This is a genomic window from Actinomadura hibisca NBRC 15177 (assembly GCF_001552635.1).
GTDB lineage: Bacteria > Actinomycetota > Actinomycetes > Streptosporangiales > Streptosporangiaceae > Spirillospora > Spirillospora hibisca.
Genome location: NZ_BCRO01000039.1, coordinates 1 through 115,343, shown reverse-complemented (window position 1 = coordinate 115,343; position 115,343 = coordinate 1). Strand labels below are relative to the sequence as shown.

Sequence of the window (115,343 nt, the reverse complement as noted above, 5' to 3'; positions counted from 1 at the left end):
GATCCCCCTGAACGAGGGCAAGGTCGGCAGGCCGGTCGCCCACTTCCAGGGCAGGTTCGGCCGCATCCGCTCGGCCACGCCGACACCCGACGGCAAAGCGATGTGGCTGACCACCGACAACGGGGAAGATGACGGAGTGATCGTGGTTCCCCTGACGTGAGGCCGTTCCCATGCGCAGACACTGGCTCATCGGCGTGACCCTGCTGGCGGCGGCCTGCTCGTCCAACGCCGAAGGAGAGCCCACAACACCGCCTCCGCTGCCGTCCACGTCGTCGGCGGCCCTGGGCGAACCACGCGAACTGGCGAAGAACCTGAGCATCCCGTGGGCGATCGACTTTCTGCCGAACAAAGAGGCCCTGGTAACAGAACGCGAAAGCGCACGTCTCCTGAGGGTCACGCCGCAAGGCCAGGTCACCCCGATCGGCAGGGTGCCGGGCGTGCAACCCGGCGGCGAGGGCGGCCTGATGGGCGTGGCGGTCTCCCCGACCTACGCCGAGGACCACCTGATCTACCTGCACTTCACCGCGGCCGATGACAACCGCGTGGTGCGCTTCCGCCTGGACGACGCCCTGACCGCCCCGCACCCGATCGTGACGGGCATCCCGAAGGGCGGCAACCACAACGGCGGCCGCATCGCGTTCGGGCCGGACAAGTACCTCTACATAGCGACGGGCGAAACGGGCGAACCCGAACGCGCCCAGAACCGCGACGACCTGGGCGGCAAGATCCTGCGCGTGACCCCCGACGGGAAACCGGCCCCCGGCAACCCGTTCAACACGCGGATCTGGAGCTGGGGCCACCGCAACGTGCAGGGCCTGGCCTGGGACGACGCCAAGAACCTGTACGCCACCGAGTTCGGCCAGAACCGCTACGACGAGATCAACCTGATCACCAAGGGCGCCAACTACGGCTGGCCCGACGTGGAGGGCACCTCCGACGACGAGAAGTTCACCAACCCGCTGCTGACCTGGGCGACCAGCGAGGCGTCCCCGTCGGGCCTGGCCTACGCGAACGGCTCCCTGTGGGCGGCGGGCCTGCGCGGCGAACGCCTGTGGCAGGTCCCGGTCCAGGACGGCAAGGCGGGCAAACCGGTCCCCCACCTGGAGAACCGCTACGGCCGCCTGCGCGCGGCGGTCCGAGCCCCCGACGGCACCCTGTGGATCACGACGAGCAACAAGGACGGCCGAGGCGACCCGAAACCGGACGACGACAAAATCATCGTCCTCCCCCTGAAATAGCGCGCGCCCCGAGGCGGGAGGCCCCGGGGCGGCGCTTTCCCGGGTCAGGAGGCGCCGAGTTTTTCCAGGATCAGTTCGCGGGCACGGCCCGCGTCGGCCTGGCCTCGGCTCGCCTTCATCACCGCGCCGACCAGGGCGCCCGCGGCGGCGACGCGGCCGGCGCGGATCTTGTCGGCCACGTCGGCGTTGTCGGCGATCACCTGGTCGATGATGGCGGCCAGGGCGCCGTCGTCGCTGACGACCTTCAGGCCGCGGGCGGCCACCACCTCGTCGGGGGCGCCCTCACCGGCCAGGACGCCCTCGAACACCTTGCGGGCGAGCTTGTCGTTCAGCTCCCTGGCGTCGACCATCGCCTGGACGCGGGCCACCTGCTCGGGGGTGATCGGCAGTTCGGCCAGCTCCACGCCCTGCTCGGTGGCGCGGCGCGACAGCTCGTTCATCCACCACTTGCGGGCGGCCGGAGCGGCGGCCCCCGCCTTGATCGTGTCCTCGATCAGCTCGACCGCGCCCGCGTTCACCGCGTCGCGCAGTTCCAGCTCGGAGAGGTTCCACTCCTGCTGGACGCGCTTGCGGCGGGCGGCGGGCAGCTCCGGCAGGGTCGCGCGCAGCTCCTCCACCCACTCGCGGGACGGGGCCATCGGCACCAGGTCCGGCTCGGGGAAGTAGCGGTAGTCCTGCGCCTCTTCCTTGCTGCGGCCGCTGGTGGTGGTGCCGGTGTTCTCGTGGAAGTGGCGGGTCTCCTGGACGATCCGGCCGCCCGAGTCCAGCACGGCGGCCTGGCGCTCGATCTCCGAGCGGACCGCGCGCTCCACCGAGCGCAGCGAGTTCACGTTCTTGGTCTCGGTGCGGGTGCCCCACTCGGCCGCGCCGCGCGGCATCAGCGAGACGTTCACGTCGCAGCGCATCGAGCCCTGCTCCATGCGCACGTCCGAGACGCCGAGGGAGCGCACCAGCTCGCGCAGCTCGGTCGCGTAGGCGCGGGCCACCAGCGGGGCCTTGTCACCGGTCGCGGTGATCGGCTTGGTGACGATCTCCACCAGCGGGATGCCCGCCCGGTTGTAGTCCACCAGCGAGTGGTCGGCGCCCTGGATGCGGCCGGTCGCGCCGCCCACGTGCTGCGACTTGCCGGTGTCCTCCTCCATGTGCACGCGCTCGATCTCGATCCGGTAGGTCTCGCCCTCGACCTCGACGTCCAGGTGGCCGTCGACGCACAGGGGCTCGTCGTACTGGGAGATCTGGTAGTCCTTCGGCATGTCCGGATAGAAGTAGTTCTTCCGGGCGAACCGGCACCACTCGACGATGTCGCAGTTCAGCGCCAGGCCGATCTTGATGATGCCCTCGATCGCGGCGTGGTTGGTGACCGGCAGCGAGCCGGGCAGGCCGAGGCACACCGGGCAGACCTGCGTGTTGGGCGCGGCGCCGAAGGCGGTCGGGCAGCCGCAGAACATCTTGGAGTTCGTGCCCAGCTCGATGTGGGTCTCGATGCCCAGCACCGGCTCGAACTTCGCCAGCGCCTGCTCGAACTTCATGACGGTCGGGGTGCTCACTTGGCCTCCAGTTCGGGGGCCTGGGCCAGCAGCGGGCCGCCCCAGCGGTCTTCCAGGGCCCGCTCCACGGCGGCGCCGACGCGGTAGACGCGGTCGTCGCCGAGGACCGGGGCCATGATCTGGAGGCCGACCGGCAGGCCGTCCTCGTCGGCCAGGCCGCACGGCACCGAGATCGCGGCGTTGCCCGTCATGTTCGACGGGATCGTGCACAGGTCGGCCAGGTACATGGCCATCGGGTCGTCGGCGCGCTCGCCGATCGGGAACGCGGTGGTCGGCGTGGTCGGCGAGACCAGCACGTCCACCTGCTCGAACGCGGCGTCGAAGTCGCGCGAGATCAGCGTGCGGACCTGCTGCGCCTTGCCGTAGTAGGCGTCGTAGTAGCCCGACGACAGCGCGTAGGTGCCCAGCATGATGCGGCGCTTCACCTCGGGGCCGAACCCGGCGGCGCGGGTCAGCGCCATGACCTCCTCGGCGCTGCGCGAACCGTCGTCGCCGACGCGCAGCCCGTACCGCATCGCGTCGAAGCGGGCCAGGTTGGACGACGCCTCCGACGGCGCGATCAGGTAGTAGGCCGGCATCGCGTAGCCGAAGTTCGGGCACGACACCTCGACGACCTTGGCGCCCAGCGACTCCAGCAGCTCGACCGCCTCGTTGAAGCGGGCCAGCACGCCGGGCTGGTAGCCCTCGCCGCCGAACTCCTTGACGACGCCGACGGTCATCCCGGCGACGTCGGCGCGGCGCGCGGCCTCCACCACCGGCGGGACCGGCCGGTCGACGGAGGTGGAGTCCATCGGGTCGTGGCCGGAGAACGCCTCGTGCAGCAGCGCCGCGTCCAGCACGTTGCGGGCGAACGGGCCCGGGGTGTCCAGGCTGGAGGCGAACGCGATCAGCCCGTAGCGGGACGAGCCGCCGTAGGTGGGCTTGGCGCCGACGATGCCGGTGACGGCGGCGGGCTGCCGGATGGAGCCGCCGGTGTCGGTGCCGGTGGACAGCGGCGCCTCGTAGGCGGCGACGGCGGCCGAGGAGCCGCCGGACGAGCCGCCCGGGATGCGCGCCAGGTCCCACGGGTTGCGGGTGGGGCCGTAGGCGCTGTTCTCGGTGGAGGAGCCCATCGCGAACTCGTCCATGTTGGTCTTGCCGAGGATGACCAGCCCGGCCTTGCGCAGGCGGGCGGTGACGGTCGCGTCGTACGGCGGCCGCCAGCCCTCAAGGATCTTGGAACCGGCGGTGGTCGGCATGTCGGCGGTGGTGAACACGTCCTTGTGCGCGACCGGGACCCCGGCCAGCGGGCCGAGCTCCTCGCCGGCGGCGCGGCGCCCGTCCACGGCGCGGGCCTGCGCGAGCACGCCCTCGGCGTCCACGTGCAGGAAGGCGTGCACCTCGCCGTCCACGGCCGCGACGCGGTCGAGGTGGGCCTGCGCGACCTCGGCGGCCGAGGTCTCGCCCGCGGCGATCAGCGCGCCCAGCTCGGCGGCGCTCTTCTTGACCAGCTCGCTCATCAGGCCTCCTCGTCCAGGATCCGCGGTACCCGGAAGCGCTGCTCCTCGGCGGCCGGGGCCCCCGACAGGGCCTGCTCGGGCGTGAGGGACGGCCGGACCTCGTCGGCCCGGTACACGTTGGTCAGCGGCAGCGCGTGCGAGGTCGGCGGGATGTCCTCCGCCGCGACCTCCTGCACCCGCGCGACGGCGGAGATGATCTGGTCGAGCTGGGCGGCGAGATGATCGAGCTCATCGTCGCCGAGCGCCAGCCGGGACAGCCGGGCGAGGTGGGCCACCTCGTCTCGGGTGATCGCGGGCATGTGGGAAACCGTTTCTGAGATCGAGTGGGTTCGGCACCATCCTAGGGGCCCGTGCGGCGGCGGCCGACCGGTTTACGCAGGCATGATCCCCCTGGCCCGGCCCCCGCGCGGGGCGCGGCGGACCGGCCCTGGACCGGCCGCCGGGACGGTGCCGCCGCGCCGATCCGTTTCGACGCGGTCTGAGGGGAACTGTTGTCTCGTACGTCCGGGACGACGAGAGGAGATCGCCGTGACCATCGGCGGCAGCATCGCACTGATCATCATTGGCGCGATCCTGGCTTACGCGGTCGAGTTCGACATCAGCGGCCTGGACATCCGGCTGGTCGGGGTGATCCTGATGGTCGGCGGCCTGATCGGGCTGGTGATCGGCATCGTGCGGATCGTCAGCACGCGGCGGCGCGGGGTGCCCCCGGCCGTGCCCCCGACGACCGTGCGCGAGGAGTACTACGAGGAGCCCCGCACCCGGCGTCCGGGTTACTAGGCGGCGGGTTCGGGGGCCCGCTCCATCCGGCGGCGCAGCCAGTCGGTGGCGGTGGCGGCGTCCATGGGCCGGCCGAAGTGCCAGCCCTGGGCGGCGTCGCAGCCCATCTCGCGCAGCCGCGCGGCGGTGGCGCCGTCCTCCACGCCCTCGGCGACCGAGCGCAGGCCCATGGTCCGCACCAGGTCGATGATGGAGCGCACGATCACCGCGTCGTCGGGGTCGGTGGTGAGCCGGCGCACGAACGAGGAGTCGATCTTGATCTCCTCGACCGGCAGCCGCTTGAGCCGCACCAGCGAGGAGTAGCCGGTGCCGAAGTCGTCCAGGCTGAGCGGGATGCCGAGTTCGGCGAGCGCGCCCACGGTCTCGGAGGCGTAGGCCGGCTCGTTCATCAGGATGCGCTCGGTGATCTCCAGCTGGAGGGCGGCGGCGGGCAGGTCGCGGGCGCGCAGGCCGTTCTCGATCGTCTCGGTGAGCCCGGCGTCCAGCAGGTCGCGGCCCGAGGCGTTCACCGCGACCTGGACGGTGAGGTCCTCGCGCCACCACGCGGCGGTCTGCGCCAGCGCGGCGTCCACCACGTGGTGGGTGATCGAGCGCATCAGGTAGGTCTGCTCGGCGATCGACAGGAACGCGGCCGGTTCCAGCACGCCCTTGTCGGGGTGCCGCCAGCGCAGCAGCGCCTCCATGCCCACCAGCTGGCCGTCGTGCAGGGCGATCTTGGGCTGGTAGAACAGCTCCAGCTCGCCCCGGTCGATGGCGCGCCGCAGGTCGCCGAGCATGCTGAGCCGCGCCGGGGAGTTGCGGTCCTTGCCGGGCGAGTAGACCTCCACGCCGTTGCGGCTCTCCTTGGCGTTGTACATCGCCACGTCGGAGCGCTGGAGCAGCAGGTCGAAGTCGGGGGCGTGGTCGGGGAACAGCGCGATCCCGACGCTGGCCTCCAGGTCGAAGGTCATGCCGTCCAGGCGGACTGGCTCGCTGAGCGCGGCGCGCAGCCGGACGGCGACCTCGCGGGCGGCGGCCTCGTCGCGGACGGCGGGCAGCAGCACCGCGAACTCGTCGCCGCCGAGCCGGGCGACCAGGTCGCCGGGGCGCACGCTGTGGGTGAGGCGGTGCGCGACCAGTTGCAGCAGCCGGTCGCCGGTGGCGTGCCCGAGGGTGTCGTTGACCTCCTTGAACCGGTCGAGGTCGAGCAGGAACAGCCCGGCGCGCTGGCGCGGCTCCTCGGGGGCGCGGCGGCGGGCGCCGATCCGGCCGGGGCCGCGCGCGGGCCGCGTGCCGCTGGGGCGGCGCGGGGCGCGGCGGGTGCCGAGCGCCGAGCGGACCTCGTTCAGCGCTTCCTCGGTGCGCACCGTCAGCAGCTTGCGGTTGGGCAGCCCGGTCAGGCCGTCGTGCAGCGCCTGGTGCTCGCGCCGCACCGACACCGAGGCGTTGAGGTAGACCGCGATGAACGGCAGCACGATCAGCGGGACGAACGCCGCCGAGCGGTCCATCGCCACCACCATCAGCGGGGCCAGGCCGAGCAGCGCCAGGTGCACCAGCACCTGGTAGCCGAGGTCCCAGCGCAGCGCCTTCAGCAGCGGGACGCGTTCGTGCAGCGCGATCGCGGTGGCGACCAGCGTGTCGTTGCACAGGAAGTAGGCCGCCCCGGCCAGCGCGATGACCGGCAGGTCGGGGCCGCCGGGCACCCAGGTGGCGGTGGGCGCGGGGTGGTGCCCGAACAGGCCCAGCACCAGCCAGGCCGCGCCCAGGCTGAGGGTGTACTGCGCCACGTTGAAGGCGATGCGGTGCGGGGCCCGCCCCCACAAGATGCCGCAGGTGACCAGCGCGACGGCGCGCAGCACCACGGCGATCGGCAGCCCGGCGTACAGCAGCGCGGCGAACGAGAACGTGGTGGAGGTGCTGGCCCCGCTGTTCTCGGTGGAGCCGGGGGTGATGATCGGCCGCAGCTCGCCGGCCACGATCAGCACGCCGAGGATCCAGAACAGCGGGTCGCCGGCGAGGGCGTCCACGTCGGGGCCGGTCAGCAGCCCGGCCGGCGCCGCGACACACGCCGCGACGCCGAGCAGCGTGACGACGACGAAGTAGCTCCACAGCGGGGAGCCCCGGCGCGGCATCGTGTTCCGCGTGTTGTTCGGGTCCTTCATCACCATCTCGGGGGGTTCGGGGGACCTGTGATGACTGGGAGGGTACGACCTTCGCTCAACTTCGCGAAACCGATTGCGTACGTTCCGTTATGCCCCATCGCGCACGGCCCGCAACCTGTGGGTGACTCTACCGTACCGTTGGGTAACTTTACGCTGGTGAACGGCCCGGCGAGCACACCCCGTCATGACTCCGCGCGCAGGGTTACGTTTTTGGCCGCATCTGGCCCGTCGGCGAGCAACACGCCGAATCCGCCCTCGTCCAGGATCGGCACGCCCAGCTTGACCGCCTTGTCGTATTTCGACCCTGGACTGTCGCCGACGACCACAAAACCCGTCTTCTTCGACACCGAACCGGACACCTTGCCGCCCAGCCGCTGCACCGCCTCGGTCGCCGAGTCGCGGCTGAACCCCTCCATCGACCCGGTGATGACCACGCTGACGCCCTCCAGCGGCCGCGGCCCGCCGGCGCCCTCGTCGGCCATCCGCACCCCGGCCTCGGCCCACTTGCGGACGATCTCCTGGTGCCAGTCCACCTCGAACCACCGCTTGATGGAGGCGGCGATCGTGGGGCCGACACCGTCGACGGCGGCCAGCTCTTCTTCGGTGGCGGCGCGGATGGCGTCGACCGAGCCCATCTCGCGGGCCAGGTCCTGCGCGGCGGCCGGGCCGACGTGCCGGATCGACAACGCGACCAGCACCCGCCACAGCGGCTGCCTCTTGGCCTTCTCCAGCTCCTCGAACAGGACCTCGACGGTCTTCTTCGGCTCGCCCTCCTTGTTGGCGAAGAAGGTGACGACCTTCTCCTCGCCGGTCTTCTCGTCGATGCGCGGCAGGCCGGTGCGCTGCTCGCGCACCACCGAGCGGATCGGCAGGAGCTGCTCGACGGTCAGGTGGAACAGGTCGCCCTCGTTGCGGACCGGCGGCTCGCTGGGCTCCAGCGGCTGGGTGAGCGCCGTCGCCGCCACGTAGCCGAGCGCCTCGATGTCGAGCGCCTTGCGGCTGGCCAGGAAGAACACCCGCTCGCGGAGCTGCGCGGGGCAGAACTGCGCGTTGGGGCAGCGGATGTCGGCGTCGCCCTCCTTCTCGTAGGCCAGCTCGGTGCCGCACTCGGGGCAGTGCGTCGGCATCGCGAACTCGCGCTCGGAGCCGTCGCGCAGGTCGGCCACCGGGGCGACGATCTCGGGGATGACGTCCCCGGCCTTGCGCAGCACGACGGTGTCGCCGATCAGCACGCCCTTGCGCCTGACCTCGCTCGCGTTGTGCAGCGTGGCGTAGGCGACCACCGACCCGGCCACCTTGATCGGCTCCATCACGCCGTAGGGGGTGACGCGCCCGGTGCGGCCGACGCCGACCTTGATGTCGAGGAGCTTGGTGTTGACCTCCTCGGGCGGGTACTTCCACGCGATCGCCCAGCGCGGCGCGCGCGAGGTGGAGCCCAGCCGCCGCTGGAGGGGGAACTGGTCGACCTTCACCACCACGCCGTCGATCTCGTACGCGGTGTCGTGCCGGTGCTCGCCGTGGTGGGCGATGTACTCGCGCACCGCGTCCAGCCCGCCGACGACCTTGTACCGGTCGCTGACCGGCAGGCCCCAGCTGCCCATGATCTCGTACGCCTCGGACTGGCTGCCGGGCCGCTTGGCGCCGCCCTTCCACACCCCGAAGCCGTGCACCAGCATGCTCAGCGGGCGCTGCGCGGTGACGCGGGGGTCCTTCTGCCGCAACGATCCGGCGGCGGCGTTGCGCGGGTTGGCGAACGGCTGCTTGCCCGCCTCCGCCTGCGCGGCGTTGACCTGCTCGAAGCCCTCGACGGGCAGGAACACCTCGCCGCGCACCTCCAGCACCTCCGGCCACCCCTCCCCCGCGAGCTGGGTGGGGATCGCGTCGATGGTGCGGACGTTGAGCGTGACGTCCTCGCCGGTGCGGCCGTCGCCGCGCGTGACCCCGCGCACCAGGCGGCCGTTCTCGTAGACCAGCGCGATGGCCAGCCCGTCGATCTTCAGTTCGCACAGGTAGCCGGCGACCTCGCCGACCTCCTTGACCACGCGCTCGTCCCAGGCGGCCAGCTCGTCGCCGTCCATCGCGTTGTCCAGGCTCTGCATGCGCTCCAGGTGCCGGACGGTCGCGAAGTCGGTGGTGATCGGCGCGCCGACCTTCTGCGAGGGCGAGTCGGGGGTGACCAGCGTCGGGTGCTCGTCCTCCAGCGCCTGCAGCTCGCGCATCGCCCGGTCGTACTCGGCGTCGCTGAGCGTCGGCTGGTCGAGCACGTAGTAGCGGTAGCTCGCCTCGTCGAGCTTGTCGGCCAGCTCCTTGTGCCGCTTCGCCGCCTGGGTGGGGACGTCCTCGCTCGTGGTCATGGCCCCATTCTCGCCCGAGCCACCGACATTACGGCCCTCGGCGCGCCTCCCGACCGGCGACTACTCCGCCGCTTCGTGCAGCATCCGCGCGGTGTCGCGGCAGCGCTTCAGGGCGGTCCGGACGTACCGGGGCGAGGCTCCGGCAAGCCCGCAGGACGGGGTGATGACGACCTGCCGGGCGAGCTGCGTGGCCGGGAATCCGAACCGACGCCAGAACGCCCGGACGGGCGCGCCGGTGGCCTCCAGCGACGGGAGGGCGGTGTCGGTTCCGGGCACCGCGCCGAGGAAGAGGCCGATCCCGGCGTCGATCGCCTCCCCCACCGCGTCGTCGTCGCGCGTCGGGATCAGGCCGAGATCGACCGAGATCCCCTTCGCGCCCGCGCCGCGCAGCAGCGCGAACGGGACGTTCGGCGCGCAGCAGTGCACGACCGGGAAGACGTCGCCGGCCTGCTCGATCACCTGCCGCAGCGTGTTCTCGGCGATCGGCGCCTCGATGGCGCGCAGCCGCGAGAAGCCGCTGGCAGTGGGGACGCTTCCGGCCAGCACGGCGGGCAGCGCGGGCTCGTCGATCTGGAGCAGCAGCTGCGCGCGCGGCAGCCGCCGCCGCACGTCGGCGACGTGCCGCGCCACGCCCTCGGCGAGCGAGGCGGTGAGGTCCCGCACCGCGCCCGGGTCCTTCAGCGCGCGCTGGCCGCCGCGCAGCTCGATGGTGGACGCCAGCGTCCACGGCCCGGCGACCTGGATCTTGAACGGGCCGTCGTGCCCCCCGGCCAGCTCCTCCAGCACGTCCAGGTCGCGCGCCATCAGGTCGAGCGCCCGCCGGGTGTCGCGGCCGGGCCGGTCGGAGAACCGCCAGCCCGACGGCTCCACGTGCACCGGCAACTCCACCAGGAGCCCGGCGGTCCGGCCGGTCAGGTCGGCGCCGGGGCCCCTGGCGGGCAGTTCGGGCAGGTGCGGCAGCTCGGGCAGTTCACCGAGCACGATCCGCAGCGCCTCGGCGGGGTCGTCCCCCGGATAGGACCCGACACCGGTCGCGGTCCCCGTCCCCCACGGAAAATCCATCACGCCCGAGACCCTATCCAGCCTGATCAGCTGGTGATGAGCGCGGCCATCCGGTCGAGGCGCGCCAGCGTCGCGTCCTCGGGCTCGGTCGGCAGGTTGAACAGGATGCGGTCCACCCCGGCCGCCGCGACCTCGGCGACGATCTCGGCCTTGGGCACCACGCCGAACAGGCTGACCGGCACGTGCCGCCCCGCCCGCTCGCGCAGCTCGGCGATCTGCCCGGCCAGCTCGTCGGTGCCGCGCCCGTGGATCGGCATCCAGGCGTCGCCGAACTCCACGACCCGGTCGAAGGTGGTCGGCCCCGAGCCGCCGACCAGCACCGGCGGGTGCGGGTCCTGCACCGGCTTGGGGTAGGAGAACACCGGGTCGAAGTCCACGAACTCGCCGTGGAACTCGGCCTCCTCCGCCGTCCACAACTCCTTGACCGCCAGCACCCGCTCGCGCAGCAGCCGCATCCGCGTCTTCGGCTCGGTGCCGTGGTTGCGCATCTCCTCGCGGTTCCAGCCAGCACCGATGCCCAGCTCGGCACGCCCGCCGGAGATCAGGTCCAGCGAGGCGACCTCCTTGGCCAGCACGATCGGGTCGCGCTGGATGACCAGCGCGATGCCGGTGCCGACGCGGAGCCGCTCGGTGGCGGTGGCGGCCGCGCTCAGCGCCACGAACGGGTCGAGCGTCCGGTAGTAGTGGCGCGGCAGCTCGTCGCCACCGGGCCACGGGGACTCGCGCTTGACCGGGATGTGGGTGTGCTCGGCGAGGAACAGCGCGCCGAACCCGCGTTCCTCCAGGGCGCGACCGAGGGCCGCCGGGCCGATCCCGTCATCGGTCACGAACGTCGAGACGCCGAACTCCATGGCAACTCCTCGCTATAGGGGTACGCACGGTATCGGCGCGCGGCGGGCCGCGATTATTCCCCGCGCACCCCGGTCAGACGCCGACCCGCGCGGCCTCGGCGATCGTCGCCGACCCCAGCACCCGGTCCCCCACGTACAACACGGCCGCCTGACCTGCGGCGACGCCCTTGGCGGGCCGGTCCAGCCGGATGCGCAGCAGGTCGCCCGACAGCTCGGCGACGCAGTCGTGCACCTCGCCGTGCGCGCGCAGCTGCACCTGGCAGCCGATCGCCCCGGCGGGCGGCTCGCCCAGCCACACCGGCCGCTCGGCGGTGATCTCGGCGACGTCCAGGGCCTCGCGCGGCCCGACGGTGACGGTGTTGCTGACCGGCGAGATGTCCAGCACGTAGCGGGGCTTGCCGTCGGGCGCGGGACGGCCGAGCCGCAGCCCCTTGCGCTGCCCGATGGTGTAGCCGTAGGCGCCCTCGTGCTCGCCGACCTGGTTGCCGTCGGTGTCGACGATCGGCCCGGGGGCCGCGCCGAGCCGCTCGGCCAGGAACGCCTGGGTGTCGCCGTCGGCGATGAAGCAGATGTCGTGGCTGTCGGGCTTGGCGGCGACCTGGATGCCGCGCCGGGCCGCCTCGGCGCGGATGTCGGCCTTGGTGGTGTCGCCGAGCGGGAACAGGGCGTGCGCGAGCTGCTCGGGCGTGCAGACCGCCAGCACGTAGGACTGGTCCTTGCCGTAGTCGACGCCGCGCCGCAGGGTGGTGCCGTCCCACTGCGCGTAGTGGCCGGTGCAGACCGCGTCGAAGCCCAGCGCCCGCGCCCGGTCCAGCAGCGCCTCGAACTTGATCTTCTCGTTGCAGCGCAGGCACGGGTTGGGGGTGCGCCCGGCGGCGTACTCGCTGACGAAGTCCTCCACCACGTCCTGGTGGAAGCGCTCGGCGAGGTCCCACACGTAGAAGGGGATGCCGATCACGTCGGCGGCGCGGCGCGCGTCCCGGGAGTCCTCCAGGGTGCAGCAGCCGCGCGCGCCGGTGCGGTAGGACTGGGGGTTGCTGGACAGGGCCATGTGGACGCCGGTGACGTCGTGCCCGGCCTCGGCGGCTCGGGCGGCGGCCACGGCGGAGTCGACGCCGCCCGACATGGCGGCCAGTACGCGCAGAGTCATAGTCCTCCCAGCGTATATTCCGCGTACGATAACCCCGCTATGGGAATCTTCCGCCGCCCGCGCGAGGCGTCCGCCGCCACCGCCGTCCCCGCCATCACCGACTTCTGGGAGTGGTGGGCGCAGGCCCGCCCCGCGGTCGAGTCGGCGCTGAACGCCGAGTCCGACGGCGAGGACGCGCCCGCCGACGGGCTGCCCACCGAGCTGGTGGAGGAGCTGACCGCCCGGGTGCACCGCATCCACCCCGACCTCCAGTGGGAGATCGGCGGCGCGGAGGAGAACGCGCCGACGCTGACGGTGTCCGGCGCGGGCGACCCCGGGCTGCGCGGCCTGGCCGAGCGCTGGTACCGCGCCGCCCCGCGCGGCGCGGCGGCGGGCGGCTGGCGGTTCCACCCGGCGCGGCAGGCCGACCCGGAGATGCTGGGCCAGCACCTGGTGCTGGGCGACCACGAGTTCGACCTCGACTACGTGAAGCTGGGGATGCGCGCCGACGCGGCGCAGGCGCGGGTGCACGTCAGCGCCTACCACCCCGACTTTCTGTTCGTGTCCGAGGAGCAGCAGCTCCAGGTCGCGCTGCACGTGCTGGACTGGGCGCTGGGCGAGGACGACGTGGCGCGCTGGATCGGCGAGGTGTCCATCGCGATGGAGCCGCCGATGGACGCGCTGCCCCCGGCGCTGCTGGCCACGGTGGTCGAGCAGATCGCCGAGCCGTTCGAGGAGTCGTCCTGGCTGACCGGCGAGGGCCGCACCCCGCGCGGCCACCCGTCCCGGCTGGAGGTGCGCTTCCCGCTGCACCGGCAGGACCACCCGCTGCACGACCTGCACGTGTCGATCAGCCTGCCCTACGCCAGCGCCAACCCCGACCGGCTGCCGGTCGAGCCGTCGTCGGGCGCGCTGCGCAAGTTCGAGAAGAAGCTGGAGTCGCTGGGCGCGGGCGCGGTGCTGGCGGCCAAGGAGACCGGCGACGGGCTGCGCGTCTACCACCTGTACGCCGACCCCGACTCCCCGGTGGTCGCCAAGCTCGACCAGCTCGCCGCCGTGTGGCCGGAGGGCAAGGCCAAGGTCGCCTCGGCCGCCGACCCGGGCTGGCGCGTGCTCGCGCCCTACCTGCCCTGAAAACGTGACCGGCCCGCCCCTGGAAGGGACGGGCCGGGAAAAGCGAGAGGGTCAGCGCACGGCCTCGACCTTGCGCCAGCGCGCCTCGCAGAAGCAGTAGGCGCCGAACAGCACCAGCCCCACCGCGACGGCGACCAGCAGCCACGGGCCCGCGGGCGTGCCGGCGAACTCGCGCAGCGTGCCGTCCAGGCCCTTGGCCTTGCCGGCGTCGAAGGTGATCGCGGCGTGCGCCAGGAAGACGCCGACGCCGCCGAACACCAGGCCGCGCGCGGCCCCGCCCAGCGCGCCGAGGATCTTCACGACCTTCAGGGTGTGCGCGCTCATCTGGCCGGTGCGCAGCTTCTCCAGGAACTTGCGGCGCAACGAGCCGACGACGTTGGCGACGCCCCAGCCGACGAAGCCGAGGCCGATCGCCAGCACCAGCCAGCGGCCGCCGGGCTCGCCCATCGCCTTGGCGGTGAAGGACTTGGACTGGCTGTCGCTGGAGGTGCTGCCCTGGCCCATCACGAACATCAGGATCGCGACGCAGCCGGCGGTGTAGAAAACGCCGCGGGCCAGCGAGGCCAGCCGCTTGGTGGCCTTGTGGCCGTCGGGCAGCGGCTGCCCGTAGACCGCCTCGGTGTAGCGCCACAGCGCCAGCCCGGCGAAGCCCAGCACCAGCACCCACAACATGACCGTGCCGCCGGGCTTGTCGGCGACGCTCTGGAGCGCGCCGCTCTTGTCGGCCTCCTTGCCGCCCCCGCCGCCGCCCAGCCCGATCTGCACCGCCAGCAGGCCGATCAGCAGGTAGATCACACCGCGCGCCGCGAGCCCGACCCGGGTGAGCTTGTGGAACCACGGGTGTCCCGCCGCCTGCCGGCCCATGCGTTTGGCGCTGCCGCCCGCCACGTTGGAAGCCATGTCCTTCGCCCTCTCTGCCAAAGTCGGCAGGCTTGTGCCCGCCAGCGAAAGGGTCAAACTCCGACAAAGCGCGAGGTCGGGGCGGCGGGCCCCGAGATCGTTCCCGGCGCGTTCCTAGGTGAGCCCCGCCCGGCGGGCGCGCTCGACCACCGGGCCGATGGCGTCGGCGAGGGCGGTGACGTCGGCCTCGGTGGAGGTGTGGCCGAGGGTGAAGCGCAGCGAGCCGCGCGCGCGGCCGGGGTCGGCGCCCATCGCCAGCAGGACGTGGCTGGGCTGGGACACCCCGGCCGAGCACGCCGAGCCGGTGGAGCAGGCGATGCCGCGCGCGTCCAGCAACATCAGCAGGGCGTCGCCCTCGCAGCCGGGGAAGGAGAAGTGCGCGTTGCCGGGCAGCCGGTCGTCCGGGTCGCCGTTGAGGACGGCGTCGGGCACCGCGGCCCGCACCTCGGTGATCAGCCGGTCGCGCAGCCGGGCCAGGCGGCGGGCCTCCTCCGCGCGGCGCTCCCCCGACAGCCGGACGGCGGTGGCGAACCCGGCGATGGCCGGGGTGTCGAGCGTGCCCGAGCGCACGTCGCGCTCCTGGCCGCCGCCGTGCAGGACCGGGACGGGGTCGGTGCCGCGCGCCAGCAGCAGCGCGCCGACGCCGAGCGGGCCGCCGAGCTTGTGGCCGCTGACGGTGAGGGCGTGCGCGCCGGTGGCGGCGAAGTCGACCGGCAGGTGCGCGGCGGCCTGGACGGCGTCGGTGTGGAACGGGACGCCGTGCTCGCGCGCGAGGGCGGCCAGCTCGTCGACCGGCTGGACGGTGCCCACCTCGTTGTTGGCCGTCATCACGGTGACCAGCGCCACGTCCTCGCCGCCGCCGGGGCCGAGCGCGGCCCGCAGCGTCTCGGGGCGGACGCGGCCCAGCTCGTCGCAGGGCAGCCACTCCACCAGCGCGCCCTCATGGTCGCCGAGCCACTGCACCGCGTCCAGCACCGCGTGGTGCTCGACGGCCGAGGCCAGCACGCGGACGCGGGCGGGGTCGGCGGCGCGGCGGGCCCAGTACAGGCCCTTGACCGCCAGGTTGTCGGCCTCGGTGCCGCCGGAGGTGAACACCACCTCGCTGGGCCGGGCGCCGAAGGTCTCGGCGATGATCTCGCGGGACTCCTCCACCACCCGGCGGGCGCGCCGGCCGGCGGCGTGCAGCGACGAGGGGTTGCCGAGGGCGGCCAGCTCCGCCGTCATCGCGGCGATGGCCTCCGGCAGCATCGGGGTGGTCGCCGCATGGTCGAGGTAGGTCACCACGCCGACAACATTATCCGCGCCCGGCGGCCGCCCGGCCGGGGACCGGGCCGCAGCGGGTAAGCGGGCGCTGACCAGGGAATACCCTCAAGATCATCTTGCTTACTGTACCGTCCGGTCGGTACAGTAAAGGAATCATGAAGAACGCCCTGCTCGACGCCGCCGAGTCCCTGCTCTCCGAGCACGGGACCCAGGCGCTCACCCTGGCCGCGGTCGCCGACCGCGCCGGCGTCAGCAAGGGCGGGCTGCTCTACCACTTCAGCGGCAAGGAGGCCCTCGTCCGGGCGCTGGTCGCCCGGGTCATCGAGGAGTTCGACGGCCTGGTGGCCTCCTTCGACGACGGCTCCCCCGGCTCCTACAGCCGGGCCTACGTCGAGGCGACCTTCGAGGTCCTCACCGGCGAGGCCCGCAACTACCGGCGCTGGTCGGCCATCACGGCCGCCGCCACCGACCCCGAGCTGGCCGAACCGCTGAACCAGGCCATGGCGCGCTGGCACAAGCGGCCCTGCGGCGAGGACCCCGACCCGGTGGCCGCCATGGTGGTCCGGCTGGCGGCCGAGGGCCTGTGGGAAGTGGTGAGCCACGCCCCCGAGCTCTACGGCCCCGCCGAGCTCGACGCGCTCAAACAGCGGCTGCTCGGCCTGCTGGAGAGCTGACCCCCGGCGTCACCGGCCGCCGTCCGCCCGCGTAGGGCCTGGAGCGTTCCACGACGCCCTCTCCCGCCACCGCACGCCCCCGTGCGGTCACCGACGCCCCACGCGCCCCGCGCGTGCCGTCACCCCCTGCATGTGGATCCGGGGCCGCGCCCCGCCCGAGACGAGAAAGAGGTGAACAATGTTGTTCCGCGCCCGGCTGGGAACCTTCCTGACCTTCGCCCTGGCAGGTCTGCTCTGTGGTGTGTGGGTGGCGCGCATGCCCGCCCTGGCCGAGAAGTTCCACACCAGTGAGAGCGACGTCGGCATCGTCGTCCTCGTCTGGGGCCTCGGCGCGGTCGTCGCCATGCAGGGGCTGCGCGCGGTCATGAACCGCTACGGCAGCCGTCCGGTGCTGCGCGTGGCGCTGCCGCTGACGGCGCTGACCTACGTCGGCGTCGCGCTGGCCCCGACCTACGGGCTGCTGCTGCTCGCGGTGGCGCTGTTCGGCATGGCCTTCGGCATCACCGACATCGCGATGAACGCGCAGGGCAGCGTGGTCGAGCACGCCTACCGGCGGTCGATCATGAGCAGCATGCACGCCGGGTGGTGCGTGGGCGCGATGAGCGGCGGCCTGTTCGGCGTGCTCACCGCCGCGCTGGGCTTGGGCTTCACCGGTGCCGTGCTGATCGCCGCGGTCGTGTCGCTGCCGATCGGGCTGGCGCTCGGCCGCACCTACCTGCCCGACCCGGCCGCCCCGGCGGCGTCGGCGGACGGGCGGCGCGCCAAGATGCCCGCCGCCGTGTACCTGATCGGCGTGCTGGCGTTCATCGCGTTCATGGCCGAGGGTTCGATCGCCGACTGGAGCGGCCTGCTGCTGCACGACGAGCTGGGCGCGACCCAGGCCGTGGCGGCGCTGGGCTACCCGATGTTCGAGCTGGCCATGCTGATCGGCCGCGTCTTCGGCGACCGGCTGCGGATGCGCCTCGGCACCCGGCGGCTGCTGACCGGCGCGGGTGTCGGCACCGCGCTGGGCATGCTGGTGGTCGTGCTGGCCCCGGCCGCGCCGGTGGCCATCGCCGGGTTCTTCCTGACCGGCCTGGTGGTCTGCACCGTCGTGCCGACCACGATCTCGCTGGCGGGCACCGCCGCGCCGGGGCAGCCCGCGGCGGCCGTCGCGCAGGTCGGCGCGATGGGCTACGGCGGCCTGCTGCTGGGGCCGGTCGTGGTGGGCTTCCTGTCGGACGCCACCTCGCTGCGCCTGGGCGTCGGCGTGGTCGTCGTGCTGGCGCTGCTGATCGCCGTGGGGGCGCGCTTCGTGCCGCTGGGCCGGGGCGACATGGCCGGTGACGCTGCCGACGGCCCGTTCGCGGACGACGTCTCGGCGCACTCCAGCGAGGCGGCCGTGGCCGGTGCCGAGATGCCCGAGCACGCCGGCGAGCGGCCCACCGTCGCCGCCTGACCCATGTCACCGGGCCGTCGCGGCCCACCGTCCTCCGCGCGGAGTTCGATATAACGCCTATGTCGATCTCCGGCGGAGGGCGTGGCATGACCGAGTGGCGGGTTCCCGGGTACACCGAGCTGAAGGTGCTCGGCGAGGGCGCGCAGGGCCGGGTCGTCCTGGCCCGGCACGACGCCTCCGGCAAGAACGCCGCGATCAAGTACCTGGGCGCGCGGCTGGCCCGGGACGCGGACTTCCGCGAGCGTTTCCGGGGCGAGGCCGAGCTGCTGCGGCGGCTGCGCAACCCCTACGTGGCCGGGATCTTCGGCTTGGTGGAGACGGCCGGGGGCGCGGCCATCGTCATGGAGGCGGTGGACGGCGCGTCCCTCAAGGCGGTGCTGGCCGAACGCGGCGCGCTGGCCGCCGAGGCGGCGCTCGCGGTGCTGAAAGGCTCGCTGCTGGGCCTCGCCGCCGCGCACGACCTCGGCATCGTGCACCGCGACTACAAGCCCGCCAACGTGATCGTGCGGGGCGACGGGCTCAGCAAGCTCATCGACTTCGGCATCGCGGTGGACGCGGGCGCGGCCGACCGGTCCGGCACGCCCGTCTACATGGCCCCCGAGCAGTGGCGCGCCGAGCCCGCCTCCCCCGCCACCGACGTGTACGCCGCGACCTGCGTGTTCTTCGAGTGCGTGACCGGTCGCCGCCCTTACGCCGCCGACGACCGGGCGGCGCTGATGCACAGCCACCTGGCCGCGCCGATCCCGGCCGAAGCGCTGCCCGAGCCGCTGCGGCCGCTGGTGGAGCAGGGCCTCGCCAAGAACCCGTGGGACCGGCCGCCGGGCGCGGCGGCGTTCGTGTCCGAACTGGAGGCCGTCGCGACCGCCGCCTACGGCCGGGACTGGGAGGCCGCGGGCGTGCGGGCGCTGGCCGGGGCCGCCGCCGCGCTGGCGATGGCGTTCCCGCTGACGGCGCTGGGCATGGGCGGGGCCGGGGCGAGTGCCGGGGGTGCTGGAGCCGCCGCCGGGACGTCCGGGACGGCCGTCGCCGCGAGCGGCAAGGGCGTCCTCGGGGTGCTCGGCACCAAGGGCGCGGTGGCCGTCGCGGGCGGCGCGGTCGCGGTGACCGCCGCTGGGGGCGCGGCCGTCTACGTCGCGGCGGACGACGGCCCGTCACGGCCCCGGCGGCCCGCGCCGCTGTCGTTCGCGCTGGCCGGGGTGAACGAGACCTCCGGCACGCCGGCGCTCACCGTCAACGGGCAGGTCGCCACCGTCAAGGGCGGCGACCCCGCGCTCGCCCGGCGCATCAACGCCGCGCTGCGGAGCCCTGTGGACGATCGCGCGCAGGCGTACCGGAAGGCGCTGGTCGACTTCAACGCCGAGGCGTCGTCCTCGTCGGTCAGGCCGACCGTCCTGCTGCGCACCTCGCGTTACCTGTCGGTCCAGTACGACATCAGGCTGAACTCCAGGACGGTTTCGCACTCGTCCTGGAGCCGCGTCCGGACCGTCACCGTCGATCTCACGACCGGGCAGCCCCTCAAGGCGGCGCAGCTCTTCACCCCCGCCGGGCTGTCGGGCAAGGGGCTGGACGCGCTGGCCGCCCAGATCCGCGAGCTGGCGTCCCCGACCAGGAGCTGCCTGACCCAGCGCCCCATCAGGCCCAAGGCCGCCCAGATCCAGGGGAAGGAGGGCTATCTCGACGTCGCGCTGACGCCCCGGAACCTGGTGGCGCTGGTGGACACCCCGGGTTTCGGCTTCGAGATGGCCTGCGGCCAGACCCGGATCGAGATCCCCTACTCCGCGCTGCCGGGCCTGGTCGCGCCCGAGCTGGTCAAGGCGGCTGGGAGCACGCCGTCGCCGACGCGGTCGTGACCCCTCAGCCGAGCCGCGCCAGAACGGTCTGGACGACCTTGACGGCTTCGGCCTTCGCGACGGGGTAGGCGAAGTAGCGGCCCTTCAGCAGCCTGCCCTGGGGGCGGTAGCCGTCGGCCCCGCCCCAGCGCACGTCGATGATGATGTTGGCCCGGCGGACCTTCAGCTTCGCGCCGCCCAGCCAGTAGCTCTTGGCGCTCGCCTCGGTCGGTCCCTTGACGATCGGGGCGGCGTACTTGGTGGCGTAGCCCTCGTCACCGAGGCCGGTCAGGCGCTCCCGGCTCAGGTCGAACCCCTCGTCGTTCGCGATGTCCTCCCCCACCGTCTTCCAGAAGAAGGCCATGGTCCGCTGCGCGTCCGCGACGTCCGACCTGCGCTCGACCTGGATGTCCAGGGTGCGGCCGTTGGAGAGGGTCAGCCGTTCCCATTCGCAGACGCGCGTCGAGGCGCTGTAGGTGTTGGGTTCGGCCTTGATGCCCTTCACCTTGGCGGGCAGCGCGGGCGCGGCCGCCTGGCAGGGGTCCGGGAGGGCGTTGATGACGGGTGCCGCCGCGCTGGGACTGCCGGGGGCGCTGGGACTGCCGGGGCCAGGGGAGAAGGGCGGGGCGCTGCTGGTGCCCGACGAGCGGTCGTCCTTGAGGCCCTTCTTGAGGGCGGTCTTCAGGACGCGGAAGCCCAGGAACAGCGCGATCACCAGGACCACGCTCAGGATGCCCGCGACGGCGCGGCGGCCCTGGTTCGGCTGGGCGGGCGGGGTGGCCATCGGGGGCTGGAAGGCCGGTTGCGGCGCGCCCATGGGCGGGCCCAGCGGCGGTGCGCCGCCGGGCGGGCCGTAGGGGGCCGGAGGCGGGGCCGTGCCCGGCGCGGGCGGCGGCGCGGCGAAGCCCTGCGGCAGCGGAGGCGGCCCTGCGGGCTGCGGTTGGGGTTGTGGCTGCGGGTCGGGGGTGGCCGGGGTCTGGCCGGTGATGACCTTCACCGCCGCCTCCTTGGCCTCCTCGGAGACCTCGGGCACCCGGTAGCCGCGGGCGCGGATGTGGGCGAGCAGCTCCGGGTCGGGCGAGAGGCCGTGCACGCGCAGGTAGTAGCCGGTCCCGCCGGGCCAGATCCAGGTGCCGTCGGTGTGGAAGCTCATCGGCACGTCGGCGGGGCGCGCCGGGTCCAGCCGGTCCTCGTCGAACCCGCGCGCCGACAGCACGATGGGGGCCTGGCCCAGGTAGTTGCCCAGCGGGGTGCGCTCGGCGTCGGGCACCGGCGGGCGCCGGACGATCGGCTCGCCGCCGGGCGTCATGCCGTCGAACAGCCGCGCCTCCCGGAGCGCGGGCGGCCCGCCGGGCGCGCCCGGCTGCCCGTGTTGCTGCCCGTGTTGCTGCCCGTGCGGCTGGCCCTCGTGCTGCCCGAACGGCGGCGCGGGCGGCTGCCCGAACGGCTGGACCGGCGGCGGCGCGGGCGCATGCCCCCACGGGGGCGGGACGGGCAGGTCGGGCGGGGGCGGCTGCGACAAGGGGGCGAATCCTCTCGCCTGGAGACGGTTCGCGGTGAATTGTAGGGGCCACCGGAACGCGGAACGCCCCGCTCCGGCCAGCCGCAGGCCGGGAGCGGGGCGTTCCGGTGAGGAACCAGGCGCCTACTTGCGCTTGGTGATCTCCTCGGTGAGCTGCGGCGCGACCTGGAACAGGTCGCCGACCACGCCGTAGTCGACCAGCTCGAAGATGGGCGCCTCGGCGTCCTTGTTGATCGCGACGATCGTCTTCGAGGTCTGCATGCCGGCCCGGTGCTGGATGGCGCCGGAGATGCCGACCGCGATGTAGAGCTGCGGCGACACCGTCTTGCCGGTCTGGCCGACCTGGAACTGGTGCGGGTACCACCCGGCGTCGGTCGCGGCGCGCGAGGCGCCGACGGCCGCGCCGAGCGAGTCGGCCAGGCCCTCGATCAGCTTGAAGTTCTCCGCGCCGCCCACGCCGCGGCCGCCGGAGACCACGATCGCGGCCTCGGTGAGGTCGGGGCGCTCGCCCTTCTCCTCGATGACCTTCTCGGTGATCTTGGCGGCCTTGTCGGTGTCCGACAGGGTCACCGTGACCTGCTCCTCGGCCGGGGTCGCCGGAGCGGCCTCGGGGGCGATGGAGTTCGGGCGGACCGCGATGACCGGGGTGCCGGTCTTGACCTTGGCGTGCGCGATGATGCCGCCACCGAAGATCGAGTGCTCGGCGACGAAGCCGTCGGCCACGTCCACCACGTCGGTCAGCACACCGGAGCCGATCTTGACCGCCAGGCGGCCCGCGATCTCCTTGCCCTCGCCGGTGGCCGACACCAGCACCGCGCCCGGCGACTTCTCGCCGACCAGCTGGGCCAGCAGCGCGGCCCGCGGGGCGACGACGTAGGAGGTGAGCTCCTCGTCGGCGGCCACGTAGACCTTCTGCGCGCCGTACTCGGCCAGCTTGTCCTTGGCGCCCTCGTAACCGGGACCCACCCAGACGGCGGCGGCCTCGCCGAGCCGGTTGGCCAGCGTCAGCAGTTCGAGGGCGACCTTCTTGATCTCACCGTCGACGTGATCGACGAGGACGAGAATCTCAGCCATTGTTCCTAATCCCCTTCCTCGCTCAGACGAACTTCTTCGACGCGAGGAACTCGGCGACCTTCACGCCGCCGTCGCCCTCGTCGGTGACGATCTGGCCCTGCGCGCGCGGCGGCGCCTCGGCGAAGTCCACGACCTCGGTCGCGGCGGCCGCCAGGCCGACCTGCGCGGCGTCGATGCCGGCGTCGGCGACGCCCAGCGTCTCCACCGGCTTCTTCTTGGCCGCCATGATCCCCTTGAAGGAGGGGTAGCGGGGCTCGTTGATCTTCTCGACCACGCTGACCACGGCCGGCAGGGTCGCCTCGACCCGGTCGTAGCCGTAGTCGGTCTGCCGCTGGATCTTGATCGACTGACCGTCGATCTCGACCTTGTTGGCCAGCGACAGCTGCGGCACGCCGAGGCGCTCGGCCAGCATCGCCGCGAGCACGCCGGTGCGCGCGTCGGTGGACTCCGAGCCCAGCACCACCAGGTCGAAGCCGGTGCGGCCGAGGACCTGCTGGAGGGCGTAGGAGGTCTGCAGCGCGTCGGAGCCGGCGAGGGCGTCGTCGAGCACGTGCACGGCCTTGTCGGCGCCCATGGCCAGGGCCTTGCGGATGGACTCGGTGGCCTTGCCGGGACCCATGGTCAGGACGGTCACCTCGCCGCCCTGGGCCTCCTTGATGCGCAGCCCCTCTTCGATGGCGTACTCATCGAGTTCGTTGATGACACCGTCCGCCGCAGCGCGGTCGAGCGTGCTGTCGTCGGACTTCAGCTTGCGCGGGCTCTCCGTGTCGGGAACCTGCTTCACGAGGACGACGATGTTCATGGCCGTCGGCCGACCTCCCTGCACTCAGTTTCGCCGCGGGGGTACGCGGTCAGAGGAACGCCGCCCATGGCGGAGCGACGCGGGTTGTGCACTTCGCAGGCACAGCCTGCCAAACCCCCGAACGAGCTTCGACTCCGGGGTCGGCCCAGCCGTACAGTCCTGATGTTACCCATGGGTAGCACCATGGCAAATCCCACGAAGTGAGACCTTACCCACGTGGCGGCGAGGGTTCGCGGCCGAGGAGCTCCAGCGCGGTCAGTGCAGGGCGCTCTGGAGGCGGATCAGCGCGTTGGCCAGGGTGCTCTGCAACCCGTACAGCGGGGAGAAGCTGGGCGTCAGCGACATCGCGCCCACGATCGCCAGGAACGCCAGCAGGCCGAGCCCGATCCCGGCGGCGGCGATCCAGCGCGGCACGTCGGCGACGGCCATGAAGGCGCGTTCGAGCTGGCGGCGCGGGCCGCGGACGCCCGGGGCCGCCCACAACACGACCGTGCCGGTGCCCGCCCCGAACGCGCAGGCGCTCAGCGCGTCCACCTGGAGCCGCAGCAGCGACAGCGCCGCGAGCGCCAGCGGCACGGCCGCGGTGAAGAACGCCGCGTAGGGCAAGGTCACCGCCGTGCGGCCGAGGGCCAGCAGGCGGCCCCGGACGGAGGTCTCCCCCGCCACGCGCAGCAGCGCGACCGCGCCGATCGACAACAGCGGGCCCACGACCGGGATCATGATCGAGACCCCGGCGGCGATCACCACGACCAGCACCGACAACAACCGGGACCAGCCCTGCGCGACCGCCAGCTCGTGGGCGCGCTCCTCGTCGGTCCAGGCGTCGTTCTCGTCGCTCTCGTCGGCCTCACCGGCGTCCCCGGCCTTCTCCGGAGGCGGGACGGCCTCGGCGGGCACCGGGCGCGGCGCGGGGACGGGCGCGGGCCCGAGGTCCAGCTCGGCGACGGCGGCGGCCAGCTCGGCGGCCGACGGGCGCCCGCCTGGGTCCGGCGCGGTCGCCGCGCGCAGCAGCGGCACCAGCGGCTCGGGCGGCGCGCCGCCGTCGCTGGTGGCGGCGAAGGTCACCGTGGCGGCCCAGGCGTGCACGTCGTCCGCGCCGTCGCCGGGCTCGACGCCGAAGTCCACGATGACCGGCGCGCCGTCCACCATCCGCACGGTGCCGGGCGACAGCGCGCCGTGCGTCAGGCCCACGCGGTGGATCGCGGCCAGCCCCTTGGCGAGGCCGATCGCCAGCGCGCGGAGGGCGGCCCCGCGCAGCGCGCCGTGCTCGGCCAGGTGTTCCGACAGCGGGCGGCCCGGCACCAGGCGGGACACCACGTAGGGCGGGTCGGCGTCGGGCGAGCCGTCCAGGACGTCCACCACGTAAGGGCTGAGCACCTGTTTCATGCGCTCGACGTCCAGGCGCGCGCCGGGCCGCGCCGCCCCGGCGGGCAACGTCCGGATCGCCACGTCGCCGGACTCCCCGGCGGCGCGGTAGGCGACGCCCGGACCGCCTTCCAGCCTGCTCAGCAGGCGGTAGGGGCCGATGTTCTCCTGGTGGCCGATGTCCCTGCTCATAGGGTTCGCCACCCTATCGACACCGGGCCACCGGAGATCGGTCCCGCGCTCAGGAATAGCCGAGACGCCGCAGTTCGGTCTCCATCGTGGCGAGGAAACCGTCGACCTCGCCGCGGTCGTAGGTCTCGCGCAGCCGCCGCACGGTGAAGGTCTGGCCGCGGACGTCGTCGGCGCCGACCACCTGGCCGAGGTCGCGGTGCTCGCCCGACAGCCAGATGCGGATCTGCGCGACGAAGGCGTCGACCTCGGCCGGGTCGTAGCCCTCCTTGAACCGCACGCGGGTGAAGTGCGTGGCGTCCAGCATCGCCAGCGCGCGGCGCACGTCGGCGACCCGCGCGGGCGGCAGCGCGCGGCCCGCCATCAGCTCGCGCGCGTGCGCGGCGTACAGCTGCGCGGCGCGGATGATCTCGGCGAGGCGGGGGCCGTTGGCGGGCACGCCGGTGCCGGTCTGGGCGTCGCGGATCGCGCGTCCGGCGGCCTCCAGGGCGCGCCCGGCGTATCCGGCGGCGTGCGGGGCCCAGTCGCCGCCCAACGCGTGCGCGCGTGCGGCGGCGGCCAGTTCCCGCTTGGCGTCGCCGAGGGAGACCTCGATGACCGACACCGTGAGGTGGAACCCGGCCTTGGCGAACGCGGCGCGCCCGCCCGCCACCAGCTGGTCGCGGCCGGGCGGCTGGGCGGGCGGCTCGGGCTTGGGCGGCAGGGGCGGCTTGGGCTCCTCGGGGCGGCGCAGGCTGAGGCGGGGCGCGATCGTGCCGGGGTTGGCGAAGCGGGCGGCCAGCTCGGCGGCGCTCGGCCGCGCGCCGGGGTCGCGTTGCAGGGCCTCCTCCAGCACCTCGCGCAGATCGCCCTCGATGCCGTCCAGGTCGGGCGGCACGCCGTCCAGGACATGGCGGACGTAGGCGGCGGGGCTGGTGGCCTCGTAGGCGCGCCGCCCGGTGGCGGCGTAGGCGACGGTCGCGGCCCAGGCGAACACGTCGGCGGGCGGCCCGACCTGCGCGTCCTCCAGCGCCTCGGGGGCGACGTAGCCGGGGGTGCCGATGGGGCCGCGGGTCAGCCGGTCGGCGCCGGTCAGATAGGCGATGCCGAAGTCGATGACGATCGGCTCCCCGGCGACGAGCATCACGTTGCCGGGGTTGATGTCGCGGTGCACGCTCTGCGCGGCGTGCACCGCCGCCAGCGCCCCGGCGAGGCCCCCGGCGAGCTTCAGCACGCCCTCGCGCGGCAGCGGGCCCCGGCCCTTGACGGCCTCCAGCAGCGAGGTGCCCTCGACGTAGCGGGTGACGATGTAGGGCGGGTCGCCGTCCACGGCCGCGTCCACCAGCTCCACCACGTGGCGGCTGCGGATGCGGCGCATCGCCTCCACCTCGCGGCGCAGCCGTTCCTTGGCCTTGAACTCGGCGGGCAGGAACGGGTGCAGCGTCTTGATCGCGACCATGCGGCCGTCGTCGGCGCGGGCCAGGAACACCTCGCCCATGCCGCCCCGGCCGAGCCGTTGCAGCGGCCGGTAGGGGCCGATCGGGGCCAGCGGGCGGGCGCGGGCGGGCATGCGGGCAGGTGTGGCGTCGGCGGCCGGGCCGGTCTGCGGACCTGTCTGCAGGCCGGTTTGAGGGCCCGTCTGCGGGCCCGTCGGGGAACCGCTGAACTGACCGCTGTGCGGGCCGGTGCCGCCCGAGACCGTGCGCATCCCCAGCGAGTCGGGGCGCAGCGCGCGCAGCTGCCGCACCAGCGCCTCCGCGCCGGGGCGCGCGGCCGGGTCGGACGCCAGCGCCGCCGCCAGCACCGGGCGCAGCTCCTCGGAAATGTCCGACAGGTCGTGGTCGCCGCGGATGATGCGGACGCAGACCGCCGCGTCGTTGGGCGCGTCGTACAGGTCGCGGCCGGTGGCGGCGTAGGCGACCAGCGCGGCCCAGGCGAACACGTCGGCGGGCGGGCCCGCGTCGTCGCCCTCCAGCAGCTCGGGCGCCAGGTAGCGCCAGGTGCCCGAGCGGCCGCCGCCGTGGGTCAGCCGGGTGTCGTCCACGCCCTGGGAGATGCCGAAGTCGATGACGACCGGCTCGCCGTTCTCCAGCAGCACGTTGCCGGGCTTGATGTCGCGGTGCACCACCCCGGCCCGGTGGATCGCCTCCAGCGCCTCGGCGGTGCCGAGCGCCACCCGCCACAGCGCCGTCCCGGCCAGCGGGCCGGTGTCGCCGACGACCTCCAGCAGCGGCGGGCCCTCCACGAACCGGGTGACGATGTAGGGCACCGGGGCCTCGACGTCGAACTCCAGGATCTCGGCGACCCGCCGGGCCCGCACCCGGCGCATCGTCTCCACCTCGCGGCGCAGCCGGACGCGCGCGTCGCCCTCGTCCACCAGGTGGGGGTGCAGGGTCTTGACCGCCACGAACCGGCCCTCGGGCGCGATCGCGCGGAACACCCGGCCCATGCCGCCCGCGCCGACCAGCGCGACCGGCCGGTAGGGGCCGATCGCGTCGGGCGGCCCGTCCTCGCCGGGCGGCGCGGCGGCCGTGGCGGGGTCGGGACGGTGCCAGGTCCCGTCAGAGGAACGGGACCCGGGAGACGAGGTCGCGGACATCGGTGCGCAGGTCCTCAAGGCTCTGGCTCATGCCGGTGAGCGGCGTGGTGTTGGGCGGCTGCCGTTGCGACAGCACTACCAGGACGGCGGCGAACACGGCGAGGATCAGCGCGCCCGCCATGGCCGCCTCGGCGCGCGGCAGCACCGCGCCCCACAGGCGGGCCATCTGCCGGCGCGGCGCCCCGCTGCCGGGCGCCAGGCACAGCAGCACGATGACCAGCATCGCGGTGTAGGCGATGGCCTTGGAGGCGGTCAGGTCCGGCGCGGCGAACATGAACACCCCCAGCGCGATCATCGCGGCGAGCGCGCAGAGCGCCGCCAGCATGACGGTGACCATCGCCGCGCCCGGCAGGTGCAGCGGCGACGTGAACGCGGCCGCCACCGCGTCGCCGGTGCGCGGGCCACGGCGGGTGCGCTTGCTCTCCATCCCCTTGGCGGCCTTGTCGCCCATCCGCAACACCAGCACGCCGACGACGGTGACGCCGACCGCCAGCATCGGCGCGATGTTGGCGAAGCCGAGCAGCGCCACCAGCACCAGCAGGCTCAGCACCCGGTACCAGCCGTAGGGCTTGGGCCGGTCGGGCTTGTCCTGGCGGGGCCGGTCGCGGCGGGTGGCCTCGCCGGTGGGGTCGGATCGGGTGCCGGGGCCGTAGGGGTCGTAGGGCGCGGGCTGCCGCTCCTGCGTGGCGGGCGGCGGCGGGCGGTCCTGGTAGGGCTGCGGCGCGTAGGCGGCGGGCTGGCGCTGGTCGTACGACGGGGGCCGCTCGTACGGGCGCGATTCGTACGGCTGCGGGCGCTCGTACGGCCGCGACTCGTAGGGGGCGGGCGCGGGCGGCGGCACCGGCGGCGGGGCCGCCGGTGGTAGCAGGCCCTTGAAGTCCTTGGGCTGCGCCGGGACGGGCGCGGGCATCGGCACGGCGGCGCTCCCGGCCGGGCTGGGCGGCGGGCCCGGCGGCGGCGCGGTGGGCAGGTGGGAGGGCATGCCGAACGACCGGGAGTGGTCGGGCGAGGTCTCTTCGAGGTCCGGACCGGCGTCGGCGCGGGTGGCGTGCTCGTCGAAGGGTTCGCCGTAGGGCGCGCCGACCTGCTCGTCGACCATGGTCTGGTCGGTGATGGTCGCCTCCATGTGGAGGCGCCGGGCCAGCTGCACCAGGTGCACGGCGGTGGGGCGCTCGGCGGGGTTGCGGGCCATCGCCGAGCGCAGCAGCGGCAGCAGCGCCTCGGGCGTGCCCGCCAGGTCCGGGGTGTTCTGCATGATCTTGTAGAAGATCGACTCGAAGGTGCCCGAGCCGAACGGCGGCCGCCCGGTCGCGGCGTAGCCGAGGGTGCCCGCCCAGGCGTGCACGTCCGAGGGCGGCCCGGCCTCCTCGCCCTCGATGATCTCGGGGGCCAGGTAGCCGGGGGTGCCGATCACCATGCCGGTGGCGGTCAGCCGGGTGGCGTCGGCGGCCTGCGCGATGCCGAAGTCGATCACGATCGGCTCGCCGTCCACCAGCATCACGTTGCCGGGCTTCAGGTCGCGGTGCACGATGCCCGCGCCGTGGATCGCCGACAGCGCCGAGGCGAGGCCCACCGCCAGGCGCTGCAGCCCGGTCGCGTAGATCGGGCCGGACTCCTCGACGATCTCCTCCAACGTGCGGCCCGGCACGTACTGGGTGACGATGTAGGGCCGGTCGGCGGTGACGTCGGCGTCCAGGATCTCGGCCACGTGCGGGCTGTGCACGCGCCGCATCGAGTCGACCTCGCGGGCCAGCCGGCGGCGCGCGGTCGCGTCCCCGGCCACCGCCGGACGCAGCACCTTGATCGCGACGTTGCGGCCCTCGGCGTCGGCGCCCAGGTGCACCACGCCCATGCCGCCCTCGCCGAGGGTGCGGAGCACGCGGTAGTGGCCGATCATGTCCTGGCCGATGTCATCCCCGGACGTGGCAACCCCCTTCATCGTTTACGAAACCCTACCCTCGCGGGCGGGGCCCGGCCGATCACCGGGAGCGCGCCGCCCTCGCGGACGCCCGCGCGGGAGCCCCGTGCCGGGCCGCCCATCAGGCGAGCAGTGCCCGGGACCGGCCGCTGCTCACCCCCGTCCAGTCGGCGAGGGCCCCGGCGAACCAGCGGGCCGCCGGGCGGCGGGCCGGGTCGCGGTCCAGGCCGCGCCGCAGCAGCGCGGCCAGCGGCTCCGGCGCGCCCTCCAGGTCGGCCTGCCCGCGCAGGATACGGAAGCAGACCCCGTGCAGGGACCCCCGGCCGAACGGCGGGCGGCCGGTCGCCGCGTACGCCAGCGTCGCGGCCCAGGCGTACACGTCGGAGGCGGTGGTGGCGGCCCCGCCCTCGATCAGCTCGGGCGCCAGGTAGGCCGGGGTGCCGATGACCATGCCGCGCCGGGTGAGCTGCTCGGCCCCGGCCTCCCGGGCGATGCCGAAGTCGATCAGGGTGGGCCGGTCGCCGAGCACGATCACGTTGCCGGGCGACACGTCGCGGTGCAGCACCCCGGCGTCGTGCACGTCGGCGAGGCCCAGCGCCATCCCGCGCGCCAGGCGCAGCAGCCGCTCGCGGCGCGGCGGCCCGTAGTCGGCCACCAGGTCGCCCAGCGAGCAGCCGGGCACGTACTGCATGACCACGTAGGGCCGCTCCCCGTCGAGCCGCCCGTCCAGCAGCCGCGCCACGTGCCCGCTGCGCACCCGTGCCTGCGCCGCCATCTCCTGCGCCAGGCGCTGGCGCGCCTCCGGCTCGGCGACGAACTCCTCCTGGAGCTCCTTGACCGCCACCTCGCGGCCGAAGGAGTCCATGGCCAGGTGCACCACGGCCGTGCTCCCCCGGCCGATCTCGTCGAGCAAGCGGTACCCGCCCAGTCGCCGATGCTTCCCCATAGCCCCTATGACGCCGGAAAGGGTGCCTTCGTTCCGGGAAATACGGCTACGGAACGGTCACGGGGGACGCGCGCTCAGTTCGCGCGGGCGGCCTGGCGGGCGCGGCGCTCCTCGCGGCGGGTCTCGAACTTGGTGGCGGCGGCGTCGAGCTGCGCCATGAACTCGGCCAGCTCGTCGCGGGCCTTGGCGCCGTCGCCGGTGAAGTCGTCGCGGTCGAAGACCTTCCACTTGCGCAGGCACGGGGTGAGCACGTCGTCGTGGTGCAGCCGCAGGTCGTAGATGCCCGCGTTGGCGATCACGACGGACTTGCGCAGGAAGCCGTCGATGCTGTGGCCGGGCATCTGGAAGTCCTTGACGACCTCGGTGATCGCCCGCATCGTCTCGTTGGGCGCCAGGTCCAGCGAGGCCGCGATGAGGTTGCGGTAGAAGATCATGTGGAGGTTCTCGTCCTTGGCGACGCGGGTGAGCATCTGCTCGCAGATCGGGTCGCCGGACGCCTTGCCGGTGTTGCGGTGCGCCACGCGGGTGGCCAGCTCCTGGAAGGAGACGTAGGCGTTGCCGTGCAGGAACGCGCTGCCGTGCGCGGCCTCGTAGCCGGTCTCCATGTGCTTCATCCGGGCCCGCTCCAGCGCGATCGGGTCCACGGCGCGGGTGACGGTGAGGTAGTCGCGGATGACGATGCCGTGCCGGTTCTCCTCGGCCGTCCACCGGTTGACCCAGGTGCCCCACGCGCCGTCGCGGCCGAACACGTCGGCGATGGCGCGGTGGTAGCCGGGCAGGTTGTCCTCGGTCAGCAGGTTGACGATCAGCGACTCGCGGGCCTCGGCGCCGAGCTTGGAGTCGCCGGGCTCCCAGCCGTCGCCGCCCAGCGGGCCGTCGAAGTCGCGGCCCTGGCCCCACGGCACGTACTGGTGCGGGAACCACTCGTCGGCGGTGGTCAGGTGCCGGTTGAGTTCCTTCTCCACGATCGGCTCGAGTTCGAGCATGAGACCGGTCTGGAACTTCTCCTCGGACGTGACGGACATGCTGATCCTTCGCTGGACGACGGGTGGGGCCTGCCGGGGGGAGCGCCGCCGCGCCCCCCGGAGGGCGTGGACGCGGCAGGGCGCGACAGAAACCTACTGAAGCGTAGGTTCAAGATTCGCGTTCGGTGTGACGTACGTCAAGACACCGCCGTCACAATCAACCCGCGTCTTTCTTTGTAGGGAAGCGTGAAACGCCGTTGGTCACCCGTCGCTCACTGGCTGTCGGCGGCCTGCTGCCACATGCGGTTGGCGGCGGCCCGCAGCACCGTCCTCGGCATGATCTTCAACGCGGGCAGCGCGGCCTTGTACTGCGCGCCCGGCACGCACAGCGCGCGCCCGGCCGACACCGCGTCCAGGCCCGCGCGGGCGACGTCGGCGCGGCGCAGCCACAGCAGGTTGGCCGCGCCGTCGTCCTCGGTGCGGGTGAAACCGGGGCACAGCGCGGTGACGTGCACGCCCCGCCCGGCGACCTCGGCGTGCAGGCTCTCGGAGAAGGCGGCGACGTACGCCTTGGTCGCGCCGTAGGTGGCGCTGCCGGGCGAGGGCGCGAACCCGGCCATCGACGCGACGTTCAGCACCCCGCCGCGGCGGCGCACGAGCATGCCGGGCAGCGCGGCGTGGGTGAGGCGCATCAGGGCGGTGACGTTCAGCTCGATCTCCCTGAGCTGGTCGTCGAGGTCGAGGTCGGCGAACGCGCCGAACGCGCCGTAGCCCGCGTTGTTGACCAGCAGCTCGACCGGCTCGGCGCGCAGCCGCTCCTCCACCTCGCCGCGCTGGGCCGGGTCGGTGAGGTCGGCGGCGACCACCTCCACCGCCACCCGGTACCGCTCGACCAGCTCGCGGGCCAGGCCGTCCAGCAGCGCGGCGCGGCGCGCCACGATCACCAGGTCGGCGCCGCGGGCGGCCAGCAGCCGGGCGAAGCTCTCGCCGATGCCGCTGGAGGCGCCGGTCACGAGCGCGGTTCGGTACGCCTGTCGCATGGCGGCCGATCGTAGCGGTCCAAGCGCTCGTTTGACCCGATAAGACACGGGTAGCCCGGGACGCGACCGAGGAGGGACAGTGCCCGGTTACCTTGGGGAAGCGGCCCGTAACCCGTTCGTACTGAAGATCTCGATGCTGGCGGCGCTCGGCGGCCTGCTGTTCGGCTACGACACCGGCGTGATCTCCGGCGCGCTGCTGTACATCAAGGACGATCTGCACGCGGGCTCGCTCGCCCAGTCGTGGATCGTGGCGGGCCTGCTGGCGGGCGCGGTGTTCGGGGCGCTGGCGGGCGGGCGGCTGGCCGACCGGATCAGCCGCCGCTGGACGCTGCTGATCGCGGGCGTCGTCTACGTGGTGGCGGCGCTGGCGGCGGCGGTCGCGCAGAACGCCGGCCAGCTCGTGGCGGCCCGGGTGGTGCTCGGGCTGGCGGTCGGCGCGGCGTCGGCGGTGGTGCCGCTCTACATCGCCGAGCACACCCCGCCCAGGATCCGCGGCGGCACCGTCTCCTACAACCAGCTGATGATCACCATCGGCATCCTGGTCGCCTACCTGACCAACTTCGCGCTGCGGAACGTGGACGGCGGCTGGCGCTGGATGCTGGGGATCGGCGCGGCCCCGGGCGTGGTGCTCGTGCTGGCCATGCTGGTGGTGCCCTACAGCCCGCGCTGGCTGATGATGCGGGGCCGCCGCGACGAGGCCCGCGCGGTGCTGGAGCGCACCCGGCGCGGCGAGGACGTCGAGGCCGAGCTCGACGAGATCGAGGGCGTGGTGTCGCAGGAGCGGCGGCACTCCTGGCGCGAGCTGGCGAGCCCCCGGCTGCGCCCGATGATGGTGGTCGGGCTGGGCCTGGCGATCATCCAGCAGATCGTCGGCGTCAACACCGTCATCTACTTCTCCCCCACCATCCTCACCTACACCGGGCTGAAGGCCGACGACGCGATCGCGCAGGCCCTCACCGTCGGGATCACCAACGTGGTGTTCACGGTGCTGGCGATCCTGCTGCTGGACCGGGTCGGCCGCCGCACCCTGCTGATCGCCGGGACCGCCGGGCTGACGGCGGCGCTGGCGCTGCTGGCGGCGTTCTTCGGGTTCGGCTGGCAGCAGGAGGCCCCGTGGCTGGCGCTGGCGGCGCTGGTGTTGTTCATCGCCTCGTTCGCGGTCGGGCTCGGCCCGGTGTTCTGGCTGATGATCTCCGAGATCTTCCCGCTGGCGGTGCGCGGCCCGGCGATGGCGGTGTGCAGCCTCGCCAACTGGGCAGCGAACTTCCTGGTGTCGTACTACTTCCTCCAGCTCGTGGACGCCATCGGCCGCGCCTGGACGTTCTGGTTGTACGCGGGGCTGGCGGTGGCGGGCATCGTGTTCTTCGTCGCGCGCGTCCCCGAGACGCGCAACCGCACGCTGGAGGAGATCGAGCGCGAGCTGAGCGGCGACGCCGACGCGCCGCCCGCCCGGCCCCACCCCGCCTGATCCCTACGCGACGTGCGGTTCGCCGCCCATCGCGACCCCGACCGGCGGCAACATCGACGCCGGGTCGCCGCCGCCGAACCACAACCCGATGACGAACGCGGCGGTGGCCTCCAGCTGACCCGCGCGCGCGAGGCCGCCGCCGTTCAGCGGCTCGCAGTCCAGATCCCGCACCAGCTGCTCCACGGCCGCGACCGCCGCCGCGTCGTCGCCGCACAGCGGGACGCCGAGCGGCCGCCCGTCCGGCTGCGGCGGCGTCGTCCGCCAGATGCCCTCGTGGCAGACGTTGAACGCCTTCACCACGTGCGCGCCCGGCGCGGCGGCGGCGCACCGCTCGGCGGCCGAGGGGCCGCCCGCCGTCAGCAGTGCCATCTCCGGCGGGACGACGGGGTTGGTGCAGTCGATCAGCGTCCGTCCGGCGGGCACGGCCGCCTCCCGCAACACCTCCTCCGCCACCGCGAACGGCACCGCCAGCAGCACCGCGTCCCCGAACGCGGCCGCCTCGCGCAGCGTGCCCGCCGTCGCGCCGATCTTCCCGGCGAGCGCGGCGGCCTTCTCCGGCGACCGCGCGCCGACCGTCACCTCGTGCCCCGCCGCTACCCACCGGCCCGCCAGTGCCTCGGCCATGTTCCCCGCGCCGAGCGTCCCGATCCGCATCCTGTCCTCCTTGAGTCGGTACGGTCGGACGCTAGGCGTTCCGTTAGGCACCTCCCGGTGCGCATCGAAAGGGGCAGGATGGCCGAGATGTTCATCGCCGACTGCCCGGCGCGGCTGGGGTTCGACCTGCTGGCCGGCACCTGGACCAGCGTGGTGCTGTACGCGCTGCGCGACGGCCCGCTGCGCCCCGGCGAGCTGCGCGCCCGGATCGGCGGCGTCAGCCCCAAGGTGCTCACCGAGACGTTGCGCCGCCTGGAGGCCAACGGCCTGGTGGAGCGGCACCGCTACGCCGAGGCCCCGCCGCGCGTGGAGTACGGGCTGACCGAGCCGGGCCGCGGCCTGCTGGAACCCATCCTGGCGCTGGGCCGCTGGACCGAGCGCTACGGCGAGCAGGTGCTGACCGCGCAGGAGCGCACCGAAGCCGGTTGAGAAAACCGTGAAGACGGGCGGGCCCGGCGGGAGACAACCGGGCGACCATCCCGACGCCCGAAGGACGCCCCCCATGACCCCTGTCCCGCGCACCGCATGACGGCCGCGCTCCACCGCGACGCGCCGCCGGACGAGCTGGACGACGCCGAGCTGATCCGCCTGTCGGGCGACGACCCCGAACGGTTCGCGGCGCTGTTCGACCGGTACGCCCGCCAGATCCACCACTACGCCGCGCGGCGGCTCGGCACGCAGGCCGCCGACGACATCATGGCCGAGACGTTCCTGACCGCCTTCCGCCGCCGCGCCACCTACGACCGGACCCGCCCGCTGGCGCGCCCCTGGTTGTACGGGATCGCCTCCACGCTGATCGCCCGGCACCGCCGCGACGAGGAGCGCCACTACCGCGCGCTGCGCCGCACCGGCCTGGACCCGCTGCCCGAGCCGATGGCCGAGACGGTGGTGTCGCGGGTGGCCGCCGAGCAGGACGAGCGCCGGATGGCCGGAGTGCTGGCCAAGCTGCCCGCCGGAGACCGTGACGTGTTGCTGCTGGTCGCCTGGGGCGGCCTGTCCTACGAGGAGGTCGCCGAGGCCCTGTCGGTGCCCGCGGGGACGGTCGCGTCCCGCCTCAGCCGTGCCCGCCGCAAGTTGAAGGCCGCCCTGGGCGGCGCCCAGGAGGACTGATGGACGAGTTGAAGAGCTTGCAGACGATGCGCGCGGACGTCCCGGAGGTGACGCCGGAGGCCGAGCGCGCGGCACGGTTGCGGCTGCTGGCGGCCGACGCGCGGCCCGAGCCGTCGCGGCGGTTCCGGCCGTCGCGGACGGTGTGGCGGCTGGGCGCGGTCGGCGTCGTGGCCGCCGGGACGCTGGCGGCGGTGACGGTGCTGCCGAGTGGCGGCGGGTCCGATCAGCCGGGCGGCAAGGACGCCGCGCCGCGTCTGCTGGCCGTCGCCAACGCCACCGAGCTGGGCGAACGCGCCGCCCACCGCGTCGAGACCGACCCCGGCCCGGTCGCCGGGCCGCACCAGTGGACCTACCTGCGCCGCGCCCTCGCCCAGCCCTCCGCCCGCTCGGCCGTCGTGTCCGCCGACCGGCTGCTGCGCGACGAGCTGTGGTTCAAGCTCGACGGCAAGCGGCTCACCGTCTCCCATGGAAAGGGCCCTTCCCGGCGCTACGGCGGCATCGGCGGCTGGCCGCAGCCGGGCCGCTACACCGCGACCGACCCGGCGGGGCTGCGGCGGCAGTTGGAGGCCGCCGTCCGAGCGGAGAAGCGCGAAGGGCACGAGGTGGAGCGCCGGGCGCACCGGAACGGCGCGCCCTCCCCGGCACCGATCACCCCGCCCACGCCCGCCGACGTCTTCATGCAGGTCCAGTCGCTGATGGACCTGTCCGCGCCGTCGCCCCGCCTCCAGGCCGCGCTATACCGGCTGCTGCCGACGCTGCCCGGCGTCGGGCTGCGGCGCGACGCGGCGGACGTCACCGGCCGCAGGGGGGTGGCGTTCGCGATCGCCACCCAGGGCGGCCGCACCCGCTCGGAGATCATCTTGGACGAGCGCACCTATCGCTACCTGGGGTTCCGGCGGGTGGTGACACGGTCCTTCACCGAGAAGGAGCTGCTGAGGCGAGGCGAGGAGGGCGGGACCGGCGAGCGCTTCGCGCCGGGCGCGCTGCTGGACTGGACGGCGCAGCTCGCCAAGGGTGTGGTGGAGCGGCCCGGCGCCCGCCCCTAGCTTTCCCCGCCGAACCTTTCCGTTCGCACCCGCCGCGCCTCCCGGACAACGGCCGCCCCGGCCTTTACGATCAAGCCGCAGTCCCCGAGGCCCGGCGGGTGTCCCCACAATGCGAGTCGAAGAACGGATCGGTCCCTACCGCGTCCTGGAGGAACTCGGCGTCGGCGGCATGGGCGAGGTCAGCCTGGCGCTGGACCCGCGCGGCCGGGCCGTGGCCGTCAAGGTGCTGCACCCGGCCATCGCCCGCGACGACATCGCCCGCAAGCGCCTGGAGCGCGAGGTCGCGACCATGCGGCTGGTGCGCGGCCCGCACGTCGCCGAGGTCCTGGACGCCGACTTCACCGCCCGCCGCCCCTACCTGGTGACCCGCTACGCGCAGGGCCGCACGCTGGAGGAGGTGGTCCGGGGGCGCGGCCCGCTGCGCGGCGCGGCGCTCACCCGGGTGGTGCGGGGGCTCGCCCGGTCGCTCACCGCCATCCACGGCGCGCAGATCGTGCACCGCGACCTCAAGCCCGCCAACGTGATCCTGGTGGACGGCGAGCCCGTCGTGATCGACTTCGGGCTCGCGCACGTGCTGGACGCCACCCGGCTGACGCTGACCGGCACCGCCATCGGCACCCCCGGCTACCTGGCCCCGGAGATCCTGGACGGGCACCGCGCCACGCCCGCCTCCGACGTGTTCTCGTGGGCGGCGACGGTGGTGTTCGCCGCGACGGGCCGCTCGCCGTTCGGGTCGGGGCCGCCCGAGGCGGTGTTCTCGCGGGTGCTGCGCGGCCGTCCGGACCTGACGGGGGTGCCGCGCGACCTGGTGCCGATCCTGCGGGCGGCGCTGTCGCGGGACGCCCGGCGGCGTCCGCAGACCGCCGACCTGCCCGGCGGCGCGAACCCGATCCCGGTTCCGGCACCGGCCCCGCCGCCCCCGAGCCCGCCCGTCGCGCGGCCTGCCAGACCTGCCGCTCTCCCAGAACCCGCCGCCACACCTGGCCTAAGCCTGGCGAGGCCGCTGGCCGTCACGGCGCTGCCCGCCGCCTGCCTGGCCGTGCCGATGCTCGCGGCGGCCGCCTGCCTGGGGTGGTGCCTGTTCGCGTACGCGCGCGACGCGTGGCAGCGGATGCGGGCGCGGCTGTCCGGCGACCGGGACGTCTCCCGGCGCGCGCGGCTCGCCGCCCTCGTCGCGGTGCCGCTGGAGGTGGCGGTGCGGCTGGTGATCCTGGCGGGCGTCGTCGCGTTCGGCTACGCGGCGCTGTTCGCGGTGTTGCAGATGACGGCGCTGGCGGACCGCGTCACGCTGCCGTTCGGGCTGCTGGCCGGGGCCGCGATCGCGGTGCGCGGCCGCTACGACTCCTCGGCGCGGCTGCTGGAGCGGGTCGGGGTGCCCGTCCTGGCGGCGTTGCTGCTGGCCGCCGTGGCGGTCGCGGCCCCCGACCCGTCCTGGTGGCCGCTCAGCGGCCGTTGAAGACGGCCTTGCCGGGGCCCTCCTCCACGAAGCTCTTCATGCCGCCCTTCTGGTCCTCGGTGGCGAACAGCGCGGCGAACTGCACGCGCTCGATCTCCAGGCCGGTCGCCAGGTCCACCTCAAGGCCGCTGTCGATCGCCTGCTTGGCGGCGCGCAGCGCCAGCGCGGGGCCGCTCGCGAACGACGCCGCCCACGTGCGGGCCTCGGCGTAGACGTCGGCGTCCGGCACGACCCGGTCCACCAGGCCGATCGCCAGCGCCTCGGCGGCCTTGACGTGCCGCCCCGAGAAGATCAGGTCCTTGGCGCGGGCCGGGCCGACCAGCCGGGCCAGCCGCTGGGTGCCGCCCGCGCCGGGGATGATGCCGAGCTGGATCTCCGGCTGCCCGACCTTCGCGCCCTCGCCCGCCACCCGCAGGTCGGCCGTCAGCGCGACCTCCAGGCCGCCGCCCAGCGCGTACCCGGTGATCGCCGCGATGACCGGCTTGGGGATGGCGGCCAGCGCCTTGGTGAAGTCCTGGAGCAGCCGCGAGGGGCCCGCCGACATGTCGGCGTAGGACATCGGGGCCATCTCCTTGATGTCGGCCCCGGCGGCGAAGACGCGCTCGCCGCCGTACAGCACGACCGCGCCGACCCCGTCGTCCGCCGACACCTGCGCGGCGGCCTCGATCAGCTCGCGCTGCACCTGCGCGTTGAGCGCGTTCATCTTGGGCCGGTCCAGCCGGATCGTCGCGACCCGGTCCTCGACCTCGACACGCACGAACTCGCCCACGGACGCCTCCACCTCTACCCGGGATCAATCGACACCCCGACCCTAATCGCCCCGTCCCGCCCGTCCGACGCCGACTGTCGGTCCCCGCTGGTAGCTTCGTGCACCGGCCGTATCCGCACGTCCGGGGGACCTTCATGCTCGTCGCGCACGCCACCTGGCACGGCGGAGCCCTCTGCCTGTGGGCCGAACGCACCGGCCGGCCCGAATCCTCGGGCGACCGGCACCCGTTCGCCACCCGCGACTTCACCGGCACCTCCTACGAGCCGCTGGTGCGGGGCGCGTTCCGGGTCGAGCTGACCATGGCGCTGCCCACCGTCGGCGACGCGCCCGTCCCCTCCCCCGAACTCGACTCCAAACCGCACGACACGCCGCACCTGCGCGACTGGACCGTCCCCGCCCTGGTCCTGGAGCCGCTCCCCACGATGGCCCTGCTCCAGGCCGCCGAGCACAGCGGCGACGTCATCCCCGGCACCGACCTGCGCTACCTGTGCCTGCTGGCCGACGAGGCGGTCCACCTCACCGGGCGCGGCCACGTCCTGCCCGCCCTGATGCGCGAGGACGGCGACCTGGTGGCGCGCTGGCGGCCGGTGTTCGACGATCCCGACCGCTTCGGCGACCTGGTCCGCGCCATGCCCGCCGCCTGCCGCGCCGCCGACGGCGGCCGCCCCGCCGCCGAGGTGCTGCGCGAGGCCCTGTCCGGCCTGGTCGACACCGCCGTGCGCGGCGTCGTCCCGCACCCCCTGCTGCCCGCGCGCACCGGCAAGACGCCCGACCGGCTGCCGCTGCCCGAACGCTGGGTCGAGGCGCTGACCGGCCACAACGCCCAGGTGGCCCGCGAGCCCCGCGACGACCCCGACGACCTGATCGCCGAGCTGGACGCCTGGGCCGCCGCCGTGCGCCGCCCGTCCGGCCCGCTGCGCGTCTGCTTCCGCCTCGCCGAGCCGGGCGCCGCCGAACTCGACTACGGCCAGGCCACCGTCGAGCAGCCCGAGGACGGCTCCTGGCGCGTCGAGTTCGCGCTGCAGGGCGTGGACGACCCGAGCCTCTACGTCCCCGCGTCCCTGATCTGGGCGGGCGAGGCCACCTCCATCGAGGACGCCTCCGACACCCTGCTGGCGGGCCTCGGCCGCGCCCTGCGCCTGTTCCCCGACCTGGCCAAGGCCCTGGACGGCCCCGCCCCGCAGGACCTCGCCCTCGACACCGCCGGGGCGTTCCGCTTCCTGCGCCAGGCCGCGCCGATGCTGGCCGCCGCGGGCTTCGGCGTCCTGCTGCCCACCTGGGCGGGCAAGGCCAAGCTCGGCATGAAGCTCACCACCCGCGCCGACCCCGATGAGGGCGGCGGCGCGGCGGCCTCCTCCGGCTTCGACCTGTCGGGCCTGGTCAAGTTCCGCTGGGACCTCGCTCTCGGCGAGGAGGAGATCGACGAGGCCGAGCTGGAGGAGCTGGCCCGCCTCAAGACCCCGCTGGTGCGGCTGCGCGGCCAGTGGGTCGAGCTGGACCAGGAGCAGCTCGACGCGGCCCTCGACTTCCTGCGCCACCCGCGCACCGGCACGATGACGGCCGCCCAGGCGATCCGCGCCATCATCCACGCGGGCGAGGAGAGCCTGCCCCTGACCGGCGTCGACGCCGACGGCGCCTTCGGCGACCTGCTGTCCGGCCAGGCCGACCGCCGCCTCGCGCCGGTGCCGACGCCCGACGGCGTGGAGGCCGCGCTGCGGCCCTACCAGCAGCGCGGGCTGGCCTGGCTCGTGTTCATGGACGACCTGGGGCTCGGCGGCCTGCTCGCGGACGATATGGGACTCGGTAAGACAATTACGACATTGTCCCTTTTTATGCACGAACGCCGCGAAGGACGCACTCCCGCCCCGACCTTGGCGATCCTGCCGATGTCGCTGGTGGGGAACTGGCAGCGGGAGGCCGCCAGGTTCACGCCCAAGCTCCGCGTGTACGTCCACCACGGCACCGGGCGGCATCGCGGGGAGGACCTGGTCGCGGCCGTGGGGCGGGCCGATCTCGTGCTGACCACCTACGGCACGGCGGCGCGCGACGCGGCCGTGCTCGCGGGCATCGAGTGGGGGCGGGTCGTCTGCGACGAGGCGCAGGCGCTGAAGAACAGCGGGACGCGGCAGGCCCAGGCGGTGCGGTCGATCCCGGCGCGGACGCGGATCGCGCTGACGGGCACGCCGGTGGAGAACCACCTCACCGAGCTGTGGTCGATCATGGAGTTCGCCAACCCGGGGTTGCTCGGGCCAAGGGCGGCGTTTCGCGAGCGGTTCGCGGTGCCGATCGAGAAGGACGGCGACGAGCAGGCGGCGCTGGCGCTGAAACGCGCGACGCAACCGTTCGTCCTGCGCCGTCTGAAGACCGACCGGAGCATCATCACCGACCTGCCGGAGAAGCAGGAGATCAAGACCTACTGCAACCTGACCGCCGAGCAGGCGTCGCTCTACCGGGCCACGGTGGACGACATGCTGGCGCAGATCGCCGAGGCCGACGAGAAGCAGCGGCGCGGGCTGATCCTGGCGACGATGGCCAAGCTCAAGCAGGTCTGCAACCATCCGGCGCAGCTGCTGAAGGACGGGTCGCGGCTGGCGGGCCGGTCGGGGAAGCTGGAGCGGCTGGAGGAGATCTGCGCCGAGGTCGTCGAGCAGGGCGAGAAGGCGCTGGTGTTCACCCAGTACGCCGAGTTCGGGTCGATGTTGCAGCCGTACCTGGCGGCGAAGCTGGAGCGGCCGGTGTTGTGGCTGCACGGCGGCACCTCCAAGCAGGGGCGCGACGAGCTGGTGCAGCGGTTCCAGCACGATCCCGATCCGGCGGTGTTCCTGCTGTCGCTGAAGGCGGCGGGCACGGGGCTGACGCTGACGGCCGCCAACCACGTCGTGCACCTGGACCGCTGGTGGAACCCGGCGGTCGAGGACCAGGCCACCGACCGGGCGTTCCGCATCGGGCAGACCCGGAACGTGCAGGTCCGCAAGTTCATCTGCGTGGGCACGATGGAGGAGCGCGTCGACGAGATGATCGAGCGCAAGAAGGCCCTGGCCGAGTCGATCGTGGGCACCGGCGAGGAGTGGCTGACCGGGCTGTCGGTGGCCGAGCTGCGCGACGTGTTGTGGCTGGCCCCCGAGGCGGTGAGCGGCTGATGGCGGGCTGGTGGTCGCGGCGGCTGCTGACGCCGGTGGAGTCGTTCGCGGGGTCGGCGACGCTGGCGCGGGGCCGCACCTACTCGGTGGACGGGTTGCGGATCGGCGCGTACGAGGTGACGGCGCGGGTGCGCGGCGCGGGCACCGGGCCGTACGAGGTGGCGCTCGGCATCGACGCGATCGCGCCGGAGGGCTGGCTGGCGATCGAGGCGGAGCTGGCGGGCCGCGCGGTGTACCGGGCGCGGCTGCTGGCCGGGGAGCTGCCGCCGGAGGTCGAGCTGGTGTTCGCCGAGTTCGGGGTGTCGCTGTTCCCCCGGTCGGTGGGCGACCTGCACGCGATGTGCTCGTGCCCGGACTGGGGCGACCTGTGCGAACACGCGGCGGCGGCGCTGCACGCGCTGGGCGCGGCGTTCGACGACGACCCGTTCCTGGTGCTGGAGTGGAACGGCCGCACCCGCGACGAACTGCTGCGAGCACTACGCCGGGCCCCAGCGGCCGAGGCAGCGCCGGAGGAGGCCGAAGAACCGCTGACGGCCGAGGGCTTCTGGGCCCCGCCGACGGGCCTGGCACGGCTGCGCGAGCGACGCCCCACTCCCCCAGTGCCACCCGGCTTCCTACTGCGAGTGGCGGTGCCCCCACCGGTAAAGGTGCGACGACGCGACCTGGCGGCAGTACTGGAACCCGCCTACGAGGCACTGACCCCCGAAGCCCACGAGGAAGACTGACATGCCCGAACTAACGCCGCCGACCGCAACCGTCCAGGAATCCTTCCTGCTCGCGATGAAGGAGTTCCAGGCCGAGGGACGCGGGCGAGACGAGTCCAGCATGTTGTGCCGGGAGATCCGCCGCTACGGCCCGGCGTGGGACACCCCCGAGGGCTTCGCGCGTTACGTGCGCGACCTGCGGGCGGACGCGCTGGAGGAGACGCCGCGCCCGGAGGGCCGGGTGCCCGCCACGTCGTTGTGGTGGGTGGACGGCCCCGAGTACCTGGGACGGCTGGCGATCCGGCACCGGCTCACCCCGTGGCTGCTCGACGTGGGCGGCCACATCGGCTACGACGTGCGCCCGTCGGCGCGGCGGCGCGGGCACGCCAGCGCGATGTTGCGGGCCTCGCTGCCGACCGTGCACGCCCTGGGCATCGACCCGGTATTGGTGACGTGCGACCACGACAACGTGGGCTCCCGGAAGACCATCGAGAACTGCGGGGGCGTCCTGGAGGACAGGCGCGGCGAGAAGCTCCGCTTCTGGGTGCCGACGGGCTGAGCCTGCACGCAAGCGGGGAGGATCATGGAACGGGTTCTGGTGGCGGGTGTTTCGGGGGCCGGCAAGACCACGCTCGCGACCCGTCTCGCCGCTCGCTACGGCCTGCCCCGGTACGAGTTGGACGCGCTGCACCACGGGCCGGGCTGGGAGCCGCGTCCGACGTTCGTCACCGAAGTGACCGCCTTTAGCGCCACTGGCCGCTGGGTGACCGAGGACCAGTATCACGGCAAGCTCGGTGACCTGCTGTGGGAGCGCGCCGACACCGTCGTCTGGCTCGATCTGCCGCGCCGCACGGTCATGGCCCGGGTGTTGCGCCGCTCGGTGTCGCGCGCGGTCACCGGCCGGGAACTCTGGAACGGCAACCGTGAGCGGTGGCGCGACTGGCTGCGCGCCGACCATCCCGTCCGCTGGGCCTGGACGCAGCACGCGCGCAAGCGCGCCGCGACCGCCGCGCTCGCCGCCCGCCATCCCGGCGTGCGCGTCGTCCGCGTCACCGGCGCGCGGCGGCTGCGCGATCTGGCGTGGTTGGAGCACGACGCGTGGACGACCTCTTCCACGTGATGGCGACGGCGTCGAGCTGCTCGTCCCGGAGATGGGGCTCAGCGGAGCGTCCCGCGTTCAGTCGTAGTGCAGGCCGGTGCAGCCCACCTCCCCCGCGATGGTCGCGCACACCCCGAGCAAGCCCACGATCTCAGTGAAGTCGTCGGTGGTGAACGACGTCGCGCGCGTCCCGGCCTGCTTCACGCCCGGGACCACCGCGACCGACTGCGCGATCGCGGTGGAGCTCCACTCGATCTCCAGCGTGTAGGGGGCCGCCACCGTCCCGTGCCGCCAGCCGTCCGGCGCGGCCAGCGCCCGCGCCGCCCCCTCGTAGATCATCTGCTGGGCGCGGGGCGGCGGCACCAGCGCGGCGGCGTACCGGTCGCTGCCCTGTTTCACCGCCACGGTCGCGACGCCGCCGAGCGCCTCGCGCGCCTCCGCGCAGGCCGCCGCGTCCCCGGCGACCAGCCCGACCGGCACGCCCAGCGTCGCGGCGTAGGCGGCCATCAGCCGGATCTCCCCGGCGATCTCGCCGTTGAGCCGCACGTTGTAGATCTCCCGGCCCATCCACGTGTGGTTGAGCACGCCGTCGGGCACGCCCGCCCGCGCGTGGTAGCCGACGTACAGCGCCACGTCGAAGGTGCCGTCCAGCCCCTCGGCCATGCGCATCGGCTTGTAGGGGCCGCGCACCAGCGTGCAGCGCGGGTCGATCAGGTCGGCGCGCAGGTTCCGGCCGCCGCCGTGCGAGTCGGTGACGACGACCTCGGCCGCCCCGGCGTCGAACGCGGCCCGGATCGCGGCGTTGGCGTCGCCGGTCATCAGCTCGCAGCCGCGCTCGTAGCCCCGGCCGCCCGCGCGCATCTCCTCGGCGTCGGTGAGTCCGGAGACGCCTTCCATGTCCACTGAGACGAAAACTTTCATGCCACCCGATAATGCCCGGCTTCGGACGCAACGTTCCGGGCCGTCTCGGCGGTAGTAGTCCGCGAGCGACACGACGAGGAGCGTGCATGACGGACGGCAAGGCGGACGGGCCCGACTTCGGGGAGTACACCGCGCAGCGGTCGGCGCGGCTGCTGCGCACCGCCTACCTGCTGTGCCGGGACTGGGCGACCGCCGAGGACCTGGTGCAGACCGCGCTGACCAAGGCGTGGCTGGCGTGGCGGCGGATCGGCGCCGATCCCGATCCCTACGTGTACCGGATCCTGGTCAACACGCACGCCTCCTGGTGGCGGCGGCGCTGGCGCGCCGAGGTGCCGACCGGGCAGTTGCCCGACCGGCCCGCTCCCGCGGCGGCCGGCGCGGAGCACCGCGAGGTCCTGTGGGAGGCGCTGGCCAGGCTGGGACGGCGGGAGCGCGCGGCGGTCGTGCTGCGCTACTTCGCCGACCTGGAGCACGCCGCCATCGCCGAGATCCTGGGCTGCTCGCCGGTGACGGTGCGCAGCCAGATCAGCCGGGCGCTGGCCAAGCTGCGCGTCGATCCGTCGCTCGCCCCCGTGCGAAAGGAGAGCTGAGCGGTGCCGTACAGCGAGCAGGAGTTGCGCGAGACGCTGGCCGAACACGGCGGCGCGCCGTCCCCGCGGGACGGTCTCGCCGCGCGGGCCGAGGCGGGCGGTCGCCGGGTGCGCCGTCGCCGCCGCGCGGCCGCCGTGACGGTGACGGCCGCGGCCGTCGCCGCCGCCGTGGTCGTGCCCCAGGCGCTTCCCGGGCAGGGGACGACGTCCCATCTGTCCGACTCGCAGACGCCGGCCGGGGCCCGGGAACGAGGCGGGGACGTCGAATCCGCGCGCGTGGTGCTCGGGACGGTGGTGCGCCTCGCGCCCCTCCCCGCCGCCCACGACGCGCGACCGAGCGCCTTCCCCGACAGGGCGCTGGTGGAGGTCCGCGTCACCCGGACGCTCCGGGGCGGCGGAAGCGCGGGCGAGACCATCGCCGTCGGCACCGGCCCGACCACGTCGATCGAGAAGATCCGCCGGCTGCTCCCGGCGGGGACGTCGGTGCTGGCGTTCCTCGACCGGGCGCGGGACGTGACCGGCAAGGGGCAGAGCGACGCGTCCGGGCGGCCCCTGTGGTCCCCCGGGTCGAGGGGCTTGATCCTCGCGAACGAGAAGGGCTCTCCCCCGGGCTCGGCCCTCGCGCTTTCGGGACCGAGGACGCAGGCCAGGAAGTCCGTTCACGTCACCTCCGGGCTCAGGCTGTCGGTCCTCTGCACCCCTCGCCTCGACGGCGACGCCCTCGTGGAACTGGGCTGCCGGGACCTGACGCCCGCCCAGAGCACGAAGGTGAACCGCGCCTGCCCCGGCCTCACCGGGAGGATCGCCCGCATGACGGCCCTGTCGGCCGACGATCTGCGCTGTCTCGGCTCGGTGCTGGCCTAGGACGCCGCCGCCGGGGTGGCACGATTCGGACACGGCTCTTATCGCGGGCATGTTCCCCGGTCTAGGGTGACCGTGATCTTGGAGGTCGCCGTGCGCCGGATGTTCGCCCTGGGTTGTGCCGTACTGGCCGCCGTCCCGCTCGCCTCGCCCGCCCAGGCCGCGCCACGGCGGGCGGTGCCGCAGAAGGCGGGCACGGTGGTGTCGGTGACGCCGCTGCCCGCGAACCTGTGGTTGCCGGGCAGCGGCGCGGCGCACCGCGTCGTCTACAGCTCCACCGGTCCCGGCGGCAAACCCGCGCTGAGCAGCGGCGCGATCTTCGTGCCCAAGGGGACGCCGCCGCGCGGCGGCTGGCCGGTCGTGTCGTGGACGCACGGCACGGTCGGCCTCGGCGACGCCTGCGCGCCGTCCACCGCCGGGCGGTCCGAGCGCGACGTCACCTACCTCACCCAGTGGATGGCGCGCGGCTACGCCATCGTGTCCAGCGACTACGTGGGCCTCGGCACGCCGGGCGTGCACCCCTACCTGGACGGCCGCACCGCCGCCTACTCGGCCGCCGACATCGTGCGCGCCGCCCGCTCGGTCAACCGGTCGCTGGCCGCCAAGTGGGTCGCGATCGGCCAGTCGCAGGGCGGCCACGCGGCGCTGTTCACCGCCGCGCTCGCCCCCAAGTACGCGCCCGACCTGGACTTCCGGGGCGCGGTGGCGACCGGCCCGCCCTCCAACCTGGAGAGCATGGTGGCGCTGGCCGGGCCGTACATCCCCGACCTGCCGCTGCCGGACCTGACCGCCTACACGGCCTACATCCTGGCGGGCGTCCGGGCGGCCCGGCCGGGTCTCGACCTGGACAGGTATCTGACGCCGCTCGGCAAGCAGGTCGTGGCCGACGCGGAGAACCTCTGCTATGCCGACATGGTGAACCGCACCAAGGGTGTCGGGATCGGCAAGCTGCTCAACCGGTCGTTGTTCGACGCGCGCTTCTTCCAGGAACTGCGCAACGTGCTGGAGGTGCCGCTGACCGGCTACGGCAAGCCGTTCTACATCGCGCAGGGCATGGTGGACACCACCGTGCCGATCCCGCTGACCCTCAAGCTGGTCGCCGACCTCAAGCTCCGCCGCGCGCCGCTGACGTTCAAGGCGTACGCGGGCGCCGACCACAGCGGCACGATGGCCGCCTCCCTGCCCGACACCACCAAGTTCGTCGCGGGCCTGTTCAAGAACTAAGGCACCCAACGACCCCAGCCGTCGCGCGAGTGACTAACTGTCCGGGCGGGGCAAAGCCGGAGGCGAGCCCCGCCCGGACAGATCGCGAAGCGATGTGGCACTCGCCAAGCGCTGGTCAGCGGGGCGAGCCGCCAGGCGAGTCCCGTTGGGCCAGAGCTCCGATAAACACGGCTCGGACGGCGAAGCCGCCTTCGGGCCGTGGCCCCGCCGTCAGCTCGCCGCCCAGGGCGGTGACGCGTTCGCGCATCCCGCGCAGGCCGGTGCCGCTCCCGGCGGTCGCCTCGCCCAGCGGCGCGCCGTCGTCCTCCACCTCCACGATCACCGTGTCGCCCGCGCGGCGCACGCGCACCAGCGCGGTGGCGGCGTCGGAGTGGCGGGTGATGTTGGTCAGCGACTCCTGAACGACGCGGTAGGCGGCCAGGTCGGCGTCGGCGGACAGGCCGGACGGCGGGGCCGCGCCGTCCTGCTCCACCCGCACCGCGAGACCCGCCGCGATCGCGCCCGAGGCCAGGTCGCCGAGCCGGGCGAGGCCCGCCGCCGGAGCCGGGTCCTCCTCGTCCACCTGGCGCAACACGCCGAGCGTGGCGCGCAGCTCGCGCAACGTCTCCTTGCTCGCCCCCTTGATCGCGGTGAGCGCGGACTCGGCGGCCGACGGGTCGCGGTGCAGGCCGTGCAGCGCGGCGGCGGCCTGCACGTTGATCAGCGAGATGTGGTGGCCGAGCACGTCGTGCAGGTCGCGGGCGATGCGCAGCCGCTCCTCGGTCACCTGCCGCCGGGCCGCCTCGGCGCGGCCCCGCTCGGCCTCGGCCAGCCGCCGCTCGGCCTCGCGCAGGTAGGCGCGGCGGTTGTGCATGACCGCGCCGACCGCCACCACCGCGACCAGCCACCCGGCCAGCAGGTACAACCCGGCGTCCTCCAGGTGGTTGACGCCGGTGTGCTCCTCGCCGTAGTAGGTGCCCGCCACCGCGATCAGGCCGAGCAGCGCGGCCACGGCCAGCCGCCCGGCCGCCGCGACGCTGTAGAGCGCGATCACGTAGGCCACCGCCAGCGGCCCGTCCGGCTCGGACAGCGGGTAGTAGACCGTGCAGGTCAGGCCGGTGAACAGCCCCACGGCCACCGGACGGTCGCGCCGCCAGACCAGCGCCGCGCACGTCACCACCGTCAGCAGCACGCCGACGGCCGGGGAGGAGGAGCTGCCGTAGCGGGCGTCCGACGGTATGGCGAACGTGCTGGCCAGCACGAACACCAGCAGCCCGGCGGCGAGCGCGGCGTCGGCGGCGCGGCCGTGCAGCAGGCGGAGCGGGGGGTTCCGGAAACGCACGCGCCCATCCTGCCAGCAGAACGATCTCTTGCATCCCTGCGACGAGATGTAGTACACCTACTATCAGCGAAAGCAGGGCTACAGCGAAAAGTCGGACGCCCGCTACAAGGGGGAACCATGACAGACCCGGCCATCCGGACCCGCGACCTGCGCATGCGCTACGGCCGCGCCGAGGTCCTGCGCGGGGTCGACCTGGACGTCCCGGCGGGCGGGGTGTTCGCGCTGCTCGGCCCCAACGGCGCGGGCAAGACCACCACGATCGAGATCCTGGAGGGCTTCCGCCGCCGCTCCTCCGGCGAGGTCGCGGTGCTGGGCGCCGACCCCGACGAGGGCGGCGCGGCCTGGCGGGCGCGGCTCGGCATCGTGCTCCAGGACTGGCGCGACCACCCGCGCTGGAAGGTGCGGCAGCTCCTGGCCCACCTCGCCGAGTTCCATCCGCGCCCGCACGACCCCGACGAACTGCTCGCCGCCCTCGGCCTGACCGAGCAGGCGGGCAAGACGATCCGCGACCTGTCGGGCGGGCAGCGCCGCCGCCTCGACGTCGCGCTCGGCCTGGTCGGCCGCCCCGAGCTGCTGTTCCTGGACGAGCCCACCACCGGCTTCGACCCGCGCGCCCGCCGCGAGTTCCACGACCTGATCGAGCGCCTCGCCCGCGAGGACGGCATGACGATCCTGCTCACCACCCACGACCTCGCCGAGGCCGAACGGCTCGCCGACCGCATCGCGATCCTGGCGGGCTGCCGGGTCGCCGTCACCGGCACGCCCCGCGACCTGGCGGCGTTCGCGCGCGCCGGGTCGCGGGTGCGCTGGACCGAGGACGGCGCACCCCGCGAGGCCCGTACCCCCGACCCGTCCGCGCTGGTGTGGGAGCTGCACCGCCGCTTCGGCGGCCCGGTGCCGGGCCTGGAGGTGCACCGCCCGTCGCTGGAGGAGAGCTACCTCGACCTGACCCGCACCGCCGACGACACCGAGCCCGTCAAAGCGGCGGCATGAGCGCCCCGACCACCCGAGAGAGGCCCAGCGTGAACACCACCGTCCTCAGGACCGGCCTGCGCCGGGGACGCACCGAGTACCTCCAGTTCGCCCGCGACCGCCGCGAGCTGCTGACCGGCCCCGTCGGCGCGGTGGTGATGCTGGTGGCGCTCGTCGGCTGGCAGGGCCACGGCACGGTCCCCGGCACCGGCGCGTCCAAGGCCGTGCTGATGACCGCCAGGTTCGTCGCCTACTGCGTGTTCTCGGCGGCCCTGATGAACCTCGCGCTCGGCATCACCGCCGACCGCGAGGAGGGCGCGCTCCTGCGGCTGCGCGCCCTGCCCGGCGGCATGACCGCCTACCTGGTCGGCCGCACGGTCTCGGTGCTGGGGCAGATCGCCACCTACGTCGTGCTGATGCTGGCGGCCGGGCTCGCGTTCACCGAGCTGACCCTGCCCACCGCGCCGGGCGACTGGCTCACCCTGGCCTGGGTGCTGGCGCTCGGCACCCTGTCGGTCGCGCCGATCGGCGCGGCGCTGGGCGCGGTGGTGCGCGACGCCCGCAACGCCGCCGCCGCGCTGTCGCTGGCCATGATGGGCCTGATGGTGATCTCGGGCGTGCTGTTCCCGATCACCGCGCTGCCGCAGCCGGCGCAGTGGGTCGCGCAGGCGTTCCCGCTGTACTGGCAGGGCCTCGGCCTGCGGTCGGTGTTCCTGCCCGACTCGATGCTGGCCGCCGAGATCGGCGGGAGCTGGCGGTTGTGGGAGGCCGCCGGGGTGATGTCGTTGTGGGCGGTGGCCGGGCTGCTGCTCGCGCCGTGGCTGCTCCAGCGCATGACGCGCCGCGAGTCCGGCTCCCGGCTGGCCGAGCGGCGGCGGCACAGCGCCGTCCGGCGCGCGTACTGATTCCGGGAGACTGTGCCGGTGTCCTCCGACAAAGAACACGTCCACAACCGGATCGCGGTGCTGCGCGCCGAGCGCGGCATCTCCCGCCGCGAGCTGGCGACGGCCCTGGACGTCCACTACCAGACCGTCGGTTACCTCGAACGGGGCGAGTACAGCCCCAGCCTCCACCTCGCCCTGCGCATCGCCGAGTACTTCGAGGTGCCGGTGGAGGTCGTCTTCTCGCTGCGGCCGTTCCCCCGCCTCGGCAGCACCGCTTGAGCACCACCCGAAGGAGATCGTCCCGATGAAGCCCCGCAACGCGCGGGAGGCCAAGCAGCTCCGTCGCATCGAGGAGAGCCGCCTGCCCGCCGAGTCCTTCACCCGGCACCACCGCCGCCGCCTCGCCGCGACGGCGGGCGCCTGCCTGGCACTGCTGTGGGCGAACGCGGGCGTGTCGCTGGCGCTGGCCCCCAGCGACGCCGCGATGTACACCAACTTCGCGGTGCTGGCCGTCATCCTGCCGGTCGGGCTGTGGGCCTACGGCAGGATCATCGTCACCACCCGCGGCACCGTGGGCCTGCCCGCGCACCTGCTGGACGAGCGGCAGGCCGCCGAGCGGATCAACGCCCACGGCACCGCGCACCGCGCCACGCTCGTGCTGCTCCTGCTCTGTCTCGCCGCCGTCATGAGCCTGATGCCGGGCGAGGGCTACACCGAGCGGCTGCCGGGCGCGGCGGCGGTCCTGCTGTTCGTCGCGCTGATCGCCACGGTGGCGGCGCTGCCCGCGCTGATCATCGCCTGGCGGCTCCCCGACGCGCCGCCCGACGACGAGGACGACGAGCACGAGCACGGCGAGGGCTGAGCCCGGGGGAGCCGCCCTCGGCTCCCCCGGGCCCGCCCGTCAGCGCAGGTCGCCGTTCGTCATCCCGTGCGGCGCGGGCGGCAGCGCGACCAGGCCCATCTCGGCCCGGCCCGCCAGCCCCGCGTGGTGCGGCACCACGCGGACGCTGTAGCCGAACGCCCCGCTGCGCGTCAGCGGGATCTCTCCCACGTAGCGCCGCCGGCCGTCCTCCACCGGCTCGCCGCCGGTCAGCTCCAGGTAGGACGGCTCGACCAGCGCGTCGGCGTCGTCGACCCGGCCGTAGACGGCCTCCACCGTCACGTCGGCCGGGTCCAGGCCGCCCAGGTCGACCACCACCCGCACCGGCAGGCCCGTCCCGACGTGCGGGCTCTCCTCGCCCGACGACTCCACGTGCTCGACCGCCACCCCCGGCCACGCCTTCACGACGCGCTGCTTCCACGCCGCGAGCGCGCGGGCGCCCGAGTGCGAGTCGGCGGCCATCGCGCGGCCCGACACGGCGGCCGGGACGTAGTAGTCCTCCACGTAGTCGCGCAACATCCGGTTGGCCAGCACCTTCGGGCCGAGCGTGGCGATGGTGTGCTTGACCATCTCCAGCCAGCGGCGCGGCAGGCCGGAGGAGTCGCGGTCGTAGAAGGTGACCGCGACGTGCTCGCCGACCAGCTCGTAGAGCGCGGCGGCCTCCAGCGCGTCGCGGCGGTCGGGCGCGGCCAGGCCGTCGGCGGACGGGACGTCCCAGCCGTTCTGGCCGTCGGCCCACTCGTCCCACCAGCCGTCGCGGATCGACAGGTTGAGCCCGCCGTTCAGCGCCGCCTTCATGCCCGAGGTGCCGCACGCCTCCAGCGGGCGCAGCGGGTTGTTCATCCACACGTCGCAGCCCTGCACCAGCGACTGGCCGAGCGCCATGTCGTAGTCGGGCAGGAACACGATGCGGTGCCGCACGTCCTCGCCGTCGGCGAACCGCACGATGTCCTGGATCAGGCGCTTGCCGCCCTCGTCGGCGGGGTGCGCCTTCCCGGCGATGACGATCTGCACCGGCCGCTCGGGGTCCAGCAGCAGCGCGCGCAGCCGCTCGGGGTCGCGCATCATCAGCGTCAGCCGCTTGTAGGACGGCACCCGGCGCGCGAACCCGATGGTCAGCACGTCGGGGTCGAGCGCGTCGTCGATCCAGGCGATCTCGGCGGCGCTCGCGCCGCGCTGCCGCCACGACTCGCGCAGGCGGCGGCGCGCCTCGTGCACCAGGCGTTCGCGCAGCTCGCGGCGCACCCGCCAGATCTCGTGCTCGGGGACGCCGCGCACCCCGTCCCAGCCGTGCCCCGACTCCAGCACCGACGGCACCTCGCGGGCGGCCAGGTCGAGGATCTCGCGGGCCACCCAGGTGCCCGCGTGCACGCCGTTGGTGATCGACCCGACCGGCACCTCGGCGGTGTCGAAGCCGCCCCACAGGCCGCCGAACATCTCCCGGCTGACGGCGCCGTGCAGCTTGGAGACGCCGTTCACGCGCTGCGCGAGGCGCATCCCCATGACCGCCATGTTGAACACGGTCGGATCGCCGTCGGGGTAGGTCTCGGCGCCCAGGTCGAGCACGCGCTCGACCGGGACCTCGGCCTCCTCGTTCGCGCCGCCGAAGTACTTGTGGACCAGCTCGCGGGGGAAGCGGTCGATGCCCGCCGGGACGGGCGTGTGCGTGGTGAACACCGTGGACGCGCGGGTGGCCTCCAGCGCCTCGTCGAAGCTGAGGCCCTCCTCCGAGATCAGCTCGCGGATGCGCTCCAGGCCGAGGAACCCGGCGTGCCCCTCGTTGGTGTGGAACACCTCCGGCGCGGGGTGGCCGGTGATGCGGCAGTAGGCGCGGATGGCCCGCACCCCGCCGATGCCGAGCAACATCTCCTGGAGGAGCCGGTGGTCGCCGCCGCCGCCGTACAGGCGGTCGGTGATGTCGCGGGCGGCCTGGTCGTTGTCCTCGACGTCGGAGTCCAGCAGCAGTTGCGGCACCCGGCCGACGCGCACCAGCCACACCTGGGCGTGCAGGTCGTGGCCCTGCGGCAGGCCGATGGCCACCCGCACCGGCGTGCCGTCGGGCTCGCGCAGCAGCGTCAGCGGCAGGCCGTTGGGGTCGATCGGCGGGTAGCGCTCCAGCTGCCACCCGTCGGGCGACAACGACTGGGCGAAGTAGCCGTGCCGGTACAGCAGGCCGACGCCGACGATCGGCACGCCCATGTCGCTGGCGGTCTTGAGGTGGTCGCCCGCCAGGATGCCGAGGCCGCCGGAGTACTGCGGCAGCGCGGCGGTGATCCCGTACTCGGGCGAGAAGTAGGCGATGGCCGCCGGGGCGCCCGGCCGCGACTGGTACCAGCGGTCGGCCGTCAGGTACTCGCGCAGCTCCTCGACGGCGTCCTGGAGGCGGCGCAGGAAGCGACGGTCGTGGGCGAGCTGGTCCAGCCGCTCGGGGGCGACCTCGCCCAGCAGCCGCACCGGGTCGTGCCCGACGGCCTCCCACAGCGCCGGGTCCACCGCCCGGAACAGGTCCAGCGTCTCGTGGTGCCAGGACCAGCGCAGGTTGAGGATGAGTTCTTCGAGTGGGCGTAGGGGTTCGGGAAGGACGGTACGTACGGTGAGTCGTCGAATTGCCTTCACGCACCGCCACGTTATGCGTTGATCACGGTGATTCGCGAGTCCGGCGAGGAGAACATCACCTCACGGACCGGTCCGCCCCCGCTCGCCGCCCTTGCCCCGACACCCGTCCCAGCACCGCGATGACCAGCGACGCGACCGCCGCTCCGACGGCCACGCCAGCGGAGTTGTAGAGCCAGTCACCGGGGTCGCACTCGCGGCCCGGGTCCAGCGCCTGGAGGAACTCCACCCCCACGAAGCCGAGCGCGAGCACGGCGGGCGCGGCGAGGGCGCGGCGCGTCGCCAGCACGGCCAGGAAGCCGCACGGCACCCACAACGCCACGTTCATCACGTCCTCCAGGCCCCGCGTGCCGAAGATCTCGACCGACCGGACGACGTCGGTGGCCGGATCGGCCGCGCAGTGCGCCATCCGGCCGCCCGCCCCCGGGCCCACGCGCATCGGCAGCGTCATCGACAACACCAGCCCCGTCCACACCAGCAGCGCCAGCGTCGGCAGCCGCGCCCACCCGGTGCGGCGCACCAGCGGCCGCCACACCGCGAGGACGGCCGCCGCGACGGTCACCGTCCACAACGCCAGCGCCCGCAGCGCCTCGATCGGCACATGATCCGGCACGTCTGGAAAGACGGTCGGGCGGCCCGCCGGGTTCGCCGCGAGGTGTCCGCAACCGGCCTCACCGGCGGCGTTCCGAGCGGGGCGGTAGTGATGTGTGGCGCAAAGTTAGGTCCCCCTACGAGGCGGTAAGGGGCCGATCGGGGGCATGGACGGTTTTGGAAATCACGAGCGGGTAGGGGATGGCGCATGCGGATCGAGTCCAATACGTCCCAGAAGACGGATCTGACCACACTTGGCCGCATTCCCATCCTCGACGTGGCGCCGCGCGTCGAGTGCGGCGCGTGGCCCGCCAAGGCCGTGGTGGGCGAGACCTTCCAGATCAGCGCCACCGTGTTCCGCGAGGGCCACGAGATGCTCGGCGCGGCCGCCGTGCTCCGCGACCCCGACGGGCGCGAGCTGCCCCCGGCCCGGATGACCGAGATCGCCAAGGGTCTCGACCGGCTCGCCGCCGAGGTCACGCCGACGGCGGCGGGCGTGTGGCACTACCGCGTCGAGGCGTGGGGCGATCCGGTCGCGCACTGGCGGCACGACACCGAGATCAAGATCCCGCGCGGCCAGGACGTGGAGCTGATGTTCGCCGAGGGCGCGCTGCTGTTCGAGCGCGCCGCCGCCGGGCTGCCCGCCAAGGACCAGCCGGTGTTCGCCCGGCTGGCCGCCACGCTCGCCGATCGGACCGTTCCCACCGAGACCCGGCTGGCCGCCGCCCAGGCCCCCGACGTGCTGGACCTGGAAGAGCGCTACCCGCTGCGCGACCTGCTCACCGTCACCGAGTGGCAGCCCGTCCAGGTGCACCGCGAGCGCGCGCTGTACGGGTCGTGGTACGAGTTCTTCCCGCGTTCGGAGGGCGCGCAGATCGACCCCCTGGGGCGGCGCGGCCCGATGTCGGGAACGTTCCGCACCGCGATGAAGCGGCTGCCCGCCGTCGTCGAGATGGGCTTCGACGTCGTGTACCTGCCGCCGATCCACCCCATCGGCCGCACCTTCCGCAAGGGCCCCAACAACACCCTGGACGCCGGGCCCTACGACCCCGGCTCGCCGTGGGCGATCGGCTCGCCCGAGGGCGGGCACGACGCCGTCCACCCCGACCTCGGCACCATCGAGGACTTCGACGCGTTCGTCGCCTACGCCAACGACCTCGGCCTGGAGGTCGCGCTCGACTTCGCGCTCCAGTGCTCGCCCGACCACCCGTGGGTCGCCGAGCACCCCGAGTGGTTCACCACCCGCGCCGACGGCTCCATCGCCTACGCCGAGAACCCGCCCAAGAAGTACCAGGACATCTACCCGCTCAACTTCGACAACGACCCCGAGGGCGTCTACGCCGAGATCCTGCGGGTGTTGCGGCACTGGATGGACCACGGCGTGCGGATCTTCCGGGTGGACAACCCGCACACCAAGCCGGTGCCGTTCTGGGAGCGGCTGCTGGCCGAGGTCGCCCGCACCGACCCCGACGTGTTGTTCCTCGCCGAGGCGTTCACCCGGCCCGCGATGATGCACACCCTGGCCAAGATCGGCTTCCACCAGTCCTACACCTACTTCACCTGGAAGAACGCCCGGCACGAGATCGAGGGCTACTTCCAGGAGCTGGCCGGGGACGCCGCGACCCACATGCGGCCCAACGTCTTCGTCAACACCCCCGACATCCTCAACGAGTACCTGGTGCACGGCGGCCGGCCCGCCTTCGAGATCCGGGCCGTGCTGGCCGCGCTGCTGTCGCCGACCTGGGGCGTCTACTCCGGGTACGAGCTGATCGAGAACACCCCCGTCCGGCCCGGCAGTGAGGAGTACCGCGACTCCGAGAAGTACCAGCTCAGGCCGCGCGACTGGGAGGCCGCCGAGGGCGGGGGCCGCAGCATCGCCCCGCTCATCGCGCGGCTGAACGCGCTGCGGCGGGCGCATCCGGCGTTGCAGCGGCTGCGCAACCTGCGGTTCCACCACATCGACCAGGACGAGTTCGTGTGCTTCTCGAAGAAGCTGCTGGACGACGTCGTGATCGCGGTGGTGAACCTCAACCCCCATCAGGCCCGCGAGGCGACCGTCCACCTCGACCTGCACGCCCTCGGTCTGGAGCACGACGCCGAGTTCGCCGTCACCGACGAGCTGTCCGGCGAGACCTACACCTGGCGGCAGGCCAACTACGTGCGCCTCGACCCCCACCACCAGCCTGCCCACATCTTCACGCTCCGGAGAACAACGAGTTGAGCAATCCGCGACAGCCCTCAGCTCCCCATGAGGGGACTCCCCGATCCCCCCGCCGTCCCGAGACCGGCGCCCCGCAGACCGACGCCCCCGTGACCTCCGACCCCTTCGGCCCCGGACGCGCGCCCGCCGACCCCACCCCGGCCGACTCCGCGCCCGGCCCCGGCCGCGCCGCCCCCGACCTGCCCAGCGCCTCCGCCGAGCGCAGCCGACGCGAGAACGAGCCGCGCTCGATCACCGAGTCGCGCGAGTCGCACGCGCTGCGCCCCGCCGCGGGCGGCGCCCCCTCGGCGCCCTCCGACCGGGCGCACGACCCGTCGCTGACCCCGCCGGGCGTGGTGCCGGGCGACGAGCCCGCGCACGAGATCCCCTCGGACGCGCTGCCCGCCCAGCACGACCCCATCCCCGACGGCTTCGACCCCGCGACCCCGCGCGACCCGCACTGGTTCAAGACCGCGGTGTTCTACGAGGTGTCGGTGCGCGGCTTCGCCGACTCCAACGGCGACGGCTACGGCGACCTGCGCGGCCTGATCAGCCGGCTGGACCACCTGAGCTGGCTCGGCGTCGACTGCCTGTGGCTGCTGCCGATCTACCACTCCCCGCTGAAGGACGGCGGGTACGACATCAGCGACTACACCAAGATCCTTCCGGAGTTCGGCGAGCTGGGCGACTTCGTGGAGCTGATCGAGGAGGCGCACGCGCGCGGCATCCGCGTCATCGCCGACCTGGTCATGAACCACACCAGCGACCAGCACCCGTGGTTCCTGGCCTCGCAGTCCGACCCCGACGGGCCGTTCGGCGACTTCTACATGTGGTCCGACACCGACGACCGCTACCCCGAGGCGCGGATCATCTTCGTCGACACCGAGACGTCCAACTGGCAGTACGACCCGGTGCGCGGCCAGTACTACTGGCACCGGTTCTTCTCCCACCAGCCCGACCTCAACTTCGACAACCCCGACGTGCAGGACGCGATGCTGGAGGTCCTGCGCTTCTGGCTGGACCTCGGCATCGACGGCTTCCGGCTGGACGCGGTGCCCTACCTGTACGCGCGCGACGGCACCAACTGCGAGAACCTGCCCGAGACGCACGCCTACCTCAAGCGGGTGCGCGCCGAGGTCGACCGCCTCTACCCCGACCGGGTGATGCTGGCCGAGGCCAACCAGTGGCCGGCCGACGTGGTCGACTACTTCGGCGACCCGGCCGCCGGCGGCGACGAGTGCCACATGGCCTTCCACTTCCCGGTGATGCCGCGCATCTTCATGGCGGTGCGGCGCGAGCAGCGCTACCCCATCTCCGAGATCATGGCGCAGACCCCCAAGATCCCCGAGAACTGCCAGTGGGGCATCTTCCTGCGCAACCACGACGAGCTCACGTTGGAGATGGTCACCGACGAGGAGCGCGACTACATGTACTCCGAGTACGCCAAGGACCCCCGGATGAAGGCCAACATCGGGATCCGGCGGCGGCTCGCGCCCCTGCTCGACAACGACCGCAACCAGCTGGAGCTGTTCACCGCCCTGCTGATGTCGCTGCCCGGCTCGCCGGTCCTCTACTACGGCGACGAGATCGGCATGGGCGACAACATCTGGCTGGGCGACCGCGACGCCGTCCGCACCCCGATGCAGTGGACGCCCGACCGCAACGCCGGGTTCTCCCGCTGCGACCCGGCCCGGCTCTACCTGCCGGTCATCATGGACCCGATCTACGGGTACCAGGGCGTCAACGTGGAGGCGCAGAAGGACAACCCCGGCTCGTTGCTGCACTGGACCCGCAAGATGATCGAGATCCGGCAGCGGCACCCGGTGTTCGGCGTCGGCGAGTACGTGGAGCTGTCGGCGTCCAACCCCAGCGTGCTGGCGTTCGTCCGCGAGCTGGGCGAGGGCGAGCAGTGGGGCGGGATGGACACCATCCTGTGCGTCAACAACCTGTCGCGCTTCCCCCAGCCCGTCGAGCTGGACCTGCGGCGCTTCCGCGGCTCCACCCCCATCGAGTGCATGGGCGGGGTGCAGTTCCCGGCGATCGGCGAGCTGCCGTACCTGCTGACCCTGCCCGGCCACGGCTTCTACTGGTTCCTGCTTCCGCCGCCCCCCGAGGACTCCGGTGACGAGGTGATCTGACCGTGCGGCAGCCCGACCGCCCCGCAACGTCCGCCCCCGTGGCACCCGCCCCACCGGTGCCCGCCCCCTCCCCACCGTCCGATCCCCCGCGGACCGACGGGTCGCTCGCGGCGCTGCTGCGGGAGTGGCTGCCGCGGCAACGCTGGTTCGCCGGGAAGGACCGGCCGATCGACGAGTTGTCGATCGGCACCGCCACCGAACTCCTGCCGGGCGAGCCCGGCCTGCGCCACCTGGTGCTGGACGTCCGGCAGGGCGGCGACCTGGACCACTACCAGGTGCTGCTCGGCGTGCGGCGGCACCTGCCCGACCGGCTGCGGTCCGGGGAGATCGGCCGGGTCGCGGGCGGCGGCGCGGCCGGGCACGTCTACGACGCGGCGTACGACCCCGAGCTGACCCGGCTGCTGCTGGCGGCGATGGCCGACGGCGCGACGGCGGGACCGCTGCGGTTCCGGCACGCGCCCGGCAGCAGCATCGACCCGACGCTCGGCGGGCTGCCCCTGTCGGCCGAGCAGAGCAACACCTCGATCATTTTCGGCGCCGACCACATCTGCAAGCTGTTCCGCCGCCTGTCGCCCGGCGTCAGCCCCGACCTGGAGGTGAATCTCGCGCTGTCGCGGCAGGGCAGCGCGCACGTCCCCGCCGTGCACGGCTGGATCGAGCTGGAACCCGGCGACGGCGGCGAGCCGATGACGCTGGCGCTGCTGTCGGAGTACCTGCGCAGCGCCAGCGACGGCTGGCAGCTCGCGCTCACCAGCGTGCGCGACTGGTTCGCCCACCCCCTGCCGCCGGGGCCGGTCACGGCCGAGGACGCCGGCGGCGCGGGCGGCGACTTCGCGGGCGAGGCCGAGCGGCTGGGCGCGGCCACCGCCGCCGTGCACCGCGACCTGGCGGCGGCGTTCGGGACCACCGAGGTCCCCGCGTGCGAGATCCGCGAGCTGGCGGCGTCGATGCGGCGCCAGCTCGACGACGTCGCCGGGACGGTGCCCGAGCTGGCCCCGTACGCCGGGGCGATCGGCGCGACGTTCGACGAGCTGGCCGCCACCGCCGGGCCGCTGCCGTTCCAGCGGGTGCACGGCGACTACCACCTGGGGCAGGTGCTGCGCACCGACACCGGGTGGATGTTGCTGGACTTCGAGGGCGAGCCCGCGCGCACGGCCACCGAGCGGCGCGCGTCCTCCCACCCGCTGCGCGACGTGGCGGGCATGTTGCGCTCGTTCGAGTACGCGGCGCGGTTCCTGCTGGCCGGTGAGGAGAACGTGCCGCCGGAGACCGCGCGGGGGCTGGAGGCTCGCGCGCACGCGTGGGCGGCCCGCAACCGGGCGGCGTTCTGCCGTGGCTATGCCGAGGCGGGGGGTGCGGACCCCGAGCGGTACACGGTGCTGATGCGGGCGCTGGAATTCGACAAAGCGGTCTACGAAATCCGTTATGAGGCACGGAACCGGCCGTCGTGGTTGCCGGTCCCGCTCCGTTCCCTGGCGCATCTGGCGTCCGAATGAAGGGGCGGGTAAGCCGCCTTCGAGATCATTCCAACGCCATTGAATGATCTTATGTGAACCGCCGTTCCCGGCCCGGGAACGGCGGTTCTTGATCATTTCCAGGAGACGTGCGCGGCCCCACCCGTCCCACCCATCTCCGCGAACCCCCGCAAAACGGCCGGGCAAAGTCCCAGGCCAGTGGCCGCATCCGGCCACCCCTCAGTCCGAACAATGCGGCTTTTCGTCCTTTATGACCGGGCACGCGGACCGTGACCAGTCCCTTACCGGCAGGAGCCGTACCAGGTGCGTAGGGATGCCTGCGCAACTTTGCGGAGCCGTCCGCGCAATAGTCCCAACATGATGGGCGGACCCGACATCTAACCGGGATAAGACATCGACCACTTACGGGGACTCCCATGTCATCTCCTGATTCCTCCGTGCGCGTCACCGGTGCGAAGAGGGCGGCCTCCCTCCCGCGCCCCGGCAACCTGCTCAACGTCTCGGGTCACGCCCGCCGCTGGCCGACCGTCACCGCCGTCATCCCGACCCTCAACGAGGCCGCCAACCTCCGATGGCTCATGCCGCGGCTCGCCGCCGTGGACGAGATCGTGATCGTCGACGGGGAGTCCACCGACGGCACGGTGGAGACCGTGCTGGCGGTGCGCCCGGACGCGAAGATCATCGTCGAGCCGCCCACCGGCAAGGGCAGCGCCATGCGGACGGGGATGGCCGCGGCGACCTCGGAGATGATCGTCATGCTGGACGCCGACGGCAGCATGGACCCCGCCGAGTTCGACTCGTTCCTGGCGCTGCTGTGCCGCGGCTACGACTTCGTCAAGGGCACCCGGTACGGCTGCGGGGGCGGCTCGGACGACCTGACCGGCCTGCGGCGGCTCGGCAACTCGGCGCTCACCGGCTTCGCCAACCGTCTCTACCGGCAGAACTGGTCCGACCTCTGCTACGGCTACGTCGCGATGCGCCGCGACGCGGTCGAGAGGTTGCGGCTGGAGTCCACCGGCTTCGAGATCGAGACCGAGATGTGCGTCAACGCGGTCCGCGCCGGGCTGCGGATCGCCGAGGTGGCCAGCCACGAGACCGAGCGCCGCTTCGGCGAGTCCAACCTCAACACCTGGCGCGACGGCTGGCGCGTCCTGCGCACGATGGTGCGGCTGCGCTTCAAGGGCGCCCTGGAGCCCCTCCCCGAGCAGCAGTCCGCCCCCACCCTCTCCACCGCCCACACCGGCCCGGTGGACCCGGTGCGCCTGACCTGGCGGTCGGCCGCTTTCAGCAGGACCGGCACCGAGTGAGAGTCCACGTCGTCCGCCCGGCCGACCTCGGTGCCGCCGAGGTCGAGCGGTGGCGCGAGTTGCAGGGTTCCCATCCCGATCTGGGCAACCCGTTCCTGGCGCCCGAGTTCGTGCTCGGGGTCGCGCGGTTCCGGGACGACGTCCGGGTCGCGGTGCTGGAGGACGGGCCGCGCGTCGCGGGCTTCTTCCCCTACCAGCGCGGGCCGCTGGGCATCGGTCACCCGGTCGGGTTCGGCCTGACCGACCTCCAGGGCATGATCGCCCCGCCCGGCCTGCGGTTCGACGCGCGCGCCCTGCTGCGCGCCTGCGGGCTGAGCGTGTGGGACTTCGACCACCTGCTGGCCGACCAGGCCGCCTTCGTCCCGTTCCACGCCGTGCGGCGCGTGGAGCCGGTGATGGAGCTGGCCGAGGGGTTCGAGGCGTTCGAGGCGCACATGAAGAAGGCCGCCCCCAAGACCCACAAGACCATCCGCTACAAGGAGCGCAAGCTCGGCCGCGACGTCGGGGAGCTGCGGTACGAGTTCGCCTCCGCCGACGCCGCCGACCTGCGGCGGCTCATGGCCTGGAAGTCCGACCAGTACAACCGCACGGGCCGCACCGACCGGTTCGCGCGGCCGTGGATCGTCAAGCTGGTACGGCACTTCCACGAGACCGGCTTCGGCGTGCTGAGCGTGTTGTGGGCGGGCGACGAGCCGGTGTCGACGCACTTCGGGCTGCGCAACGGGCCCGTCATGGCGGGCTGGTTCCCCGCCTACGACACCCGGTTCGGCCGGTACTCCCCCGGCATGATCGGGCATCTGCGGCTGGCCCGGGGATGCGCCGAGAACGGCGTCGCCGAGATCGCGATGGGGCGCGGCGGCAAGGAGTTCAAGGAGGGCTTCAAGGGCCGCGAGATCCCCATCGCCGAGGGCCGGGTAGCGCGGCCGACGCCCGGCGCGGGCCTGCACTGGGCGCGCACCGAGCCGCTCAACCGGGCGCGCGGCGCGGTGCTCGACAACCCCGTGCTGTACCGCCGGGCCGACCGGGTCCTCAAGGCGTACGCTCGGCTGAGGAGGCGGGCGACATGAGCACCCTGGCCATCTCCGTCGTGATCTGCGCCTACACCGAGCGGCGGTGGGACGACGTGCACGCCGCCGTCGCGTCGGTGCGCGCCCAGCGGCACGCCCCCGAAGAGATCATCGTGGTGGTCGACCACAACCCGGCGCTGCACGACCGGCTCCGGCGCTCGCTCGCCGACGTCACCGTGGTGCAGAACCGCGAGAACCGCGGCCTGTCGGGCGGCAAGAACACCGGCGTCGCGGTCGCGCGCGGCGACGTGGTCGCCTTCCTCGACGACGACGCGGTCGCCGCGCCCGGCTGGCTGGCGGCGTTCGCCGGGCACTACGGCGACCCGGCCGTCGCCGGGGTCGGCGGCCTGACGTTGCCGATGTGGCCGGGCTCCACGCCCTCCAGCGCGCTGGTCGGCACGCCGGTGCCGGAGACCACCGGCACGCGGCCCGGCTGGTTCCCCGAGGAGTTCGACTGGACGGTGGGCTGCACCTACCGGGGCATGGCGCCGGGCCCGGTGCGCAACCTGATGGGCGGCAACGCCTCGTTCCGGCGCGAGATGTTCCCGCTGGCGGGCGGCTTCGACTCCGGGATCGGGCGCGGCTTCCACAAACGGCCGCTGGGCTGCGAGGAGACCGAGTTCTGCATCCGGCTGCGGCAGCGCAGCCCCGGGTCGGAGCTGGTGTTCGACGACCGGGCCGTCATCTGGCACCGGGTGCCCGCCGAGCGCGCGCGCTTCGCCTACTTCCGGCAGCGCTGCTACGCCGAGGGGTTGTCCAAGGCGCTGGTCACCCAGAGCGTCGGCAGTCAGGACGGCCTGGCCAGCGAGCGCGCGCACGCCTTGAAGACGTTGCCGCGCGGCGCGCTGCACGGGGTGGGCGCGGCGTTCCGGGGCGATCCGGCCGGGCTGGGCCGGGCGGGGGCCATCACGGTGGGCCTGGCCTGGACGGCGTGGGGCTACGCGGTCGGCGTGCAGGGCGCGCGCCGCCGGTCGCGGCGCGCGCAGGCCGAAGTCGTCGCGAGGAGCGTCGACGGCGGCGACGGAGCGGCGTGAGCGCCCGCCCACGTCCAGACGGCGAACGGAGGTGAGTCGATGAACGCGCACGTCCCCGTGCTGATGTACCACTCGATCAAGGCGCGGCCACCGCGCGGGACGGCGGCCCTCGCGGTCTCCCCCGGCGCGTTCGCCGACCAGATGGCGCTGCTGGCCGAGCGGGGGTTCACGCCCGTCCCGTTCTCGGCGCTGGGCGGCCCCGGCCTGCCCGGCAAGCCGATCGTCATCACCTTCGACGACGGGTACGCCGACTTCCACGAGCACGCCCTGCCGGTGCTGGAGCGGCACGGCTTCCCCGCGACGGTGTTCGTCACCACCGGCTGGCTCGCCGACGCCGGGCCCGACGCGGCCGGGCGTCCCCTCGACACGATGATGGCCTGGTCGCAGGTCCGCGAGGCCGCCGCGCACGGCGTCGAGGTCGGCGGGCACAGCCACAGCCACCCTCAGCTCGACCAGCTCGGCGACGCCGCGCTGCGCGAGGAACTGATCCGCAACAAGGGGCTGCTGGAAGAACGGTTGGGCGGCCCGGTCACCACGATGGCCTATCCCTTCGGTTACTCCAGCGCGCGCGTGCGGCGTGCGGTGCGCGCCGCCGGGTACGACAGCGCCTGCGCGGTCGCCAACCGGCTCGCTCCTGCGCCGGACGGCGGTGCCGCGCGGGCCGACGTGCTGGCGATCCCCCGCCTCACCGTCCGCATGTCGACCTCGCTCGCCACGTTCGGTCGCGTCGCGGACGGAAGGGGCGTCCCCCTGGTCTTCCTCAAGGACCACCTCCTCACCCGGGGCTACGCGGTGGTGCGCCGCGCCCGGTACGGGGCCCGCAGGGCGGCGCGCCGTGTCTGACCAGGTCCCCGTCACCGCCGCGCCCGACCCGTCGCCGGAGAGCGCGCCGGGCTGGTTGCGGCGCGAGCTGTCCAACCCGCTGTTCCGCAACGCCTACGCGCTGATGCTGAACGGCGGCGTCACCACGCTGCTGGGCGCGGCGTTCTGGTTGTCGGGCCCGGCCTTCTACGAGCCCGCCGACCTCGGCCGCAACACCGCCGTCAACCAGGCGATCATGTTCGTCGGCGGCATCACGATGCTGAACTTCCTGCTCATCCGGTTCATCCCGGAGACCGCGCGGCACACCCGGGCGCTGGTGCTGGCCTGCTACGCGCTGGGCACCGTCGCCGCCGCGCTGGTCGGGGCGGCGTTCCTGGTGACGCTGGAGGTCTGGGGCGCGGGCTGGGACAACTTCGACCAGTTGCACGGCCTCGGCCCCGGGCTGGTGTTCGTCACGATGGCGATCGCGTGGAACCTGTGGAACGCCATGGAGGGCACCTTCACCGGCCTGCGGGACGCGGGATGGGTGCCGGTCGTCAACACCGTGTGGTCGCTGATCCGGCTGGGGCTGCTGGTGGCGCTGGCGGGGGCGTTCCCGCACAACGGCATCGTGCTGGCCTGGTACGTGCCGGTGATGGTGCTGCTCGTCCCGGTCAACCTCCTGCTCTTCGGGCGGCTGATCCCCGGGCACCGGCGCGCCAACGAGGGGCGCGGCCACCGCTCCACCCGCCGCGAGATCGCCGCCTACCTGCGCACCGGCTACCTGGGCGGCGCGTTCCAGTTCGCCACCGTGAGCCTGGTCCCGATGGTGGTGGCGGCCTACCTGACGCCCACGACCTACGCCTACTTCCAGATGGCGTGGGTGCCGGGCATGATGCTCGACCTGCTGGCGCTGACGCTCTCGTTCTCGCTGACGGTCGAGGGCTCCTTCGACCGCGACCGGCTGGCCGAGTCCACCCGGGCCGCGCTGCGCCGCACGGTGCTGCTGATGGCGCCGGTCACCGTCGTGGTGATCGTCGCGGCGCCGTTCGCGCTGGAGGTCTACCGGCACGAGTACGCCACCGGCGCGCCCCTGTTGCAGGTGCTGGCGCTGGCGGTGCTGCCCAAGGCCGTCATCGAGCTGTACATCGGCGCGCTGCGCGTGCTGAACCGCACCCGGCTGATCGCCGTCCTCCAGGGCGTGCGGCTGGCGGGGGTGCTCGGCCTGGTCGTCGTGCTGATCGACCCGGCCCACCTGTTCACCATCGGCGTGGCCGTCGTCGCGGTCAACGTCGTGGTCGCGCTGGCGATCCTGCCGGGGCTGCGCCGGATCGTCCGGCCGCCCGCCCCGGATGTGGCCGCGGGCGGACCTTCCACGACCGGCGCGGGGCGGGATATCAGTTGAGCGTGACCGTTCGTCGGACCGAGCAGCCCGAGGGGCCGCCGGAGGGGCGCCCCGAGCCCGTCCCGCCCGGCTACCCCGACGTGGGCCGGCCCGTCCTGCTCGGCATCGGGGCGCTGCTGGCGGCGGGCCTGGCGCTGTTCTGGCTGCCCCTGCGCTCGGTCGACCTGGAGGCGATGACCGGGCACGGCCTGATCGGCGTGCTGCCGGTGGCGACGCTGCTGGGCGCGCTGCTGCTGGTGCTGACGTTCATGCTGACGCTGGCGCTGCCGCGCCCGCACCGGCTGCTGCTGTCGGCGCAGGTGCTGATGCTGGTGCTGGCGCTGCACGGCGTCACGCTGGCGCTGGAGCCGGTCGCGCGCTTCCCCACCGCCTGGCAGACCGCCGGGTTCATCGAGTACCTGACCCGCACCGGGACCGTCAGCTGGGACCTGGACGCCCGGTTCTCCACGCCCGGCTTCTTCGCCTTCATCGCGTTCGTGGTGAAGGCCGCCGGGCAGAACGACCTGGAACCGCTGCTGCGCTGGGCACCGCCGGTCACCAACCTGCTCTACCTGGTCCCGTACGTGCTGATCCTGCGGGTGTTGCGGGCGACGTGGCGCGCCAAGTGGTTCGCCGCCTGGATCTTCATCGCCGCCAACTGGGTCGGCCAGGACTACCTGTCCCCGCAGGCGTTCGCGTACCTGCTGTTCCTGTTCTTCGTGGCGATCCTGGTCAACTGGTTCCGCCACCACGACGAGACCACCCAGCGGGCCGGGCGGCGGCGCAGCGCCGAGACGCGCGAGCGCACCGGCCCGTTCTGGCGGGTCTACGCCTGGCTGTTCGGCGCGAAGGACCCCGGCGAGCTGCCCGCGCCCAAGGTGTCGGTGCGCGAGCAGTCGATCCTGCTGGTGCTGCTGTTCGTGCTGATCCTGGTCGGCACCGCCGCCCACCAGCTCACCCCGTTCCTGATGACGGCCTCCTGCGCGGGGCTGGTGCTGGTGCGCCGGTGCAGCCTGCGCGGGCTGCCGTTCGTCGCCGGGATCGTGTACGCGGCGTGGATCAGCTTCATGACCGTGGGCTACTGGGCGGGCCGCAAGGGCGAGCTGTTCGGCGGCCTCGGCAAGGTGTTCACCAACATCCAGCAGAGCACCGGCGGCCGCATCGGGCAGCAGTCCGGCGACATCAAGGACATCCAGCAGCTCCGCATCCTGATCGCGGCGGCCGTGGTGGGGCTGGCGGTCGCGGGGCTGCTGCGGCGGCGCTCGCGCGGCATCGACGACCGGGTGGCGCTGGTGCTGCTGCTGGTGCCGTTCTCCTCGTTCGGCCTCCAGAACTACGGCGGCGAGGTCGGCCTGCGCATCTACTTCTTCATGCTGCCGGCCGCGTGCCTGCTGATCTCCTACCTGTTCTTCCCCGCCCCGTTCGACGCGCCGCGCGTGCGCGACCCGAAGGTGCGGCTGCGCCTCGGCCGGCTGCGCACCGGGCCGCGGCGGCACTGGCCCGCGGTGGCCGCCGCGTCGATCTTCGCGGTGCTGCTGGCGGGCGGGTTCCTGTCGGTGCGCTACGGCAACGAGAAGTACGAGCAGGTCAGGCCCAGCGACGTGCGCGCCTTCGACGTCATGCTGAAGAACCACGACGGCGTGGTGGGCGTGGTGTGGCTGAGCGCCGAGAACCCCGAGCTGACCGGCGGCACGCCCGTCATGCCGTGGTCGTACCGGGGCTGGGAGCGGTTCAACCGCACCGCCGTCATCGCCAACCGGACCAACCCCGCCGACCTGTCGCAGATCATCCAGACGCTCCGCAACCAGGGGCCGGGCGGCTTCTTCGTCACCACGCGCAGCCACGAGGACTTCCAGGTGTTGTCGGCGGGGCTGGCGCAGGACTACGGCGCGCGGATGCGCGCGGCGCTGGCCGCCTCGCCGCTGATCCAGACCGTCTACGCCGACCGCGACGCGGCGGTCTACAAGCTGAAGGACCCGCCCGCCAACCCCGTGCTGCCGGTGCCCAAGCCCGCCGGGCTCGGGATGCGGTCCTCGCCGTGGACCCCGGCGGGCATGGTCTACCTGCCGGTGCTGCTGGGCGTGCTGCTGGCCCGCGAGTTGCGGCGGTTGCGGCTGCCGCCGGGCGAGCTGCGCCGGTTGCGGCCGATGACGGTGCTGGCGATGCCGCTGTTCGTCAGCGTCGTCGCGGTCATCATCGAGAGGTTCGTGATCATCCAATGACGGTGCTGCTGGCGACGCTGCTGTTCGCCGTGCCGGGCGCGGCGTTCTGGACGCTGCTGGGCGGGCTGGACCCGGTGGGGCGGCTGGCGGTCGCCGTCGTCGGGAGCATCACGGTGGTGGCGGGGTCGGCGCAGGTGATGCTGATGGCGGGCGCGTGGTCGCCGGGCACCGGCCTGGTCGCCGTGCTGGTGCTCAGCGGCCTGCTGGCGGGCCTCGGCCGGGTGCACCGCCGCGGGCGGCCCCCGGCCCCGCTCGTGCCGCCGCCGCGGCGTCCGGCGGCCGGCGCGAACACGACGCGCCAGGACATCCCCGCGCGCCGCCGCGAGGACGACGAGGAGGACTGGCTCTACCAGGAGTGACCGCTCCTAAAGATCGATGCCGTAGTCCAGCACCACCCGGTCGGCCGGGATGACGATGTCGCGGCACACCTCCATGATCCGCGCGCCGGAGATCATCCGGCGGGTCACGGCGAACACCGGCACGCCGCCGCCCATGCGCAACGTCTCGGCCTCCTCCGGCGTGGGCATCCGGGCGGTGACGGCCTCCTCGACGCGGGTCGGCGGGTGGCCGAGGAAGCTGAGCTGGGCCAGCGTGCCGCCGGGCCAGGGCTCGCGCGCGGGGTCGGCGACGGGGGTGTCGCCGACCACCTCCCACGGCAGGTAGTTGACCGAGATCTGCTGCGGCTCGCCGCGCGCGTAGAACACGAAGCGGCGGCGCAGCAGCTCGGTGCCGGTGGGCAGCTCGAACAGGGTGGCCAGTTCCGGCCCGGCGCGGGTGCGGCTGAACTGCTTGTCCAGCCGGTACTCGCGCCAGGAGATGCGCTGGTCGCGGGTGAAGGTGGTGGCCAGCGGCGACCCGGCGGGCGGCGCACCGGCCCGGACGTCGCCCTGCGCGCCACCGGGCATGCCGCCTGGCACACCACCGGACACGCTGCCGGGCGCGCCGCCTGGCACGCCGGTCGGCGCGCTGGCTGAGGTGCCGCCCTGGCCCTCACCCTGAGCCCCACCTCGGGTTTCCCCCTGGTCCCCGGGTTGTGCCTCGGGGCGGGTGAAGGCGCGGTAGCGGTCCATCGCCACCCGGCGCACCGGTGGCACGACCCGCACCACCGTGCCGCCGCCGCGGCGGGTCTCCACCAGGCCCTCGCCCCTGAGCTGGGCGATGGCCTGCCGGACGACGATCTCGGAGACACCGTGGGCCGCGCTCAGCTCCGCCATCGTCGGCAGCCGGGAACCCGGCGGTTGCGCGCCGCCGCGGATCTGCTCGCGCAGGGTGTCGGCAATGCGCAGGTAGGCCGGACGGTCCGGCACCGGCGTCACCCCCTTTCGTCCCGCCCCGTCACTTCCGCCTCTCCGCTCCTCCCTGGCGCTATCTCCGGAGAGACGGTCCGCTTACGGACAGCTTGACACTTCTTTGACCGAGTAAGACTTTTGTATACAGAAGAGCCGCCTCGGGGAAAGGACGACCTTGATGGGCGACTTCGAGGATCTGAAGACGGCCATCGAGCGGGAGTTCCCCGGCTGGCTGGTGTGGCGCAGCGACGCCGGCCGCTGGTACGCCACCCGCAGCGGCGACCTCACCGACGCCCAGCTCCAGGCCGGTTACGCGATGACGGTGGCCGCCGACGACTCCGCCGGGCTGCGCGCGCTGCTGCTCGACCAGCGCCGCCGCGACGACGAGGGCCGGTGACCGGGCGCGCGGGCGCCGGTGGCCGCGGCGCCGTGCGGCCCGGTCCCCCGACGGGGGCGGACCGGGTCCGGACGGTCCGGGGCGTCAGGTACCTCTGGCGCTGAGGTGACACAGGAATGGAGTCCTGGTGGGTGGGGTCGGTGTCACCCCCGGGGCCAGCTGGACGTGACCGCACGGTCGGTGCGATTCGGCGCGACCCCCCAGAAGTCGGGCCGCCCGTGCGGTCGCCATCCGCCGCGTCCCTCGCGGCCGGAACCCGGAGCCGCCACGGACGCTGACCCATTCCGGCCGCGGCCGAGCCACGGGCCGGTGGCCTGGCGATTGTCCGCACAGGTAAGGGAGTTGTGACGGTCCGGCGCGCGGTGGACCCGAACCAGCGCCTCCCCCATGGCGTTCTAACCAATGTGCCGAACCGGCACGGCACGCCCCCCGGCCCTCCCCTTGGAGGACTCCTTGGAAGTCCAGCAGCGGAACGAGACGAGCCGCATGGCGCTGTTCCGCAACCGGCAGGGACGCCACGGACGCCCCCGGCGGCGCCTGTTCCTGGTCGCCCTCGGCGCGGCGCTGGCCGGGGTGCTGGCCGCCACCGTCGCCATCGCGGTGACGGGCTGGCGGCCCGGCGGCGGCGCGACCGTCGGGAAGCCCGCCAAGGTCGCCAGCGAGGTCGGCGCGGGTGCGCCCAAGGACTGGCCCGCGTGGGGCTTCACCCACACCCAGAACACCGTGGACCGCGAGCGCGGCCCGCAGCAGACGCTCGCCGAGCTGGCGCGGCAGCCCATGCCGCAGGTGACACCGATCATGGGATGGGGCGTGGACAACCCGATGCCCCGGCCCGGCGAGTACAACTGGTCGTCGCTGGACCGCCGCATCGACGTGATCCGCCAGACCAGGGGCACGCCGGTGGTCACCCTGTGCTGCGGGCCGGACTGGATGAAGGGCGGCGAGGCGGGCAAGACCGACTGGTCGCGGCTGGAGACGGCGCTGGAGCCCGAGCACTTCGACGACTACGCCAAGCTGGCCGCCGAGGTAGCCAAGCGTTACCCGGACGTCAAGTACTACACCGTCTGGAACGAGTTCAAGGGCTTCTGGAACCCGTCCGGCAACCGCTGGGACTACGAGGGCTACACCAAGCTCTACAACGAGGTCTACACCGCGCTGAAGAAGGTGGACTCCGACATCAAGGTCGGCGGCCCCTACATGGTCATGAACAGCAACGCCCCAGGCAGGGCCGACGGTCCGCCGTCGGAGCTGTCGGGTTCCTGGGGCAGCATGGACCAGCGCAATCTCGACGCCGTCAAGTACTGGTACGAGCACAAGAAGGGCGCCGACTTCATCGCGGTCGACGGGCACGCCATGCCCGTGCAGCGCGAGGTGAAGACGGACGAGTTCCAGGTGCTGACCAAGTTCTCCGACGTCACCCGCTGGTTGCGCGGCCTCGACCCGCGCCTGCCGGTCTGGTGGGCCGAGTGGTACGTCGAGCCGGTGCCCTCGGACTGGACCGACGAGCGGCGCGGCGCGGTGCACGCCGCGGCGATGATGGAGTTCGTGCGCGGCGGCGCGGCCAGCGCGTTCTACTGGAGCCCGCAGACCGCCACCAGCGCCGACTGCGCGGGCTGCCTGTGGTCGGGCGGCGGCGCGCCCACCCCGACGCTGGCCAACCTCCAGAACTTCGAGCGCTGGTTCCCGCCCGGCACCAAGCTGCTGGACGTCAGGGCCGACGACCCGTCCGTGCGGGTCCTGGCACAGAGCCGCCAGATGGTCGCGGTCAACACCCGGGCGACGGCGGCGCGCACGCGGATCGAGGGCCAGGGCATCGACCTGGGCCCCTACGAGGTCCGCTGGATCGCCCGCTGACCCCGTCCACCCCCCGAACGAGCCAGACCGAGCTAGACGAGGAGAGCGCATGGCCCAGGGCACCGCGCCGCCCGCCGACGCGGCGGGGACCGGCATCGACGTGGTGGACATGGCGTTCTGGAACCGTCCCCCGCACGAGCGCCTGGCCGACTTCGCCCGGCTGCGCGAGCGCGGCGCGCCGGTCTACTTCGCCGAGCCGCGCGTGCCGTTCGTGCGGTCCGGCAAGGGTTTCTACGCGCTGGTGCGGCACGCCGACGTGGTCACCGCCAGCCGCAACGCCAAGGTGTTCTCCAGCGAGCCGGCCGCCACCTCGCCCGAGCCGCCGCCGTGGCTGGCGAAGGTGTTCGGCACCCCCATGATCAACATGGACGATCCCGAGCACGCCCGGTTGCGCCGCATCGTGTTCCGCGCGTTCACGCCCAAGATGCTCGCGACCATCGAGGACGAGGTGCGCGCCATCGCCGCCCGCGTGCTCGACCGGGTGGAGAAGGACGGGCCGGGCGACTTCGTCGCGCAGGTCGCCGCGCCGTTCCAGCTCGCGGTCATCTGCGCGATGATGGGCATCCCGGAGAAGGCCCGCCCGTACGTGTTGTCGCGGGTGGACGCCATGACCGAGTACTCGGGCGTGCGCGGCTCGCTGGCGAACCCGCGCACGTTGCGGCTGCTGGCCGGGAACCTCAAGGCGATCGTGGACCTGCACCGGTTCGTGGCGAGACTGGGCGAGGCGCGCCGCGCCGCCCCCCGCGAGGACCTGGTGTCGGCGCTGGTCAACGCCAACCCCGACGGGGAGCGCCTGTCGGTGGCCGAGCTGGGCTCGTTCTTCGACCTGCTGCTGGTGGCGGGCAACGAGACCACCCGCAACACCCTCACCCACGGCCTGAAGCTCTTCACCGACCACCCCGGCCAGCGCGACCTGCTGCTGGCCGACTACGACGCGCGGATCGGCGGCACGATCGAGGAGCTGGTGCGGTACGTGTCGCCGATCATGCAGTTCCGCCGCACGCTGACCCGCGACTTCGAGCTGGGCGGCCGCGCCCTCAAGGCGGGCGACAAGGTCGTGCTGTTCTACGGGGCCGCCAACCGCGACCCCGAGGTGTTCCCCGACCCCGACACCTTCGACGTCACGCGCTCGCCCAACCCGCACGTCGCGTTCGGCGGCCCCGGCCCGCACCTGTGCCTGGGCGCCAACCTGGCCCGCATGGAACTGAAGATCATGTTCCGGGAGCTGTTCACCCGGCTGCCGGGCCTGCGCGCCACCGGCGACCCGACGTACCTGCTGTCGAACTTCGACAACGGCATCACCCGCCTGCCCTTCACCTACGACCGCTGACCCGACCGGCCCTGGGGGGTTTTCCATGCACGTGACCGTGGTCCGGCCGCGCGAGCTGGGCGAGGCCGAGCTCAGCGCGTGGCGGAAGATGCAGAACGACCGGCCCCGGCTCGCCAACCCGTTCATGTCGGCGGGCTACGCGCGGGCCGTGGACCAGGTGATCGACGGCGCGCGCGTGGCGGTGTTGTCGGAGCGGCCGGGCGGCGACGTCACCGGCTTCTTCCCGTTCGAGCTGACCGGCCGCCGCAGCGCCGCCGCGATCGGCGGCTGGTTGTCCCTCGGCCAGGGCCTGGTGCACGCGCCGGGCCTGGACCTGGACGCGCGCGAGCTGCTGCGCGCGTGCGGGCTGGCGGCGTGGGGGTTCGGCACGCTGCTGCCGGGCCAGCCGTGGTTCGAGCCGTACGTGGGCAAACGCCTGGACTCGGCGGTGATCGACCTGACCGGCGGCTTCGACGCCTACACCGCCTCGCTGAAGGCCAAGGGCTCCAAGGTCGTCAAGCAGACCCGCTACAAGGAGCGCAAGCTCGGCCGCGACGTCGGCGAGGTGCGCTTCGAGTTCGACGTGCGGGACGACGCGTCGCTGGCGCTGGTGCGGCGCTGGAAGTCCGACCAGTACCGGGCGATGGGCCGCGCCGACCGGTTCGCCAAGCCGTGGGTGGTGGACCTGGTCGACCGGCTGCACGCCACCCACGAGGACGCCTTCGCGGGCAGCCTGTCGATGCTCTACGCCGACGGCCGCCCGGTCGCCGGGCATTTCGGCCTGCGCAGCGCGCGCACGCTGGTGACGTGGTTCCCGGTGTACGACCCCGAGTTCGCGAAGTACTCCCCCGGTCTGGTGCTGCACCTGCACATGGCCGAGCAGGCGGCGGCACTGGGCGTGCAGGAGATCGACATGGGCCCGGCGGTCGGCTGGCGCTACAAGCAGGAGTTGCAGAACCACTCCTTCCCCGTCGCCGAAGGCGTCGTGCGGACCCGCAGTGCGGCGGGCGCGGCGCACTGGATGCGGCACGAGCCCGTCACGCGGGCGCGCGAGACCGTCCTGAACAACCCCCGGCTCTACGCGATGGCCGACCGCACGATGCGCCGCTACGGCCAGTGGCGCTCCCGCCGGTCCGACACGGGCCCGCCACCCGCGAAAACGCGCCGCCACCTGGGCCTCGGCCTGCTCCCGGCGGGGGCGGAATCCCTGCCCGAGAGCGCCGCCACCTTCTGCCTGTTCTGACCGTCCCAGGGGAAAGACTCCCGAAACGTCTCCTCCGGTGAAGTGACAGACGCCGATCTCCGGGCACGGATAGGGAGGTCCGAACCCCCCTGGACGAGGAGGCCATGCCCCCATGGCACGAGTGACGCGCGCGGAGATCGACCAGCTCGTCAGCGGCGACCACCACGATCCACACGCCGTTCTGGGCGCTCATCCGGGGCGCGGCGGGGTGACGATCAGAGCGTTGCGCCCCCTCGCGCAGCGGGTGGAGGTGGTCCTGCCGGACGGCGACCGCAAGCGGCTGCGGCACGTCCACGAGGGCGTGTTCGGCGGCACGTTGCCCGCCGGGACGTCCCTGGCCGGAACCGGCCGCGACGACGCCCCGCAGGCCGTCCCCGACTACCGGCTCGCGGTCACCTACGACGACGGCGTCGAACTGATCCAGGATGACCCCTACCGCCACCTGCCCACGCTGGGCGAGCTGGACATGCACCTGATCAGCGAGGGGCGGCACGAAGAGTTGTGGCGGGCGCTGGGCGCGCGGGTGCGCTCCTACGCGTCGGCGTTCGGCCCGGTCAACGGCACGGCGTTCTCGGTGTGGGCACCGACCGCGCGCGGCGTGCGCGTGGTCGGCGACTTCAACCACTGGGACGGCCGGGCGCACCCGATGCGGGCGCTGGGCTCCACCGGCGTGTGGGAACTCTTCATCCCAGAAGTAGCCGACGGCGCCTGCTACAAGTTCCAGATCCTGGGCGCCGACGGCGTGTGGCGCACCAAGGCCGACCCGATGGCGCAGGCGACCGAGATCCCGCCCGCGACCGCGTCGAAGGTGTTCACCTCCGCCTACGAGTGGGCCGACGGCGACTGGATGGACCGCCGCAAGGGCCGCCAGTGGGTGCACGAGCCGATGAGCGTCTACGAGGTGCACCTCGGCTCGTGGCGGCCGGGCCTCGGCTACCGCGAGCTGGCCGACGAGCTGACCGCCTACGTGCGCGACATGGGGTTCACGCACGTGGAGTTCCTGCCGGTCGCCGAGCACCCCTACGGCCCGTCGTGGGGCTACCAGGTGACCTCCTACTACGCGCCGACCTCCCGGTTCGGCGACCCCGACGACTTCCGGCTGCTGGTGGACCGGCTGCACCAGGCGGGCATCGGCGTGATCGTCGACTGGGTCCCGGCGCACTTCCCCAAGGACGAGTGGGCGCTCGCGCGCTTCGACGGCACCGCCCTGTACGAGCACGAGGACCCCGCGCGCGGCGAGCACCCCGACTGGGGCACGCTGGTGTTCAACTTCGGCCGCGCCGAGGTGCGCAACTTCCTGGTGGCGAACGCGTCCTACTGGCTGGAGGAGTTCCACGTCGACGGGCTGCGCGTGGACGCGGTCGCCTCGATGTTGTACCTGGACTACTCCCGCGACGAGGGGCAGTGGACGCCCAACATCTACGGCGGCCGGGAGAACCTGGAGGCGATCTCGTTCCTCCAGGAGATGAACGCGACCGTTTACAAGCGCTCGCCCGGCATCATCACGATCGCCGAGGAATCCACGGCCTGGCCCGGCGTGACCCGCCCGACGCACCTCGGCGGCCTGGGCTTTGGCTTCAAGTGGAACATGGGCTGGATGCACGACACGCTCGGCTACTTCCAGCACGAGCCGGTGTTCCGCAACTACCACCACGGCGAGCTGACCTTCTCGCTGGTGTACGCGTTCTCGGAGAACTACGTGCTGCCGCTGTCGCACGACGAGGTGGTGCACCTGAAGGGCTCGCTGCTGGGCAAGATGCCCGGCGACGAGTGGAACCGGTTCGCGGGCCTGCGCGCGCTGCTGGCCTACATGTGGTCGCACCCGGGCAAGCAACTGCTGTTCATGGGCGGGGAGTTCGGGCAGGGCGGCGAGTGGGCCGAGTCGCGTCCGCTGGACTGGTGGCTGCTGGACGACTCCGCCGAGGGCGCGGGGCACACGGGCGTGCAGCGCCTGGTGCGCGACCTGAACGGCCTGTACCGCGCCGAGCCCGCGCTGTGGGGACTGGACAACGACCCGCAGGGCTTCGAGTGGATCGACGCCAACGACGCGGCGGGCAACGTGCTGTCGTTCCTGCGCCACGGGACCGAGCGGCCGGACGGGACGCGCCCGGTGATGGCGTGCGTGGTGAACTTCTCCGGCTCGCCGCACGAGGACTACCGCGTCGGCCTGCCGCACGCGGGCGGCTGGCGGGAGGCCCTCAACACCGACGCCTACGACTACGGCGGCAGCGGCGTGGGGAACATGGGCCGGGTGGAGGCGACCGCCGAGCCCCACCACGCGATGCCCGCGTCGGCGGTCATGCGGATCCCGCCGCTGGGCGCGGTCTGGCTGGTCCCGGAGGAACCAGGCGAGGCCAAGACCTGAGAAACGAAGACACCGGCGCGCGAATAGGGTGACCGGATGCCGTCACAACGTCTCCAGGTCATGTCGTCGCGCTTCGCGGTCGAGCACCAGCCGCACGCCACCTTCCCCGAGGACGACGAGTGGATCGCGCTGGTGCGCGCGCCCGAGGGACTGACCGTGGTGCGGGAGGCCCCGCCGTTCGGGACGATGCGGCGCTACGCGGGCTTCTACGGCGACCCGCACGGCCTCGACGTGCCGGGAATGCTGGCGGCGATCGTGGGACCGCTGGCCGACGCGGGCCTCTCGGTGTTCGCGGTCTCGACCTACCACGCCGACCTGGTGCTGGTGGACGAGGAGACCCTGGAGGAGGCGTCGGCCGTCCTGACCCGCGCAGGGCACCGAATCGTCACAACCGCCTAGCGGCCGCGGCGGGGCAGGCGTTCCAGGAGCCAGCGCGGGCCGATGACCGACGCTCCGGCCGCCTCGCAGCGGGCGCGCAGTTCGCGGTCGGCGGTCACCACCAGGTGCACCGCGTCGGGCTCGGCGTGCCCGGCCAGCTCGGCGATCAGATCGTCGCCGCTGCCGGGCGCGGCGACGACCCGCACTCCATTGGCGGGCTGGTCGGCGACCCGGCGGGCCGCGCCCTCCACCACCAGCACGGTGTCGGGGTAGGCCAGTTCGTAGGGCACCAGGCCGTCGGGCAGGCCGGTGACGCCCTCGTTCAGGGTGGCGAGGTCGTCGCGGAGCCGGGCGTTGGCCCCCGCGCGGTCCTTCCACCAGCCGTCGGCGCGGGCGCCCACCACGTTGGCGGAGTCGACGATCAGCACCAGCCGCGTCAGGCTCGCGCGCAGCGCGGGCCAGGAACGCGCGAACGGCGCGAACAAGCGCCGGTCGGCGACCTGGTCGACCGGCACCCACTCGGCCTTGCGCGTCTCCCGCGACGCGGGCCCGACCTGCGGCATCCGGTCCATCGACCCCAGCACCGAGGTGAACGACCAGTCGCCGTGGTCCTCGGTGCGGGCACCGTGCAGCACCACCCCGGCCGGGTCGAGCGTGGACTCCTCGACGGTCTCGCGCAGCGCGCCCGCGACCGGGTCCTCACCGCCGAGCAGGCCGCCGCTGAACATGCCCCACGTCCCCGCGCCGTGGCACCACCAGTTGCGCTGCTGGAGCAGCACCCGCTTGACGCCGTCGCCGGGGTCGCGATGGAAGACCATCAGCCCCGCCGCGCCGTTCCTGCCCCAGTGCACGTGCCCCTGGGAACAGCGTGCCCAGCCGTCGCCGTCTGCCATGGGGCGACGATATCCGCTCGCTGATCAAAGTACGGTGGGGACAGGTCGGGGGGCCCGAACACGACGACGGAGGACCGCGCATGGCGGCCGCGCTGCCCCTGGAGCCCGACGACCCGCCCGCGATCGGCGGCTACCGGCTGTCCGGGCGGCTCGGCGAGGGCGGCCAGGGCGTGGTCTACCTGGGCGAGGGCGCCGCCGGGGAGCGCGTGGCGGTCAAGGTGCTGAAGACCGCCGACCGGGCGGCGCGGGCCCGGTTCGCGCGGGAGATGGCGGCGGCGCGGCGGGTCGCGCCGTTCTGCACGGCGGCGGTCCTGGACTCCTCGGCGGACGCGCCGCTGCCGTACGTGGTCAGCGAGTTCGTGGACGGCCCGTCGTTGCAGCAGCGGGTGGCCGAGCGCGGCCCGCTGCGCGGCGGCGACCTGGAGCGTCTGGCCGTCAACACCGCGAGCGCGCTGGCGGCCATCCACGGCGCGGGCATCGTGCACCGCGACCTGAAGCCCGCCAACGTGCTGCTCGGGCCGGACGGCCCGCGGGTGGTGGACTTCGGCATCGCCCGCGCCATCGACGCCGAGACCCACACCCAGCTGGTCGGCACGCCGTCGTACTTCGCGCCCGAGTGGCTGGCGGGGCATCCGCCCACGGCGGCCTCGGACGTGTTCGCGTGGGCGGGCACGATGGTGTTCGCGGCGACGGGACGGCCGCCGTTCGGCCGCGCCGACGGCCTTGCGGCGATCATGCACCGCATCGCCCACGAGCCGCCCGACCTCACCGGCGTGCCGCCGTCCCTGCACGGGCTGCTGGCCACGTGCCTGGACAAGGACCCGGCGCGGCGGCCGACCGCGCGCGACCTGATGGTGCGGCTGGTGGACCCGAACGGCCCGGACTCGCACCCCGCGCCTCCGGGCGGCGTGATGGCGGGCCCGCCGGCCCCACCGCCGGGCGGCCCGGCGTTCCCGCCTCCGGACGGTCCCGGCACGAACCCGTCAGGTCCGCCCCGGGAGCCGTCCGCGCCGCGCAAGGGACGCGGAGCGCTGCTCGGAGCGGGCGCGGTCTTAGCGGTCGCCCTCATCGCCGGGGGGACGTGGGCGATCACGAACGCCCTGAACGGCGACACCCCACCACCGAACACCGTCAGGACGACCGGCGCCCCGCCCCCGTCCGGCTCGTCCTCGCCTTCGCCCTCCCAGGCGGGCACGACCTCGTCCGGTACCGGCGCGCCCGCCGCCTTCGCCGGGACGTGGCGCGGCACCGTCACCCAGCCGCCCGGCCTCGGCTCGCCCAGCGGCAGCAGCAGCGACGTGACGATCACCCTCCGCTCCGACGAGTCCGGCGGTGAGGCCGTCTACAAGGCGTGGGGCTGCACCGACACGCTCCAGATCACCAGCGCCTCCCCCACCGAGCTGAACATCCTGGAGACGCCCAAGGACTCCCAGGGCACCGCCGGATTCTGCATCGGCGGCGACATCACCCTGAAACTGGTGGACGGCGACACGCTGTCCTACCGGTCCGAGGGCTTCGGCAGCACCACCGGCACGTTGGAGAAGTCCTCGTGACCAAGGGCACACCGGAGCGCCCGCCGCCTCCGAATACCATTCGGTGAGTTGTCACCGGACCGGGAGCACCAGTTGAGCGTCGAGGCCCTGCCTGCCAATCAGCCTGCCGACCAGAGCGCCGAGCAGGCCGCCGACCTGTGGAACACCCTGTCGGGGGCCGAGCTGATCCAGGCGATCGGCGACGGCCGCTTCCCCGAGGTCTCGGACGTGGCCGTGCACATCGGCCAGCGGATCACCACCGCCGAGCCCGGCCGCGTCGAGATCGCCTGGACGCCCGCCGAGAAGCTCTGCAACCCCGGCGGCACCGTGCACGGCGGCTACATCGCCACCATCCTCGACAACGCGGTCTGCCTGGCCGCCGCCAGCACCGGCGAGCTGTTCACGCCGATGCTCACCCTCAACCTGAACATCGACTACCTGCGCGCGGTGTTCGCCGGGCAGGACTACACCGTCACCGGCACGTGCGTGCACCCCGGCCGCACCCGGATGTTCTCCACCGCCGTGATCACCGACGCCGAGGGCCGTCCGGTGGCGCAGGCCTCGGCGAGCGTGGTCCCGAACCGGGCCTTCGCGCGCTGACCGCTTAGGCTGGGGTCATGGTCGATCCCGGACAGGTCATCAACGTGATCAAGCACGCCCGCGACCGGCGCACCGCGCCGCTGGTGCTGGAGCTGGACCTCACCGACGGGCTCGTGGAGACACCGCCGGCCGACCCCCTGTCGGCGCTGTTGTCGATGCGCCGCACCCACCTGCACGACGTGCTGGAGGGCCTGCGCCGGGCCCGCTCGGACCGCCGGGTGCGCGCCGTCGTCGTCAAGATCACCAGTGGGCTCGGGCTGGCGCAGGCGCAGGAGCTGCGCGAGGCGGTGCTCGCGCTGCGCGAGGCGGGCAAGCGCACCGTGGCGTGGGCCGAGACGTTCGGCGAGGGCGGGCGCGGCACCGTGCCGTACTACCTGGCCACCGCGTTCGAGACGGTCTGGCTCCAGCCGACCGGCGAGCTGGGGCTGACCGGCGTCGCGATGGAGGAGCCGTTCCTCGCCGGGGCGCTGGAGAAGGCGGGCGTGCAGCCGCGCTTCGCCAAGCGCCACGAGTACAAGACCATGGCCAACACGTTCATGGAGCGGGCCTACACGCCCGAGCACCACGAGTCGTCGCAGCGGCTGGTCGACTCGCTCGGCGAGCAGATCGCCGAGGGCGTCGCGCAGGCGCGCGGCCTGGACGCCGCCCGCGTCCGCGAGCTGATCGACCGGGGCCCGCTGCTGGCGCCCGAGGCGCTGGAGACCGGCCTGGTCGACCGGCTCGGCTACCGCGACGAGGTGTACGCCGACCTGCGCGAGCAGGCGGGCCCGGACGCGCAGCTCCGCTACGTCTCCCGCTACAACCGCTCGCACGGCCTGGCCAAGCGGCTGCCGCAGCCGGGCAAGCAGGACGCCGTCGCGCTGGTCAACGGGCAGGGCGCGATCCGGCTCGGCCGCAGCGGGCGCGGCGGCCCGCTGCCCGGCCAGGGCCCGGCGATGGGCTCCGACACCATCGCCGCCGCGATCCGCTCGGCCGTCAAGGACGACCGGGTGCGGGCGATCGTGTTCCGGGTGAACAGTCCCGGCGGGTCGGCGGTGGCCTCCGACGTGATCTGGCGCGAGGTGCTGCTCGCGCGCAAGGCGGGCAAGCCCGTGGTGGTCTCGATGGGCAACGTGGCTGCGTCCGGCGGCTACTACGTGGCGATGGGCGCCGACACGATCGTGGCGCAGCCCGGCACCATCACCGGCTCGATCGGCGTGGTGGTCGGCAAGCCCGTCATCAACGGGCTGCTGGAGCGCGCGGGCATCGGCATGGGGCACGTCGCCGACGGCGAGCACGCCCGCATGTTCAGCCTGACCGAGGACTTCAGCGATTCCGAGTGGGAGCGCGTCAACGCCTCCCTCGACCGCATCTACGACGACTTCACCGGCAAGGTCGCCGAGGGCCGGGGCCTGTCGCGCGAGCGCGTCCACGAGCTGGCCCGGGGCCGGGTCTGGACGGGCGCGGACGCGCGGGTCAACGGCCTGGTGGACGAGCTGGGCGGCCTGGACCTGGCGCTGGAGCTGGCCCGCAAGAAGGCGGGCCTGGCCGCCGACGCGCCGGTGCGGGCGTTCCCGCACGCGACGCCGTTCGACCGGCTGCGCCCGCCGGAGTCCAGCGAGGACCGCACCGCCGCGACGGCCCGCTTCGACGGCTGGGGCTCGCTGAGCGGCGTCGCGGCCCGCCTGGGGCTGCCCTCCGCCGGTCCGCTGACCCTGCCCGGCTCCTGGGAGATCCGCTGAACACGCTGGACTTCACCGAGGCGGTCGCGGGCTTCGCGACCGGGGTGGTGGTGCTGACGGTGCGCGACGGCCGCGACGACCTCGGCACCACCGTCACCTCGTTCATGTCGGTGTCGCTGGAGCCGCCGATGGTGCTGGCGGGCGTGGCGTCCTCGTCGTACCTGGCCGAGGTGCTGGACCGGCAGGACCGGTGGGCGGCGACCGTGCTCAGCGGCGACCAACGGGCGCTGGCGGGCCGGTTCGCGGCCGAGGGCCGGCCCAGCGCGCGGCTGCTGCTGGCGAGCGAGCCGCACCACCGGGGCGGGCTGTCGGACGCGCTGATCCCGGATGAGGGCCTGGCGGCGCTGGAGTGCGAGACGCGGCAGCGCATCCAGGCGGGCGACCACCACCTGTACGTGGCCGAGGTGCGGGCGGCCGACTACATCGCGCGCCGCCGCACCCCGCTCATCAGGGTGGGCCGCCGCTACCTGTAGCGACGGCCCTCTCCGGCACGCTCTCCCCCCGCGCGGGGGCTAGTCTGCGCGGCGCTCGGCGAGGTCGCGGGGCAGGCGCTCCAGGAGCGTGCGCAGGTCGTCGGCGTGCTCCTCCTCCTGGGCGAGCAGCTCCTTGAACACCTGGCTGGTGGTGGGGTCCTTGTCGCCCAGCCACTGGATGATCTCGGTGTAGGCCGCGACCGCGATGCGCTCGGCGACCAGATCCTCCTTGATCATCTCGACCAGGTCGAGGCTGTCGCCGTACTCGGCGTGCGAGCGGGCGGTGAGCGTGTCGGGGTTGAAGTCGGGCTCGCCGCCGAGCTGGGCGATGCGCTCGGCGAGCTTGTCGGCGTGCTCCTGCTCCTCGCGCGCGTGCTCGGCGAACTCGGCGACGACCGCCTCGGAGTGGATGCCGGTGGCGGTGTAGTAGTGCCGCTTGTAGCGCAGCACGCACACCAGCTCGGTGGCGAGCGCCTCGTTGCAGACCTGGATGACCCGGTCGAGGTCGGCGCCGTAGGCGTCGGTGACGGGTCCCTTCTCCATCTCCTGCCGGGCGCGCTCGCGCAGCGTCTTCACATCGGTCAGGAACTCGGCCATCAATGCCTCCCCAGTGCGGTTGCGTGCAGGGAGGCATGTACCCATCAGACGGTTTTCACACCCGGACGCCGCCCTTCCATACGGCCGCCACCTGCGGAACTCCGGGCCGGTAGGCGAGATGGACGTGGGAGGGGGCGTCGAGCACGAGAACGTCGGCCCGCGCGCCCTCTCCCAGCCGTCCGACGTCGGTGCGGCGCAGGGCGCGGGCGCCTCCGGCGGTGGCGGCCCAGACGGCCTCGGCGGGGGTCATGCGCATGTCCCGGACGGCGACGGCGACGCAGAAGGCCATGCTGGAGCTGTAGCAGGAGCCGGGGTTGCAGTCGCTGGCGAGGGCGACGGAGGCTCCGGCGTCCAGCAGCCGCCGGGCGTCGGGGTAGGGCTGCCTGGTGGAGAACTCGACGCCCGGCAAAAGAGTGGCGACGGTCTCGGAGGAAGCCAAAGCGTCCACATCGGCATCGCTCAAAAAAGTGCAGTGATCAGCAGAGGCGGCCCCCAGCTCGACCGCCAACTGCACGCCCGGCCCCTCCCCCAGTTGGTTGGCGTGGATGCGAGGCATGAGCCCGGCCTTGACCCCGGCCTCCAGAACCTCGCGGGCCTGCCCCTCATCAAAGGCCCCGCGCTCACAGAAGACATCGACCCACCGGGCGTGGGGCGCACAGGCAGCGAGCATCTCGCCAGAAACGAGTTGCACGTACCCCGGGGCGTCCTCGGCGAACTCGGGCGGCACAACGTGCGCCCCAAGGAAGGTGACCTCATCCACCTCCTCAGAGGCGATGCGGACCGCGCGCTCCTCCTGCTCGACGGTGAGCCCGTACCCGGACTTGCACTCCACGGTGGTGGTGCCCTGCCGGGCCATCTCCCCGACGAGCCGCCGGACGTTGGCGCGCAGCTCGTCGTCGGAGGCGTCGCGGGTACGGGCGACGGTCGTGCGGATGCCCCCGGCCTTGTAGGGCTGCCCGCTCATCCGGGCGGCGAACTCCTCGGCCCGCTCGCCCGCGAACACCAGGTGGGCGTGCGAGTCCACGAAGCCGGGCAGGACGGCGCGCCCTTCGGCGTCGAAGACCTCGTCGGCCGCGGGCGCGTCCCGATCGTCACCGGCCCAGACGACGTTCCCGCCGTCCAGGACGAGCGCGGCGTCACGCCGGACGCCGAGCAGGCCGTCCCCGGCACCGGGCTCGTTGGTGACCAATTCGCCGATGTTCCTGATGAGAGTGCTCACGCTCCCAGGATGGCACCCGCCCGCTTCCGCGATCTCCCGCGCCCTACGGCCTCCGTCTCGTATCCGAGACCCCGACGTGATCGCTATTGTCGGTGCCGGAGGCGAGCAGGCGCCTGGTGGCCCTCACGGTCTTCAAAACCGATGGTCCCGAGCATCTCGGGACGGCGGGTTCGATTCCCGTTCGCCTCCGCCATCCGCCGTCACCGCGAGGTGCTCGGCGAGGAAGTCGATCTGGTCGGCGACGATCCGGTCGACCAGCGGCGGGTGGTAGACGGTGAAGTGGTCGGCGTCGTAGTGCCGCAGGACGCCGCGCGGCGCGGCGGCCGCGACTTTCACCGCGATCTGCGGGTCGATGAGGTTCTCCCGGTCGCTCTGGCACACCAGCAGCGGGCAGCGGACCCGGGACGCGCTGGCCGAGGCGTTGTAGAACAACATCTCCAGCCCGGCGGCGGCCGCCACGCGGTTGTCGAACCGGTAGCCCGGCGGGCAGACCGACTCCCAGCCCTCCAGCGCGCCCGGCTGGTTGACGAACGCGAGCTCGCCGGGACGGCCGACGAGCGGCACGTAGCGGCGCGGCCGTCCGAGCGCGGCGCGCAGCACGTCGGAGACGATCGGCGCGGTGAAGCGGACCAGGTGGCCGAGCCCGGTGCGGGTCGCGATGGCGCGGCCGTTGAGGACCGGGCACTGCACGACCGCCGCCGCCAGCTCCGGATGACGGGCGGCCGCGGCGACCACGTGGCTGGCGCCGAACGACGTCCCCCACAGCGCGACCCGGCCGGCGTCGAGTTCCGGCCGCGACCGGGCGAAGGCGAGGGCCGCGTCGATGTCGCGGGCGTAGCGGCGCGGGCTGACGAGCTGCCGGGGCTGCCCGCCGGACTCCCCGAGGTGCCGGAAGTCGAAGGCGAGGACCGCCAGCCCGGCGGCCGAGAACCGCTGCTCGTACTGGTCGAGCATCATCTCGTGCGTCGCGCCGCCGCCGTGCACCAGCACGACGGCGGGGTGGGGGCCGGGCCGGTCGGGGAGCGTCAGCCAGGCGGCGACGCGGTCGCCGCCGGAGGTGAAGGAGGTGCGCGTGGTCATGGAACCCCTCTTTCAAGTACGATGTACGTGTTCAGGGAGAGTTAAACACGTACCTCGTACGTAAACAAGGAGGAGTTTCATGCCCGCGCCCCGGAAGTTCAGCCGCGAGCAGTTGCAGGCCGCCGCGCTCGCGCTGGTGGACGAGGGCGGTCTCAGCGCGCTCACCATGCGCAGCCTGGCCGCGCGCCTGAAGACGGGGCCGATGACGATCTACAACTACGTGGACGGCCGCGAGGGTCTCGAAGAACTCGTCACCGAGGCCGTCATGGCCCAGGCGACCTGGGACGATGCTCCGTCCGACGACTGGCGTCACCGGGTGCGCACCATCGCCGAGGCGATGTGGCGCACGGCCCGCGCCCACCCCGCGACCATCCCGCTGATCCTCACCCGGCGCGGCCTGGATCCCGGCACGCTCCGGCCCGCCGAAGCCCTGCTGGAAGCGTTGGCCGCGAGCGGACGGACGGGCACCGACCTGCTGGTGGCGTTCCGCGTCGTGCAGGGCTTCGTCATGGGTCTCGCCCAAGCCGAGCTCACCGGGGACGCGCAGTCGGCCCCGGACCGCATGACGGCGCTGCCCCAGGCCGACTTCCCGCACCTGATCGAGCTGGCGCACGCGGCGGGCAAGAGCGACCCGGAACAGGAGTTCTACACCGGAATGCAAATCATCATCGCCGGGCTGGACGCCGCCCGCCCCTGACGGGTGCCGCCCCCGCGCCCCGGGTAGGAAGATCGCATACGGCGGGGGCGACGTTCGGGGGGACGTGCGGCATGTACTACAGCAGCGGCAACTACGAGGCGTTCGCGCGGCCGCGCAAGCCCAAGGGGGCCGACGACAAGACGGCCTGGTTCGTCGGCGCGGGCCTGTCCTCGCTGGCCGGGGCCGCCTTCCTCATCCGCGACGGGCACATGGACCCCGCGAAGATCACCGTCCTGGAGCGGCTGGAGCTGCCCGGCGGGGCGCTGGACGGCATCAAGGAGCCGAAGAAGGGCTTCGTCGTGCGCGGCGGCCGGGAGATGGAGGACCACTTCGAGTGCCTGTGGGACCTGTTCCGCTCGGTGCCCTCCATCGAGGTGGAGGGGGCCAGCGTCCTGGACGAGTTCTACTGGCTGAACAAGGACGACCCGAACTACTCCCTCCAGCGCGTCACGGAAAAGCAGGGCCAGGACGCCCACACCGACGGGTTGTTCACGCTCAGCGAGAAGGCGCAGAAGGACATCGTCAAGGTCTTCCTCGCCACCCGCGAGGAAATGGAGGGCAAGCGCATTGACGAGGTCTTCGGCGAGGACTTCCTGATGAGCAACTTCTGGCTCTACTGGCGCACGATGTTCGCGTTCGAGGAGTGGCACAGCGCGCTGGAGATGAAGCTGTACCTGCACCGCTTCATCCACCACATCGGTGGCCTGCCGGACTTCTCGGCGCTGAAGTTCACCCGGTACAACCAGTACGAGTCGCTGGTGCTGCCGCTGTACACGTGGCTGCTGGACCAGGGCGTGACCTTCCACTTCGCGACCGAGGTCGTGGACGTGGACTTCGTGGCGCGGCCCGAACGCAAGCAGGCGACGCGCCTGAGCTGGATCCGGGAGGGCGTCGAAGGCGGCGTTGACCTGGGCCCCGACGACCTGCTGTTCATGACGATCGGCTCGCTGACCGAGAACTCCGACAACGGCGACCACCACACCCCCGCCCAGCTCAACGAGGGCCCGGCCCCGGCCTGGGACCTGTGGCGGCGGATCGCGGCCAAGGACCCCTCGTTCGGCCACCCGGACGTCTTCGGGGCGCACATCCCCGAGACGAAATGGGAGTCGGCGACCGTCACGACCCTGGACAAGCGCATCCCGAAGCACATCCAGCGGATCTGCAAGCGCGACCCGTTCAGCGGCCGGGTGGTGACCGGCGGGATCGTCACCGTCCGCGACTCAAGCTGGCTGCTGAGCTGGACGGTCAACCGGCAGCCGCACTTCAAGCAGCAGTCGAAGGACGAGATCGTCGTCTGGCTGTACTCGCTGTTCGTGGACGTGCCCGGCGACTACGTGAACAAGCCGATGCAGGAGTGCACCGGCGAGGAGATCACCCAGGAGTGGCTGTACCACCTGGGCGTCCCGGCCGAGGAGATCCCGGAGCTGGCCGCGTCGGGGGCCAAGTGCGTGCCGGTGATGATGCCGTACGTGACGGCGTTCTTCATGCCGCGCCATGCGGGCGACCGTCCCGACGTGGTGCCGGAGAACGCGGTGAACTTCGCGTTCATCGGCCAGTTCGCCGAGACGAGCCGCGACTGCATCTTCACCACGGAGTACTCGGTGCGGACGGCGATGGAGGCGGCCTACCAACTGCTCGACATCGAGCGCGGAGTACCAGAAGTGTTCAACTCGACCTACGACGTGCGGAAACTGCTGGCGGCGACGAGCCGGTTGCGCGACGGCGAAGAGTTGGACCTGCCGGGCCCGGAGTTCGTCCGCCGCCGCCTGCTGCGCAAGCTCGAAGACACCGAGGTCGGGGAGCTGCTGGCGGAGTACAAGCTCCTAGGCTGAGTCGTCGGCCAGGTTGAGCCGGGCCAGCCGCTCCCGAAAGACGTAGCGGAGCACAACCTTCAACGCCGCCACACAAGGCAGCGCGACGACCGCACCCACAAATCCACCAACAGCCACACCGAACAAAGCACTGATGAACACCGTCACCGGCGACAACGCCACCGCCCGAGCGAACACCTTGGGCGCGATCAGGTAGTTCTCGACGTGCTGATAAATGAAGAAGAACACGATCGCGGCGATCGCCAGTCCGAGCGACTGGGTGAGCACGACCAACGTGGCGATGACCGCGCCAAGCGTGGCACCGATCTGCGGAATGGCGTCGCACACACCCACCACGACGGCCAGCAGCGACGGGTAAGGCGCACCGGTGAGCTTGAGGAAGGCGTAAGCGGACACCCCAGCCAGCCCCGAGACACACAACTGCCCGGTGACATAGCCGCCGATCTTCCCCAGCGACTCATGCGCGACGTCCACACGCTCCGGATCGTTCAGCACACGCTCGACCCGCCCCAAAATACGAGGCCAAGCCAGCAGAAAGTAGACCATCAGAACAAGCGAGGCCCCCGCCAGCACCAGCCCCGACACGAAGGACCCAAGCACCCCGGCCAGCTTCCCGGCCGACCCACTAAGCAACCCAGGCAACTTGCCAAGAAACGACTGAACCGACTTCTGAACATCCTGCCGGTGCAGAAAAGCACCAAGCGGATCATCAGTAGAAGTAACCCGCCCAACCAAATCCGGCAGGGCCCGACCAAGCTGCGCCAACTCAGCAACAGCAGGCCGCAACACGATAACGAGAATCGCAATGAAAACAGCGAGCAACACCAACAACAGAACCAGCACGGCCAGCCCCCGCCGAGGCACTACCCGCTGAATCCACTTCACAACAGGATCGAGCCCAGCAGCAAGGAACAGCCCAAGAAAGACCGCCAGACAAACAGTGCGGGCCAGCCAAAGCGCGGCCACCAGGGCAACGACCGCGAGAACCACCAGCGTGACGGCCGCGTAATGCCTCAGCGGCGGCCGCTCCACCCGGACGACCGCAGCCCCGCCACTCTCCCCACCCGCCACTACCGCTCCCCCAGAACACGCCCACCACCGACCACCCGCCTCATACCCGTGAGTGATCAAGAAGAACCGCAACGTGACACGTAGCAGCGGTCAGCGCCTATGGCCGTTTTCGCCATATTTCGGGTGCATGATCTGATGGCATGAAACTGATCACGCTCGGCAAGCCGGTCGATATCGCGGCAGTCTTTCCCGAGCTGGCCGAGTTCGCGCGCACGACGGTGCGCCTCCATCCCCGCTGGGGCGAGCCGACCGCGTGGGACAGCTCTCTGGGCGGGCCATTGTTGTGGCCGGCCGACGAGGCGTGGCCGCACTGCACCGACCATCAAGCGCATGAGCGGTCGGGGTACACCGAAACCGAGCCGGTTCCGTTGGTTGCGGTGCTCCAGCTATACGCCCACGACGTTCCCGAGCTGCCCTTTCCCAACGGCACCGACATCTGCCAGGTCCTGTGGTGCCCCTTCGTCCACCAGCCAGGGCTAGTTCCCCGCGTGGAGCTGCACTGGCGCAGCGAGGTCGCCGTCACCGCACCGCTGGAAGCGGCACCCGACCCCGTCCCGGCGAGCAGCGGCAACTACCTGCCCGCGACGTGCCTGCTCCACCCTGAGCGCGTCACGGAATACCCCTATCCCGGCGATCCGCTACCACCCGAACTGCTCGAACGGATCTGGGAGGGGGACGGCCCGTGGTCCTACCAGCACCACCTGTCGGTGGCACCGGGCACCAAGGTCGGCGGGTGGGTGTCCTTCGCCCAGGATCCGTCCTGGCCCGACTGCGCGTACGGCCACCCGATGGACCATCTGCTCACCATCGCCAGCCGGGAGAGCGACGGCGAATCCTGGAAGACCTGGACACCGGTCGAAGAGGAAGCCCTCGCCGAGGTCGAAGCCTCGCCGATCCCGACCCACGACCGCACCGACCTGCTGTACCGCCCCGGCCATCCTTCCGAACTGATGATCGGCGACGCGGGATCGTTGTACGTGTTCGTCTGCACGACCTGCCCGGACACCCCGATCATCGCCTGGAGCGACTCCTGACGACGTCCTGACCTGCGGCCCGGCCGCGTAGGGTCAGCGCGGGGTGAGGCGGACGATGGGGTATTCGCGCTCGGACTTGCTCTGGTACTTGGCGATGCGGGGCTGGGCGGCGGCGATGCGCTGCCACGCCTGCTCGCGCTCCGCGCCCTCCAGACGGTGGGGCGTCACCGGGGCGGCCTCACTGCCGGGCAGCTCGATGGACGCCCGGTCGGGGTGTGCCATCAGGTTGACGTACCAGTCGGGGTGCTGGCTGCCGCCGCCCGACGCGATGACCAGGCGGCCGTCCTCGCTGTCGCCGAACCAGGCCACGGGCGTCTCCCGTCGCTGGCCGCTGCGCCGGCCGACGGTGTTGAGGATCAGCACGTCCATGCCCATGAAGGTGCCGCGCCCGCGCCGGACCTTGCGGCTCATGCGGGCGTTCATCTTCTGCTGCATCCACCGCGAGAAGGCACCAGGGGTGCCGGGCTTGCGCTTGTCGTTCTTACTCGCCTGCTGCTCCTGCGCCATGACCGTCTCCTTGTCAGTACGTTCGCGACACCGCTCGGTGCCATGACGAACACGCTAGGAGCGGCCCCGCCGCCGACGCTTCTCGAATCCTGACCGCTTGGCCGTCAGGAGCCGAGTACGCGCTGCCGGAGTTCGGAGTTCCACTCCACGTACTCGATCTCAGCGCCGCCCACGTGACGGGCGTAGAGGAAACGGCCGGTCGCACTCGACGCCTCCGGGGTGGTGATCTCGGCGCCTTCCGCGTCCAGGGCCGCTCGCAGCGCGTCGAGATCGGAGACGACCACCGTGGCAGAAGCGTGCGTGTACCGCGCCCGCTGTTCGGCGGGGCCTGCGATCACCAGGAAGTCCCCGACGGCGGCAAGTTCGATGCCTTCGAAGGCGAAGCGCAGGTCCGCCGGTCGTCCGACCAGTTGCTCCAACGGCGGCAGCGTCGCGTCGAGGTCATCGGCCCACAGCCGCGCATAGGTCTTGAGGATCACCGCATGCTCCCAGGTTGTGCCGTCACGTTCTCTCGGTGCCCGACTCACCGTAGGGAAGTAACCTCCGAGCTTGAAGAATGCACTTTCAGGTAAGAGAGGCACCCGACAGTGACCGACAGACCCATGCGCGATCCCGCCGATGAGGACCTGACCCGCGTCGACTCGCTGGCCCACGAGATCTTCGCCGGTATCGCCAACAAGTGGGCGCTGCTGATCGTCAACGTCCTGGGCAAGGACACCCTGCGCTTCACCGAGCTGCACACTCGCATCGACGGCATCAGCCACAAGATGCTCACCCAGACACTGCGGCACCTGGAACGCGACGGCCTGGTGGACAGGTTCGTCCACGCACAGATCCCGCCACGCGTGGACTACCACCTCACCACGGCGGGCCAGGAACTACGCGCCACGGTCAACGGCATCTGCGGCTGGACGCGCCGACACCTGGACCACGTCGAAGCCGCCCGCAACCGCTTCGACGCGGGACAGTAAGTCAGGGATGACCGCGCAGGCAAGGTAAGCAGCCCCGCTACAGGTGCTTGATGACGTTCGCAAAGCACCGGAAGTCTTCGCCGTTCACAAGGCGGGACGCCCGACCTGCTCCGGCGAAGACGCATCGCTGCACGTCCCCTTCATCTCAGCACGCTCACGCGCCCGTGCTCTGCTCGTTCAACAGGTACCTGGCCAGGATCACGTCACCGATCTGGCGGGTTTCCGCGAGGCGCATCCGCCGCTTCGAGTCGTGAGGGAAGGCGCCGGTTCCAACGAAGCGCGGAGCCGTGGAGTCTCCGACGAAGAAGGGCGCGATGACGAGCTGTAGTTCGTCGGCCAGGCCCTCGGTGAGGAACTGAGTGTGGATGGTGCCGCCGCCTTCGACCATCAGCCGCCGGATTCCACGTGCGGCCAGATCGTCCAGGACGCGCGTGAGATCGATGCTGTCACCGGCGCTGATGACGGTGGCGACGTCTTGGAGCTGTTCCCGACACTTGTCGGCTGTTGCGTCGGCGCAGTAGACGAGCTTGTCGATGGCACCTTCGGTGAAGAACTTGGCGCCGGGGTCGAGATCGCCCCGTGCGCTGAGCGTGACCTTGACGGGGCTCTCGGGAAGTCCCCGCGCGGTTCGTTCGGCACGGCGCTCGGACGAGCGCACCAGCAAGCGCGGGTTGTCCTGGCGGATGGTGTTCGCACCGACCAGGATCGCATCGCAGGTGGCCCGGACTTCGTCCACGCGATCGAAGTCCTCGTCGTTGGACAGCAGGAGGCGCTCTTGGGTCGCGTCGTCGATGTAGCCGTCAATCGACGCCGCGCACGACAGCAGGACATAAGGGCGTTCAGTCATCGGGGCCTCCGTGATGCAAGGTGATAAGTCGTTCGGTCGTCTGAGCGAAGCTCTCCGCCGGGTCGTCTCGTGCGTCCAACTCGGCGAAGTCGTCGTCGGTCAGCCACGCTCGCAGTCGCATATCGTCGCGGGCTTGGCGGTAGAAGCGTCTTGCCGAGCCCCCGCTGGCTGGTAGTGGCAGGACCCTCTTGCCCATCGTCAGCGCGAGGTCGATCTCAATCTGGGTACCGGTGCCGCCACCGACCACCAGGACGAAGCCTGCGTTCTGGACCACGTTCCGGTGTCCGAACAGGCCGTGGGCGAACGCGATGCCGGGCGGTCGGTAGTGGTCGGCGAGATAGGTGACGACCTCGATACCGACGCCCACCGGCCCGTGAACGATCTTGTAGCCACGTCGCAGCGCCAGGCGCGCAAGGCAGCCAACGGCCGCATCAATCACGGTCGCATCGGTATCGGGCGCTCGGCTACCGGAGATGGCAACGCACGGCACCCGCTCACCACCGCGGACTCCCTCGGCGCGCTGTGGGGAACCTGCCGGTGTCGTTCCTGCGATGGGTGAACTGGCGGGCGCGAGTCCCAGTAAGAGCCGGGCGTGGTCGGGAAGGCAGAGCCCATCGGCGATGCGGGCGAGGACCTCGATGTCGGAGACGCGCCCCTGCCGTGCACCACGCACCCAATTGGAGATGTCAGAACGGTCGTGTTGGACGAGCAACGCCAACTGTGTCTGGGTGCAGTTGGGAAAGGCCGTCAGGAAGATCGTGAACAGACGCCCGACATCGCGCCGACCGAGCGCATCCTGGACGTCTTCGCGACGCCAGAATCCCTCGGGCACCGTTCCAGCATCGAAAACCTTGCGCCTGGTCACGTCGCTGGCTTCCCATCGGACGAGTCGTCCCCCGCGGCGAGGTTAGCCCACCGGGGCCGCTCTCGCAGGAGCAGCCGGTTACATCAGGCCGTGGACTCATTCCACAGGTCTGCGCCACGGCATCGTTCACTTCCCGAGTCGCTCCAAGCCGCGCATCGTGCTGCCATCGCCTCCGCATCGAGCAGGGGCGAACGAAGGGAGTCATGTCATGGGCGAGAACGCCGACGAGGGCCTGGTGGTGGCCGTGGAGACGATCGTGGCGGCGCGCGGCCGCGCGTCCCAGCCGTCCGACGGCGGTGGCAGCGGCAAGTCCGACCTCAACGACGGCTGATCACCGATCATGATCGATGTGATCGACCGGGTCTTGGGCGGGGAGAACTTCCTCGCCCAGGACCTGGGCCGCACCCAGCGCCGGTTCGTCGCCCCCGACTCCGAGCGCGACCGCTTCGCCGATCTGCTCACCTGGCCGGCACTGAACGAACTCCTCAACACCCACCGGCTGGAGCCGCCGCGCCTGCGCTTGTCGCGAGGCGGCGAGGTCATACCGCCAGAGACCTACAGCGAACAGCGCATCTATCGGCGCATGGCGAGCTGGAACGCCCCGCTGCCGCACCTGGTGGCTGCGCAACTCCGTGACGGCGCGACGCTGGTGCTGGACGCGGTCGAGGAGATGCACCCACCCATCCGCGACATGGTCGGCCGCATGGAGCAGCACCTGCGTACCGGCGTACAGGTCAACGTCTACGCCTCATGGACGGCTCAGGAAGGCTTCGGCGTCCACTGGGACGACCACGACGTCATCGTCCTGCAGATTGCCGGTGCCAAGCGGTGGCGGATCTATGGCCCCACCCGGACCGCTCCCCTCTACCGCGACGTCGCCTTCGACGAGGAGGCCCCCTCCCAGCCGATCGAGGATTTCGTCCTACGCGCCGGGGACGCCCTGCACGTGCCGCGGGGCTGGTGGCACGCCGCCGCGGCCTCCACCGGCGAGCCTTCTCTGCACCTCACCTGCGGCTTGGGCACGCATAGCGGCGTGGACCTGCTGTCCTGGCTGGTCGACGACCTACGCGTCAACGACGCCCTCCGAGCCGATCTCCCCCGTTTCGCCGACGAAACCCAGCAGGGCGCGTGGCGAGACGAGATGACCAAACTCCTGGCCGATCGCCTGGCCGCGCCGGACGTCATCGCCGCCTACCTGTCGGCGCGGGACGCCGCGCACAGAACACGAGGAGGCTTCTCACTACCCCACGCCGTTAACGACCAGCGGTCCGCTGAGCCGAGCCTCACGGTGAAGCTGACCGCATCACGAGCGGCCCTTCGCCACGGCGATCAAACGGTGATCCTTGAGGCCGTCGGCCAGCGATGGACCTTCGACATGCGCGTCCGTCCTCTGCTGGAGCAGATCCTCACCGGGCGGCCTCACGTCCTCGGCGAACTCGCCGCTTCCAGTGGCATCACCGTGCGGCAGGCGGGCATCATCGTGGACCTGCTGTTGAAGGGCGGCGTGCTCGCGGTGGAAGCGCCGTGACCGCGCAGCTCGGTTTGGGCACCTACCGCTGCCGTGACGTGACGGCCGCAGCACAGGCGGCCGTCACGGCAGGCGTCGGCGTCATCGACACCGCCCCCGTCTACGCGGCCGGGACCGCCCAACGCCAGCTCGGCCCGCTGCTGCGTCACCACCCCGACGTGCGTGTGACAACCAAGATCGGCCACATGACGACCGCCCAAGCCGAGGACGCCCGCAAGGCCAACGCCATCACCGCCCACGAGGCCGCCCGGCGCCACTGCATCAGCCCGCGCTACATCGTCCACCAGCTCGCCGCCAACCGCGCCGAGCTCTGCCGCGAACGTCTGGACCTGGTGTACCTGCACAACCCCGAGCACCACGCCAACGGCGACCGCGCGCAGCTGCTCACCCGGCTCACCGCATCATTCGAGGTGTTCGAGCAGGCCGCCCACGCCGGCCACATCACCGGCTATGGAGTCGCCACCTGGATCGGGCTGTCCAGCCGCGCCTTCACCATCACCGACCTGATCACCGCAGCACGGGCCGCCGCGGGCGGCTCCGGCATCCACCTGCGCGCCGTCCAGTTTCCGGTCAACCTCGTCCAGCTAAGAGCGACAGCCGAGGCCCTGCACGGCCGCGGTCCCATCATCCACGCCGAACAAGTGGGTCTGGAGGTGTGGGCGTCAGCGCCTCTGCACGGCGGCGAACTCGTCGGCATGGTCAACGGCGAACTCGCCGCTGCGATCGACGCGCGCTTGTCCCCGGTCCAAGCCGCGCTCGCGGTCGTGGGTTCCACCCCAGGTCTCACAGGTGCGTTCCTGTCCGCCTCGACTGCGGCACACTGGAACGAAGCCCTCAGCGCGTTCGCTCAGCCGCCCTTGTCACCTGAGCATCTGGAAGCCGTCTGCCGTGTTCTCCGAGCCCACTGACCAAGCCGTCCGCGAGCGCATGCACCGCGCTTTCAACCGGGCTGCCGCACAACTGAAGGCCACCGCCTCCACTACGCCGCGCGCCTGGGGGCACAGCGGCCGGACACTCGGTGGTCCCGTCGCCACCCAGGCCTACCCCGCCTGGCTTCGCATCTTGCAAAGCCCCGACGGCAAGCAAGGCGGCAAGCTGTGGACCGGCACCGAGCAGGCCAACACCATCCTGCCCGCCGACGTGCCTCACCCCTGCCTGCTCGCCCGCATCGACTGGACACGGGACGGGTTCGCCTACCGCGCCGAACTCAGCGAATATGTCGCGACGGCCACCTGCTCCGATAACCCCGCCCTGCCCGAGGAGACCGTCTTGTCCGCCGTCTGGTGGACACGACTACGCCGTGCCATCGACACGATCGGCGCACTCCCCCTGCCGCCCGGACGCGCACCCGTCGTCACCCAGGACTACATCCATCGCGCCATCCCCCGTTACCTCGGCGCGGCCGGGATCGACACCAGTGACATCGACACCACCGTCCGCCGCTGGAGCCTCGCCCACGGCGACCTGCACTGGGCCAACCTCACCGCACCCGACCTCGTCCTTTTAGACTGGGAAGGCTTCGGCCCCGCCCCCTACGGCTTCGACGCCGCCCACCTGCACGCTTACACCCTCACCGCGCCCAAGGCCGCCGCCCACCTTCGCACCACGCTCGTCCACATCCTTGAGCGTCCCGAAGCGCGCTTGGCCGAACTCACTGTCGCCGCGATGATCCTCCAGGCTGCCGACCGCGACCCCGTCCACGCCCGCCTCGCCCCGCTCGTCATCGACCGCATCCGCGCCCATACCGAACAGTGACGGCCACACGGCGGTCCTTATATGGAGATGCTCTCGCTCTTCCTACGACTCTTGGGTCATCGTCGAGTTCCAGATCAGGGAGTACGCGCAGGCGAGGCAAGCAGCCCCACTACGGGTGCTTGATGACGTTCGCAAAGCACCGGAAGTCCTCGCCGTTCACAAGGTGGGCGGCACATCGTCACGCATGATCGCTCCCCGGCCCGAGGAAGCGCAGAAGTGCCGCGCATTTGTAGCGAAATGGTGTAAGACGCAGGGATTCGCCGAAAATGCGACGGATGACGCGTGCACCATCGCGTCCGAGCTGGTCGCCAACGTGGTCACGCACACGCGCAACGGCGGCGTCATCCGCCTCTACCTCTCCGAAGCCGGGCCCGTCATCGAGGTGTGGGACAACTCGCCGGAGCCGCCCATCGTCCAGCCGCTCGACCTCAGCAGCAACTCCGGACGCGGCATGGCGATCGTCGCCGCCCTCGCCGCTACCTGGGGCACCAACCCCCTCGCGTCCGGCGGCAAGTGCGTATGGGCGGTCCTCCGTGACTGACGAGGAACGATCGCGAACGGCCGCCATGCTTGATCTCGCGCACTCCATCCGCCACTCCCCCAGCTTGCGCAGCCTGGTGGACGTGCGCGAGGAGTCCCCGTTCGTCCTTATCGAGAATCCTCGGGCTTGAGGACCGCACGGCCGCGTCACCGTGCGCGCGACCGGGTCTGCCGTGATCAGCGCGTCCTCGGCCGATGGGCTGCTGGAATGCCTGGCCAGCGCGGACGCGGACGCCGTTCAGCACGCAGCCGCGCGGCTGACGGCAAAGCCGCTGTGATGGTGGGGCGCTGTCAGAGCTCCAGGTCCTTCAACAAAGCCGCCGCCGACGCCGACCAGGTGTTCTGAGCAGCCAGTTCGCGGCGCAACTCCTCCGCTTTCGTGAAAGCGGGCTTCACGTAGCGCAGGACGCCGTCCATCGCACGCGCCCACACTTCCACGTCCACCTTGTTCTCCTTGGCCACCGGCACGACCAGATCGGCAATCTTATCCGGGCGGTCCCGGAACAGCTCGGCCAGCAGTTCACCCAAGCCGCTCTGGTCGCTGACCAGCACCGGCGTCCCCGCGATGATTGCCTCCAGCCCGACCAGCCCGAACCCCTCCGCCTTCGACGGCATCACCACCAGCGCGGCCTGCTTCAGATCATCGGCCAGCCGCTCGGTGTCGGACGTGTAGAGACGCGGCACGATGTTGAGGCGGGAGTTGTTCGCCCATTTGCACAACTGGTCGTACTGTTCGGCCGCCTTGTCGGCCGGGATGCCCCGGACAACCAGCTCGATGGGGAGCCGACCCGCCGCGTGCCGCCACTCGGCTACCTTGCCCGCCGCCTCGGCCGCCAGGCCCACGCCCTTGAGGTCGCTGTCCTCGGTGCGTCCCACCAGCAGGATCTTCAAGGGACTGCCGTTGGGGTGACGGCGCTTCCGCGCATCCTCCAGATCGAACCCGGGATCGAAGCGCAACGGATCGGGATCGTCGTTGTCCGTCAGGTAACCGCGAACCCGTCCGTGTAGCCGGGGCCCCACCGCCACGGCACGATATGACGTCCGCCCCAGCTTCGTTTCGATCCGCATCCGTGTCTCGACGGTCTCGGCGGCGTCGTCCTTCCGCTCCTCGCCCAGCTTGTGCCACTCGATCTCGTCGGGGGCCATGTGCACGAAGTGCAGCCGCCGAGCATCCGGAAAGTGGTCCTCCGCCTGGACGAACGCGGCCGGGCCGGTGATGCGGCCGTGGCCTATCACCAGGTCCGGCGTCAGACCCTCCAAGTCGGGACGGCGGAACAGGCTGCTCACCCCTTCAGCACCCGGAACCGGTTCACTCCAGCAGAGGGTCACGTTCACTGCGGCCGCGTCAGCCACCTCATCGGGAGTGGCGTCCAGCACCATGCAGAACACCTTCGCCCCCTCAGCCGCCAGCGCCTTGCAGAGCTGCCGGTTGAAGGTGCTCAGGCCGCCGTGCTTCGACTTCCACTCGGTCGCCACCGCCAGGACCACGCATCGGTGGTCGCCCTTGACGGCCGGGGGCGCGGGCGCGGGTGGCGCTGTCCGCGCAGCAGAGGTCGCGCTGCCCACCGTCGTCTGGATGTAGGACGCGAACTCTGGTGCGAACAGGCGCAGGCCATCACTGTCCTGCGTCACCACACCCATGTTGATCAGGCGGTTCAGCTCCGGCGTCAGGACGATGCTCCCGCTCCCGGCCGCCAGCGCGCGCAGCGCGTCCAAGCCGCCGGACGGCCAGTCCAGGTCGATGCTCTGCGCCAGCTTCGCGAAGTGAGCCTGGAACGACGTCGCCACCTTCGCGTACGCCTCGTCCACGTCCAGACGGCCCGTGGCCTGCTGCACCTCGACGACCTGCTCGCACAACATGCGCAGCAGATGAGGGTGCGGGCCCGACCGCGCCATGATCTCCTGACGCACCGACGCGAGGTCTTGGTCCTTCGCCCAGGCCAGCATCTGGTCGGTCTGCTCAGGGGTGAACATGCCAATGTGGCGGGGCGTCCCCATGACCCCTTCGAGGACCGAACCGGTGACGGCGTCGATCTCTATCTCGCCGACCGGACGGCGCGAGACTGTCACCAGGCCCACTGAGAAATCGTTGTCGGCGGCCAGGTCCAGCAGGAGTTGGAACTCCGCCAGCCGCGTCATCACCCGGGCTGCGCGGTCGAAGTCGTCCAGGACGTACAGCAGCGAGAAGTCCAGCTCGTTCACCTTCTGGAAGAAGGTCCGGGCCGCGTGGTCCAGGTCGTACCAGTCATGTGCGGCGAGCGCCTCTCGGCACGGGCCGTCGAGTCCGGCAAGCGGCGCGAACCGCATGACGGCCTGGTGGATCATCGACCGGAACACGTCCATGCCGGTGTCGTAGCGGCCCGTCGCGAGACGGATGATGCCCAGGTCATCGCGGTTCGCCTTGCCCATGGCGTGTTCGATCAGGCTCGTGCGGCCGGTGCCCCGGTGGCCCAGCAAGGACAGGTTGGAGGGACGGCCGGGGTCCTGCCAGACCGCCTCGATCCGCTCGGTCAGCTCCGGACGTTCGATGAAATGGGAGCCGGAGACCGGGCGGCCGGCCGAACGGTAGGGGTTGCCCGTGCTCATGCCGTCTCCTCATCCCCGCGCGCCCCGAAGTACCTGAGCAGCCATTCCTCGTAGAGCCCGACGGTCAGGCGGTAGCCGCCGTCCTCACGTTGGATGGCCTGGCGCGACAGCAGGTCCTCGATCAAGTCCTCCGCGATGCCGTCCGGCGCAGGTAGGCCGTCGCGGGCTGTGGCGGCGATGTCGGCCAGTACCCGGCGTCGGTCGGTCGAGCCGTACGGGTCCTCCAGATGGGCCGGGGCCTCCAGGTTGTCGAAGTGCTTGTAGTCCATGCGACCGACCATGTCCTTGGCGACCAAGGCGACGTCGGCCTCGGTGGCCAACGCCGTCCGGTCGCAGTTCATGTGCTCCACCAGCTCGAAGCAGAGCTTCTGTATATAGAACGGGTTGCCACCGGTCAGCCGGACGATCTCCGGTACGGCCCGGCCCCGGTAGTGGCCGCCCGCCTGGGCGAGCGGCTGCCGGATGAGGCGTTCGGCGTCCCGGCGCTCCAGGAACGTGACGCGCTCGGTGCCGAAGACGCCGAACGCATTGGGATCGATGCGGATCAACCGGTCCAGGTTCGCGCGTCCGACCAGCACCAGGTGGAACAGGTGGCGTTCGACGATCGCCTTGAACGCCTGCATGAACGTGGCAGGAACCAACTGTTGTTGGACCCACTCGTCCAGGTAGTGGAACTCGTCGATCAGCACGACGAACGGCCGCCGATGGGGCGCGGCTTGGCGGTACTCCTCGAACAGCCCGGCGCAGTCGTGCACCGGGTCCGGGCTGTCGATGAGGGCGTCACGGTCGAAGCCCTCGGGTAGCAGCCGGGGTCCGTTTGCGACGGCTTTCTGTGCGCCGTCCAGGATGCGCCACAACAACGAGCCGAGCAGCCGTTGCATGGGCGTTCCGGGCTCCGGCTTCAAGTCGCTGATGTTGCCCACGTCCACGACAGGGAAGCCGTCCTCCTCGCGCAGCCGCTTCTTCAACTGCACGCGGATCGACGACTTGCCCGTGCGCTTCTGCCCGTAGACCACCACTCCGGCCCCCGGTTCGGACGCCTCGCGGAACACCGCCCGGACGCGGTCCACCAGCTCGTCCCGGCCGAAGAACATGTCGGGGTCGTCCACCGGCCGTCCGTTGGCTCCCTGCCGGAACGGGTTGGTGATGGGCCCGAAGTCCTCGGGGCGGGCCACGTCGATGGGGAGCTGAGCCTCGTGTTCGGTGTCCTCGTCGCTGTAGCGGCGGCGGTAGTACAGCGTCACCGGCAGCTCGAAGGCCGTGGTCGCGTGATTGGTCAAGTCGAATCGGATCAGTGCGGTGTGCGCCGCGCCGCCCCTGATAGTGGGAGGCAGATCGACGGCCACGCCTTGTGGAACGGCCGCCGCTGGATCAGGGCGGGCCTTCAAGCGGACCGACTCCAGCGGCGCGGCTCCTTCGTCGTTGACCACGGTGATCTGCACGGTGACGGTGCCGCCGACCCGGCTGCTGGGCGTGATGGCCAGGCTCACCTGTGGCCGGGGCGGGTGGGAGGCGGCCAGTTCGCGTCGCGCCTCGCTGACGATCTCCTCGATGCGGAGGGCGACGGGTTCGGCCAGCTCGACGGCCGCAGCCGTGGGCGCGTAGCGGATGGCGTCGCGTACCGCACCGGCGATCCGTGCTGCCGTGCGCAGGGCGTCGTCGCGTTCCTCGAAGCGCCGTTCCTTGAGGTAGACGCAGAGGGCTTGGCAGGCTTTGGTCAGGTCGGGCAGGTTCCGCATCAAGGAGGCGGGGGCAACCTCGCGGTCCTGCTCCAGCAGCGCTCTCGCTTCGAGCAGGGCTTCTTCGGTGAGTTCGAGGTCCTTGAGCGGGCCCAACTCGTACACCAGACTCCGGCGATCGCGCCGCCACTGCTCGATGGCGGCGTTCCAGGCCGCGACGAGGCCCGGCCCCAGAACGTTCACGTCGAGGAAGGCGGCGACGGCCGAGGCCAGATCGCCTTCCTCGCGCACCGACCGCACGAAGACCTCGCTGACGTCCTCGTGCTGGGCGATCATGGGCAGGAGGTCGGCGAGGGTCTCATGCCCCTTGATCCGGCACAGGACGCGCACCATCCACAGGACCTCGGCGGCGAAGAGGCCGGACTCGTGTTCCGGGATCTCCGCCGCCCTGCCCGGCGTCAGCAGGCGCAGGCGGCCGACCACCTCCTCCAGCAGCCGGTCCCGTTCGGACGGCGCGGCCGACGCGCTCAACGCGACCGCCGCGCGCAGCAGGTCGAACGCGGACTCCGCGCTGCGCCCGCTCATCACCGGCAGGAGCGACAGCAGGCCGCGCGCCTGGTGCTGGCGGGCCTCGCGGGTCTGCCCCATCTCCTCGGCGAGCAGTGCCGCCGACAGGTACGCGGCGGCGTTCGCCTCGTCGTCCTCACCGGGACGCACCTTCGCCAGCGCGACCTTCACGTCCTCGCCGTCGATCCGGCGTCCGGCGTTCCTTGCCTTGGCGATGATCCGGCGGCCCTCGGCGGCGTGCTCCTCCACGAGGTAGTCGATCAGCGCGGTGTCCTGGGGCGCGCCATCGGTGATGACGACCTGGCGGGCCAGTTCGCGTTCCAGCGCGGCGCGTACCTCCGGCGAGACCTCGCGGGCGATCTCCGCGCAGGAGCGGGCCAAGCCCAGTGACCAGGGCGTACGGGCTGCCAGGCACGCTTCGATGACGGGGGTCGCGTCGGTGTCGGCCGCCCACAGCAGGATGGTCTCCCGCCACCACGGGTTCTCGATGTTCCTGGTGAGGGTCCGTGCTGTTCCACGCTCCCGGATCCAGACCGCCGCCAGATACTCCTGGAACGGGAGGTGTGCGAACGTCAGCAGTCCCGGAACCCGCTCGGCCAGCACGCCGTCGTCGCGCACCGCGTCGAGGAACTCTTCGGGAGTGGTCCACCGGTCGCTGAGCCGCTGCACGGCGGGAGCGATGATCTCCGCCGCGTGCGTGCGGGACACCTCCCGCACCTCCCGGTCCATCATCCAGAAGGCCAGCTCGCTCAGCGCCCGGCTCTTCTGGGATCTGCTGTGCCCGACCGGCTCCGGCGGGCCCTTGTCCCGGGTGAACCGGTACAGCAGGATTTCGATGATCTCCTCGTAGAGATCGGCGATGCCGTGGGGAAGCCTGTTCCGGAACTGGTCCACGTTGGCGACGAGCGTCAGCAGCAGCGGATTGGCGGCCAGCTCGGTCAGGCCGCTCTCGTCGATGCGGCAGAGCAGATCGTTCGCACGACGCTCGTCCCGCTCGCACCACATGAGCAGAAAGCGCCTGATCTGCTCGGGGCTGAGGGCGCACACCTCCAGGAGCCGCGCCCCCGGCACGGGCGTCTCGGCGTAGGCGTACGGCCGGGAGGCCAGCACCCACGCGTTGCCCGGATAGCGCTCAACCTGGGTCCGCAGCCACCGGACGATCCGGGTGCGCGCCGCTGGATGCGGAATGTCGTCGAAGCCTTCCAGCAGGAGCAGGCAGCCGCCTCTCCTGACCTGCCGGTCCAGCCATTCGGGCGCGACGTCGCCTCGGTCGAGGTGCTGCACCGAAAAACCGGGACTCCTCATCTCGTCGGAGGCCAGGACGGCGAGGGCGTTCAAATCGATCAGTATCGGCAGCCGGTGTGGACGCGCCTGTTTGGCCCGTTCGGCATGGACCAGGGCCGTATGGCGAAGCAGCGTGCTCTTGCCCGCTCCCGGCTCGCCGAGCACCACCACGATCTCGTCGTCCGCCAACGCGGACTGCAGATTCGTGCGGGGGCCCGGTCCCTGCGCGCCCACCGGCCGAAGGGCGAGGTCGATGCCGTGATCCTGCGTTTCCGCTGACAGCGTGCTCTTGATCGACAGGCTGTTGGGCGGCGGGCGCCGGAGCCGTTCCTGGAGTTGTTCGAGGTAGTCCGCCCGCGGGAACAGCCGCCGGAAGAGTCGCTGGGCCGCCTTCGACGTGGAGAACCAGCCGAGGGCCAGCGCGCCGACCACCACGCCGCCGAACAAGGCGCCGAACAGCGCGTTGTCGGTGCCGCCCGGGAAGAGCCGACTGATCACACTCAGCAGAAGGCCGCCGATCACAACCTGAAGGGTGAGGACCCGAAGGGCGGTCGGCCTCGCACGCCTCATCCGCTCCCCCTTCTACGGACGGGACCCGGCGACCGGCAGCCGTTCCCCGGAAGTCCATCCAACAGTCGCGAGCCCCTCATCGCGCCCGATTTCCGGAACGTCCCCTCCGAAGATTCCACGCCAAACCGGGCCGCACCAGCACCACCCAGAAAACTAACCACCTGGTAGGTTTTGGCTCGTCCCACCCGGCAGAGCCAAGGAGCACCCGCGTGCGAGCCGCTTTCCCCACCCCCTTCCTCTGGGGCGCCGCAGGCAGCGCCCACCAGACCGAGGGCAACAACCTCGCCAGCGACTTCTGGGCGCTGGAGAACCGTCCCGGCAGTCCCCTCCCCGAGCGCAGCGGCGACGCCTGCGACGGCTACCACCGCTGGCGCGAGGATCTCGACATCGTCCGCGACCTCGGGCTCAACGCCTACCGGTTCAGCATCGAGTGGGCCCGCGTCGAGCCCGTCGAAGGCGCCTTCTCCCAGGCCGAGCTGGCGCACTACCGGCGGCTCATCGACGGCTGCCTCGAACGCGGACTCACGCCCGTCGTCACCCTGCACCACTTCACCAGCCCGCTCTGGTTCCAGCTCGCCGGAGGCTGGCTCGCCGACGGCGCCGTGGAGCGCTTCCGCCGCTACGTCCGCGCCGTCGTCCCGATCCTCGACGGCGTCGAGTGGGTCTGCACCATCAACGAGCCCAACATGCTCGCCATGATGGCCAACGTCCTCAAGCGCCATGAGAGCGGCGAGAAGCGGCCCGAACTGGTCGCCGGGGCCCTGCCGCCGCCCGACCAGCCCACCGCGGACGCGCTCATCGCCGCCCACAAGGCCGCCCGCGAAGAGCTCGCAGGCTTCAAGTCCGGCTGGACCGTCGCCAACCAGAACTTCGAACCCGTCGACGGTGCCGACGCCCAGTGCGCCGACTGGCGTTTCTCCCGCGAGGACCAGTTCCTCGACGCCGCCGCACACGACGACTTCATCGGCGTCCAGGCCTACACCCGCGTCCAGATCGGCCCCGACGGCGCGCTGTCCGTCCCCGACGACGCCCGCCGCACCCTCACCGGCTGGGAGTTCTACCCGGCCGCCCTCGGCAACGCCGTCCGCCACACCGCCGCCCGCATCCCCGGCGTGCCCATCCTCGTCACCGAGAACGGCATCGCCACCGGCGACGACGACGAGCGCGTCGAGTACACCCGTGGCGCGCTCGCCGGCCTGCACGCCGCCATGGACGACGGGGCCGACGTGCGCGGCTACCTCCACTGGTCCCTGCTCGACAACTACGAGTGGGGTTCCTGGCACGCCACCTTCGGGCTCGTGCACGTGGACCGCACGACCTTCGCCCGCACCGTCAAGCCCAGCGCCCGCTGGTTCGGCGACGTCGCCCGCGCCGGAGCGCTGGACGTCTGAGGCCCGGCCCGCCCGCGCAACGTCGCGGGCGGGCCAGGCAGCCCGTCAGCCCTGCACGGCCGCCACCAGCTCCTCCACCGTCTCCGCGCTCAGCCCGATCCCGAACGTCCGGAACTTGATCAGCGGCGTGCCCAGCGCCATGCCCAGCAACGCCGGGGGCAAGCCGCCCCCGCCCGCCAGACCAGGCGCGCCGCGCAGCCGTTCCCGCACGATCGGGCCGCCCACCGGATGCTCCAGCCACTCCCCGAGCGTCGACATCGCGCTCAGCGGCGGCACCCATCCGTCGCCCGGCGTGCTCAGCTCCGCGCGCAGCCGGATGTCGCGCGAGGACGCCCCCACCTCCACCGTGAAGCCGCCCGGCGCGATCCGCCACCCGCCCCGCGCCACCGACCAGTGCGCGATGTCGCGTCCGGTCACCGTGAAGGACACGCGCGCGGACTCGCCCGGAGCCAGCGCCACCTTGCTGAACGCCCGCAGCTCGTGGCGAGGACGGGTCGGGCGCTCCTGGTCGAACGCGATGTAGAGCTGCACCACCTCGTCACCGGCGACGTCGCCCACGTTCGCGACCGTCAGCTCCACGTCCCAGGCGTTGTCCCCGGTCGCGCGCACGTCCAAATCCGAGTACTCAAAGCGCGTGTAGGACAGCCCATGCCCGAACGGGTACGCCACCTCCACACCAAGCGTGTCGTAGTGCCGATACCCGACGTACCGGCCTTCGCCGTAAGCCACGTGCCCGTCCGCCCCGGGAAAGTGCAGGTAGGACGGCACGTCCGCGAGCCGCATCGGGATCGTCTCCGTCAGCCGGCCCGACGGGCTGCACGCCCCCAGCAGCAGGTCCGCGATCGCCGAGCCGCCCGCCTGCCCCGGCAGCCAGCACTCCAGGATCGCCGCCGCGTCGTCCCGCCACTCGGCCACCGACACCACGCCACCGTTGGCCAGCACCACCACGACCTTGGAGCGTTCCGCCGCCACCCGGCGCAACATCCGCAGCTGCACGTCCGGCAGGTCCAGGCTTGTACGGTCGTAGCCCTCGGACTCCGCCTCGTCGGGCAGGCCCAGGAAGAGCAGCGCGACGTCGGCGGCTCCGGCCGCCTCGACCGCCTCGGCCGCCAGCGCCTCGTCGGCCTCGCCGTCCAGGCGGTATCCGGCCGCGAACGTCAGCGCCGTGTCCGGCCCCACGTCCTTCCGCAAGGCGTCCCACGCGTTGTCCAGCCGGGTCGGCACCACGTGCGAGCTGCCGTGTCCCTGGTAGCGCGGCGTCCGCGCCAGCTCGCCGATCACCGCGACGCGCTGCCGCGCCTGCGGGTCCAGGGGCAGCACATCCTCGTTTTTCAGCAGCACCGCCGACGCCCGCGCCGCCTCGCGCGCCAGCTCGTGGTGCGCCTCGACGTCCCAGTCCTCGTGCCGTTCGGCGGACGCCACGCGCGCCGCCAGCGCCCGCAGCCGGTCGGCCGCGCGCGTCACGACCGCCTCGTCCAGGCGGCCCGACCGCACCGCCGCGACGATCTCCGCGTCGGTGCCCGTCGGCGGCATCTCCAGGTCGAGGCCCGCCGCCAGCGCCGCCACCCGGTCGTTCACCGCGCCCCAGTCCGACACGACCAGCCCGTCGAAGCCCCACTCGCCGCGCAGCAGCTCGGTCAGCAGCCAGGGGTTCTCGCTCGCATAGACGCCGTTGATCCGGTTGTAGGAGCTCATCACCAGGTAGGGGGCCGCCTCGCGCACGATGTGCTCGAACGCCGGGAGGTAGATCTCGCGCAGCGTGGCCTCGTCCACGTCGGCGCTCACCCGCATCCGGTCGGTCTCCTGGTTGTTGACCGCGAAGTGCTTCACGCACGCGCCGATCCCCCGCGACTGGACGCCGGTGACGACCGCCGCGCCCATGACCCCGGTGAGGTGCGGATCCTCGGAGAAGTACTCGAAGTTGCGCCCGCACAGCGGCGAGCGCTTGATGTTCACGCCCGGCCCCAGCACCACGTCCGCGCCCAGCGCGGCCGCCTCGCGGGCCAGGGCCGCGCCCACCCGACGCGCCAGCGCCGCGTCCCAGGACGAGCCCAGCGCCACGGCCGGCGGGAAGCACGTCGCGGGCTCGCTGTGCATCAGGCCCAGCGCGTCGCCGCTGCCCTTGGTCTGCCGTCGGATGCCATGCGGGCCGTCGGTCAGGGTGAGCGACGGCACCACGTCGCGCACCGCGGCGGTGTTCCACGTCCCCGATCCGGAGGTGAGGAACGCCCGCTCCTCCAGCGTCAGGTCAGGGGTGCTGCTCTCGGTCATGCGGTACCTCGCGTTCGGTGTCGCTTGCGGGGGGCTCGAAGCGCAGGCCGAGCTGGCGCAGGAACGCGACGACCGCGGCGTGCATGTCCACCGCGTCCGGCTCCAGCAGCCACTGCGTCTGGAGGCCGTCCATCAGGCCCAGCATCTGGCGGGCGACCAGGGCCGGGTCGTGGTCCAGCGGCGGGTCGGACTGCGCGAACAGTTCGGTGAACGCGCCGGTGAGCTGCTCGCGCAGCACCCGGTAGCGGTCCACGAAGTAGCGGTGCGCGGGGTGCTCGGGGTCGACGGCCTCGCCGGAGATCTTCACGTAGAGGCCGACCAGGCCGGGCGTGCTCATGTTGCGGGAGACGAACCCGACGGTGGTGGCGAGCAGCCCCTCGGGGGTCGCGGCCTCGGGGCCGAACAGCAGCCGCGCGTCCACCTTGTCGCGGCGGCCCAGCACCTTGACCAGCAGGTCCTCCTTGCCCGGGAAGTGGTGCAGCAGGCCCGCGTGGGTGAGCCCGGCGTGCGCGGCGATGTCGCGCAACGACACCGCGTGGAAGCCCGATCGGGAGAACAACTCGGTCGCCGAGTCCAGGATGCGGGCGCGGGTGCGCTCGCCCTTGCTCAGGCGAGGTGCGGACTGCTCGGTCACGGGCCGGGCCTCTCTGCGATGTCTGGCGGATGGCGGATTCGGGCAGATGGGAGCCGCGCCGGGGCCGCCCGCGGCGCTGCGCCAACCGTACGGCCTCCGCCCGTCCGCAAGCCGCGGGCAAAACCTACCACGTGGTTAGTTCTGGCTGTATGCTCGCCGAAATCCTGCCGAGGCGGGTCGTTTTGCTCTCACATCGGAGTGAATCCATGAAGAAGACCATCAGCGGCGTCGCGCTGGCGGCGGCCTGCGCCACCGCCCTCACCGGGTGCGCGGGCGGCGGGGCCAAGGCGGGCGGCGCGGGTTCGACGCTCAGCATCGCCACGATGACGCTCCCGCAGAGCCTCGACCCGGCCGACGCCAACGGCAGCGCCCTGCCGTTCTTCCAGGCGGTGTACGACACGCTGATCAAGCGCGAGCCGGACGGCTCCTACAGCCCGATGCTGGCCACCGAGTGGAAGTACAGCGGCGACCGCACCGAGCTGAAGCTGACCCTGCGCGACGGCGTGAAGTTCGACGACGGCTCGCCGTTCGACGCCGCCGCCGTCAAGGCCAACATGGAGCGCTTCGGCAAGAAGGCGGGCGCGCAGGCCAAGACGCTCAAGGACGTCAAGTCCATCACCGCCGACGACGCCACCCACGTGACGGTGAAGCTCGCCCAGCCCAACCCCGCGATGCTCTACTACCTCAGCGACGCGGCCGGGCTGATGGCCAACCCCAAGTCCTTCACCAAGCCCGGCGACCCCCTCAAGACCAAGCCCGACGGCACCGGCCCCTACGAGCTGGACTCGGCCAAGTCCGCCATCGGCACCAAGTGGGTCTACACCCGCGCCAAGAACTACTGGGGGAGCAAGCTGCCCTACGAGGGCGTGACGATCAGCTACTTCGACAACGAGACCGCGATCGTCAACGGCGTCAAGACCGGGCAGCTCAACGCGGCCCTCCTCCAGAACGCCGACCAGCAGGCCGGGATCGAGTCCGACCCCAAGGTGAAGACGGTCAAGCAGGAGTTCGACTTCCAGGGCATGATCCTGTTCGACCGGGGCGGCGCGCTGGTCCCGGCGCTGAAGGACGCGCGCGTGCGGCAGGCGCTGAACCTCGCCATCGACCGCGCCACGATGCTCAGCAAGATCCGGCAGGGGCGCGGCACGGCCACCAGCCAGATCTTCGGCGCGAAGTCCGCCGGTTACGTGCCGGAGCTGGACACCGCCTACCCGCACGACCCGGCCAAGGCCCGCGACCTGCTCAAGCAGGCCGGGTTCGCGTCCGGCTTCACGCTCAAGCTGCCGCGCATCCAGGCCATCGTCCCCGACGCGCTCGCCTCCTCCCTCCAGACCGACCTGAACGCGATCGGCGTCAAGCTGACCTGGGACGACGTGGACGCCGGGGCCGTGCGCCGCATCTTCACCGACCGCGCCTACCCCGCGATGGTCATGAACCTGGGCCAGCCCGACGCCGACTGGATCGGCGTCGGCGACTACGTGCTGCCCGGCGTGTTCAACATGTTCGGGACCAGCGACGACACGCTGAAGAGCCTGCTGCCCAAGATCCAGGCCGCGCCGGACGGGACCGCCAAGGCCGACCTCCAGGCGCTCAACCGGCACCTGGTGGAGCAGGCGTGGTTCGTGCCGTTCTACCGGATGTCCTACCTGCACGTCTCCGACGGCACCGTGCGCGTCACGCCGCAGTCCGGCATGGCCGTGCCCGCCCTGTACAACTACGCCCCCGCCAAGTGAGGCGCGGCGGGGGCGGGCCGTCGCCCGTCCCCGCCGGGGCCGAGCACGGAAACCGAGTCACATGCTGAGCTTCGTTGCACGCAGGGTCGCCGCGGGGGTGGTGCTCCTGTTCGTGATCTCCCTGCTGTCCTATCTGCTGCTGTCGATCCCCGATCTGGACGTGGGGCGGCAACTGCTGGGGTCGAACGCGCCCCAGGCCACCGTCGACGCCAAGAACGCCGAACTCGGCCTGGACCGGCCGGTGTTCGTCCAGTACGCCGACTGGCTGGCGCACGCCGTCCGGGGCGACTTCGGCACCTCCTGGTTCACCGGCGAGAACGTGGTGCAGGCCCTGTCCACGCGGCTGCCGGTGACCGTCAGCCTGATGCTGGGCGTCACGGGCGTCACCGCCGTGTTGTCGCTGCTGCTCGGGGTGTGGGCGGGCGTGCGACGCGGGGTCGCCGACCGGGTGGTGCAGGTGCTGGGGGTGCTGGGGTACGCGCTGCCCGGCTTCCTGGTGACGCTGATCATCGTGGTGGTGTTCGCCGTCAAGCTGCGCTGGTTCCCGGCGATCGGCTACACCGACATCGCCGAGTCGGTGCCGGGCTGGTTGTCCACGATCACGCTGCCGGTGGCGTCGCTGTCGGTGGCGGGCGTGGCCGGGGTGTCGCAGCAGGTGCGCGGCGCGGTGATCGACGTGCTGCGCCGCGACTACGTGCGGACGCTGCGCGCGCGGGGGCTGCCGCCGTCGCGGGTGTTGTTCCGGCACGTGCTGCGCAACGCGGCCGCGCCCGCGCTGACGGTGCTGGGGATGCAGTTCGTCGGGCTGCTGGGGGGCGCGGTGCTGGTGGAGCAGATCTTCGGGCTGCCGGGCATCGGGAGCATGACCGTCACCTACACGACGCGGGGCGACATCCCTGTGATCATGGCGCTGGTCTCGGTCACGGTGGTCGGGGTGATCGCGGTGAACCTGCTGGTGGACGTCCTGATCGGCTGGCTGGACCCGAAGGCGAGGACCGCATGAGCGGCGACGGAGGCGGCCGTGGGAACAACGGCGGCAAGGGCGGCGGCGGGGGTAACGGGGTGTTGCGGCGGGTGTTGCGCAACCCGCTCGGGCTGGTCTCGGCGGTGGTGCTGGCCCTGATCGTGCTGGCGGTGCTGTTCGCGCCGCTGCTCAGCCCGCAGGGCCCGAACGTGGCCAGCCTGCGCGACTCGTTCGGCGGACCGACCGGCGGGCACCCGCTGGGCTTCGACTCGGCCGGGCGCGACATGGTGGCGCGGTTGTTGTACGGGGGCCGCAACACGCTGGGCGGCGCGCTGCTGGCCCTGGTGGTGGCGCTGGTGATCGGCGTGCCGTCGGGGCTGCTGGCCGGGTACCGGGGCGGCCGGTTCGACGCGGCCGCGAGCTGGGTCGTCAACCTGGTGATGGCGCTGCCCGCGATGGTGGTGCTGCTGGCCTCGCGCGCGATCCTCGGGCCCACGGTGTGGGTGCTGATGGTCGTGCTGGGCGTGCTGATCTCGCCGAGCTTCTTCCGGCTGGTGCGCGGGGTGGTCGCCGGGGTGCGGGGCGAGCTGTACGTGGACGCGGCGCGGGTCGCGGGGCTGAGCGACGCGCGGATCGTGGCGCGGCACGTGCTGATCGTGGTGCGCGCGCCGATCATCATCCAGACGGCGCTGGTGGCGGGGATCGCGATCGGGTTGCAGGCGGGGCTGGAGTTCCTGGGGGTGGGCAGCGGATCGACGCCGACGTGGGGCGCGATGCTGAACGAGGCGTTCGGGAACATCCAGCGGGCGCCGACGATGATCGTGTGGCCGGGGTTGGCGTTGGGGCTGACCAGCGCGTCGCTGGTGCTGCTGGCCAGTGCGCTGCGGGATGCGTTGGAGGATCGGGGGGCTCCTGCGGCGCGGCGGAAGGCGCGTCGCGGGGGGTCGGGACTCGTGTCGTCGGAACTTGCGTCGCCGGAGCTTGTGTCACCGGGGCTCGTGTCGTCGGAACCCGCGCCGTCTGAATCCGTGCTGTCCGAATCCGCGCCGTCGGAACCCGCGCCGTCCGGCCCCGTGTCCGGGGAGGTCGGCGAGCGGGCGGAGCTGCTGTCGGTGCGGGGGCTGCGCGTCGCCTACGACCTGGCCGACGGGACGGTGAAGGAGGTCGTGCACGGCGTGGACATCGACGTGCGCGCCGGGGAGATCGTGGGGCTGGTCGGCGAGTCGGGGTCGGGCAAGACGCAGACGGCCTTCTCGGTGCTCGGCATCCTGCCCGAGGGCGGGCGGGTCGCCGGGGGCAGCGTCACCGTCGCGGGGACCGAGATCGTCGGGCTGGACGAGCGCGCGCACCGGGCGCTGCGCGGGACCGTGGTGGCGTACGTGCCGCAGGAGCCGATGAGCAACCTGGACCCGTCGTTCACCATCGGCACCCAGCTCACCGAACCGATGCGGTACAAGCTGAAGATCTCCAGGGCGGAGGCGCGGAAGCGGGCGCTGGACCTGCTGCGGCAGGTGGAGATCACCGACCCCGAGCGGGTCTTCGCTTCCTACCCGCACCAGATCTCCGGCGGCATGGCGCAGCGGGTGCTGATCGCGGGCGCGATGTCGTGCGACCCGGACCTGCTGATCGCCGACGAGCCGACCACCGCGCTGGACGTGCTGGTGCAGGCCGAGGTGCTGGGCCTGCTGCGCCGGTTGCAGCGCGAGCGCGGGATGGGCGTGCTGCTGGTGACCCACAACCTCGGGGTGGTCGCCGACGTGTGCGACCGGGTCGCGGTGATGCACGACGGCCGGATCGTGGAGACGGGGACGGCCGAGCAGATCCTGCACGCGCCTGAGGAGCCCTACACCCGGCGGCTGCTCGGCGCGGTGCTGGACCGCGCGCCCGCGCGGGGAGCCTGGAAGGGAGAGACGGCGTGAGTGATGTCGAGAACTTGCTGGCGGTGGAGGACCTGCACGTCTCCTTCCCGGGTCGGGGCCGGGGTCGTCGGGCTGCGCGGACCGACGTGCTGAACGGGGTGTCGCTGGCGGTGCGGCCGGGCGAGACGCTGGGCCTGGTGGGCGGGTCGGGGTCGGGCAAGACGACGCTGGGCCGGGCGATCCTCGGCCTGGTGCCGGCGCGGTCCGGGACGATCACCTTCGCCGGGGAGCGCATCGACGGGGCGACGCCTCGGCGTCGGCGGACGCTGAGCCGCGACTTGCAGGTGGTGTTCCAGGACCCGTACACGTCGCTGAACCCGTCGCTGACGATCGGGGACACGCTGTCGGAACCGCTGCTGGCGCAGGGGTTGTCGCGGGCGGAGGCGCGGGGGCGGGTCGCGGGGCTGCTGGAGCGGGTGCATCTGCCGTCCGACTCGGCGGCGCGGCTGCCGCGGGAGTTCTCGGGGGGCCAGCGGCAGCGGGTGGCGATCGCGCGGGCGCTGGCGATCGGGCCGCGACTGATCGTGTGCGACGAGCCGGTGTCGGCGCTGGACCTGACCACGCAGCAGACGGTGCTGGAACTGCTGCTGGAGATCCAGGAGGGGACGGGGGTGTCGTACCTGTTCGTCTCGCATGACCTGGCGGTGGTGCGGTTCGTGAGCCATCGGGTGGCGGTGATCCACCAGGGGGTGATCGTGGAGACGGGGGACGCGGCGGAGGTGACGGAGCGACCGCAACATGTCTATACGCGGAGCTTGTTGCTGGCTGCGCCGGTGGCGGATGTGGCGGAGCAGCGGGCGCGACGGGAGGCGTTCGAGCGGGAGAGGGCGGCGGGGTAGGGCGGACAGGGGCTTGGGCGCGGGGGCGCGGCCGAGGGGAAAGGGGCGCGGTCGTTGACCGCGCCCCTTTCACTTGTTCATTTAGAAGACGTCGGCCGAGCGGTAGTAGCCGTCCAGGCCGAGGCGGCTCCACCAGTCGCCGTGCTGGGAGATGCGGGCGCGGTAGTCGTCCCACTCGGTGTCTTGGACGGTCCATGCCTTCTCCGCGATGCCGGGGAGGCGGGGCAGCAGGAGGAAGGTGAGGTCCTCGAAGCTGCGGACGGTCTCGCACCAGATGGCGGCTTCCACACCGGCGATGCGGGCGCCGTCGGGGATCTCGGTGAGGGCGTCGGGCCGCCAGGCGAACAACTCGCGGGTGGTGCGAGGCTGGTAGATGTCAGCGCCTACGCGGGTGCGCAGCTCGTTCTGGTCTTGCTGGACGGAGTCTTCGGCGTAGCGCCGGTCCAGGTACATGTGGCTGCTGGCGGAGGCGAGCACCGGGGCGTTGGCGGCGACGGCCGTGGGGACGTCATGGACTGCCTGGGCGAAGGTCTCGGCGACCTGCTCCAGGAGGGGCCAGTACTTCTCGGGGGCCTTGGCGCGGGCGGTGTCGAGATTGAACTCGTCGCCCTTGCCGATCCACGCCTGCACCAGGTCGTCGGGGGTGAGGGTGCCGGAGCGGGCGATCTCCTGCCAGCCGACGACCTTCTTGCCGGTGGCCCGGACGATCTCCAGCATGCGGGCGGCGAACTGCGCGTACAGGTCGTGCGGCATGCCGAACGCCTCGTCGCCGCCGACGTGGAGGTAGGGGCCCGGCGCGAGCCGCGCGAGCTGGCCGACGACGTCGGTGACGAAGCGGTCGACGACGTCCGCGTTGGGGTCGAGGAAGGCGATCAGCTCGTGCGCGGGCGTGACCGTGCCCTGCAACTCGGGGTAGGCACGGACGGCGGCGAGGACGTGGCCGGGCACGTCGATCTCGGGAACGACGGTGACGAAGCGGGCGGCCGCGTAGGCGACGATCTCCTGGAAGTCGGCCTGGGTGTAGTAGGGGCGGACGCCTTCGTCGGCGAGGGGCTTGCCGGGCCAGAAGGAGGGGTCGGTGAGGCGGGGCCAGCCGTCGATCTCCAGCCGCCAGGCCTGGCTGTCGCTGAGGTGGAGGTGGAGGACGTTGAACTTGTAGAGGGCGAGGAGGTCGATGACGTGCTTGACCTGGTCGACGGTGAAGAAGCGGCGGACGACGTCGAGGGAGAGGCCGCGCCAGTGCCAGGCGGGGCCGTCGGTGATGCGGAGGGCGGGGGCGGTTAGTGCGCCGTCTTGGTGGTGGAGGAGCTGGGCGAAGGTGACGGCTCCGCGGAAGAGCCCTTCGGGGGTGGCGGCGGTGATGGTGGCGCCGTTGTCGGTGACTTCTAGTTGGTAGCGCTCGCGGCCGGGGTCGCCGTCTAGGGGGTCGAGTCCTTGGGGTGGGGTGATGTCGTCTGCTGGTGGCGTGGGGGCTGGTGTTAGGACGAGGCGGAGGTCGTTGTCGTTCTCTGTGGTGAGGACGGGCTCGACGCCGTGGAGGCGGGAAAGGAGATCCGTGACGGTCGCGCCCAGCGCTTCGCCGGGTGCGGCGACGGCGATGCGGGGCCGTTCGCGCAGGTGAAGCCCGCTTCCGGGGAGAGGGACGAGGTGCTGCGGGAAGGGGACCAGGGTCGTCGAGTCGTTCACTGCGCCTCCGGAGAAGAGAAGCGGCGTTGCCGCGGTCACTCCGTTTCCTACCACATGGTAAGTAAATGTGCTGTGGTGTAGCGGGCTACACCATGGGTTCGGGAGTGGGGTCTGATGCGCTGGATGCGGTGGAGCGGGATCGTTGGGGTACAAGATTCCCGTCCTGGAAGGCCACCTGCGATGAAGCCCCTGCTCTGGACCGTGTTCGTGCTCGCTCTGGTCGTCAACGTCTCGACGAGTTTTGCCTTTGACGGGGTGACGCAGATTCTGGTCAGCGTGGCCACGGGGGTGGCGGTGATCGGGTCGGGCGTGGGCTTGTTCTTGATGCGGGAGCGGCGGTCCTGAGGGATTCCCGCGCCCCGCGCGTGACCAGCAACCCCAGCCCGCGCCCCGCACCCGACCACCGACCCCAGCCCCGCGCCCGAACATGACCAGCAACCCCGGCCACCGGGGA

General features: G+C 72.4%; 97 protein-coding genes, 1 tRNA gene and 1 pseudogene (1 of these 99 running past the window's edge). 59 read left to right on the top strand and 40 right to left on the bottom strand.

The genetic code is table 11. The features are described from left to right. Both AH6_RS18810 and AH6_RS18805 read left to right on the top strand, forming a co-directional pair. Positions 1-160 carry the end of a PQQ-dependent sugar dehydrogenase gene (locus tag AH6_RS18810; RefSeq protein ID WP_067481561.1) on the top strand. The gene continues 914 nt to the left of window position 1, outside the view, so the window shows 160 of its 1,074 coding nt (coding positions 915-1,074); its start codon lies beyond the left edge, outside the window; the stop codon is at positions 158-160. Positions 161-170: 10 nt separating this feature from the next. Next, the gene (locus tag AH6_RS18805; RefSeq protein WP_067481559.1) at positions 171-1,238 is read left to right on the top strand and encodes a PQQ-dependent sugar dehydrogenase; all 1,068 of its coding nucleotides are present in this window, start codon (positions 171-173) and stop codon (positions 1,236-1,238) included. Positions 1,239-1,282: 44 nt separating this feature from the next. On the opposite strand, the gene gatB is transcribed toward AH6_RS18805, so the two are convergent. The 3 genes from gatB to gatC are packed head-to-tail and all read right to left on the bottom strand — an operon-like array spanning position 1,283 to position 4,583. Continuing rightward, positions 1,283-2,767: an Asp-tRNA(Asn)/Glu-tRNA(Gln) amidotransferase subunit GatB gene (gatB, locus tag AH6_RS18800; protein ID WP_067481751.1), complete on the bottom strand. Its 1,485-nt coding sequence runs from the start codon at positions 2,765-2,767 to the stop codon at positions 1,283-1,285. Positions 2,768-2,781: 14 nt separating this feature from the next. Next, complete coding sequence (gene gatA / locus AH6_RS18795) at positions 2,782-4,284, bottom strand: Asp-tRNA(Asn)/Glu-tRNA(Gln) amidotransferase subunit GatA (protein WP_067481557.1); 1,503 nt, start codon at positions 4,282-4,284, stop codon at positions 2,782-2,784. Further along, entirely contained in the window at positions 4,284-4,583 is a 300-nt protein-coding gene (gene gatC / locus AH6_RS18790) for an Asp-tRNA(Asn)/Glu-tRNA(Gln) amidotransferase subunit GatC (protein WP_067481554.1), read from the bottom strand. Before gatC ends, gatA begins: the two co-directional genes overlap by 1 nt. 229 nt (positions 4,584-4,812) lie before the next feature. Between gatC and AH6_RS18785 the strand changes: the two genes are divergently transcribed. Beyond that, entirely contained in the window at positions 4,813-5,064 is a 252-nt protein-coding gene (locus tag AH6_RS18785) for a DUF6458 family protein (RefSeq protein ID WP_067481549.1), read from the top strand. Here the strand turns inward: AH6_RS18785 and AH6_RS18780 are convergent. The 5 genes from AH6_RS18780 to mnmA all read right to left on the bottom strand — a co-directional run bounded on the left by AH6_RS18780 (position 5,061) and on the right by mnmA (position 12,622). Next, positions 5,061-7,211 carry a putative bifunctional diguanylate cyclase/phosphodiesterase gene (locus tag AH6_RS18780; RefSeq protein WP_067481547.1) on the bottom strand — a complete coding sequence of 717 codons (2,151 nt, stop codon included), beginning with the start codon at positions 7,209-7,211 and terminating at the stop codon, positions 5,061-5,063. The two genes, AH6_RS18785 and AH6_RS18780, sit on opposite strands and share 4 nt — an antisense overlap. Positions 7,212-7,387: 176 nt before the next feature. Continuing rightward, on the bottom strand, positions 7,388-9,559 hold the full coding sequence (ligA, locus tag AH6_RS18775) for an NAD-dependent DNA ligase LigA (protein WP_067481545.1): 2,172 nt from the start codon (positions 9,557-9,559) through the stop codon (positions 7,388-7,390). A 60-nt stretch (positions 9,560-9,619) separates the two neighbouring features. Then, the gene (locus AH6_RS18770) at positions 9,620-10,621 is read right to left on the bottom strand and encodes a methionine synthase (protein ID WP_067481543.1); all 1,002 of its coding nucleotides are present in this window, start codon (positions 10,619-10,621) and stop codon (positions 9,620-9,622) included. Positions 10,622-10,647: 26 nt separating this feature from the next. Further along, positions 10,648-11,472, bottom strand: coding sequence for an LLM class F420-dependent oxidoreductase (locus tag AH6_RS18765; RefSeq protein WP_067481542.1), 825 nt, complete (start codon positions 11,470-11,472; stop codon positions 10,648-10,650). A 73-nt stretch (positions 11,473-11,545) separates the two neighbouring features. Continuing rightward, positions 11,546-12,622 carry a tRNA 2-thiouridine(34) synthase MnmA gene (gene mnmA / locus AH6_RS18760; RefSeq protein ID WP_067481540.1) on the bottom strand — a complete coding sequence of 359 codons (1,077 nt, stop codon included), beginning with the start codon at positions 12,620-12,622 and terminating at the stop codon, positions 11,546-11,548. Between the two features lie 39 nt (positions 12,623-12,661). On the opposite strand from mnmA, the gene AH6_RS18755 reads away from it, so the two are divergent. Next, positions 12,662-13,735: a DUF695 domain-containing protein gene (locus AH6_RS18755; RefSeq protein WP_067481538.1), complete on the top strand. Its 1,074-nt coding sequence runs from the start codon at positions 12,662-12,664 to the stop codon at positions 13,733-13,735. A 51-nt stretch (positions 13,736-13,786) separates the two neighbouring features. On the opposite strand, the gene AH6_RS18750 is transcribed toward AH6_RS18755, so the two are convergent. Further along, positions 13,787-14,635, bottom strand: a complete 849-nt coding sequence (locus tag AH6_RS18750) for a DUF1206 domain-containing protein (protein ID WP_067481536.1) — start codon at positions 14,633-14,635, stop codon at positions 13,787-13,789. Positions 14,636-14,749: 114 nt separating this feature from the next. Then, positions 14,750-15,916 (bottom strand): cysteine desulfurase family protein, encoded by a 1,167-nt coding sequence (locus AH6_RS18745; protein WP_067481750.1) that lies wholly within the window; start codon positions 15,914-15,916, stop codon positions 14,750-14,752. Between the two features lie 137 nt (positions 15,917-16,053). Between AH6_RS18745 and AH6_RS18740 the strand changes: the two genes are divergently transcribed. The 3 genes from AH6_RS18740 (at position 16,054) to AH6_RS18730 (ending at position 19,860) form a co-directional block, all read left to right on the top strand. After that, a complete protein-coding gene (locus AH6_RS18740; RefSeq protein WP_245679374.1) occupies positions 16,054-16,572 on the top strand; it encodes a TetR/AcrR family transcriptional regulator in 519 nt (172 codons plus the stop codon). Between the two features lie 178 nt (positions 16,573-16,750). After that, complete coding sequence (locus tag AH6_RS18735) at positions 16,751-18,010, top strand: MFS transporter (RefSeq protein ID WP_067481534.1); 1,260 nt, start codon at positions 16,751-16,753, stop codon at positions 18,008-18,010. An 86-nt stretch (positions 18,011-18,096) separates the two neighbouring features. Further along, positions 18,097-19,860, top strand: coding sequence for a serine/threonine-protein kinase (locus AH6_RS18730; RefSeq protein WP_067481532.1), 1,764 nt, complete (start codon positions 18,097-18,099; stop codon positions 19,858-19,860). Positions 19,861-19,864: 4 nt separating this feature from the next. Here the strand turns inward: AH6_RS18730 and AH6_RS18725 are convergent, their stop codons facing one another. The 9 genes from AH6_RS18725 to AH6_RS18685 all read right to left on the bottom strand — a co-directional run bounded on the left by AH6_RS18725 (position 19,865) and on the right by AH6_RS18685 (position 32,238). Then, positions 19,865-21,361, bottom strand: coding sequence for a hypothetical protein (locus AH6_RS18725; protein ID WP_067481530.1), 1,497 nt, complete (start codon positions 21,359-21,361; stop codon positions 19,865-19,867). 123 nt (positions 21,362-21,484) lie between these two features. After that, on the bottom strand, positions 21,485-22,435 hold the full coding sequence (locus AH6_RS18720) for an electron transfer flavoprotein subunit alpha/FixB family protein (protein WP_067481529.1): 951 nt from the start codon (positions 22,433-22,435) through the stop codon (positions 21,485-21,487). Positions 22,436-22,457: 22 nt separating this feature from the next. After that, complete coding sequence (locus AH6_RS18715; protein ID WP_067481528.1) at positions 22,458-23,237, bottom strand: electron transfer flavoprotein subunit beta/FixA family protein; 780 nt, start codon at positions 23,235-23,237, stop codon at positions 22,458-22,460. A 255-nt stretch (positions 23,238-23,492) separates the two neighbouring features. Beyond that, positions 23,493-24,794 (bottom strand): serine/threonine-protein kinase, encoded by a 1,302-nt coding sequence (locus AH6_RS18710; protein ID WP_067481527.1) that lies wholly within the window; start codon positions 24,792-24,794, stop codon positions 23,493-23,495. Between the two features lie 49 nt (positions 24,795-24,843). After that, positions 24,844-27,369, bottom strand: coding sequence for a protein kinase domain-containing protein (locus tag AH6_RS18705; protein WP_067481526.1), 2,526 nt, complete (start codon positions 27,367-27,369; stop codon positions 24,844-24,846). Next, positions 27,332-29,308, bottom strand: a complete 1,977-nt coding sequence (locus tag AH6_RS18700) for a serine/threonine-protein kinase (protein ID WP_083983140.1) — start codon at positions 29,306-29,308, stop codon at positions 27,332-27,334. Before AH6_RS18700 ends, AH6_RS18705 begins: the two co-directional genes overlap by 38 nt. 100 nt (positions 29,309-29,408) lie before the next feature. Then, positions 29,409-30,233 (bottom strand): serine/threonine-protein kinase, encoded by an 825-nt coding sequence (locus AH6_RS18695; protein WP_067481524.1) that lies wholly within the window; start codon positions 30,231-30,233, stop codon positions 29,409-29,411. A gap of 74 nt (positions 30,234-30,307) precedes the next feature. Continuing rightward, the gene (locus tag AH6_RS18690; RefSeq protein ID WP_067481523.1) at positions 30,308-31,258 is read right to left on the bottom strand and encodes an acyl-ACP desaturase; all 951 of its coding nucleotides are present in this window, start codon (positions 31,256-31,258) and stop codon (positions 30,308-30,310) included. Positions 31,259-31,470: 212 nt separating this feature from the next. Then, positions 31,471-32,238: an SDR family NAD(P)-dependent oxidoreductase gene (locus tag AH6_RS18685; protein WP_067481522.1), complete on the bottom strand. Its 768-nt coding sequence runs from the start codon at positions 32,236-32,238 to the stop codon at positions 31,471-31,473. A gap of 79 nt (positions 32,239-32,317) precedes the next feature. Here AH6_RS18685 and AH6_RS18680 point away from each other — a divergent pair, with 79 nt between their 5' ends. Beyond that, on the top strand, positions 32,318-33,706 hold the full coding sequence (locus AH6_RS18680; protein ID WP_067481514.1) for a sugar porter family MFS transporter: 1,389 nt from the start codon (positions 32,318-32,320) through the stop codon (positions 33,704-33,706). Between the two features lie 3 nt (positions 33,707-33,709). Here AH6_RS18680 and AH6_RS18675 read toward each other — a convergent pair whose 3' ends face one another. Beyond that, on the bottom strand, positions 33,710-34,360 hold the full coding sequence (locus tag AH6_RS18675) for an NADPH-dependent F420 reductase (RefSeq protein ID WP_067481513.1): 651 nt from the start codon (positions 34,358-34,360) through the stop codon (positions 33,710-33,712). A gap of 78 nt (positions 34,361-34,438) precedes the next feature. Here AH6_RS18675 and AH6_RS18670 point away from each other — a divergent pair, with 78 nt between their 5' ends. The 4 genes from AH6_RS18670 (at position 34,439) to AH6_RS45980 (ending at position 37,972) form a co-directional block, all read left to right on the top strand. Further along, the gene (locus AH6_RS18670; RefSeq protein WP_067481511.1) at positions 34,439-34,789 is read left to right on the top strand and encodes a winged helix-turn-helix transcriptional regulator; all 351 of its coding nucleotides are present in this window, start codon (positions 34,439-34,441) and stop codon (positions 34,787-34,789) included. A 96-nt stretch (positions 34,790-34,885) separates the two neighbouring features. Continuing rightward, positions 34,886-35,470: an RNA polymerase sigma factor gene (locus AH6_RS18665; protein ID WP_067481509.1), complete on the top strand. Its 585-nt coding sequence runs from the start codon at positions 34,886-34,888 to the stop codon at positions 35,468-35,470. Continuing rightward, positions 35,470-36,516, top strand: coding sequence for a CU044_5270 family protein (locus AH6_RS18660; protein WP_067481507.1), 1,047 nt, complete (start codon positions 35,470-35,472; stop codon positions 36,514-36,516). Before AH6_RS18665 ends, AH6_RS18660 begins: the two co-directional genes overlap by 1 nt. Positions 36,517-36,625: 109 nt before the next feature. Continuing rightward, positions 36,626-37,972 (top strand): serine/threonine-protein kinase, encoded by a 1,347-nt coding sequence (locus AH6_RS45980; protein ID WP_067481505.1) that lies wholly within the window; start codon positions 36,626-36,628, stop codon positions 37,970-37,972. On the opposite strand, the gene AH6_RS18650 is transcribed toward AH6_RS45980, so the two are convergent. After that, entirely contained in the window at positions 37,959-38,741 is a 783-nt protein-coding gene (locus tag AH6_RS18650) for an enoyl-CoA hydratase/isomerase family protein (RefSeq protein WP_067481746.1), read from the bottom strand. The two genes, AH6_RS45980 and AH6_RS18650, sit on opposite strands and share 14 nt — an antisense overlap. Before the next feature lie 134 nt (positions 38,742-38,875). Here AH6_RS18650 and AH6_RS18645 point away from each other — a divergent pair, with 134 nt between their 5' ends. The 4 genes from AH6_RS18645 to AH6_RS18630 are packed head-to-tail and all read left to right on the top strand — an operon-like array spanning position 38,876 to position 43,705. After that, the gene (locus AH6_RS18645; RefSeq protein WP_067481502.1) at positions 38,876-41,881 is read left to right on the top strand and encodes a DEAD/DEAH box helicase; all 3,006 of its coding nucleotides are present in this window, start codon (positions 38,876-38,878) and stop codon (positions 41,879-41,881) included. Then, on the top strand, positions 41,881-42,606 hold the full coding sequence (locus AH6_RS18640; RefSeq protein ID WP_067481500.1) for an SWIM zinc finger family protein: 726 nt from the start codon (positions 41,881-41,883) through the stop codon (positions 42,604-42,606). The genes AH6_RS18645 and AH6_RS18640 overlap by 1 nt, the downstream gene beginning before the upstream one ends. A gap of 1 nt (position 42,607) precedes the next feature. After that, positions 42,608-43,144 carry a GNAT family N-acetyltransferase gene (locus AH6_RS18635; protein ID WP_067481498.1) on the top strand — a complete coding sequence of 179 codons (537 nt, stop codon included), beginning with the start codon at positions 42,608-42,610 and terminating at the stop codon, positions 43,142-43,144. A gap of 24 nt (positions 43,145-43,168) precedes the next feature. Further along, on the top strand, positions 43,169-43,705 hold the full coding sequence (locus AH6_RS18630) for a P-loop NTPase family protein (RefSeq protein ID WP_067481496.1): 537 nt from the start codon (positions 43,169-43,171) through the stop codon (positions 43,703-43,705). A gap of 57 nt (positions 43,706-43,762) precedes the next feature. Here the strand turns inward: AH6_RS18630 and AH6_RS18625 are convergent, their stop codons facing one another. Beyond that, complete coding sequence (locus AH6_RS18625) at positions 43,763-44,605, bottom strand: M55 family metallopeptidase (RefSeq protein WP_067481494.1); 843 nt, start codon at positions 44,603-44,605, stop codon at positions 43,763-43,765. A gap of 86 nt (positions 44,606-44,691) precedes the next feature. On the opposite strand from AH6_RS18625, the gene AH6_RS18620 reads away from it, so the two are divergent. The 3 genes from AH6_RS18620 (at position 44,692) to AH6_RS18610 (ending at position 47,280) form a co-directional block, all read left to right on the top strand. Continuing rightward, positions 44,692-45,195, top strand: coding sequence for a SigE family RNA polymerase sigma factor (locus tag AH6_RS18620; RefSeq protein ID WP_067481492.1), 504 nt, complete (start codon positions 44,692-44,694; stop codon positions 45,193-45,195). A gap of 3 nt (positions 45,196-45,198) precedes the next feature. Then, positions 45,199-46,059, top strand: a complete 861-nt coding sequence (locus AH6_RS18615; protein WP_067481489.1) for a hypothetical protein — start codon at positions 45,199-45,201, stop codon at positions 46,057-46,059. Positions 46,060-46,125: 66 nt separating this feature from the next. Further along, complete coding sequence (locus AH6_RS18610; protein ID WP_245679373.1) at positions 46,126-47,280, top strand: lipase family protein; 1,155 nt, start codon at positions 46,126-46,128, stop codon at positions 47,278-47,280. Positions 47,281-47,395: 115 nt separating this feature from the next. Here AH6_RS18610 and AH6_RS18605 read toward each other — a convergent pair whose 3' ends face one another. Next, on the bottom strand, positions 47,396-48,601 hold the full coding sequence (locus tag AH6_RS18605; RefSeq protein ID WP_067481487.1) for a sensor histidine kinase: 1,206 nt from the start codon (positions 48,599-48,601) through the stop codon (positions 47,396-47,398). Positions 48,602-48,718: 117 nt separating this feature from the next. Between AH6_RS18605 and AH6_RS18600 the strand changes: the two genes are divergently transcribed. The 4 genes from AH6_RS18600 to AH6_RS18585 are packed head-to-tail and all read left to right on the top strand — an operon-like array spanning position 48,719 to position 51,319. Beyond that, positions 48,719-49,594 (top strand): ABC transporter ATP-binding protein, encoded by an 876-nt coding sequence (locus tag AH6_RS18600; RefSeq protein ID WP_067481485.1) that lies wholly within the window; start codon positions 48,719-48,721, stop codon positions 49,592-49,594. Positions 49,595-49,623: 29 nt separating this feature from the next. Next, positions 49,624-50,478, top strand: coding sequence for an ABC transporter permease (locus tag AH6_RS18595; RefSeq protein WP_169807878.1), 855 nt, complete (start codon positions 49,624-49,626; stop codon positions 50,476-50,478). A 12-nt stretch (positions 50,479-50,490) separates the two neighbouring features. Continuing rightward, positions 50,491-50,736: a helix-turn-helix transcriptional regulator gene (locus tag AH6_RS18590; protein ID WP_067481481.1), complete on the top strand. Its 246-nt coding sequence runs from the start codon at positions 50,491-50,493 to the stop codon at positions 50,734-50,736. Between the two features lie 25 nt (positions 50,737-50,761). Then, on the top strand, positions 50,762-51,319 hold the full coding sequence (locus tag AH6_RS18585; protein WP_067481479.1) for a hypothetical protein: 558 nt from the start codon (positions 50,762-50,764) through the stop codon (positions 51,317-51,319). 39 nt (positions 51,320-51,358) lie between these two features. Here the strand turns inward: AH6_RS18585 and glgP are convergent, their stop codons facing one another. Both glgP and AH6_RS18575 read right to left on the bottom strand, forming a co-directional pair. Beyond that, positions 51,359-53,953 carry an alpha-glucan family phosphorylase gene (gene glgP / locus AH6_RS18580; protein ID WP_067481477.1) on the bottom strand — a complete coding sequence of 865 codons (2,595 nt, stop codon included), beginning with the start codon at positions 53,951-53,953 and terminating at the stop codon, positions 51,359-51,361. A gap of 55 nt (positions 53,954-54,008) precedes the next feature. Then, positions 54,009-54,563 (bottom strand): VanZ family protein, encoded by a 555-nt coding sequence (locus tag AH6_RS18575; RefSeq protein ID WP_157431563.1) that lies wholly within the window; start codon positions 54,561-54,563, stop codon positions 54,009-54,011. Positions 54,564-54,749: 186 nt separating this feature from the next. On the opposite strand from AH6_RS18575, the gene AH6_RS18570 reads away from it, so the two are divergent. The 10 genes from AH6_RS18570 to AH6_RS18525 all read left to right on the top strand — a co-directional run bounded on the left by AH6_RS18570 (position 54,750) and on the right by AH6_RS18525 (position 68,528). Next, on the top strand, positions 54,750-56,762 hold the full coding sequence (locus AH6_RS18570) for an alpha-1,4-glucan--maltose-1-phosphate maltosyltransferase (RefSeq protein WP_169807877.1): 2,013 nt from the start codon (positions 54,750-54,752) through the stop codon (positions 56,760-56,762). A 377-nt stretch (positions 56,763-57,139) separates the two neighbouring features. Then, on the top strand, positions 57,140-58,879 hold the full coding sequence (gene treS / locus AH6_RS18565) for a maltose alpha-D-glucosyltransferase (RefSeq protein WP_157431567.1): 1,740 nt from the start codon (positions 57,140-57,142) through the stop codon (positions 58,877-58,879). Positions 58,880-58,917: 38 nt separating this feature from the next. Next, positions 58,918-60,375 (top strand): maltokinase N-terminal cap-like domain-containing protein, encoded by a 1,458-nt coding sequence (locus tag AH6_RS18560; protein ID WP_307190391.1) that lies wholly within the window; start codon positions 58,918-58,920, stop codon positions 60,373-60,375. Between the two features lie 395 nt (positions 60,376-60,770). Continuing rightward, a complete protein-coding gene (locus AH6_RS18555; protein ID WP_083983134.1) occupies positions 60,771-61,661 on the top strand; it encodes a glycosyltransferase family 2 protein in 891 nt (296 codons plus the stop codon). Beyond that, the gene (locus AH6_RS18550) at positions 61,658-62,728 is read left to right on the top strand and encodes a GNAT family N-acetyltransferase (RefSeq protein WP_067481473.1); all 1,071 of its coding nucleotides are present in this window, start codon (positions 61,658-61,660) and stop codon (positions 62,726-62,728) included. The genes AH6_RS18555 and AH6_RS18550 overlap by 4 nt, the downstream gene beginning before the upstream one ends. Then, entirely contained in the window at positions 62,725-63,762 is a 1,038-nt protein-coding gene (locus AH6_RS18545; protein WP_067481471.1) for a glycosyltransferase family 2 protein, read from the top strand. Before AH6_RS18550 ends, AH6_RS18545 begins: the two co-directional genes overlap by 4 nt. 39 nt (positions 63,763-63,801) lie before the next feature. After that, entirely contained in the window at positions 63,802-64,605 is an 804-nt protein-coding gene (locus AH6_RS18540) for a polysaccharide deacetylase family protein (protein WP_067481469.1), read from the top strand. Further along, positions 64,598-65,968 (top strand): lipopolysaccharide biosynthesis protein, encoded by a 1,371-nt coding sequence (locus tag AH6_RS18535; protein WP_067481467.1) that lies wholly within the window; start codon positions 64,598-64,600, stop codon positions 65,966-65,968. Before AH6_RS18540 ends, AH6_RS18535 begins: the two co-directional genes overlap by 8 nt. Positions 65,969-65,970: 2 nt before the next feature. Then, on the top strand, positions 65,971-68,169 hold the full coding sequence (locus tag AH6_RS45045; protein ID WP_067481465.1) for a hypothetical protein: 2,199 nt from the start codon (positions 65,971-65,973) through the stop codon (positions 68,167-68,169). After that, positions 68,166-68,528 (top strand): hypothetical protein, encoded by a 363-nt coding sequence (locus tag AH6_RS18525; protein ID WP_067481463.1) that lies wholly within the window; start codon positions 68,166-68,168, stop codon positions 68,526-68,528. The genes AH6_RS45045 and AH6_RS18525 overlap by 4 nt, the downstream gene beginning before the upstream one ends. A gap of 6 nt (positions 68,529-68,534) precedes the next feature. Here the strand turns inward: AH6_RS18525 and AH6_RS18520 are convergent, their stop codons facing one another. Further along, positions 68,535-69,476: a GntR family transcriptional regulator gene (locus AH6_RS18520; RefSeq protein ID WP_245679372.1), complete on the bottom strand. Its 942-nt coding sequence runs from the start codon at positions 69,474-69,476 to the stop codon at positions 68,535-68,537. A gap of 160 nt (positions 69,477-69,636) precedes the next feature. On the opposite strand from AH6_RS18520, the gene AH6_RS18510 reads away from it, so the two are divergent. From AH6_RS18510 to AH6_RS18485, 6 genes are all read left to right on the top strand, one after another. Then, positions 69,637-69,855, top strand: coding sequence for a hypothetical protein (locus AH6_RS18510; RefSeq protein ID WP_067481461.1), 219 nt, complete (start codon positions 69,637-69,639; stop codon positions 69,853-69,855). 453 nt (positions 69,856-70,308) lie between these two features. Then, positions 70,309-71,709 carry a GH39 family glycosyl hydrolase gene (locus AH6_RS18505; protein ID WP_245679371.1) on the top strand — a complete coding sequence of 467 codons (1,401 nt, stop codon included), beginning with the start codon at positions 70,309-70,311 and terminating at the stop codon, positions 71,707-71,709. Between the two features lie 49 nt (positions 71,710-71,758). Next, entirely contained in the window at positions 71,759-73,039 is a 1,281-nt protein-coding gene (locus tag AH6_RS18500; RefSeq protein WP_067481457.1) for a cytochrome P450, read from the top strand. Between the two features lie 25 nt (positions 73,040-73,064). Further along, positions 73,065-74,261, top strand: a complete 1,197-nt coding sequence (locus tag AH6_RS18495) for a GNAT family N-acetyltransferase (protein ID WP_067481455.1) — start codon at positions 73,065-73,067, stop codon at positions 74,259-74,261. Between the two features lie 112 nt (positions 74,262-74,373). Beyond that, on the top strand, positions 74,374-76,626 hold the full coding sequence (glgB, locus tag AH6_RS18490) for a 1,4-alpha-glucan branching protein GlgB (RefSeq protein WP_067481453.1): 2,253 nt from the start codon (positions 74,374-74,376) through the stop codon (positions 76,624-76,626). 36 nt (positions 76,627-76,662) lie between these two features. Further along, a complete protein-coding gene (locus tag AH6_RS18485; RefSeq protein ID WP_067481451.1) occupies positions 76,663-77,025 on the top strand; it encodes an ACT domain-containing protein in 363 nt (120 codons plus the stop codon). Here AH6_RS18485 and AH6_RS18480 read toward each other — a convergent pair. Next, positions 77,022-77,897 carry an NUDIX hydrolase gene (locus tag AH6_RS18480; RefSeq protein ID WP_067481449.1) on the bottom strand — a complete coding sequence of 292 codons (876 nt, stop codon included), beginning with the start codon at positions 77,895-77,897 and terminating at the stop codon, positions 77,022-77,024. The genes AH6_RS18485 and AH6_RS18480 overlap by 4 nt on opposite strands. An 80-nt stretch (positions 77,898-77,977) precedes the next feature. Between AH6_RS18480 and AH6_RS18475 the strand changes: the two genes are divergently transcribed. From AH6_RS18475 to AH6_RS18460, 4 genes are all read left to right on the top strand, one after another. After that, positions 77,978-79,450 (top strand): serine/threonine-protein kinase, encoded by a 1,473-nt coding sequence (locus AH6_RS18475; RefSeq protein ID WP_067481447.1) that lies wholly within the window; start codon positions 77,978-77,980, stop codon positions 79,448-79,450. 72 nt (positions 79,451-79,522) lie between these two features. After that, positions 79,523-80,029 carry a PaaI family thioesterase gene (locus AH6_RS18470; protein WP_067481445.1) on the top strand — a complete coding sequence of 169 codons (507 nt, stop codon included), beginning with the start codon at positions 79,523-79,525 and terminating at the stop codon, positions 80,027-80,029. A gap of 17 nt (positions 80,030-80,046) precedes the next feature. Beyond that, positions 80,047-81,750: a signal peptide peptidase SppA gene (gene sppA, locus AH6_RS18465; RefSeq protein WP_067481443.1), complete on the top strand. Its 1,704-nt coding sequence runs from the start codon at positions 80,047-80,049 to the stop codon at positions 81,748-81,750. Continuing rightward, positions 81,735-82,223, top strand: coding sequence for a flavin reductase family protein (locus AH6_RS18460; protein WP_067481736.1), 489 nt, complete (start codon positions 81,735-81,737; stop codon positions 82,221-82,223). The genes sppA and AH6_RS18460 overlap by 16 nt, the downstream gene beginning before the upstream one ends. A gap of 39 nt (positions 82,224-82,262) precedes the next feature. On the opposite strand, the gene AH6_RS18455 is transcribed toward AH6_RS18460, so the two are convergent. Together AH6_RS18455 and hutI are read right to left on the bottom strand one after the other, a co-directional pair. Continuing rightward, positions 82,263-82,820 carry a ferritin-like domain-containing protein gene (locus AH6_RS18455; protein ID WP_067481441.1) on the bottom strand — a complete coding sequence of 186 codons (558 nt, stop codon included), beginning with the start codon at positions 82,818-82,820 and terminating at the stop codon, positions 82,263-82,265. Between the two features lie 55 nt (positions 82,821-82,875). Beyond that, on the bottom strand, positions 82,876-84,039 hold the full coding sequence (gene hutI, locus AH6_RS18450) for an imidazolonepropionase (protein WP_067481440.1): 1,164 nt from the start codon (positions 84,037-84,039) through the stop codon (positions 82,876-82,878). Positions 84,040-84,136: 97 nt separating this feature from the next. Between hutI and AH6_RS18445 the strand changes: the two genes are divergently transcribed. Next, a tRNA-Sec gene (locus AH6_RS18445) sits at positions 84,137-84,232 on the top strand. 128 nt (positions 84,233-84,360) lie between these two features. Here AH6_RS18445 and AH6_RS47110 read toward each other — a convergent pair. Beyond that, a pseudogene (locus AH6_RS47110) lies at positions 84,361-85,119 on the bottom strand (alpha/beta hydrolase); the annotation flags it as partial. Positions 85,120-85,198: 79 nt separating this feature from the next. On the opposite strand from AH6_RS47110, the gene AH6_RS18435 reads away from it, so the two are divergent. Both AH6_RS18435 and AH6_RS18430 read left to right on the top strand, forming a co-directional pair. After that, on the top strand, positions 85,199-85,816 hold the full coding sequence (locus AH6_RS18435) for a TetR/AcrR family transcriptional regulator (RefSeq protein ID WP_067481438.1): 618 nt from the start codon (positions 85,199-85,201) through the stop codon (positions 85,814-85,816). 71 nt (positions 85,817-85,887) lie between these two features. Next, the gene (locus AH6_RS18430) at positions 85,888-87,648 is read left to right on the top strand and encodes an oleate hydratase (RefSeq protein ID WP_067481436.1); all 1,761 of its coding nucleotides are present in this window, start codon (positions 85,888-85,890) and stop codon (positions 87,646-87,648) included. On the opposite strand, the gene AH6_RS18425 is transcribed toward AH6_RS18430, so the two are convergent. Next, entirely contained in the window at positions 87,640-88,719 is a 1,080-nt protein-coding gene (locus tag AH6_RS18425; protein WP_067481434.1) for an AI-2E family transporter, read from the bottom strand. The two genes, AH6_RS18430 and AH6_RS18425, sit on opposite strands and share 9 nt — an antisense overlap. A gap of 140 nt (positions 88,720-88,859) precedes the next feature. Between AH6_RS18425 and AH6_RS18420 the strand changes: the two genes are divergently transcribed. Beyond that, positions 88,860-89,753, top strand: a complete 894-nt coding sequence (locus AH6_RS18420; RefSeq protein ID WP_067481432.1) for a YwqG family protein — start codon at positions 88,860-88,862, stop codon at positions 89,751-89,753. 33 nt (positions 89,754-89,786) lie between these two features. Here AH6_RS18420 and AH6_RS18415 read toward each other — a convergent pair whose 3' ends face one another. Next, positions 89,787-90,260, bottom strand: a complete 474-nt coding sequence (locus AH6_RS18415; RefSeq protein WP_067481430.1) for a nitroreductase family deazaflavin-dependent oxidoreductase — start codon at positions 90,258-90,260, stop codon at positions 89,787-89,789. Between the two features lie 104 nt (positions 90,261-90,364). Beyond that, on the bottom strand, positions 90,365-90,739 hold the full coding sequence (locus AH6_RS18410; protein ID WP_067481428.1) for a VOC family protein: 375 nt from the start codon (positions 90,737-90,739) through the stop codon (positions 90,365-90,367). A gap of 108 nt (positions 90,740-90,847) precedes the next feature. Here AH6_RS18410 and AH6_RS18405 point away from each other — a divergent pair, with 108 nt between their 5' ends. Further along, entirely contained in the window at positions 90,848-91,231 is a 384-nt protein-coding gene (locus AH6_RS18405; protein WP_245679368.1) for a winged helix-turn-helix transcriptional regulator, read from the top strand. 154 nt (positions 91,232-91,385) lie between these two features. Here the strand turns inward: AH6_RS18405 and AH6_RS18400 are convergent, their stop codons facing one another. Then, entirely contained in the window at positions 91,386-92,078 is a 693-nt protein-coding gene (locus AH6_RS18400; RefSeq protein WP_067481424.1) for a RibD family protein, read from the bottom strand. Next, the gene (locus tag AH6_RS45040) at positions 92,071-92,943 is read right to left on the bottom strand and encodes a hypothetical protein (protein WP_174555105.1); all 873 of its coding nucleotides are present in this window, start codon (positions 92,941-92,943) and stop codon (positions 92,071-92,073) included. The genes AH6_RS18400 and AH6_RS45040 overlap by 8 nt, the downstream gene beginning before the upstream one ends. A 208-nt stretch (positions 92,944-93,151) precedes the next feature. On the opposite strand from AH6_RS45040, the gene AH6_RS46675 reads away from it, so the two are divergent. From AH6_RS46675 to AH6_RS42560, 5 genes are all read left to right on the top strand, one after another. Continuing rightward, positions 93,152-93,274 (top strand): hypothetical protein, encoded by a 123-nt coding sequence (locus AH6_RS46675; protein ID WP_281180258.1) that lies wholly within the window; start codon positions 93,152-93,154, stop codon positions 93,272-93,274. A gap of 9 nt (positions 93,275-93,283) precedes the next feature. After that, positions 93,284-94,471, top strand: a complete 1,188-nt coding sequence (locus AH6_RS45350) for a cupin domain-containing protein (protein WP_067481420.1) — start codon at positions 93,284-93,286, stop codon at positions 94,469-94,471. After that, a complete protein-coding gene (locus tag AH6_RS18385; protein ID WP_067481418.1) occupies positions 94,468-95,379 on the top strand; it encodes an aldo/keto reductase in 912 nt (303 codons plus the stop codon). Before AH6_RS45350 ends, AH6_RS18385 begins: the two co-directional genes overlap by 4 nt. Before the next feature lie 154 nt (positions 95,380-95,533). After that, positions 95,534-96,226, top strand: a complete 693-nt coding sequence (locus tag AH6_RS18380) for a phosphotransferase (RefSeq protein ID WP_157431560.1) — start codon at positions 95,534-95,536, stop codon at positions 96,224-96,226. A 115-nt stretch (positions 96,227-96,341) separates the two neighbouring features. After that, positions 96,342-96,767 (top strand): ATP-binding protein, encoded by a 426-nt coding sequence (locus AH6_RS42560; RefSeq protein WP_157431559.1) that lies wholly within the window; start codon positions 96,342-96,344, stop codon positions 96,765-96,767. A gap of 290 nt (positions 96,768-97,057) precedes the next feature. Here AH6_RS42560 and AH6_RS18370 read toward each other — a convergent pair whose 3' ends face one another. Together AH6_RS18370 and AH6_RS18365 are read right to left on the bottom strand one after the other, a co-directional pair. Beyond that, complete coding sequence (locus tag AH6_RS18370; RefSeq protein WP_067481412.1) at positions 97,058-99,352, bottom strand: glycosyltransferase; 2,295 nt, start codon at positions 99,350-99,352, stop codon at positions 97,058-97,060. Beyond that, the gene (locus AH6_RS18365) at positions 99,349-103,380 is read right to left on the bottom strand and encodes an AAA family ATPase (protein ID WP_169807876.1); all 4,032 of its coding nucleotides are present in this window, start codon (positions 103,378-103,380) and stop codon (positions 99,349-99,351) included. The genes AH6_RS18370 and AH6_RS18365 overlap by 4 nt, the downstream gene beginning before the upstream one ends. 281 nt (positions 103,381-103,661) lie before the next feature. On the opposite strand from AH6_RS18365, the gene AH6_RS18360 reads away from it, so the two are divergent. Then, a complete protein-coding gene (locus tag AH6_RS18360) occupies positions 103,662-104,843 on the top strand; it encodes a glycoside hydrolase family 1 protein (RefSeq protein WP_157431558.1) in 1,182 nt (393 codons plus the stop codon). A gap of 45 nt (positions 104,844-104,888) precedes the next feature. On the opposite strand, the gene AH6_RS18355 is transcribed toward AH6_RS18360, so the two are convergent. Both AH6_RS18355 and AH6_RS18350 read right to left on the bottom strand, forming a co-directional pair. Continuing rightward, positions 104,889-107,114: a glycoside hydrolase family 3 C-terminal domain-containing protein gene (locus AH6_RS18355; RefSeq protein ID WP_067481407.1), complete on the bottom strand. Its 2,226-nt coding sequence runs from the start codon at positions 107,112-107,114 to the stop codon at positions 104,889-104,891. Next, complete coding sequence (locus AH6_RS18350) at positions 107,092-107,748, bottom strand: TetR/AcrR family transcriptional regulator (RefSeq protein WP_067481405.1); 657 nt, start codon at positions 107,746-107,748, stop codon at positions 107,092-107,094. The genes AH6_RS18355 and AH6_RS18350 overlap by 23 nt, the downstream gene beginning before the upstream one ends. 206 nt (positions 107,749-107,954) lie before the next feature. On the opposite strand from AH6_RS18350, the gene AH6_RS18345 reads away from it, so the two are divergent. The 4 genes from AH6_RS18345 to AH6_RS18330 all read left to right on the top strand — a co-directional run bounded on the left by AH6_RS18345 (position 107,955) and on the right by AH6_RS18330 (position 113,203). Beyond that, positions 107,955-109,481, top strand: a complete 1,527-nt coding sequence (locus AH6_RS18345) for an ABC transporter substrate-binding protein (RefSeq protein WP_067481403.1) — start codon at positions 107,955-107,957, stop codon at positions 109,479-109,481. Positions 109,482-109,542: 61 nt separating this feature from the next. Further along, the gene (locus AH6_RS18340) at positions 109,543-110,484 is read left to right on the top strand and encodes an ABC transporter permease (RefSeq protein ID WP_067481401.1); all 942 of its coding nucleotides are present in this window, start codon (positions 109,543-109,545) and stop codon (positions 110,482-110,484) included. Continuing rightward, complete coding sequence (locus tag AH6_RS18335) at positions 110,481-112,364, top strand: dipeptide/oligopeptide/nickel ABC transporter permease/ATP-binding protein (protein ID WP_083983125.1); 1,884 nt, start codon at positions 110,481-110,483, stop codon at positions 112,362-112,364. The genes AH6_RS18340 and AH6_RS18335 overlap by 4 nt, the downstream gene beginning before the upstream one ends. Further along, positions 112,361-113,203, top strand: coding sequence for an ATP-binding cassette domain-containing protein (locus tag AH6_RS18330; protein ID WP_245679367.1), 843 nt, complete (start codon positions 112,361-112,363; stop codon positions 113,201-113,203). The genes AH6_RS18335 and AH6_RS18330 overlap by 4 nt, the downstream gene beginning before the upstream one ends. Before the next feature lie 81 nt (positions 113,204-113,284). Here the strand turns inward: AH6_RS18330 and AH6_RS18325 are convergent, their stop codons facing one another. Next, on the bottom strand, positions 113,285-114,889 hold the full coding sequence (locus AH6_RS18325) for a beta-N-acetylhexosaminidase (RefSeq protein WP_067481397.1): 1,605 nt from the start codon (positions 114,887-114,889) through the stop codon (positions 113,285-113,287). Positions 114,890-115,069: 180 nt separating this feature from the next. Between AH6_RS18325 and AH6_RS44705 the strand changes: the two genes are divergently transcribed. Beyond that, on the top strand, positions 115,070-115,234 hold the full coding sequence (locus AH6_RS44705) for a hypothetical protein (protein WP_169807875.1): 165 nt from the start codon (positions 115,070-115,072) through the stop codon (positions 115,232-115,234). Positions 115,235-115,343: the final 109 nt, after the last annotated feature.

Excerpts from the sequence above, each read along its gene's own strand:
- AH6_RS18690 (WP_067481523.1), bottom strand. The coding sequence starts at position 31,258 with ATGTCCGTCACGTCCGAGGAGAAGTTCCAGACCGGTCTCATGCTCGAA.
- AH6_RS18620 (WP_067481492.1), top strand. The coding sequence starts at position 44,692 with ATGACGGACGGCAAGGCGGACGGGCCCGACTTCGGGGAGTACACCGCG.
- AH6_RS18700 (WP_083983140.1), bottom strand. The coding sequence starts at position 29,308 with ATGAAGGGGGTTGCCACGTCCGGGGATGACATCGGCCAGGACATGATC.
- AH6_RS45980 (WP_067481505.1), top strand. The coding sequence starts at position 36,626 with ATGCGAGTCGAAGAACGGATCGGTCCCTACCGCGTCCTGGAGGAACTC.
- AH6_RS18370 (WP_067481412.1), bottom strand. The coding sequence starts at position 99,352 with ATGAGCACGGGCAACCCCTACCGTTCGGCCGGCCGCCCGGTCTCCGGC.
- AH6_RS18540 (WP_067481469.1), top strand. The coding sequence starts at position 63,802 with ATGAACGCGCACGTCCCCGTGCTGATGTACCACTCGATCAAGGCGCGG.
- AH6_RS44705 (WP_169807875.1), top strand. The coding sequence starts at position 115,070 with ATGAAGCCCCTGCTCTGGACCGTGTTCGTGCTCGCTCTGGTCGTCAAC.
- AH6_RS18735 (WP_067481534.1), top strand. The coding sequence starts at position 16,751 with ATGTTGTTCCGCGCCCGGCTGGGAACCTTCCTGACCTTCGCCCTGGCA.
- AH6_RS18625 (WP_067481494.1), bottom strand. The coding sequence starts at position 44,605 with ATGAAAGTTTTCGTCTCAGTGGACATGGAAGGCGTCTCCGGACTCACC.
- gatC (WP_067481554.1), bottom strand. The coding sequence starts at position 4,583 with ATGCCCGCGATCACCCGAGACGAGGTGGCCCACCTCGCCCGGCTGTCC.
- AH6_RS18805 (WP_067481559.1), top strand. The coding sequence starts at position 171 with ATGCGCAGACACTGGCTCATCGGCGTGACCCTGCTGGCGGCGGCCTGC.
- sppA (WP_067481443.1), top strand. The coding sequence starts at position 80,047 with ATGGTCGATCCCGGACAGGTCATCAACGTGATCAAGCACGCCCGCGAC.
- AH6_RS18600 (WP_067481485.1), top strand. The coding sequence starts at position 48,719 with ATGACAGACCCGGCCATCCGGACCCGCGACCTGCGCATGCGCTACGGC.
- AH6_RS18645 (WP_067481502.1), top strand. The coding sequence starts at position 38,876 with ATGCTCGTCGCGCACGCCACCTGGCACGGCGGAGCCCTCTGCCTGTGG.
- AH6_RS18720 (WP_067481529.1), bottom strand. The coding sequence starts at position 22,435 with ATGGCTGAGATTCTCGTCCTCGTCGATCACGTCGACGGTGAGATCAAG.
- AH6_RS18780 (WP_067481547.1), bottom strand. The coding sequence starts at position 7,211 with ATGGTGATGAAGGACCCGAACAACACGCGGAACACGATGCCGCGCCGG.
- AH6_RS46675 (WP_281180258.1), top strand. The coding sequence starts at position 93,152 with ATGGGCGAGAACGCCGACGAGGGCCTGGTGGTGGCCGTGGAGACGATC.
- gatB (WP_067481751.1), bottom strand. The coding sequence starts at position 2,767 with ATGAAGTTCGAGCAGGCGCTGGCGAAGTTCGAGCCGGTGCTGGGCATC.
- AH6_RS18335 (WP_083983125.1), top strand. The coding sequence starts at position 110,481 with ATGAGCGGCGACGGAGGCGGCCGTGGGAACAACGGCGGCAAGGGCGGC.
- AH6_RS18585 (WP_067481479.1), top strand. The coding sequence starts at position 50,762 with ATGAAGCCCCGCAACGCGCGGGAGGCCAAGCAGCTCCGTCGCATCGAG.
- AH6_RS18430 (WP_067481436.1), top strand. The coding sequence starts at position 85,888 with ATGTACTACAGCAGCGGCAACTACGAGGCGTTCGCGCGGCCGCGCAAG.
- AH6_RS18555 (WP_083983134.1), top strand. The coding sequence starts at position 60,771 with ATGTCATCTCCTGATTCCTCCGTGCGCGTCACCGGTGCGAAGAGGGCG.
- AH6_RS18500 (WP_067481457.1), top strand. The coding sequence starts at position 71,759 with ATGGCCCAGGGCACCGCGCCGCCCGCCGACGCGGCGGGGACCGGCATC.
- mnmA (WP_067481540.1), bottom strand. The coding sequence starts at position 12,622 with ATGACTCTGCGCGTACTGGCCGCCATGTCGGGCGGCGTCGACTCCGCC.
- AH6_RS18400 (WP_067481424.1), bottom strand. The coding sequence starts at position 92,078 with ATGACTGAACGCCCTTATGTCCTGCTGTCGTGCGCGGCGTCGATTGAC.
- AH6_RS18420 (WP_067481432.1), top strand. The coding sequence starts at position 88,860 with ATGAAACTGATCACGCTCGGCAAGCCGGTCGATATCGCGGCAGTCTTT.
- AH6_RS18660 (WP_067481507.1), top strand. The coding sequence starts at position 35,470 with ATGGACGAGTTGAAGAGCTTGCAGACGATGCGCGCGGACGTCCCGGAG.
- AH6_RS18455 (WP_067481441.1), bottom strand. The coding sequence starts at position 82,820 with ATGGCCGAGTTCCTGACCGATGTGAAGACGCTGCGCGAGCGCGCCCGG.
- AH6_RS18475 (WP_067481447.1), top strand. The coding sequence starts at position 77,978 with ATGGCGGCCGCGCTGCCCCTGGAGCCCGACGACCCGCCCGCGATCGGC.
- AH6_RS18750 (WP_067481536.1), bottom strand. The coding sequence starts at position 14,635 with ATGGCTTCCAACGTGGCGGGCGGCAGCGCCAAACGCATGGGCCGGCAG.
- AH6_RS18665 (WP_067481509.1), top strand. The coding sequence starts at position 34,886 with ATGACGGCCGCGCTCCACCGCGACGCGCCGCCGGACGAGCTGGACGAC.
- AH6_RS18545 (WP_067481471.1), top strand. The coding sequence starts at position 62,725 with ATGAGCACCCTGGCCATCTCCGTCGTGATCTGCGCCTACACCGAGCGG.
- AH6_RS18730 (WP_067481532.1), top strand. The coding sequence starts at position 18,097 with ATGACCGAGTGGCGGGTTCCCGGGTACACCGAGCTGAAGGTGCTCGGC.
- AH6_RS18755 (WP_067481538.1), top strand. The coding sequence starts at position 12,662 with ATGGGAATCTTCCGCCGCCCGCGCGAGGCGTCCGCCGCCACCGCCGTC.
- AH6_RS18740 (WP_245679374.1), top strand. The coding sequence starts at position 16,054 with ATGAAGAACGCCCTGCTCGACGCCGCCGAGTCCCTGCTCTCCGAGCAC.
- AH6_RS18570 (WP_169807877.1), top strand. The coding sequence starts at position 54,750 with ATGCGGATCGAGTCCAATACGTCCCAGAAGACGGATCTGACCACACTT.
- AH6_RS18345 (WP_067481403.1), top strand. The coding sequence starts at position 107,955 with ATGAAGAAGACCATCAGCGGCGTCGCGCTGGCGGCGGCCTGCGCCACC.
- AH6_RS18670 (WP_067481511.1), top strand. The coding sequence starts at position 34,439 with ATGGCCGAGATGTTCATCGCCGACTGCCCGGCGCGGCTGGGGTTCGAC.
- AH6_RS18495 (WP_067481455.1), top strand. The coding sequence starts at position 73,065 with ATGCACGTGACCGTGGTCCGGCCGCGCGAGCTGGGCGAGGCCGAGCTC.
- AH6_RS18435 (WP_067481438.1), top strand. The coding sequence starts at position 85,199 with ATGCCCGCGCCCCGGAAGTTCAGCCGCGAGCAGTTGCAGGCCGCCGCG.
- AH6_RS18770 (WP_067481543.1), bottom strand. The coding sequence starts at position 10,621 with ATGGATTTTCCGTGGGGGACGGGGACCGCGACCGGTGTCGGGTCCTAT.
- gatA (WP_067481557.1), bottom strand. The coding sequence starts at position 4,284 with ATGAGCGAGCTGGTCAAGAAGAGCGCCGCCGAGCTGGGCGCGCTGATC.
- AH6_RS18640 (WP_067481500.1), top strand. The coding sequence starts at position 41,881 with ATGGCGGGCTGGTGGTCGCGGCGGCTGCTGACGCCGGTGGAGTCGTTC.
- AH6_RS18705 (WP_067481526.1), bottom strand. The coding sequence starts at position 27,369 with ATGTCCGCGACCTCGTCTCCCGGGTCCCGTTCCTCTGACGGGACCTGG.
- AH6_RS18695 (WP_067481524.1), bottom strand. The coding sequence starts at position 30,233 with ATGGGGAAGCATCGGCGACTGGGCGGGTACCGCTTGCTCGACGAGATC.
- AH6_RS18340 (WP_067481401.1), top strand. The coding sequence starts at position 109,543 with ATGCTGAGCTTCGTTGCACGCAGGGTCGCCGCGGGGGTGGTGCTCCTG.
- AH6_RS18635 (WP_067481498.1), top strand. The coding sequence starts at position 42,608 with ATGCCCGAACTAACGCCGCCGACCGCAACCGTCCAGGAATCCTTCCTG.
- AH6_RS18630 (WP_067481496.1), top strand. The coding sequence starts at position 43,169 with ATGGAACGGGTTCTGGTGGCGGGTGTTTCGGGGGCCGGCAAGACCACG.
- AH6_RS45350 (WP_067481420.1), top strand. The coding sequence starts at position 93,284 with ATGATCGATGTGATCGACCGGGTCTTGGGCGGGGAGAACTTCCTCGCC.
- AH6_RS18765 (WP_067481542.1), bottom strand. The coding sequence starts at position 11,472 with ATGGAGTTCGGCGTCTCGACGTTCGTGACCGATGACGGGATCGGCCCG.
- AH6_RS18480 (WP_067481449.1), bottom strand. The coding sequence starts at position 77,897 with ATGGCAGACGGCGACGGCTGGGCACGCTGTTCCCAGGGGCACGTGCAC.
- AH6_RS18415 (WP_067481430.1), bottom strand. The coding sequence starts at position 90,260 with ATGGCGCAGGAGCAGCAGGCGAGTAAGAACGACAAGCGCAAGCCCGGC.
- AH6_RS18355 (WP_067481407.1), bottom strand. The coding sequence starts at position 107,114 with ATGACCGAGAGCAGCACCCCTGACCTGACGCTGGAGGAGCGGGCGTTC.
- AH6_RS18715 (WP_067481528.1), bottom strand. The coding sequence starts at position 23,237 with ATGAACATCGTCGTCCTCGTGAAGCAGGTTCCCGACACGGAGAGCCCG.
- ligA (WP_067481545.1), bottom strand. The coding sequence starts at position 9,559 with ATGACCACGAGCGAGGACGTCCCCACCCAGGCGGCGAAGCGGCACAAG.
- glgB (WP_067481453.1), top strand. The coding sequence starts at position 74,374 with ATGGCACGAGTGACGCGCGCGGAGATCGACCAGCTCGTCAGCGGCGAC.
- AH6_RS18525 (WP_067481463.1), top strand. The coding sequence starts at position 68,166 with ATGACGGTGCTGCTGGCGACGCTGCTGTTCGCCGTGCCGGGCGCGGCG.
- AH6_RS18510 (WP_067481461.1), top strand. The coding sequence starts at position 69,637 with ATGGGCGACTTCGAGGATCTGAAGACGGCCATCGAGCGGGAGTTCCCC.
- AH6_RS18685 (WP_067481522.1), bottom strand. The coding sequence starts at position 32,238 with ATGCGACAGGCGTACCGAACCGCGCTCGTGACCGGCGCCTCCAGCGGC.
- AH6_RS18710 (WP_067481527.1), bottom strand. The coding sequence starts at position 24,794 with ATGAGCAGGGACATCGGCCACCAGGAGAACATCGGCCCCTACCGCCTG.
- AH6_RS18485 (WP_067481451.1), top strand. The coding sequence starts at position 76,663 with ATGCCGTCACAACGTCTCCAGGTCATGTCGTCGCGCTTCGCGGTCGAG.
- AH6_RS18675 (WP_067481513.1), bottom strand. The coding sequence starts at position 34,360 with ATGCGGATCGGGACGCTCGGCGCGGGGAACATGGCCGAGGCACTGGCG.